Genomic DNA, 114,124 nt, shown 5'->3' with positions numbered 1-114,124 from the left:
AGAGTCGAAAACATGACTCCAAAAATGCGAATAAGTCTAAAGAAAGAACCGAGAATCCAAGGTAAATAGTAATCTTCCGGCGATGTAAAAAAATGAAACAATGTCGATGGACCGGTAATGACATACGGAGAACCATCAGCAAATATGGCGACTTGTCCTTCAACCAATGCATAAACAACCCGGTCAATCCGCTCCGTTGAGACAAACAGCGGAAATGGAGAAGATGAGTTATCTGAAATCATTTGATCCAGTAATGAGTTGTCAAAAACAATATCGAATTCTATATCATTTAATCGTTGAACAACCGTTTGAACCGTTTGCTCGTTTGTAATCCCGTCAATATAAGCGACCACCACTTTTGTTTTTGACATGGAACCGATAGTCATTTCACGAAAAATTAAGTTGGGAGTAACGAGCTGCCTTCTTATTAAATGAAGATTGGTCCCGATATTCTCCACAAAGCCGACTTTCGGACCAACAACGCTAAATTCGTTTTCGGAATCATTGTTTGGCCGTAATCCTAAATTTTCACTCGCTAAATTAATGAGGGCACAACGGCGCTTGTTTTCGTTCAACTGAAGCATCGCAAAGCCTTTTAACAATTTCGTCTCGATCGTTTCGACATTATCTGTTACTTCAATGCGTTGAACAGGAAGAATTTGTTGCAAATCATCAAGGGAAAGGGAAGAACGTCCCGGCACATCGTTTTGTAGATGGCAAAGAACATTTTGCTGCAGCAACTTCGGGTCGATTAATGAGTCAAAATAATAAATCGAAATATGGTTCCCCCTTGTTTCAAACTGAATGTTCGCAAAGTCGCTCGATTGTTTCAATTCGTTCAATAGCTGTGGCAATGTTTTTGTCTTTTCTTTTGATTTGTTTTTTTTGAAAAAGGAAAAAATGGACATGCCTATCCCCTCGTTCGCTCATTTAACGGATAGTTTTCCAATCATTGTCTCATTTTATGCACCATGCCCATTTTTTACGTTGATATATCAAAATATTCAGTATATATTGAAAGAAGCAGAAATAGAAAAAATAGGAGGGAAGGCGATGGAACAATTATTACTAAAAAAAAGACAAGCTCAACAAGCGCTGCAAAAAGTCGTCGAAGTGGCGGAACATCTTAAACGACGCATGGATGGAACCAAGCCGATCGATGCCCAAATAGAACAACTTCGGGCGCTTCTTGATGAACAGCTACAACAAGATGAATATTTCCTCATTGTAGACGAAACAGGTTATGCCATCATTCATACGAACCGATTGCGAGAAGGAAGAGTGTTTTCCGATGAGGTCGGGCAAAATGCGGCAAAAACAACGAAACCACTTTTGCAGGCATATATGCGGGATACGGGAGAAATGCTCGTTGACGCCAGTTGTCCGCTATTCACTGACAAAGATGGAAAGCGCTTTAACTTACGAATGGGAAGATTGATTCACCAACCGTATTTACAGCTTCGTTTTCTTGTTCTTTCCACTGTACCAGCCGTCGTTAGTTTTCTTATTACATGTTTTTTTTCTTTGTCTCCTTTATTGGTATGTATCCTTACTATTTTATTCAGTCTCGTCATCAGTGCGCTTTTTTACCGAACGATCGCCAACGAACTGCGGCATTGGTATAGAGTCACCCGCTCGGTTTCTTCTGGAAACCTGCATGCGGAGGTGCAGACCGCTCGTAAACGTAACGAATTTCATCAAATTGCTTATGAATTAAACAAAATGATCTTAGGAATCCGTACAATTGTAGCAGAGTTAGCAAAAGCGACAAAAACAGTTCAACAAGTGAGCCGACAACAGCAGTTGGAAACAAAACGAATTTCTGAATCTTTCGATGAAATCGCCGCTGCTATGGAAACATTTCGCGAAGGTGCCAAACAGCAAACGTCATCCGTGGAACAGGCAAACTTGTTAGTGACAGACATGGTGCAAGGTGTACTCGAAATGCAAACTGGCTTTGAAAGTGTCGTTGTACAGGCACAAGAAGCGATGACATCTGTGAACGAGGGAAATCGTCTCATCGAAGCGACGAAACAGCAAATGGACATTATGCAACAAGATATGAGCAAGACGACTGCTTTGATTCATTCTGTCGCTGAAGAAGCCCATCGCGTTGGCGAAATGATTTCCGCCATTACCGCGATCGCTAAACAAACAAACTTGCTGGCGTTAAACGCTTCGATTGAAGCTTCTAGGGCAGGCGAATCAGGAAAAGGATTTGCGATTGTTGCTGCTGAAGTGAGAAAATTAGCTGAAGACACGAATGCTTTTGCTGCACAAATTTTATCGTCGCTGCAAACGATGACAAATGTGCTGAATAATGCGGTACAAGCAGTGCAGCAAAATGGGCACAACGTCAATGAAACGATGCAATCTTTATGGAAAACGAGCAAAACAATGAAATCATTTCACCATATGTTTTCAGAAATGAGAGAACTTTTACTGCGCAATCGCAATGACGTCGACACGATTAAAAACAATGGACATTCCTTACAGCAGTTCATCGAAGAGGTGAATACGATCGCTAATGACTTTACGAACATGGTCCATGAGACCACGGCAGGATTAGAGCAACAAATTCACGGGATTCATGAGCTTGCCAAAGAAGCCGAGTTGCTTTCCGCTTCTGTTCAGCAACTCGAACAAATTGTCAACCGCTTTTATAAAACGTAAATGGATACCGGCATTTGTCATATGAAATGGTGACAAATGCCCCTCTCATTATTTAGGAAGTTTGCGGAAGACCAATAAAATCATCATCAGAAAACTCATATATCCAAAGAGCGGATATAACAACGATAATAAGAAACTGTATTGAAATGAACTAATCACATAGAAAATGAGAAACAGTACAAAAAGAAAAAGAACATTAGAAACGCGGAACATCGAGCGAAATTGCCGCTGCAAACCAAAAATTCCGCCGATAATCGATGTGAAAATCTCACCATAAATAACGACAATATACAGCCAATACAGCAACGAGAAAAACGTATGAATCACTTCCGCCATCGGAATATCGTAGCGCAGCAAATGAGGGAATGATAATAAAACGAAATGGCTGCTTAATAAAATCATCGTTAACAAGATGCCGCCGAGCGTCGCTCCTCGTTTCACCGTTTGTTCATCGGCTGCCTCTTGTGACAACGGAACAAGAACGGTTTGCGCCATTGCTAAATTAAAAGCTGCATAAGAAAACGGAGAAAGAAACGCTTTTAATGAATAATCCGGCATGACCGTACCGGTCCCGCACCACTTTTCACTGAGCAACATTTTTCCTAGAACTGCAAAACTAAATAATACCATCATCGGAACAATGAAAACATTGACACTAAATAGCCCCTTTATATCGTAAAGCATTACAATAAACGATAATAATAACGTAACAAACATCCCCACTTGTTTGGGCAGACCAAGCTGTTCTTCAAACACTGCTCCTGCCCCTGCCACCATGACCGATGTCACTCCAATCACCATCAATGTCATTAATATGGTCATAAGCGGACTCATTGCTCTTCCGAATACATAATCGTTCAATTCTTTATAAGAAACTGCTCCGATCCGCCGGGCCATCATCATCATTCGTGTTCCCATCCACGTAAACAGTCCGCCACTAACTACAATGCCGACCGTTCCAAATTCACCGTATTGTGTAAAGAATTCTACAATCTCTTTTCCCGTCGCGAACCCGGCGCCAACGACCGTTCCGACATATACAGCCGCAATTTGCCAAGCCCCTGACCATTTTCCTACCAACCTCGTCACCTCGTCCTTCTTGTCCTATGTATGTTCCATATATATGTAAAAACAGACAAAGAAAGACGAAAGGAATAAGAAAAAGGATGCCCTAATTGCGGGCATCCCTTTTCTTATTGAACAGTGATTTGTTCCACTTGATGATCATGCAATTCATTGGTTTCTACATGCACTTTAACAAAATAAACTCCTTTGTCTTTGAACGTCGTCGTTGCTTTATACTCGCCTTTGGCTTGTTCATGAGCATCAATAAATTCGTGTTTTTCGCTATTTTCCTTCCATACTTCAAAGCGAACAGTAGCGTTAGTCAGCGGCTGGCCGTCATGCGTAATGTGCGCCGTTAATTCCTTCGCTTCATTCACATGATATTGTTGTTCATGAAGCATGATGGTGACGTCTGAATGATGATCATGGTGTTCTTCTCCATCATGATCGTGGTTTTGTTCAGCTGGCATGTTCGATGCTTGTCCAACAGCGATATCTGTTTTCGGCATGTTATGCATATTGCGTGCCGTTACATGAGCAATAACCGAATATGTCCCCGGTTCTGTAAATGTTTTTTTGACGACATATTTTCCATTTCCTTCATGTTTTGCCTTTAACATCTCATGTTGGTTGTTACCTTGTTTCCAAATTTCAAACTTTACTTCATCAGCGTCGGTAACCTTTTCATTTCCATATGTAACAAGGCAAGCAATTTCCGTTTCCTTATTTAATTCAATATGATCATCGGTTTTAATTTTTACATTTAGAACCGCCGGCTGATTCTCTTCTTGTTTTTCTTGGTTACAAGCAGCAAGCAAAACAAAAGCGACCATCGTCATAAAAGCTAAAAACAGAAATTTTCTCTTCATTTTCTCTTCTCCCCTTGCTTCCTTTTTCCTTGTTCACTATATCATATTTGCGTACTCTCATATGCCATTGTTCACATTTTTTTCAAAAACATTTCACGAATCAAACAAAAAATTTTAAAAAAAGACTTGAACGTCAAAAAAGGTCAAAGTATAATAAAATCAGAAAGGTCAAAGATAATCAAAGTCAAACTGTTAAAAAAGGAGGTTATGCCTCATGCTTTGTCAAGTATGCCAACAAAACGAAGCAACAGTCTTTTTGAATATCCAATTCAATCATGAGAAAAAACAATTGCATCTTTGCCATACTTGTTATGAACAACAAAAAATGACGATTCCTTCGAACTTTGGATTCGGAAGTTTTCCATCTTTTCCATTTGAAGACTTATTCATGAATGGATTCACACTCTCTCATGAGATGGACGTTCAACAACCGAACGTATCCCAACATCAAAATCGAAATGGCAAAGGTGGCTTTTTAGATAAATTTGGTCGCAACTTAACACAGCTCGCCAAAGCTGGACTTATTGATCCTGTCATTGGTCGCGACAAAGAAATTGAACGCGTCATTGAAATTTTAAACCGCCGCAACAAAAACAACCCTGTATTAATCGGGGAACCAGGCGTCGGTAAAACAGCGATCGTTGAAGGTCTTGCCTTAAAAATTGCCGAGGGACAAGTTCCGGCGAAGCTTCTTGATAAAGAAGTGTATTTGTTAGATGTGGCTTCACTTGTCGCTAACACTGGCATTCGTGGACAATTTGAAGAACGAATGAAGCAATTGATCGCCGAATTGCAACGTCGCAAAAATATTATTCTCTTCATCGACGAAATTCACTTGCTTGTGGGTGCAGGGTCTGCAGAAGGTTCTATGGACGCAGGCAACATTTTAAAACCTGCTCTAGCACGCGGTGAATTGCAGGTCGTTGGTGCGACAACGTTGAAAGAATACCGCCAAATTGAAAAAGATGCTGCACTTGAACGCCGCTTCCAGCCAGTCATCGTCCATGAACCGACAGTCGAGCAAGCGATTGCTATTTTAAAAGGCATTCAAGCGAAATACGAACAATTCCATCATGTCAAATATACAGATGAAGCGATTGAAGCATGCGTCACATTATCGCATCGCTATATCCAAGACCGCTTCTTGCCAGACAAAGCAATCGACTTGTTAGACGAGGCCGGTTCAAAAGCGAACTTACGCGTTGCCCCAACGGATGAAAAGCAAATTCAAGAGCGGCTCGCCCAACTAGCGAAAGAAAAAGAAAAAGCAGTAAAAGAAGAAAACTACGAATTGGCAGCAAAATTACACGATGAAGAACTCAAATTGGAAAAGCAATTGCAAAACGGTCATGTGCAAGAAACACCAATCGTTGACGTTAGCGATATTCAACAAATCATCGAAGAAAAAACCGGCATTCCTGTCGGCAAGCTGCAAGCCGATGAAAAAACGAAAATGAAGCAATTAGAAGAAAATTTAGCGAAAAAAGTGATCGGCCAAGCAGAAGCAGTGAAAAAAGTTGCCAAAGCAATCCGCCGTAGCCGCGCAGGATTAAAAGCGAAAAATCGTCCAATTGGTTCGTTCTTATTCATCGGACCAACTGGAGTTGGTAAAACAGAATTATCAAAAACATTGGCGGAAGAATTGTTCGGCTCAAAAGATGCGATGATTCGTTTAGATATGAGCGAATATATGGAGAAACATTCCGTTTCTAAATTAATCGGTTCACCGCCTGGCTATGTCGGTCATGAGGAAGCCGGTCAGCTTACTGAAAAAGTACGCCGAAATCCTTACAGCATCATTTTGCTCGATGAAATCGAAAAAGCGCACCCAGATGTGCAGCATATTTTCCTACAAATTTTAGAAGATGGACGTCTCACTGACAGCCAAGGCCGTACCGTAAGCTTTAAAGATACCGTTATTATCGCAACAAGTAACGCCGGTGCTACCGATAAAAAAATTACGGTCGGATTCGAAAAGCAAGGGTCAACGCACACAAGCGTTCTTGAGTCGTTAAATGCTTATTTCAAACCAGAATTCTTAAACCGCTTTGACGCAATTATCGAGTTTAAACCGCTCGAAAAAGAGCATATGTTACAAATTGTCGATCTCATGCTCGATGAATTGAAAAAAACATTAAAAGAACAACACATCGGCATTCATGTTTCGCAAGAAGCGAAAGAAAAATTAGCGGAGTTAGGCTACCATCCAGCGTTCGGTGCTCGCCCGCTCCGCCGCGTTATCCAAGAACACGTCGAAGACCAAATCGCTGATGTCCTTCTTGACGAAACGGCCAATGTTCACGCTATCCAAATCAGTGTCGAAAATGGCAACATTGTTGCTAAGGCATTGAATAAACAAAACGCCTAATCCGATTTATACGGATTAGGCGTTTCTGTTTATTTTTTTGCAAGACCGTGCATCAAAACTTGAACCGTCCGTTCCATTTCTGCTTCGTCATCCCATTCGGAATCCGGCAACACGATAAACCGCGTCATCAAAAATCCCGCAATCGCCGTAATCGTCATGCGGATGACCGAATCAATAGGAATCGCGGCAATTTCTCCTTTCGCTTGAAAATGTTCCACGATCCGCTTAAATTTTTCATATACGTGCACCGTAAAAATACGCTGAAATTGCTCCTTAATTTCCGCATGAAACGCGATTTCCTGCCAAAACACCCGGATCGCTGGGATGTATTTTTTTACAAATTCATAACGGTTTTTCAAAAGAGTACGAATGAAATCTTCATAGCTTTGATACTGGTTTTCGAACACTTCTTTGACAAACTCTTTCGCTAAAAATGGGGCGACGGATTTAAACAGCGTTGGAGTGACAATCGCCAAGAGTAAATCCTTTTTTGTTTTATAGTGACGAAAAATCGTCCCTTCCGCCACACCTGCCTTCTTGGCGATTTCGCTTGTTGAAGTGGCGGCATAGCCTTTTTCAGCGAACATTTCAATCGCCGCTTCTAAAATTTTCACTTGTTTCTCGCTTAGTTTTACGTCTTCTCCATTTACTTTCAATAGCTCTTCAAGCCATTGTTGCTCATTCATCCATATTTGCTCCTTACAGTTTTCGATATTTTTTCAATGCTACCACATTTAATACCATAAACAAAACGGAAAAGCCAAGTAAAACATATACGTCTTGGGCAATTTCCTGCCAACCGCTGCCGCGGATCATAATTTCCCGAAGCGCATCCGCTCCGTATGTTAACGGCATGACAACGCTTAATGAACGAAGCCACTCTGCCATTGTATCTAAATTAAACAAGCCGGAAAAGAAAACTTGCGGTATAACAACTAACGGAATAAATTGAATCATTTGTAGCTCATTATTCGCAAAGGCAGACAGTAACGTTCCTAATGTTAAAGCGGTCATTGCCAATAAGAATGTAATCAATAACACGTAGAAGAAAGAACCTTCCATCATCATATCAAGAATATCAATGGCAAACCAAGAAATTAAGCTCGCCTGAAACGTTGTAAAAATCCCAAATCCGATGACATAGCCAACAACAATCTCCCAACGTTTTAACGGCGTCGCCAACAAGCGTTCCAGCGTTCCCCCTGTACGTTCACGAAGGAAAGAAACACCGGCGATTAAGAAAACGAAAAAGAAAACGAAAAAGCCAATTAACACAGGTCCGAAATTATCAAATAATGCCATATCCTCCGAACCGTGTAAGTACGTTGTTTTCAATTGCAACGATTGTGTTTGTGGAGCTAATTCTTGAAACGCTTTTTGTACAGCCATAAGTACCGCTTTATTAACAGTTGGATCGCTTCCTTCTAACGTAATTTTCGGAGTTCCTTCATCCATTTCCATAAATGCATCAATTTGTTGCTTTTCTAGCTGTTTGCGAGCTGTCGTTTTCGTAAGCTCTTTGAGGTCAGCATCGGATTTCGCTAATTTTTCAACAACAACTTCTGGAACATTTTTATCAACAGCAATTGTTGGTTTATATTCCTCTCCATTAAACACAAGATTCATTAAAAACAACACAAACATCGGCGCCACAATCATTAATCCAAGCGTTCGTTTGTCACGGAAAAACTGGCGAATGATTCGAATGACGATCGCGCGAACTCTCATTGTCGTGCACCTCCAAAATGCAAAAATGCCTGTTCGATTGTTTGCGAATTTGTTCTTTTCTTTAGCTCTTCTGGGCTGCCTACAGCGATGAGACGACCGTCACGAATCATCGCCAAACGCTGGCATTTCTCGGCTTCATCCATGACGTGAGTCGTCACGACAATCGTTGTCCCGTTTTGTCGAATTCGCTCAAGCTCATCCCAAATGGCTTGGCGAAGCAATGGGTCAATTCCGACCGTCGGCTCGTCTAAGATTAATACTTCCGGTTCATGTAACAAGGAAACAGCAAGTGACAAGCGCCGCTTCATCCCGCCTGAATACTGATTGACAGTCTTCTTAATATGGTCTGTTAAATTGACAAGCTCCATGACTTCATCAATACGCTGCTTTTGCTTTTTCCCTTTTAATCCATAAATCGAAGCGAAAAACTGTAAATTTTCTAACGCTGTTAACTCACCGTATAAGGCATCAGACTGTGCCATAAAACCAATTCGTTTCATGACATGAAGGCTAGGCATTTTTGTATCTAATACATCAATCGTTCCATTGGTAACTTCATCAATTCCAGCGATCATTTTGACAATCGTCGTTTTTCCTGCTCCCGAAGGTCCGAGCATCCCAAAAATTTCCCCGCTGTATACCTCAAGAGATACATCTTCAATTACTTTCTTTTTACCAAAACTTTTAGATACATGTTTCATACAAATACACGGCTTTTCTGACATAGCATACCCTTCCTTTCGTGAGTGATTACTCACTTCTATTTTATACAAAAAAAATATTTTGTAAAGTGAGTAATCACTCATTATTAAATTTTTTTGGCTGCCATCATAATTCAGGCAGCCATCCGTTACTACGCTAAACATTCAATACTTCTCCATCCATAGCACCATTCGTTTAACTCTTTGCCACCGATATTTATGACTTCTTCAGCGATTTTCTTTCCCCCTAAACGCTCATAAAACTGCCGCGATGGATTATCGGCAAGCACCCACACGACCATGGAACAAATCCCGTCACTACGAAAATCACGCACTAAAGCTTCGAGCAGTTTCGTTCCATACCTTTTCCTTGCGCCTCTTTCAGCAAATAAATTGCATAAATTTCGCCTTCGTAATCAGCTTCCTTTCCTTTTGTAGCCCGATTGCTGCCCCCGGAAATAAACCCGCATACCTTTCCGTCTTCTTCAGCAACAAAAATATGGTGCTTCTGTTGCTGTAATCCTCTTCGCCAATTCTGTTCTCTTTCACTAACGCGCAATTGTGCTAAATAAGATGATGGAACAATTCCCTGATACGTTGTTTTCCAGCTTTCCACATGCACGGTCGCAATTCCGTTCGCATCATTGATCGTTGCTTTTCGAATGTTCATCATTTCCCACCTCATTCGTACGATAATGTATGTTCCTCGATTAAGTTGAATGAGCGGCGATGGTTCGCGTACTCAATAATATGTTGCGAAATATTCGGATACAAAGTAATCCGGGAGAGATGAGAAAGGGGAATCCATTTTACCCCTGTTTGATTTTCGTCCGGTGAAGTCGGACAAGGTTGGATGGAATCGTTAATCCGTTTACATTCAAATACGATGCTTACTTGATGTGGCGATGTCACAGAAATATTCTTTTGCAGGTGAGGAGCTATCTCATGTACAAATGCAATCGAACCGACCTCTACTTCTACGCCTGCCTCCTCTAATGCCTCCCGTTTTACCGCCTCAATCAATGACTCCCCCCGTTCTACGCCACCTGCTGGAAGATTGTAATGTAATCCGTTTTCGTCTTGAAACTCAACAAGAAGTACAGCGTCATTTTCAATAATTAAAGCACAAGCGCGGACACGAATATGATACATATCGCTGTTCTCCCTTCTTTAAAAACTAAAATTATTTCATTCAACAAAAAAAGGAAGAAATCCTTCGTTGATTTCTTCCTTTTCTGTTGTTAAAGCTGTTTGTCATCAACGCTATTAAGCCACCGTTCGATCTCACCGACTACCGATTGAACGCAGCCATCCTCAAACGGGGAAATGAGGTTAGCGATGCTGACAAGTTCAGTAAACGGCTTGCTTCCACCTTCTCGGCATAATTTTACGTAATCGTTCCACGCTTCTTCATAATTTTCACGCGAACGTTTCCAAAATTGGAAGGCACAAATTTGTGCTAACGTATAATCAATATAATAAAACGCCGTTGTGTAAATGTGTCCTTGCCGCTGCCAAAAGCCGCCGCGTTCTAAATACTCGTTTCCATCATAGTCCCTTATCGGCATATATTTCTTCTCGATTTCGCGCCACGCTTGCTTACGTTCCGCCGGCGTCGCATTCGGATTCTCATAGACAAAATGTTGAAATTCATCAACAGCAACGCCATACGGTAAAAACAGCAATGCGGAGCTTAGATGGTCAAACTTATATTTTTCTGTATCTTCTTTAAAAAATAATTCCATCCATGGCCATGTAAAAAATTCCATACTCATCGAATGAATTTCACAAGCCTCTAACGTCGGCCAGTTATATTCCGGAATTTCATAATGACGGCTTTCGTATACTTGGAACGCATGGCCTGCTTCATGGGTTAGCACATCGATGTCCCCGGATGTGCCCGTAAAGTTCGAGAAAATAAACGGCGCTTTGTAATTTTCGATATATGTACAATATCCGCCGCTTGCTTTTCCTTTTTTCGCGACAAGATCCATCAGCTCATTGTCCACCATAAATCGGAAAAATTCATCCGTTTCCGGCGACAGCTCTTGATACATTTTTTTCCCGTTTTCAATAATCCAGTTGGCATCCCCTTTTGGAGTCGGATTTCCTGTTGGAAACGCAAACGCTTCATCATAATGCTTCAACCGATCGACTCCGATACGTTCACGTTGACGTTCGTAGAGCTTCACCGTAATTGGAACGATAAACTCTTTTACCTGCTCTCGGAATTTTGCGACCATCTCCGCGTTGTAATCCGTCCGCCCTAAGCGGGCATAACCGAGTTCGACAAAGTTTTTGAATCCGAGCTTTTTCGCGATTTTTGTACGCACTTTGACAAGCTGGTCATAAATCTCGTCAAATTTTTCCTCATGTTCTTTGAAAAAAGCAAATCTCGCTTCGCTTGCCCGTCTGCGCATATCACGGTTTGGCGATTCAACAAACGGCTGAAGCTGCGCTAACGTCCGTTCTTCCCCTTCAAAGAAAATTTTCGCCGAAGCAACAAGCTTTGTATATTCGCTCGTTAATTTATTTTCGAGCTGCAAATCTTCTAAAATGTCTGGAGAAAACGTTTTTAGTTCCGTCTCCGCCAAAGCAAACAGCTGCTTCCCCCATTTTTCCTCCAACTGCGCCCGAAACGGAGAAGCGACAAGCGCTTTATAATAATCGTTCACAAGTCCTTTCATCAACGGTTCAACTTCATCGAAAAAGTCTTGTTCTTGTTTATAAAACTCGTCATTTGTATCAATTGTATGACGAATATAACAAATGTTCGCCATCGTGCTGAACTCGTTGCGAATCGCATTGATCTGCTTCATCGCTTCATGCTGTCCTTCTATCGTTGTTGCTTCTTGAAACGTTTGTAACGCCTCTTGAAACGCTGCTTTTATTTCTCCCATGTCCGGTCGTTTATACTGAAACTCCGAAAACTTCAAATGAATCCCTTCCTTTTCTTAAAAATTTCCTAATCCTAATTTTTATTCAATCTTGGAGAGCAAAATTCCTGTTTTTCCAATGAAGAAGATGATTGACGAAATTTGTCGCAGAATGTATAATAATGTCGTCAAATGAATATTTTTTCTTTTTGTCAACTTAGATGAGATAGAAGTTGCAATGAATAAAAATAGCTTGAACAAGACGCAGAGAGTCAATGAATTTAAACGAAAGGATTCATTGTGAGCTCTGGCGCTGCAAGCTGGACCTGCATTCGAACAGAAGCAGGACTGTCATCGTTTCTAGCAAACGATGGAGAGCTATCCACATTAAGTTGGATGCGGATGTTTCGTGCACCCGTTGAAAACTTAAGGGTGTATTTTTTTTGGTTTAAAAGATCTGTGCAGCAACAGAAGGGAGTTTACAACATTGCAGCAACATAAATTAGGGCTTTGGGTATTAACAGCGCTCGTCGTTGGAAATATGGTCGGCTCGGGAATTTTTATGCTCCCGCGCTCATTAGCGGAAGCAGCGAGCCCTCTCGGAGTCATTTGCGCGTGGCTATTAACTGGCGGCGGTGTATTAATGACTGCTCTCGTCTTTGGCAACTTAGCAATTCGCAAACCCGAATTAAACGGCGGGCCGCAAATTTATGCAAAAGAGTTGTTTCCAAAGGGCTCAAATGCTTCCATTTTATCAGGATTCATGTCTTCATGGGGATATTGGATTGGTAACTTCGCCGGCAACGTCGCAATTATTACGACATTCGCTAGTTATTTATCGACCTTTTTCCCGATTTTAACAAGCAAGCAATCATTGTTTACCATCGGTTCTCTTGATGTAAAACTCGGAAACTTGTTAACATTTATCGTTTGCACGACTTTATTGTGGGGCATGCACGTTATTATTTTACGCGGAATTGAAGGCGCAGGAAAATTAAACTTTATCGCTACCGCGGCAAAAGTGCTTGGGTTCTTCTTATTTATTGTCATTAGCTTATTCGCGTTTGAAAAAAGCAACATCGGTTCATTTGTCGCTCCCCGTTATGATGAAGCCGGACATTCTATTGGCCTTTTAAGTCAAGTCAATAATGCCGCTGTTGCTACATTATGGGCGTTTATTGGCGTCGAATCAGCGATTGTTTTTGCGTCACGAGCACAAAAACAATCCGACGTTAAGCGGGCAACGATTCTTGGTCTTTTCATCGCCCTTGCAATTTATATCGGAATTAGCGTGCTGGTCATGGGCTTATTGCCGCAAAAAGAGTTGATTCAATCGGAAAAACCGCTTGTCGATGCCATTGGAACGATTTTAGGACCGAGCGGCGGATACATTCTTGCCGGACTTGGATTGATTAGTTTGTTAGGTTCTACGCTTGGTTGGGTGCTATTAAGTGCAGAAGTACCGTACCAAGCCGCAAAACAAGGCTTGTTTATTCCAGCATTTTTAAAAGAAAATAAAAAAGGAATGCCAAGTTTTTCATTAATTCTTTCAAATGGATTGGCGCAAATTTTTATTTTCTCGACGATTTCCCATTCGATGTCAGCGGCGTTTGATTTTGTCATTTACATTGCGACATTAGCGTATCTCGTTCCTTATTTTATCGCCTCTGTCTTTCAATTAAAACTCACATTAACAGGAGAAACGTATGAACGAGCTCGCCGCACTCGCATTGTTGATGGCATCATCGCTGCGCTGGCTACCGTTTATTCCGTATGGGTGATCATTGCAGGAACAGCGGATTTAAAAACATTCATGCTTGGCGTTGCCTTGCTGGCAAGCGGCATTATCTTCTATCCGCAAGTGAAAAAAGCGGCACAGTCAACGAAAACACAACAAAAAATGTCTGCGTAAAGAAAGAGGGGCTTCAGTTCACAGGCCCCTCTTTTCTATACGATCAGTTCCACATAATCCCCGGTTTTTAATCCGGCCGCATTCGCTTCATCGGTGTCAATATGCATATCTAATGCAAACTGTTCGCTCACTCGGACAATAACTTCATCAAAAATTAGGGCGCGTTCTCCTTGTGTTTTGACCTTCACAACCTGCTTATCTTTCACCCCGAACGTTTCTGCATCGCTTGGCGTCATATGAATATGACGTTTCGCAATAATCACCCCTTTGTCGACGGTAATCGTTCCGTTCGGACCATGAATTGTAATGCCCGGTGTTCCTTCGATATCTCCGGATAAACGAATCGGCGCTTGTACCCCTAGCTTGAAACTGTCGGTTTTGGAAATCTCAAGCTGAGTCATCGAACGTGCCGGCCCTAATACGCGGACATTTTCAATTTTTCCTTTTGGTCCTTCCACTGTAACCGTTTCTTTGGCGGCGAATTGCCCTGGCTGTGACAATGGCTTTAACACCGTCAACTCTGCTCCTTCACCGAACAACTGCGCCAAATGTTCTTTGGACAAATGGATGTGGCGATTCGACACTCCTACAGGAATCATCATGACTATCCCCTCCTTTTCCCTTATAGCTTATCCGTTTTTGAAAAAAATAAGTGGCTGTATCACAACAGCCACTTATTTTTTATAAGTTAAGAAAGTATCAACGTTGAAGCGTTGCCCAGCACCAGCGCTTAGCTCTCTTGTCATAAACCAACGGTCTTGGGAGATGACAAGCTCTTCTGTAAGCCAAGAACATTTGGCTTCGAGAGCAGATTACGGCGCTTCCACTTTTCTTAACGTTTTACGCCATATCCCAATTTTTTTAATAGCGAAATTGCCTGTTCTTTTTCTTCCGATGTCAATCCGGCAAGTGTTTCATGAATCGTTTGTTCATGTTGCGGAAATACATTCTCAATAAATGTCTTTCCTTTTTCGGTAATAGAAGCGTAGGTGACACGGCGGTCTTTTTCACACGCTTTTCGGACAATAAATCCTTTTTGCTCTAATTTATCGACGACATACGTAATACTGCCGCTGGCGAGCAAAATTTTCTCACCAATTTGCTGTAACGGCTGATCGCCTTTATGGTAAAGCAACTCCAGAACCGCAAATTCGGTTGGATTGACACCGAACTCTTGAATGGACTTATGAACTTGATCACTAACGGCTCGATACGCCCTTGATAAGACAATAAACAGCTTTAACGATTGCGCAATCTCTTCTTTTCTCTCCATCTATAATCAAACCCTTTAATCTTCGAATTCGAAGCCATTGTAGCGAAAAATACGATTTTTGTCAATGAATTCCTTCAACGTTCAAATCATTCGCAATTTTTTTATTTTATCTATTATTATATACTATAAATAGGCAGGTTCGATGATTTGGGAGTTTATCATACTTTTTGAGACATATAATGTCAAAAGCGCATAAAGGGGGATTAGATGGAATAAGTACTAACCAGCAACATTCTTTCTGCTTTATCGACAGGATTGGGAGCCGTCCCGATGTTATTTTTAGCCTAATCCATTCCCCAGCGTTGGCGCGATAGTTTATTAGTCTTTCAGCGGGAATTATGATGGTCTCTCTCATTCCTGAGGCGCTAGGAACAGAAGGATACCCTGCTTTAGCAATGGGGTTATATTTAGGGGGGCTAACATGAACTTCGCCCGAAACAACGATTGTCCATATGAATTTAGAACATACGAAAAATCATTCAGTTTAATGAAAAAGCGTCACTCATTATTGCGTCCATTATATTGCACAATATTCATGAAAGGGTGTCTGTTGGCATCAGCTATGCTTCGAAGTTTCAGACACAGGAAATAGCAATTGAATTTCAAAATGCACTTGAAGCGTTTTTAGCAGTTCTTTTTAATCCATCAAAATATTTTCGCCTATCATCGCCACACTCACCGGTGCGATCGAAATTGTAACATTGCTTCTCGTTTTTTGTTTAATATCGGCGCTTCAACAGCTTGTTCCATACGGCCTTGCCTTTGCATCTGGAACGTGCTGTTTATTTGTTTATAAAGAAGCTATGGAGATGGAAACAAGCGGATTGCTTTTCATTAAGACATTTGAAGGAGGGAAGAACGTTGCTGGGAAAAATAGAAAAAATCGATGTAAGCGCCATGCCCTCATTACAGAAACTAGCTGAAAGCGTTGGTTGGAACTTTACTGCTGAACGCCTTCATATATATTTGTCACTTGGAACAATGTTTGGCCATCGCCTCCATAACGAATGGATTTCCAGTGCGGCCCTCTTTCAATATGGAACGACTATCGCATCAATTGGCTCCGTTATTGTTCATGCAAATTACCAAGGACAAGGTCTTGGAAGAAGCATTATGAAACGATGTTTATATGAAGTAGAACGCGTCGGCGTTCCTGTCTCGCTTGTCGCTACATCAGCCGGGGTTCCTTTATATCAATCACTTGGATTCCAAACGGTGGAATTCATTCATCGATTCACTCATACTCACTTTGTTTACGAGCCGATTGAATGTAAACAAGTGGAAATCGAACAATTGCGAGAAAAAAAGCATATTACGGAAATCATTCACTTCGATAAAATGGTGTTCGGTGCAAACAGAAGCGAGCTACTTCATCATTTAATGAAAAAGAGAAGCATCGGTTTTATAGCAAGAAATGCCGAAAAATCGATTTGTGGTTTTGGGATCGCCTTTCCCGTTGGTAACTTTCTTCACATCGGACCGTTAATGGCGGATCATACCGATATTGCTCTTCAGCTCATTCAAGCATTTCTCTGTCAATCGGCTATACCTGTGAGAATCGATGTCCCTAGTAGACAAAGCGATTTTATGAGGGCACTATGCCAGCTAGGATTTCAAGAAACATTGGTTTCTCCACTCATGCTTCTTTATGCTCAGCAGTTACCGGGACAGCGAAATCGATTATTCGGTATCGCTGACCCTGCACTCGGCTGATCACTTTTCCCATGAGACGAAAAAGAGTAGGATTCATGTAGAGAGATAATAGAGTAGGATAAAAAGGATGACAAAGCAGCAGGAAGGAAAGTATTACATTCTATTACTAATCACCAGTTTGTTATGGGGCGGGAATTTTGTCGCCGGTAAATTTCTTGTCGGTCATGCGACATCGTTCGTTTTGCCGGAAATGCGTTGGTTTGTAGCTGTCTCCTTCCTCGTTCCGCTCGTTTGGTGGAAAGAAAAACAGTTGTCGTTTCCAAAACAAGTGCTTTTTCCGCTTGATGGAACTTACCGGTGTTGTGTTATTTAATCTCTTGATGTTTAAAGCGCTTGCCGATAATGTCGGGCTGTTGTCCACATTAAATCCCGTTTCAATTGCGGTGGTTTCTTATTTTATCGGCAAGGAAACATTGACGCTAAAGCAAAAAATCGCGATGTTCATTTCGTTTGTCGACGTTATGATCGTCATGGTTCATGGTAATTGACAAACACTCTCTCATTTTCAATTGAATATCGGAGATGTATTTATGCTAGGACCGTTGCGGTATAGGGGCTCTATTCGTTGTTTGCGAAACAAGCAATGCAGTTTGTTTCTGCATTCAAGGCAATGTTATGGCCGGGCATCTTCGGCGCAGCGATACTCGCGCCGTTTCCCGTTTCCACTTTCACCGTTCACGAATCTTCGTTCTCTTTTTGGCTTGCCCTTCTATATTCCAGCGTAGGTGCTACCGTGTTGGCAATGATGTTTTGGAATATCAGATTCAACATATTGGCATTACAAAATCGGGAATGTTCTTATTTTTACATCGATTCTTGCCTATATTACTGCAAGAATCGATGTATCCTTTGCAATTTATCGGAAGTATGATTGTCATTGCTGGGGTCATTCTTTTTACTGCGAAACCATTACATCACCCCTCTTCCGATTAAGAGGAAGAGGGATGGTTGTTACGCGTTGATTCCTTCTTTTTCGTAAATCGGCACCCATCCTTCTGTTGTGACAAAAATGCGAATCGCGACTACGCGGCGATCTTCTTGCAATGTAAAATAGTGGCGTGTATTTTCTGGAACGGAAATTAAATCGCCAGGATTTAATTCGACATCAAAAAATTTTCCGTCTTTTCCTTGAATCGCAAATACGCCGTGGCCGCTGACGATAAAGCGCACCTCATCATCTGTATGATGATGTTCGCGCTTAAAGTTTTCGAGCAATTGATCTAGGTTCGGTGTATTTTCGGATAAGGAAATAACGTCTTGCGCTTTATAGCCGCGGCGTGCAGAAATATCTGCAATTTCGTCTTTAAATGTCTCTAAAATTTCATTTTTTTCTTCATCCGTAAGCAAATATTTTTCGCGTAAATGTTCTGGGAGTTTGTTGATATCCCATTTTTCGTAAATAACCCCTTGCTCCTCTAAAAATTTGACTACTTCTGCTTCAGTGGTAATTCTTTCATTTGTTTCATGAAAACGAATCGTTGCCATCTTCTCTTCCTCCTAAAAATTTTTTTATAAAAAAGGGATTTTAGGCGAACGCCTTTGCTCCCTTTAGCAACAGTAGCTTGATGTGATAGCTAAATAAAAACTCGCACGCTTCTAAAAATTTTTTTGCTTCAAACGCATTTCGCCCCCATACAGTAATGCCGTGATTACGAATGAGAACCGCACCTGCGTCATCGTTAACATGTTGGGCAAACTCTTTCGCCAGTGTCGGAATATGGGCGTAATTGTTAATAATCGGAATGCGAATAACAGCATCTTCTTCCCAAAGACCGAACGCCTTAATAATTTCTTGTCCGGTAAACACGACTTCCCCGTTGTCACCGTATAATTCGGAAATGACGTTATTATCGATCGTGTGGACATGGAGGCTGCAGCCTGCGTTTGTTTTGTTGTAAATTTCCACATGCAAAAGCGTTTCCGCTGATGGTTTCAAATGCGTTTCTTCCGATGGATTACCGAGTGCATCCACAAGAAGAAAATCTTCATCAGTTTGCTTTCGTTTATCTTTTCCGCTCGCGGTAACAAGAAAGGTGAGCGGATCATCGGTTACTTTGATCGATAAGTTACCGCTTGTCGCAAAGAACCAATCGCGGGCTGCTAACTCCGCCTTCACATCAGCAAGCTCCCTCCATTTTTTCACAAGAGAACTCATACTCTCACCTCCATCTTCTCAAGAACATCAATCACATCAAAAAACGTTGTAAATGGTGTATGGGAAATACTAAGTTCATTGCATTTTTCCAGTAAGAAATCGCGAGCAATGACATGATCGGCTAATTTTGCCGCTGCCAAATCGGTAATGGAATCGCCGATGACGATATTGAATGCATCAGGTTTTGATAGCTTCCGTAACAGCGATGGTTTGCAACAGCCACAACCGTTATGACAATGCTCATCGCACGAATATGGCCAAACAATTTGAATCGTTTCCCCGCTAAAATCGGAACCGTTGCAGAAAATGAATTCTTTTTCGATAAGCCCGTCAAGAAGCGGATAGACGAAAAAGTCGATGCCACCGCTCACGACATACAGAGGAATGCCGTGTTGTTTTGTAAAAGCGACAAATTCACGAAAGCCGTCACGGATACGTGCCGTTTGTAAAATAAAGTCCGTAATCTCTTCCTTCAATCTCGAAGGAAGAAGGGAAAACATTTTTCCGACACCTTCTTGAACGGTCAGGCGCTGTGCTAGTACATCGTCTTTTAGCGTTTCCCATTCTGGCGGGGCAAACTGTTTCATAATCGCGACGATATTGTCGCTATTTGTAATCGTTCCGTCGAAATCGCAAAAAAGGATTGGCTTTTTCATGCTGTCACCTCGTGAGCACCCCATAAAGCAATTGCCTTTTGCAGTGCCTCACTATCTTTAGCGGCATCTTGAAGCGGTCTTCCTGCTAACACCGCATCAATGGCTGCGCAGAACGCTTTTCCTCCGCCTTCTGCTCCATCCGGGTGACCATGTACCCCGCCGCCTGCATTAATAACACTGTCGATGCCGAAATCGCGAATTAAAAGCGGTACTAGTCCCGGATGAATCCCCGCTGACGGAACCGGGAACGCTCGTTTCAATTGCTCATCTTCCTTCGTTAACTCAGCAGCAATGCCAAGCGCTTCTCCTCTATCAAGGGCAACGCTTCCATACGGTGATGGGAAAAGCGCAAAATCTGCTCCAGCAAGACGAAGCAATTTCCCAAGCAATAGCGGGCTCTTGATTCCATAAAATTCCGATGGTGTTAGCGCGCCGCTGATTGCCGGATGCGCCATAATTGGAATTGAAATGTCCTCATCTTCACGCAAACCTTGCAATACATCTAATCCATAAGCGAACACGTTAAAAAGAAGCACATCGGCATCTAGCTCCACTGCCCGCTTCGCTTTTTCTTTCAACTCGAACGTTTTCCCTGTTAAATTGACAGCGTACAATGTTTTCTTTCCCGTTTTTTCGTATATATCGTTTAACACCGCTTTTCCGGCAGCGATTCGCTTTTCAAACGGAGTTAAGTCATTTTCAAACAAAATTTCGTCATCTTTGACAAGATCAACTCCACCGAGTGCCTGTTGTTTTAACTGTTCCGACAAATAATGCAAATCGCGCCCGATAACGCCTTTAAAAATGCTCATGAGAAGCGGGCGATCATACACGCCAACTTTTTCGCGAATCCCGTCAATTCCAAAGCATGGACCAGGAAACTGCTTTTTCAATTCATCGGAAAATGTCATATCGATTAGCTTCACTTCTCCATCGAGCGATAGCTTGCCAAACACCGTTGTCAATATCGCCGGCAAATCAGCACTGAAATTGACGCTTGGATAAGCAATACGGACAAGCCCTCGCTTCACGCGTTTGCCAAGATACTCATTCACCCGCTCACTTTCTTCTATCTGTGTGACGCTGACGACAACCCCTTTATGTTTTCGTAATTGTTCTTGCTCTAACAGCGGCAAATCGGTCCAAGAACCAACGGTAAGGCCAAGAGCAATCCCTTCTGCTTTTTTCTCTAAATCTTTCTCATCATAAATGAGATATGTGGCAATTACTTGACTCATCATCTGTCCCTCTTTCTAAGCATCAATAAAAAAACCTCTTCATAAGAAGAGGCTAGATGTTCAGACTCTTCTTATCTCTCAGCATATCGCTGCAAGAATTAGCACCGTGCTTAACAACTGTTAAGTCGGTTGCCGGGCTTCATTGGGCTCGTCCCTCCACCTACTCTTGATAAGAATGCTTGAATCATGTATTCACTTTTCGAAATTTTCGCGGTAGTAAATTTAATTTGAATTATGACAGGGATTTTCAACTATGTCAATCATTTTTTTACGGCATGGAAAAGACCAAGCTTGGCAACGCGTTGTGCAGCTTCTTCTAAGCGCTCTTCACTCGTCAATAGACCGACGCGTACATACCCTTCTCCATGTTCCCCAAATCCGATTCCTGGGGCAACAACGACATGAGCTTTTTCAAGCAGGAAATCAGCAAATCGCTCCGATGTCCAGCCGTTCGGTACAGGTAACCACGCAAAAAACGAACCAGCTGGTGCTGTGACATCCCATCCGATTTGTTGAAGCGCCTTTACAAGTGTGTTCCGTCGCGATTCGTATAACGAAACAAGCTCTTTTACGCAATCTTGTGAAGAAAGAAGCGCGGTTGCTGCCGCCTCTTGAATCGCACCAAACAAGCTGACGTATAAATGATCTTGCAACAAGTTAATCGCTTCAATCACACTTTCATTCCCAACGGCAAATCCAACGCGCCAACCAGCCATATTATACGTTTTCGAGAACGTATAAATTTCAATACCGACGTCTTTGGCCCCTTTCGCCTGAAGAAAACTGATCGGTTTTTTCCCGTCAAATCCGATCGCTCCATAAGCAAAATCGTGTACGACGCAAATATCGTGTTTCGCCGCAAACAAAGCCGTTTCCTCAAAAAACTCTTTTGTCGCCACCGCACCGGTCGGATTGTTTGGATAGTTTAAAAACATTAACTTTGCCTTTTCCACTACGTCTTTCGACAGCTCACCGTAATCCGGCAAAAACTTGTTTTGCGCGCGAAGCGGCATCATTGCCATTTCTGCTCGCGCTAAAGCGACACCCGACCAATAATCCGGATACCCCGGATCTGGAACGAGAACGACATCCCCCGGATTTAATAAACATTGTGGAATCTCCACAAGCCCTGCTTTTCCCCCAAATAAAATAGCGACTTCTTTTTCCGGGTCAAGCTTCACCCCATATTCGCGTTCATAAAAGGCAGCGACCGCCTCTTTGAAAAACGAGTAACCGCGAAACGGCGAATATTTATGATAACGCGGATTAGCCACTGCCTTTTGCAGCGCCTCAACAATATGGGACGGCGTCGGTTGGTCAGGATTTCCTTGGCCGAGATTAATGACATCATGCCCTTGTGCAATGACTTTTCCCACTTTGTCAACGAGCGAAGCAAAAAACTGCTTCGGAAGGCTCTGTAATAGTTCTGATTGTACAAAATGTTTCATCGCTTACACCTACTCAAAAATTTCTTGAAATTCTAGTCAAACATCATATATCGTAAAAATCAAAATGTAAAGTTAAAATTTTTGAGGTGAACGATCATGACATTAAAAATCTCTTGTCTCCAGCTTAACATTGCCTTTGGCGATCCAGCTGAAAATCAACAGCGTGTTCAAACTGAAGTAGAAAAGCTCTCTGCCCAACGCCCTGACATCATCGTTCTTCCAGAATTATGGACGACCGGATATGATTTAACGCGCCTTGATGAAATTGCTGATGAAGACGGGGCGCACACAAAAGCGTTCATTAGCGAGCTTGCACGTTTGCATCACATCAACATTGTAGCTGGTTCCATCGCCAAAAAAACAAAAGACGGAATTACGAATACGATGTACATCGCCAATCGAAACGGCGACATCGTAGGCGAATATAGTAAACTTCATCTTTTCCAACTTATGGACGAACACCTTTACTTGCAATCTGGAGAAGCACCGGGATTGTTTACTCTTGAAAATACGTTATGTGCTGGCGTTATTTGTTATGACATTCGCTTTCCGGAATGGATTCGCGTTCATACTGTACAAGGAGCAGAAATATTATTTGTCGTTGCAGAATGGCCTTTACCCCGCCTTCATCATTGGCGCACGCTACTTCAAGCTCGTGCCATCGAAAACCAATGTTACGTTATCGCCTGCAATCGTGCCGGTCACGACCCGAATAATACGTTCGCCGGACATTCTCTCATCGTCGATCCGTGGGGAGAAATACTGGCAGAAGCAAAAGAAGAACCTTGTTCACTCACCGCCGAAATCGACTTGCAAAAAGTCAAACAAGTACGCAAACAAATTCCGATTTTTAGCGATCGTCGTCCAGAGCACTACATTACGAGTGAAAAAAATTTTCCAAAAAAGTATTGACAACATCGCCAATTACGATGTATGATTCGAATCAAACGCAAAACAATCAACAAATTGCAACAATAATGAAAATTTGAACAAAATCGAATATACTTACTGATAAACACTCTTATCAAGAGTTGGCTGAGGGAATTGGCCCAATGAAGCCCAGCAACCGACCGTAATACTATCGTGAGATAGGGCGCATTTAAGCGCCGGAAGTAACTTCCGTAAGGCACGGTGCTAAGTCCAACAGAAAGAGTCATTCTTTCTGAAAGATAAGAGGTGCGAAGAAGTATCTTCAAGCCTCTTTCGATATGCGAAAGAGGCTTTTTATTTTACAAAGGAGGCGTTCACGTATGGCAGTTTCAAAACAATCCGTTTACGAACCTTTAACAGAAAGTGCCGCGATTGCTCTTGCAGTTCGCTTGCGCCTATTCCCAGAAGGGGCACCGTTAGTATGCCGAGAAATCGGCGATGGAAACTTAAATCTTGTTTTCCATATCGTTAACCAACAAACAGGAAAAGGAATTATTATTAAACAAGCATTGCCGTATGCAAAAGTAGTCGGCGAAAGCTGGCCTCTTACGTTAAAGCGTGCCGTCATTGAAAGCAACGCATTGCGCACATTTGCCAGCTATGTTCCAGAATACGTTCCGAAAGTGTACTATTCCGACGAATCTCTGGCTATCACCGTCATGGAAGATTTATCCCATTTGCAAATCGCTCGCAAAGGTCTCATTGAAGGAAAAACGTATCCACTTCTTTCGCAACATATCGGTGAATATGTGGCAAAAACATTGTTTTATACGTCCGACTTTGGTATGAATCAACAAGAGAAAAAACAACTTGCCCAAAGCTTTGTCAACCCTGAACTATGCAAAATTACCGAAGACCTTGTCTTTACCGATCCGTTCTTTGACCATGAAACGAACAATTTTGAAGACGAGCTTCGCGAAGATGTAAAAGAGCTTTGGAACGATGATGAACTCCATCTTGAAGTGGCGAAATTAAAGCGAAAGTTTTTAACAGAAGGAGATGCCCTCATTCACGGCGATTTACATACCGGAAGCATTTTCGCCAGCGACGAGGAGACAAAAGTGATTGATCCGGAATTCGCCTTTTACGGTCCTTTCGGTTTCGATCTTGGTCAATTTTTCGCCAATTTACTATTAAATGCGTTGTCCCGCCCAGAACAAGAACAAGAGCCTTTATTCGCCCATGTTGAAAAAACGTGGGAAGTATTTGCAAACGTCTTTTCCGACCTTTGGGAGCAATACAATGTTGAGCCGTACGCAAAAACGCCTAGGTTGTTGCAAGACGTTTTGCACAACACGTTTGTCGATGCGATTGGATTTGCCGGATGCGAAGTGATTCGTCGTACAATTGGTTTAGCACACGTCGCAGATCTTGACGGCATTGAGGACAAAGAGGAACGCATCCGTGCAAAACGCCACGCCCTTCGTCTTGGACGAAGCCTTATTTTACAGCGCAATTCGCTGAATGATATTCAAGAAATTCGTTCTCTTTTCTTGCAGGCACCATTGGCACCGACTAACTAAACGAAAGGAAGAAACATATGACTGAACGATTCATCATTCCGCGTTCGGTTGAATGGAACGATACGCATATCACTATTTTAAATCAACAAAAATTACCTTCAGAGACAGAATATTTGGAATTAAAAGAAATTAGCGATGTATGGGATGCAATTGCAACGCTGAAAGTTCGTGGAGCGCCCGCGATCGGTATTACGGCTGCCTACGGGCTCGCCCTCGCCGCTCAACGTTACAAGGCAAGCTCGATAGACGAATTTAAGCAGCAGCTTCAAAAAGACCGCGACTATTTAGCAAGCTCGCGCCCAACGGCCGTTAACTTGTTTTGGGCACTAAATCGCCTTGTATCAAGCATTGAAAACGCTACTTCTGTTAACGAAGCGAAAACAACGCTCATTCACGAGGCAATTCGCATCCAAGTCGAGGATGAAGACGTATGCCGCCGCATCGGGGAGCATGCACTATCTCTCTTTCAAGATGGCGACCGCATCCTAACAATTTGCAATGCCGGTTCCATCGCTACCGCCCGCTACGGTACGGCACTCGCTCCATTTTATCTGGCAAAAGAAAAAGGCATTCACCTTCACGTGTTTGCCTCAGAAACACGCCCTGTTCTGCAAGGAGCGAGACTCACAACATGGGAGCTCATGCAAGCCGGCATTGACGTTACACTCATTACAGATAATATGGCAGCGCAAACGATTCACGCCAAAAACATTACGGCAATCATCGTCGGTGCGGACCGAATTGCCGCAAACGGAGATACCGCCAATAAAATCGGTACATTTGGCCTTGCGTTATTAGCGAAATCATTCGGTATTCCGTTTTACGTTGCTGCACCGTTATCAACGATCGATTTAGCAACTAAAACGGGAAAGGACATTCCGATTGAAGAACGAAATCCAGAGGAAGTCACACATATCGCCGGTACACGCATTGCTCCTGAAGGGGTGAACGTCTACAATCCAGCTTTTGACGTAACCCCTCACGAACTTATTACTGCGATTATTACCGAAAAAGGGATTATTAGCGGCAACTATGAAGCAGGATTGCCAGCATTGTTCGAGGGGGTCGAAACAAGTGAAACGATTTAAAATATTTTTTATTGCTGCCTTGTTATTTGGCATCATGCTCAGCGGCTGCACAAACGAACAGGATGCCGTAAGCAGCGAGCCAGCCAAACAACAAGAAACATCCAAAAAAACAGAGACAACAACGACAGCAACAGAACAGGCAGACATTCCTGCCAAACTCAAAAAGCCGATAAAAATCGCGGCCATTATGCAAATGTCTATCGGTACATTTTCTTCCCAGTACATTGCCGGAGTGAAAGAACAAGTGCAAAAATTCGGCGGTGAAGTGCAAATCTACAACGCTGACAATGATTTAACGAAAATGGCTTCATATGTGGAAACGGCAATTACACAAAATGTCGATGCAATTTTGTTAGACCATGGGCGTGCCGATGCGTTGCAAGGCCCGGTGGAAAAAGCAGTCGCTAAAGGAATTCCTGTCGTGGCGTTCGATAACGATTTAAACGTACCAGGCGTCACCGTCATCGACCAAGATGATTACAGCTTAGCATGGAAAACGTTAAAAACATTAGCCGAAGACTTAAATGGAGAAGGACAAATCGTCACTATTTGGGTCGGCGGATTTACCCCAATGGAGCGACGCCACGTCATTTACGATGCGTTCAAAAAACGGTATCCGAACATTAAAGAAGTCGCCAAATTCGGCACAGCAAGCTCTAATACGGCATTAGATACACAAACGCAAATGGAAGCAATTTTAAAAAAATATCCAAATAAAGGCGATATTGATGCCGTCTTTGCGACATGGGATGAATTTGCAAAAGGGGCAACGCGCGCAATTCAACAAGCAGGCCGCAACGAAATTAAAGTGTACGGCATCGACTTAAGCGATGAAGATTTACAAATGATCCAGCAATCAAATAGCCCATGGGTCGCAACAACTGCGACTGATCCAGCGGAAGTTGGGCGCGTGCAAGTTCGATTTGCTTACCAAAAAATCGCCGGTGAAAAAACGCCAAATATTTATTCCCTTGAGCCACACTTAGTCAAAAAATCTGACTTACCAAACAAACAAATCTCGATGAACGATCTTCATAATTACATTACTGGCTGGGGACAGTCTAATGTCGCCGTCTCTCCTTGGATGAAAACGTTAGAAGAACAGGTGAAAAACAAATGAATGGTCTCTTCATGGAAAATATTTATAAATCATTCGGAGATGTGAACGTATTGAATGGCGTGAATTTCCATGTACAGAAAGGGGAAGTTCACGCCCTTTTAGGAATGAACGGAGCTGGCAAAAGCACATTAATGAAAATTCTCGCTGGCGATCTGTCTCCTAACGAGGGGACTATTACCATTGACGGAATAGAGTATCAATTTTCTTCCCCTTCCGACGCAAAAAAAGCGGGAATCGGGTTAGTCGTTCAGGAAGTCGACACCGCCCTTTTTCCTTCGCTTACCGTGTATGAAAATATTGCCGCTGACGACATCGTTGAGACGAAGCGGCGACCGTTTCTTTCTTGGAAACAACAAAAACAGCGTGCTGAAGAATTATTGCGCCAAGTCGGTTTATCTATTCCGCTAAATAAGCTTATTCATGAATGTACGTTACACGAAAAACAACTCATTTTATTAGCAAAAGTGCTTTCTTCTTCGGCTCGCTACATTATTTTGGACGAGCCGACCGCCCCATTAAGCGAAACAGAAACGAAACGCCTCTTTGACATTATGAAACAATTAAAGTCTCAAGGAGTGTCGTTTATTTATATTTCTCACAAACTAAAAGAAGTAAAAGAGATTTGTGACCGCGTTACAATTTTGCGCGACGGCACGGTCGTCCATCGCGGTGACGTTTCACAGCTTTCCATCGAAGACATGATTCGCCATATGGTCGGGCGCTCTTATGAAACAAGAAAAAAAGAAACGCGTACCTACAGCGATCAAGTCATCTTTGAAGTGAAACACTTACTCATTCCAAAAACAAATACGACTGTTAACTTACAAATTCACCAAGGAGAAATCGTCGGCATCGCAGGGTTAGTCGGTGCCGGAAAAACCGAATTGGCAGAAAGTTTATTTGCCCATACAAAAACGACGGGCGAATGGTTCATTCGCGGAAAACGGTATACGTTCTCCTCTCCCAAAGAAGCAATTGAAGCCGGCATCTGTTTTATTCCAGAAGAACGGCGAAAACAAGGGCTTTTTATGAGTGAAACCGTCCGTACCAATCTAACTGTACGCTTATTATCATCGCTGACAAAAGGGCAATGGGTGATCAAACGAAAAGAAGCCGAGGTAGCTCAGCAACTAATCGAAACGTTACACATCCGCCCATCTTCCCCTCATGCGCTTGTTAAACAGTTAAGCGGCGGCAATCAACAAAAAGTCGTCATCGGCAAATGGCTGCAAACGAATAGCGATGTATTTATTTTTGATGAGCCCACAAAAGGAATTGACGTCAACGCCAAAGCGGAAGTATTTTCGATCATCCGCTCCCTTGCCGACAAAGGAAAAGCGATTTTATATTTAACAAGCGAATTTCAAGAACTGCTTGACATTGCCGATACGATTTACGTGATGGTCGACGGTCAACTTGTCAAACGCTTTTTAGCCAAAGAGGTAACATACGAACAGCTCATTTACTACAGCAGCGGAGGTGATTTCCATGGAACAACCAGTCCTTTCATCAATAAAGAAGAAACAAACGTTATCTCCTCTTGATTTTTTATACAAACACGGGACATTGCTCGCGATTCTCGTCGTTATCGCCTACTTCGGCATTACGCTTGATCGTTTTTTTACGTACGACAATTTTAGCGATATTTTGCGTTCCATTTCCATCGTGACTCTTGTGGCAATCGGCATTACTTTTTCTCTCATTGTCGATGGATTTGATTTATCAGTCGGCTCTACCGTTAGCCTAGCAACCATCTCCAGCGCAGCAGCACTGGTTTTATACCGCCAAGAAATTTTCGTCACTCTTCTTGTACCGATTTTATTAGGAATTGTCGTTGGTCTCCTTAATTCGTTGCTCATTGTCAAACTCAGGCTGCCCGATTTATTGGCGACATTAGCGACCATGTATGCGATTAACGGCGTGCAGCTAACATATACAAAAGGATTTTCGATTTACAACGATATGCCGCTTCCTGACGGCGGAACCGCACCGGGAAAATTTATTCCTTCCTTTTTATTTATCGGTCAAGGGGAAGTGTTCGGCATCCCTTTTTCCGTTTTGCTCATGCTGTTGATCGTCGTCGTATCTCATTTGTTTTTAACATACACAAAACCAGGTCGATTGTTTTATATGACGGGAGAAAATCGTGAGGCGGCTCGGCTTGCCGGGATTCCGGTGAATCGTTATCGAACATATGCCTATGTAATTAGCGGTTTTTTCGCTGCGCTTGGCGGCATTGTCCTTGCTTCCCGTATCGGGACAGGACAAGTGTCTGCAGGGGCTTCGTTTTTAATGGATGGAGTTGCTGCTGCCTATATCGGCTTTTCCGTATTTGGTGCAGGAAAACCGAACGTAATCGGCACGCTGTTCGGCTCCATTTTAATCGGTGTGCTCCTCAATGGACTCACAATGATGAATGTTCCATACTATGCCCAAGACATTGTCAAAGGAGTGATTTTAGTCGGCGCCTTAGCGTTGTCCCATATGCAAAAGAAATAGGAATATTTCCCCATCCGTTCGACCCACAATTTATGGTATGATAGAACTACTAGTGGCCATAGTTGACGAACGGGGGAAAAATATGACAGCAACAACAACAACGATAACTCACATCTTAAACAGTGCAATCGAATCAATTAAAACAGTCATTCCAACGGGGGTCGAAATTCAAAAACCGACATTATACAACACTCATTCGATTCAATCTTCCTTATCCGTTCTCATTGGAATGACGGGACAAATTCAGGGACAGCTAGTTATCGGCGGAACGAGCAACCTTTTCGCACAAATTAGCGAGCTTATGTACGGCATGACGTTAGAGGGCGATATGCTTGAATCGTTTACATGTGAGCTTGGCAATATGATTGCTGGACATTTAGTGACATATGCGTCAAAGCGAGAAATGACGATGGATATCACCCCGCCGACATTACTGATTGGAGAAGTGAGCATGAAAGGGTTTCAAAAAGCAATTCTCGTTCCTGTTACGATCGCGGAAAAAGGAACGCTGCATGTGATTGTTACATTGCACGACTAAGAAAAGCGGAAGCGCCTTGATTTTCTCTCGAAGCCAATGCAGCTATTTGACGCAAGAGAACAAGGCGCTGAAGCTATGCAGCGGTTCAAATTTATTATACTTCTTATCATTGAGCAGAAAAACTAGAAGCGATGATCGCTTCTAGTTTTTTTATTCCCTTCTATCGCCCGATATCGCTCTTCGAGCAACAGCAGCCTTTCCTTCACGTCCGTTCGGTTTCCTGCATATCCAGTTAACGAACGGTCTTTTCCGATGACACGATGGCACGGAACTATAATCGCAAGCTCATTAGCACGATTCGCTTGGCCTACCGCCCTTACTGCTTTCGGACGACCAATTTTTTCAGCAATATCGCTATAGCTTACGGTTGTGCCATATGGAATATCACAAAGCGCTTGCCATACTTGCTCTTGAAAAGGTGTCCCTTTCCATTTAACAGGCAACCGGAACGTTTTTCTTTTTCCATGAAAATATTCATCCAGCTGCCCCAGCGCCTCTTGAAGCAATAAGGAATCGCTTTTGACCATTTCGTATTGGCGACATAGCTTTTTCCATTCATCTTCAAATAGCTCGACATTGACGATCGCTTCTCCGTCTGATATAACGTAAATAAGACCTAGTTCTCTCGATCTATAAACATTGTACTCCCGCTTCATCTTCATCCTCTTTCTCGATTCGTTCGATCGGCAATGTAATATGAAACGTAGTTCCGACGCCGACTTGACTTTCCACATCAATTTTCCCTTGATGCTCCTCAATAATTTTATAGCTTACCATCAAACCGAGTCCAGTACCACGTTCTTTTGTCGTATAGAAAGGTTCACCGAGTTTTTTAATCTTGTCTTGTGGAATTCCACAGCCCTGATCCCTAATTGAAATGCAAATTTGATTTCCAGCCGTTTTTTGAATGTTAACGTTAATATCCCCGCCTTTTGGCATTACTTCAATAGCATTTTTCAATATATTAATGAACACTTGTTTGAGCTGGTTTGGTTCACAATAAATGAATGGGATATTTTCTTCGAATTCCGCGATAATTTGTACATTATGCATCATGGCTTGAGCGCTAATTAAATCAATGGTGTCTCTCATAATTTTGCAAACATCATTTTGTTGATATTGAATCGCTTGCGGCTTAGCGAGGACAAGGAATTCAGTAATAATGGATTCAATTCGTTTCAGTTCAGACATGATGACATTGAAGTACATGGAGTAGTCTTCCTTAATGCTTCCTTGCAACAACTGAATAAAGCCTTTTAACGCAGTCATCGGATTGCGAATCTCATGAGCAATTCCTGCCGCAAGCTCGCCGACGACGTTGAGAGTATCGGATTTCCGCAGCTGCAATTCCATCTCTTTTCGCTCCGTAATATCTCGAAGTGTCATCATTCCAACACCGGGGATAATTTCTTTTTTCAGTGAAAATTCAATAATTTTTTGCTCCTCTTCCCCGCTTGGAAAGTTCATTTCCGCATATGCCTCTCCTGAACGCTCACATTGGCTGACGAGCTTATAAAAGTTTTTCCGTTCTTTTTCCGGTATAAACTGAATCACCGATTGATAAAGCAGTTGATCTTTCGGTGCCTGAAAAATTTCGCAAGCTATCGGATTGACATCCAAAATTCGATATCCTTCCCCCCATAACAATATACCGTTCATGGCATGGTCAAAAATACTGCGAAACTTTTGCTCGCTCTCCCGTAATTCTTTTTCGATTTTTCTCCGTTCAGTTACGTTCCGGAAAATGGTTAAATGATAACCATCAATAACACCTTGTTTCATCGTAAACTCAAGTTGCTTATCTTCCCCGTTCGGCATATGGAACGTCAATTCATCACGAATTTCTCCCGTTTTTTGGAACTGTTCAAACACATGGCGTACTTTTTTGTCACTATAGTCGACAAAATCAAGCAAGTTTTTCCGAACAAGCAGATTAAGTGGAAGTTCAAACGTTCGGCTTGCTGCTGGATTCGCATTTAAAATATGACCGTGATTGTTCCAGATGAGAATCGCTTCATGAGCTTGTTCAAAAATCGCACGAAACCGTTCCTCGCTTTTTTGAAGCTTAATTTCCATATTTTTCTTTTCTGTGACATCGCGCATAATCGCCATGTAAAAACCACTGTAGACGTTCGACGTTGTCGTTAGTTCAAACATTTTCACTGTGCCGTCGAAGCGGACTAACGACAGTTCCCCTTTCGCTGTTCCCTTTTCTTTCAATTCAACCAGAAGTTTGACAAAATCATCCGTACACTCTTTCGCGATAAATTGCTGAAACGACAAACTCAATAATTTCGCTTTTTCTAAATTTAAGCTTATGCAAAAAGCAGGGTTTACATCAATAAACCGCCCGAATTCATCAAAAATCACAATCCCATCCACAGCGCGGTTAAATACATCTTTAAAGAGAAACTCATTAATAATCCGCTCTCGCTCTAATGCTTTGCGAGCGGAAATGTCACGCATAATCACTAAATCAAACTCGTTAAAGGCATCCTTTTTCATTGAAAACTCAATGTGCTTGATTTTTCCATTCTTCAACTTCAAAAGCAGCTCATCACTAAATGAGCCGAATTTATGTAACATCGATTGCTGAAATAACAAAATATCAGGAGGGACTAAGTCAAGGAACATATGAAACTGTTTCCCAAGAAGCTCCTCCTTCTCCATTTCAAAGAGCTGACAAGCTGCCTCATTTACTTCAACAAACTCACCATTTTTATTAAAAATCACAATCGCATCCAGTGACCGTTCAAAAATAATGGAGTATCCATTTAATTGTTCTTTTAAACGTCTGTTTTCTTCCTCTAATGATTTTACATTAATCATCAAGTCTTGTTCTTCACGGGGAGAAAGGCTGTTATTCGCCATCTATCTTCCCTCCTTCTCCAACAACTATCAATCATTATATATTCTTCATCAAAACATTTACTCCTTCTACACCTTTTGGAATAAAAATCCCCACAATTCGACAATGTTTTTTTTATTTCTCTTTTGTCTAAAATGTGTTATATTAAAATGTTGTTTTTAAATGCTCTGATGAAGGAGTTTGTACGTATGAACATTATTTGTACGACATTAAATGCAAAGTATATTCATACCAACTTAGCGATTCGTTATTTAAAAGCATACGCTCAACCGGAATTTGATGTCCAAATTGTCGAATATACCATTAAAGACCCTGCCATGAACATTGTCACCGATCTTTACCAACGAAAACCTGATATCATTGGTTTTAGTTGCTATATTTGGAATATTGAAGAAACAATTAAAGTGATTAAAATGCTCAAAAAAATTGCCCCCGACATTACCATTGTGGTCGGCGGCCCTGAAGTGTCGTATGATGTGCGCGAGTGGCTTGAAAAGGTACCCGAGTTTGATTTTATTGTCATTGGCGAAGGGGAAGAGACGTTCAAACAATTTTTATTTCAAATGCATGGAGAGCAAGATTTCACCGCTGTCCACGGGTTGGCGTTTCGTCAAGATGGAAATATCATTATTAATCCACAGCGAAACAAAATCAATTTGGCAAACATGCCATCACCGTTTCGTTTTCCAGAAGACATTCCTCATTTATCCAAACGCATTACGTATGTAGAGACAAGCCGCGGCTGTCCATTTAGCTGTCAATTTTGTTTGTCGTCCATTGAAGTCGGCGTCCGCTATTTCGACCGTGAAAAAGTGAAAGACGACATTCGTTATTTAATGAAACATGGAGCGCGAACGATCAAGTTCGTCGACCGAACGTTTAACATTAGCCGCAGCTATGCGATGGACATGTTTCAATTTCTCATTGAAGAACACGTTCCGGGAACAGTATTTCAGTTTGAGATCACAGCGGATATTATGCGCCCTGAAGTCATTGAATTTTTAAATAAAGAAGCTCCTCCGGGACTGTTTCGTTTTGAAATCGGCGTTCAATCGACAAACGATGAAGTAAACAAGCTCGTCATGCGCAAGCAAAATTTCGAAAAATTAACTCGTACAGTAACAATGGTAAAAGACGGAGGAAAAATCGCCCAGCACCTTGATTTAATCGCAGGGCTTCCAGAAGAAGACTACACATCATTTCGCAAAACATTTAACGACGTATTTGCCCTTCGCCCGGAAGAATTGCAGCTTGGCTTTTTAAAAATGCTGCGCGGCACCGGTCTTCGTCTTCGCGCCGCAGATCACGGATATGTTTTTATGGATCATGCTCCATACGAAGTGTTGCAAAATAATGTTCTTTCCTTCGATGACATCATCCGCATCAAACAAGTGGAAGATGTATTAGAAAAATATTGGAACGCCCACCGTATGGATGAAACAATTGAATATTTAGTGAGCCATGTATTTCCGACACCATTTGATTTCTTCCAGCAATTCGGCACATACTGGGACGAACGCGGCTGGGCGCGCATCGGTCATCAACTCGAAGACTTATTCCGCCGCTTGCATGAATTTTTACAGGCAAAAAATATAAAGGAACTGCCGACAGTAGAAGCGTTAATGAAATATGACTATTTGCGCAACCAAAAGCATAAACCGCGCAAACCATGGTGGGAAGAAAAAACAGATAAAGAGCTGCGCACCAACCTTTATCGCCAACTGTTAGAAGAACCGGCATTGTTAGGAGAAAAATTCGTCTCACTCCAACTAAACGAGAAAGATTTGTTTAAACATACCGTCATGGAAATTGTTCCGCTTGATGTACAGCATTATGCCGAAACAAAAGAAATTCGCCATATTCCAACCGTCATGATTGCTTATTTTGATCCTATTCAGTTACAAACAATCATCTTTTCCGCTTCGTTATCGGTGTTTCAAGCAACAACAAAAAAGTAGGGGCATCCCTACTTTTTCTTTTTCTTCCGTTTTGTCTCTTCTATTAACTGGATCATTTGATGGGCATTGAAATCTCCAAACTCAAACGCAAATTCCTCACGAGTTTCGTTACGGTTGCGTCCTGTCTCACGATGATTCGTTTTATCGGTTGTCATTCTCCTTGCCGCCCTTTTTTCGAGTTGCGGTTCGCCCCGCGACTCATATCTTCTTCACCTGCATATTGTGCCGCGAATTCCGTATCAGGCAAACTTTCTTTCGGCGTTTTGTTATTGTTTTTCGCCGCATCAAATCCGACTTTTCGTTTCATACTTTATCTCCTTCCTATTTGTTTCACTTTTTTAGACCTGCTTTGTGCTTATACGCAATGAGGACAATTTCTTCCCCTGTTTCTTCTCGCAACGTCTTTTCTAGCTCTCGTACTTTTCTTAGAGCTTGTTCTTGGAGATTCGCTACAGGAAATGAGTCACTTTTCACGGATATCCCCCTTTTCGTTTTTATTACTTTCCGTAAAAGACGTCATTTTTATTCATAACCGGTGACGTATCCGGTCACACTACGAATGAGGTGATCACATTGCGCAACGAAAAAGAAATTGAATCACCGATTCTCGATGAGACCCAGCCGCATCAAATTCATGCTCCCTCTTTCAAAGGAACGGGCATTAAAATGCAGCCGCCGTTTATTAACAAATACGGGGTTGTGATTGGCGACAGCAAATACAATTCACCAAACTCACCGCTCAATCAATGGAGCGATGAAACCGATCCTAGCATTATGTCTGGCAACGAGTGGGTGCATCCAACGAATGACATCGGTTGGAACACCGAGGAAAATCGCGAGCTACTTGAAGCCAAAAGGCGACCACAAGCCGCTCCATTTATGCATCCGAGCATCGATACAAGCTACGGACAAGATTAAAGGGATATCCTCATAAAGAGGTATCCCTTTTTCTTATGGCTTTAAGACCACTTTAATGCATCCATCTTTCTTTTCATCAAAAATTTCATAAGCATGTTTTGCTTCGTCTAATGGAAGGCGATGGCTAATGATATCGGTCGGGTCGAACTTTTCTTCGACAATCCATTCGTACAATGTTGGTATATAATGAATGACTGGAGCCTGCCCCATTTTTACCGTAATGTTGCGAGCAAATAAATCCCCCAGTGGAAATTGATTGTATCGCGAACCGTATACGCCGACCAGCTGAATCGTTCCGCCTTTTCTTACGGCTTGTGACGCAATGACAATGGCTCCCATCGCTCCACCTTGTAATTTTAACGCTGAACCAAGCATCTCAAGAGGGGTCATTTTTCCGTCTAACCCGACGCAGTCAATTACCACATCCGCACCGCCTCCAGTAATTTCCTTTATATATTCTCCGACATTTTCATATTGTGTAAAATCAAGCGTTTCAACTCGATTCGTTTTTCGTGCATGCTCCAATCGATAGTCTATATAATCAACAGCAATGACCCGCTTTGCCCCTTTCATCCAAGCAAATTTTTGCGTTAACAATCCAACCGGACCGCAACCTAACACCACGACTGTATCGCCATCTTTTACCCCTGCCTCATCAACTCCCCAAAATGCCGTCGGAATAATATCAGATAAAAATAGCAATTTCTCATCTTCCAATTCGCAATCTTCCGGAATAACAAACGGAGCAAAATTAGCGAACGGCACACGCAAATACTCCGCCTGTCCTCCGGGATAGCCGCCGAATGTTTCCGAATAACCGAAATATGCCCCCGTTTCCCCGTTCGGATTCGAAGCATCACATTGACTTTCTAAATGGTTCTGACAATACCAACATCGGCCGCATGCGATCGTAAAAGGAATAATGACGCGGTCGCCTTTTTTCACTTTCGTCACATTCGGTCCAACTTCCTCGACGATTCCCATCGGTTCATGTCCGATAATAAAATCGTGCGGCATATTTGGAATCATTCCATGAATAAGATGAAGGTCAGAACCGCAAATAGCAGTGCTCGTAATTTTCACAATGATATCATCTGGCTTTAAAATCGATGGAGCTGGCATCTGTTTCACTTGCACATCTTTTATGCCTTGAAACGTAACAGCTTTCATCCTATTTCCCTTCCTTCTTTTTCAGGTTTGATCGCCATCAATGTGATGATGCTAGACAGCACGCATAATCCAGCAAAACCATAAAACATCGTATTCGTCGCTTGTTTCATTAACAGTGCTGCAACAGGCGGTCCTGCTGCAACACCAATAAACCGCATCGAACTATAAAACGACGTTACCGTCCCCCGCTCCTTTTTCTCAATTCCCTCCGTAATCAAAGCATCTAAACAAGGAAGCACGATTCCAATGCCGACACCTGATACAAAAAAAAGAGCTATCATCCACCAAAGCTGCCGAAACATAAATGCGAATGCAATCGTCGCTGCAGCAATGACTCCGCCAATAACGATGAGCCATTTCATAAGTCGTTTATTTTTTCCTATTTTCTTTCCTGTTATAAAGGAAGCCACACAAAGAGCGCCAAGCGGAATAGCTAATATCCATCCTTTTTTTAGTCCATCAATCCCGTAATCATCTTCTAGCATGCTCGATAAAAAAAAGAGCTCCCCGAATAAAACGAACATAAAAGCTCCCCCGATGAAAAAAACGGCATAAAGCCAGCGTCCTTCCCGATAAAAAATCGCTTTTACATTGCGCAAAAACTCGCGAAATGGCGGCGGTTGTTCCATTTTAGTTGGAGATTTCACAAAAAAAATCATCATCACAATTGAAATCGCGCAAAACAACGGAAATGCAAAAAACAGCAAAAACCAAATGATCCCAGCTAGCACAGATCCTACTATTGGACTTGCCACTTTTCCAAACGTATTCGCGGTTTCAATCGTCCCTAAACAACTGCTGGCTTCACTGTCTTTTTTGAACAAATCACCGACAAGCGGTAATACGATCGGGAACGCTCCTGCTGCTCCTATCCCTTGCAGCATGCGCCCAACGAGAATCATTCCATATGGTTCACTCATCTTCCATGATGCCCATCCGGAAATAATCCCCCCGGCTGCCGCAATGAATAAGCTAGGGATGATCACCTTTTTTCGTCCGATTCGATCACTGAAATATCCAGCAATCGGAATTAACAGAATCGCAACAATAGAATAAACAGTAATGAGCAAACTCGACTGAAATGAAGTAATCTGCAATTGTTTTTCAATTGTTGGCAATACAGGAATCAGCATTGAGTTTCCAAGCGTCATGACTAACGGAATTGAGGCCAGGGAAGCAATGGTCCATCCTTTGCCTGAAATGTTATTCCCCTTTCGTTCCCTGCTCATCTGTTGTGACATCTTCTCTGTCCATTCCATTTACCATTCCTGCCTTATCGTTTATTATTCATCTTTTCACATTTTTATCATCTCCGTTTTCCTCTTTTACATTCGAAACACAAAAAAACCTCGCCTAGGAAAAGGCAAGGTTTCCCATTATTTACCACCTGTAAACGAAATTCCTTTAATAAAATAACGATTGAAAAACGCATAAATGACTAATACTGGCAATGTAAACACCATTGAAGCCGCCATAATGTAATTCCAGTAGCTAATGTATTGCCCTTTAAAGCTATTTAAGCCAAGCGGCAATGTAAAGAGCTGCGGGTCAGAAAGAATAATGAGCGGACGCATAAAATCATTCCATGAACCCATAAATACAAAAATTGCTTGTGCAGCTAATGCTGGACGAGCGAGCGGCAAAACAATCCGGAAAAAAATACCGAGCCGGCTAAGCCCATCTAATGCTGCCGCTTCTTCTAGCTCTTTTGGAAAATTAATAAAAAACTGCCGCATCATAAAAATAAACGTCGCATTGATCATCGTCGGCACAATCATCCCTTGATAAGAATTCAACCAGCCAAGCTGTTTTAAAATTAAATAGTTCGGAATCATTGTGACTTGTACCGGAATCATTAATACCGCCAAGATGATGATAAACAACGGTTTCTTTCCGGGAAATTGCAACCGTGCTAGCGCATAGCCAGCCATCGAATTAAACAATAAGTTTAACAAAGTAACAGTTACCGCAATGATAACACTATTGAACAACCAACGCGGGAACATTTTTTGCTCAATAAAAATTTGTTTATAATTGTCCAGTGTAAAGTGTTTTGAAATCTTCTTTAATCACACGATAGCCCATTAAAACCCTCCTGTTACCGAAACGTTTTGGATTTTGAGAAATTTTACTCCAAAACGTTTTCGATTTTTGATAAAACTCTTCCAAAACGTTTTGAATCGCTGGCCAGTTAAAAACCACACTATTTGTGGTTTTTAACTGTCGATTCGCGCATTTTTAATTCTGTTTCCAAAATTCTAACATGAGATTGTGCCTTTCCTTCTAACATTTGAATGAGCAATTTCGCCGCTTCATAGCCCATCGCAAATTTATTTTGGGCGATTGTCGATAACGTTGGAGTCGCATAAGAAGCAAGAATAATATCATCATATCCGATAACGGCCACATCGTCTGGCACTCGCTTGCCGAGCTGTTTTACCGCTTTCATAACTCCTAATGCCATCAAATCGCTCGCACAGAAAAATGCCGTAATGTCCGGATATTCTGTCAACAATCGTATTGCTTCTTGTTCCGCTTGTTCTTCTTTAAACGCACCGTTTGCCACCCAATGCTCATAAAACGGTAAATCGGCTTCGAATAACGCCTCTTTGAATCCTTTCAGCCTTTGTTCACTAACAAAGGCATATTCATAGCCATTGATCATAGCAATACACTTGTGGCCTAACTCCACTAAATGTCGGACAGCTTTTTTTGCCCCAAGAACATTATCGGTTGTGACATATCCTACTGTCTCTGATTCAATTGGGATGTCGATGAGGACACACGGAATATCGCTCTCAACTACTTCTTGCAAATACGGATCATCGACTCGAATTCCTTGTAAAATTGCACCATCCACTCGTCGTTCACGGCATAATTGTGTATACGTTTTTTCCCGCTGCTTCGTGGAAGTTGTGCTGAATAAAACCATGTCATAATCCACTTCACCGACATATTGGTTAACTCCTGCCAGTACTTCAAACGTAAAATTGTCTTTCGCGCTTTCCCGAGTCAACCCGGAAACAAGCAAGCCAATCGTTTTGGATTTATTCATGACAAGCCCGCGAGCAAGAGTGTTCGGACTATAATTCAATTGTTTAGCAATATCGATAATTTTTTGTCTCGTTTTTTCATTTACATCAGAATACCCATTCAATGCTCTTGAAACTGTTGTAATCGAAACTCCAGCAGCTTTAGCAATATCTTTAATCGTTGTCACAGCTCTTCCTCCAAAACGTTTCGGATTGCTCTCTTGATTGGATTATAACCGAAAATGTAAACGATTTCAATCATTTTTCGCCAATCTTCTTTCTATAAATTTACAACTCCTTCTTCAATTCCCATCATACAAATGCTTTTTTTCTCTCATACTAATGATGCAAGACATATTCATGAAACAAGGAGGAATAAAACATGGCAAGAACAAGTAACAAATTGCTTGTACCAGGGATTGAACAAGCCCTTGATCAAATAAAATATGAAATCGCTCAAGAGTTTGGTGTACAATTAGGGGCAAATACCGCTTCTCGCTCCAATGGTTCCGTCGGCGGCGAGATTACAAAGCGCTTGGTTGCGCAAGCCCAAAGCCAATTTGCTGGTTCTGCTCATTCAAAAACTGAATAATATGGCTGCATTTAAAACACTTTTTTGCATAAAGAATGATTACGCGCAAATGTATGTATAAAGCAACGCCTTTTTGACGTTAAATTTTTTCATAAAAACTTTATCTACAGAGGCTGCTTCACCTTTTTCGGACAGCCTCTTTCTTCATTCATTGTGATGGTATATTTTCTATCCGGAGTAAACGTTCTTTTCACAATTTACTATCAAGCATAAAATAGAGTATGACTGCCATTTTCAATTCATTTCAACTTTTGAATGAGGATGCCAAATATTGCCTCTTCCTCGTCTTATCCAACAATAAGCAATTTCAAAAAGTTGATCCCAGCATATTCACGTTCGTCCCACATAATATCCGACAACGATACATGCGTTTTGTCACTTCTTTTTCTTCAATAAGTGCTTTTTCAACACAATCTAACAAAGAAACAAAGTTGTTGCTTCGAGAGTCAAGTCCTGCAATAATGCTCGCTCCCTTAACGCATAACAAAATGATAAAATTTCATCGCATGAAAGTGTTCTTCTTCCGCTTGGAAACGGAAAAAATCAGCTAATCCATTCAAGACGTCCGCAGAGCAATAAGCCGTCATTTCCATATACGCATGCGCAAAAAAATTTAAAATTCATTGCTCGTTTAAGCTACTTAATAATTTCACTTAGCAATTCCACCATCCTGCCCCTTAACTATAGCAAAAAGCTCCTTCTATAATAGTGGACAAAAAGGTGTTCATCGCCGTTGTTCCGTTCGATGCTCTTCTTTTTGACGTACTTTCTTTTGGCGCTCCTCCTTTTGATATTCTTCCTTTCGGCGCACTTCCTTTTGGTGTTCTTCTTTTCGATATTCTTCCCTTTGAAGTACTCCCTTTTGACGTCCTTCCTTTCGATATTCTTCCCTTTGAAGTACTCCCTTTTGACGTCCTTCCTTTCGATATTCTTCTCTTTGAAATACTCCCTTTTGGCGTCCTTTCTTTCGATATTCTTCTCTTTGAAATACTCCCTTTTGACGTCCTTCCTTTCGATATTCTTCTCTTTGAAATACTTCCTTTTGGCGTCCTTCCTTTCGATATTCTTCTTTTTGACGCACTTCCTTTTGCTGTTTTTCTGCCCTTAGTTTTATTACTTTTTCTTTTTTCTCTGGTTGAAATGAGCGTTCTTCTTGTTTTAATAAATATCTCTTTTCCTCTATCTTTTTGTGTAACGATTGTTTTGGTGTCAGCTGTTTTTCAGAATGGCTTTCCAATTCTTTTTTTAATTGCTTTTCTTCTTTTTTATGATTTGATTCTGTAGGAGTATTGGGCTTAGATTTTTGTATTAAAGGAGTATCGCTTTTTTGTTTTGTCTCTCCTTCATTTTTTTCTTTTTCCTTTTCAATTTGCAAAAATTTTCCTGTTGTTATCCCTTTTTTTATAGCTTCCTTTCGTACCCCCATCGTGCTTGTTGTAGTTTTTACCACAATATTTTTTTGTTGATACGAACGCTGAATTTTCGTTAATTCTGTTGATAGTTCATGTGAAGAATTACGATGATGTTCTTTTTCAACGGTGGCAATTAACACTTGTCCCCCTTTTTGTAAATAGCCTCTCTTCATGCTTAATTCAATAATTTCCCTGGTAACGTCAACAAATTTCTTTTTATTCCAATCGGAAAGACGAGACACGATATCTTTTCCTTCCCGATTATACGCTTGTATTTTGAGCACTTGTAACTGCTCATTGACCCCAATTTCAACGCTCGGATTAATATCAATGGACATATAAGCATACACTTCATTTGAAGGAAGATGAAACAATGTAGCAAAAATAAGCACACATGCAGCCACAAGACTTAGAATTACATATCGAAGCGAATGATGACGAACAATGGGTTTCCCCATCACCGTTCCTTCAATTTCTTCTCCAATTTCGCAGTCGTGTTCATTTTTTACTTGAACAAACTCTCCTTCAGGGGTCAATAGCGTAACAAAATCATCATCCACTTCTAATACAATCCCTTTTTTCACGATAGAAGCACCCCTTTTATATAATCTTTTAAATAGACGTAGTCCCCCGCTAAAATAATGGCAACTGCAATAATATATTTTCTATTTCTCTCAATGGTTTTTCGGCTTACTTCTGCCTTTGTCTGCAATTGTTTAATGGGCAATTGTTTTTTCTTAAATAACATTTCACATAATTCTTCATTGTCCACTAACAACTTTGCGACTTTCATAGCATTCAAACGGGCATCTTTATGCTTCGGTGACTGTTCGACTAACTCTTGAAAGCTGAGCCCAAATTCCTTCAGCACTTTCTGATAATGGATGATTTCTTCACGGCGTTGCTCTTGCTCAATTTGCCTGTAAAACTCATCCATCGATAATTTCGTGTCTAAATACGTTTGTGCTAATTCCTCTTCCTCCTCTTTATGTATAATAATGTTTCTTGCTTTTGCTTCTTTCCGAATATAATCAATGGTACGTCGTTTAATTAACAGTTCTGCAAAAGCAATGAAAGATCCCCCTTTGTGAGACGCGTATTTCTCAATTGCTTCATTAAAAGCGATTAACCCAATGCTTAATTCATCATCCCCCTCCCCAATAAATCGTTTGCATACACTTGAAACTGTTTTTGCAATAAATGGTTTATATTGATCAATTAATTGATTATGCAGTGTTTTATTTCCACGCTGAATTTCAGCGACTGTTTGTTCAATCGTTTTCTCTTTTTTTATTTTTAATGGAAATAATATACTGAGCATGTACTTCACCTCATTTGTGAAAGAGACGAAAGATACCTCTCCCTTTGAATATCATTCGTACATCTTATCGAACTTTTGTCTGTCATTCAATCGGAAATTTGTTACATCTTTTGATTTCCAATATAAGAAAAAAGACCTTTGCAATGGTGCAAAGGTCTTCGTTGTAGAAGTTTGTTACAGCATATTTTGTCACGTTTAGCTTACCTTTTCGTTTAAACTTTGTTCATTGTTTAATGTGCTATGCTTGCGACCATAGATAAAGTAAATAACAAGTCCAACGAGCAGCCATGAGACAAAGCCAATCCATGTCATCACTGGCAGCTGTAAAACTAAATAGCCACAAAAAGCAACTGCTAATAACGGAATGAGTGGAACCATTGGTACTTTAAATGCACGTTTTAAGTCTGGCTGTGTTTTCCGTAAAATGAGCACACCGATCGAAACAGTAATAAACGCGAATAGTGTTCCGATATTCGTTAATTCAGCCAATTTACTTAAAGGAACAACTCCAGCAAAGAAAGCGACTAATACGCCTGTTACCCATGTATTCACATACGGAACTTGTCGCACAGGATTTACCTTTGAAAATAACTTTGGTAATAAGCCATCGCGGCTAATCGCATAGAACAAGCGAGTTTGTCCATACATCATCACAAGCAATACTGTGGTAATACCAGCAATCGCTCCTAATGAGATAAAACCAGCGACCCAATCTTGATGAATATAGTTTAACGCAAAAGCAACTGGGTTTTTCACACCGAGTTGATTATAAGGAACAATTCCTGTTAATACGAGCGAAACAGCAATATATAGCAACGTACAAACAACTAAGGAAGCGATAATGCCGATTGGCATGTTCCGTTGCGGGTTACGCACTTCCTCCGCCGCTGTGGAAACAGCATCAAAGCCAATGTAAGCAAAAAATACTGTTGCTGCACCAGCTGCTACCCCTGAGAAACCATATGGCATAAATGGAGTCCAGTTATCTGGTTTTACATACCATACCCCTACAGCTAAAAAGAGAAATACAACCGCTACTTTAATAATTACCATAATCGCATTAAAGCGTGCAGACTTTTTAACGCCACGCGTTAATAAGAACGTAATAAGCAAAACAATGAAAATTGCCGGAACATCGATAAATGTTCCTTTTGCTGGATCGTAAGCGCTTGTCAATGCCTTTGGAAGTTCGATACCGAAGCCAGCAAGCAGACCTTGGAAATAACCGGACCACCCTGCTGCGACGGCAGACGAAGCAATCCCATATTCAAGGATTAAATCCCATCCGAGAATCCAAGCAATTAACTCTCCAAATGCTGCATAGCTGTATGTGTAAGCGCTTCCTGATACAGGTACTGTTGACGCAAACTCAGCATAACATAGAGCCGCGAACACGCAAGCGAGACCGGAAAGAATGAAAGAAAGAACGAGAGCTGGACCAGCATGTTCCGAAGCTGCAACTCCTGTTAGTACGAAAATACCTGTACCGATAATGGCCCCAATTCCAAGCATCGTTAAATCAAATGCACCTAATTCTTTTTTTAACGATGCTCCTTTCCCCCCCGCTTCTTTGAGCAGCACATCAATGGATTTTTTTCTGAATAAATTCATACGTTGTCTCCCCTTGTCGTTTCTCGTTAGAATTTGTTGAAAATTGTTGAAATTTGTTGGATTGTACATAGAAATTCTACATCATTCAATAATTTTTGTAAAGTTAGAAAATAAGAAAAAAAGCAAAAAATACTTTCGCGATTTTATACTTTAACGCAAAAAATAACAAAATTCAACCACTTTCTGCTGCTGGACTTTACTACTTCTTAATATTCTCTTTTTGTTTTACAAATAAGCTACCACTATTTTGAAAGCGGTTATATTTTTATTTAAGTTTTAATTTACAAATTTTTCTGATAAATATATAATGAAATTGTGACAAATTTATGAACATGATGAAAGGAGGATCGTTTGTTTTCTTCCGATTCAAAACAAACAAGGAGGATTTTTTATGGCCATACAGGAACGTTCTTCACTACAACAGCACTCTTCTATCGATTACAGCCAGATCGTCCAATCGCCATCGTTTCAACGTTTAATGCGCACAAAGAAACAGTTTATTTTGCCATTATCCTTATTCTTTTTAGCCTTTTACTTTGCCTTGCCGATCTTAACATCCTATTCGAAAGCATTAAACAACCCAGCAATTGGTTCAATTAGCTGGGCTTGGATTTTCGCCTTTGCACAATTTATTATGACATGGACACTGTGTGTTCTGTATTCAAGACGTGCCGCCCATTTCGATGAAATGGTTGAACAAATTAAACGGGAAATAAAGGAAGGAGGCAAGGGATAATGCACGGTTTAGCCTTTTTCTTATTTTTAATCATCGTAGCGTTAACTCTTGTCATTACTTACTTCGCTTCCAAACGGACAAAAACGACAAGCGAATTTTACACAGCTGACAGCAGCTTAACCGGATGGCAAAACGGCCTCGCCATCGCCGGTGATTATATGTCAGCAGCTTCATTTTTAGGTATTGCCGGAATGATTGCTCTCGCTGGATTTGACGGCTTTTTCTACAGTATTGGATTTCTCGTTGCTTATTTAGTCGTTCTATATATTGTTGCGGAACCTTTGCGCAATCTTGGAAAATATACTATGGCTGATATGATTGCTGCTCGCTTCGATGATAAAAAAGTTCGCGGAGTAGCAGCGCTGAACACGATTGCAATTTCTATTTTTTACATGATCGCCCAACTCGTCGGGGCGGGCGGACTGATTAAGCTATTATTGGGGCTTGATTATATTTACTCCGTTTTGATTGTCGGTACGCTCATGACCATTTATGTCGTATTCGGCGGTATGACCGCGACAAGCTGGGTGCAAATCATTAAAGCTGTGTTGCTCATGATAGGCACGTTCATCATTTCCATTATGGTCTTGGCTAAATTCGATTTCAGCTTCATCAAAATGTTCAACGAAGTCAAAACAGCTACCCCACTTGGAGAATCATTTCTTAACCCAGGCAACAAGTTTAAGGACCCGCTTGATACCATTTCATTGAACTTAGCTCTCATCTTAGGAACAGCAGGGCTTCCCCATATTTTAATTCGCTTTTTCACCGTAAAAGACGCGCCAACAGCTCGAAAGTCCGTTGTCCATGCGACATGGATTATTGGATTATTTTATGTCATGACGATTTTCTTGGGATTTGGTGCTGCTGCATTTGTCGGTTATGATAAAATTGTCGCAGCAAACCCAGCAGGAAATATGGCGGCTCCGTTATTAGCGGAAGCGCTCGGTGGCGATTTCTTGTTTGCCTTTGTATCTGCTGTGGCATTTGCAACGATTTTAGCAGTTGTGGCCGGCCTTGTATTATCCGCTGCATCAGCGTTTGCTCACGATTTCTACAGCCATATTATTCGCCGCGGCGAAGCGACAGAAAAAGAACAAATGGTAGCGGCACGCTGGGCTTCTGTCGGCGTCGCTGTACTCTCGATCCTTTTAGCGCTATTTGCCCAAAAAATGAACGTTGCTTTCCTTGTTTCGTTAGCGTTTGCTGTCGCTGCTAGCGCCAACTTGCCAATCATCCTGTTGACCATTTTCTGGCGCCGCTTTAATACAACGGGAGCCGTAACCGGAATGCTTGTTGGATTATTCAGTTCATTATTGCTCGTCGCCCTTAGTCCAAACGTTTGGTCCCCACAACCAGGAGCGGCGATTCTCGTCGGTGATCCTATCTTTAAATTGGCCAATCCAGGAATCGTATCGATTCCACTAGGATTTATCGCGGCGATTGTCGGCACATTGCTATCTTCGAAAAACGCCGACAGCAAGAAATTTGATGAAATTCTCGTGAAAGCGAATACAGGAATTAAGGAACTAACAAATTAAATGGGGAAAGCCTCATTCTCCGAGAAGAGTGAGGCTTTTCTTATCAAAAAAAGTCCATAAAAAACGACGTCCGGTATGGAAGGATCGCTTCGAGTCTCTCTACGTCTTCTTTTCTTCCTCCTAATTTCCCCATTTCGTAAAACGCGAGCGGACGCTCATATCCTAACAACAGCGCGGCTGCCGTGTTAATATCGAGTTGAAGCCCACGTTTCGGCGGATGCACACATGCCCCTTTCCCTTGCTCTTTGCGAAATACTTTTACTCCTTCATTGCTAAGCTGGTAAAATCCCGTATTCCATGGTGCATATTCATCGTAAATATGGAAAAATAGCGGCTCTTGTATCCTTTTGAATGGATATTGTTGTAAAAGCTTCTCCATATCAACAATCCTTGCCATAAAATAAGGAACAATTTCTTGCGTAATGCGCGGATTATGCAGTAAATACGGAAGCGGATCGTCCGCCGCTGTTATGATAGTCACTTTATCTGCCATCGAATCATGCTGGCAAATAAAATTCCATAGCGCTCTTTTTGCTTCCGAATCAAGCGCTACCATCTCTTGCACGTCCATATGACGGTTTTTCATTTGATACAACATATAGCCTCTACGTTCATTGTTTTGATTGACATAAACGACCTCATGCGTATCTTTTGTCAATATTTTCTGCTCCCACCATCTCATCGTCCGCTGCAACATTCCGTTATAACGATGCGAAAACTCCTCATAGATTGGATGAATCGTCTGAAACAGCGCTTCTTTTTCTACTCGCTCCATGCGCCCATGAGCCATCGGCAAAAATCGCAAATCTTTTTGTTCTATTGTTAATTTTTTGTATAACGCAAAAAGCTCCCAACCGAAGCGGCGATAAAATGAAATTTGAAACGGATGAAGAAATGAAATCGTTTGCTGTTTCTTCCGCATTTCTTCTAATGCGACCTTCAACAGCTCAGCTACTTTTCCTTCTCTTCGATACTCCGGCCATGTTGCCACTCCCGCAATCCCCCCCATTGAAAACGATTGTTTATGAATGACAACATGCAAAGGCAGCACATGAAGCTTGGCAGTCAGCTGTCCATTTTCGAAATCTCCCCATATGTCTTCTTCATCCATTCGCTGCTTTCTTATCTCTTTTTGTTCTTCCGTTAGTTCGTATTGAAATGCATACTGTGATAGACGAAGACTTTGTTCATAATCCTGTTCTGTCAATAATCGAATCTGTGACATACAATATCCCTCCCGCTTTTTATAGTCCTTCAAATTCATTTCTCTCCTTCTTTCTCTATTCCTCTCTCATTTTTCAGAAAAAGTTTTTTGTTTTCAGACAAAAATGAGTAACTGTTCCTCGATTACATACTAGCGAAGCTCAATGCAACCAATTGGAGAGAATATGCATAAAAAAGAACAAAATCATTTATCACGCCATATAGTGGCGTTTTCCCTAGGAACCATTAACACTATGCCAGCGGAGACAGCTCAATTCAACCGAGTACTACTTCCAACGTTTAAGGAACAAACACAACCAATGAGATACAAATCCTTCGGACACTCAACCATTAACAACAGTCAATGAAACGGACAATACAGCAGCCACCGCTGACATCAGTATAGAAATTCCTTTTCTCTTACCGGGAGATTTTTTATGATAAAAAAATTCAACTATCATTAACCTTTAACAATGCGAAAAAAGCAAAATTATTCACTGTGCGTTCACCCAAAATCGTATCTCTGAACCCCAAAGCGCCGCTAGCTCAAAGAGGAGAACAATTATCAAAAAAATGCTTGAAAAGTTGACAATCCCCTCTCATTGAACCAAAAACATATAATAGCTGCTGCTTCCATACTGAACCAAAATAAAAAACCCGAACTCTTCATTTCAAGTTCGGGTTTCGTATGATAATTCCGACTGGACTCGAACCAGCGACCTCTACCCTGTCAAAATAGAAAGGGGAAAAACAAGTGAGTTAAATACATAAAATGAGTTAAATCGAATTAAAATGTGTCTTGAAAATACGCGATATTTCAAGGTTTTTCTGTTTAAGAGAGTTAATAAAAATTAAATAAATTAATTGTGTTAAAGTGCCTCTTGTGCAGATTTTTCTTCGGTGTGTAGTATGTGGTTCCTGAGTTAAGTCCATATAATTGTGTAAAAAGAGCCACGTCGCTTCCCCTTTGGCCAAATAAACAGTGAACCCCAAACATAAGGAGGAATGCAACGATGACTCAATATCATATTCCCATAATAATAAACTTTTGCACGAGTTATTGCTGAAAGATCAAGGATTGACTAAGCTACTCGAATAAATTCTGAATCAAATCCTTGAAGAAGGGTTTGAAGACGCCACGGCAGTTTTAGACTATCCAGGCCGTTACTGTCGTCGTTTGCACACAACCAATGGGATGGAACGGCTGAACGAAAATATTGAATTTTTTAGTTAAAATTATAAAAATTTGCACAATGAAGTCGATATAATAAAATAGAAAGGAAGTGAGAATAATGTTGAGTGGATTAAACCAAGAACAGATTGCAAATTTTAATTCTAATCGTCAACTTTGGATGCTTCGATCTCTTTATGGATATAAAGGACATGTATTAGAGGAAAAAAATAATGTTGTTATTTTAGATGGTAAAGGTTTTAGAAATATGATGGAAAATGCAACGGAACCCATTAATCCAGATAATGTGATACACATGTCAGCGGAAGAAGAACGTCAACTTCGCAGCAACGGAAACAGTGAACTCCTTATTCAAGCATTGAAAAGAGCTGGTGAATTAGGAATACTAGATCCAAATGGGCATCAAAAATCACCTGTTGTACAACGAATTAATCGAAACATCAATCAAATTTTAGGATATAAAGCTTACGGATTATAATCAAGAAAAACTGGAAAAGGGCGTTCATTTAGTAATTTTTATTATTTTTTTCAATAATCAGGTGTTATACAACTAAGCCACCTAGACGAGCAATTTCTATAACATTTTTGCGGAATTTTGCATTATTTGGAATTTATTCTCACGTGTACTCATGCCACTTTGATACATCTTGATGATCGCTTCCTCCAGCCAGCCGGTGTGCCGTTGGCAAGGAGCAAACAACTGCGTTTGAAATTCCCCATTTCGGTCTCTTGGGGCCAAAAGACCTTCAATCCGGTCATATTGCGTATCTAGATTTCGTTGATAGTAGTCATTTCTCATATTCGATGTTTCCGCCTGTTCAATTTAGAGAAAATTTTTGATTTCTTCCTCCTAAAATGGAAACAAATATTTTTTGAAGAAATTAATAAGGAAGGAATAATGATAAACGAAAACTAAATTTCTTAATTACTTTAGTCCTATTCTATTAATGGGATATGGTGTTTATCAGGTCATTAATAATGGTGTTGATATAACTTCTATTATTATTATCTTAGCTGCCACCTTTTCATTAATCTTGACCATTTATTCCGAAAATATCAAAAATGATGAAAAAAATAAAAATAAATATAGTACATTCACGGACCTAAAAGACCATCGTTTATTCAAGCAAAAGTAAATAAAAAGAATCATACATTATTATTCTAACTGGTGGTTTAGTTGAAGAACAGTTTCCAAAATATTAGAGAGAATAGGGCTTGGTTCTATTATTCTTACTTAGAACCAAGCCTTATTATTTTTATCCAGTTAAATGGAAATCGATTTTGTACTTCCAAGAAGAAATTAAATCAACCTTGTAATATTCCAACCCTCTTTCCAGCAAAACATTTACTAGTGCATTTATTTTAATGATTTTTCTACACTTTGATTTTTTGGGTATCCGTGTTTTATGGTGAAAAGTCATTCTATAATTCTATTTTAAGAATGTCTCTGTTAAATTTTATTGTTTGTTGATTTAAGAACATGAAGAATAGGCTACTGTATTCAGAACAGAGCCTCTTCTTTGTTTGTTACCTCGACAAGAAATGGTACGATCAATACGACTAAGAGAGAATAAACAATTAATGTGATAACGGAGATTGTCGTTGGAATTTGGAATGAAGTCAAAATCACAAACAAGATAGGCACGGTTGCCGCTACGAGAAACAATTTCTTTTTCGACTTAGCGGTAAAAAATAGTTGTTGCTTGCAATTTGGACAACGCAACAAGTATCTGTTGACAAGCAGCGTCTGCTTAAATATCTCTGTCCACGAAAGTTTTCGGTTACAATTTACACATGAAGGCATATTTCATCCCCCTCTTGCTCTCAGCCATGACACATTAGGAAATGGCAAAAGTTGACCTTCTTAAAGATTCATATTAAAATTTCTGTTTCTTTACTCCATATACCTCCCACAAAAGATTTTTACATCCATATTTACAATACCATTTTTCGTCAATAATTCTATGTTCCATTACTTTTTCCTTCTTTAATTAAATTGTCCATTAGTGAAATAAGTTTTGCTTAAAAACAATTATATTTGCTTAAAAACAATTATAAATATATTTCTACCACATAATCCGAAGAGCCGATTTTTTATTGTGTTATACATTTCTTCTGTTAAGAAAAAGATTTTCTTCTCCTTTACTTTGAGTGATCGACTTTTAAGTAATCTTTGAACATTTTATACCCCATATCGATAGTCTCTTCACTATTTACTGCTTTTTGATTATCTGATTTCTTTTTTACAAACGGTTTATCAACTGCAAATGAAAATTATAACTTATTACATTTTTTCTCTACTAATTCTATGTAAAACTATTTGTAAATTTTACTTCAGCCTAAAAACTAAAAAACAAAAGCCAAGAATGCTGTAAAATAAACACTCTTAGGTTTTTAATTTAGGTGCATTTTACTTTAAATTGGACTTTTTAGACAGCCTCAATAGTAAGTAAGGAATTTCTTTACTCAAAAGGAATACCACCTGAACAACTTACCCTCTTAATAAAAAATATATTCAAATTTTTCCTTATATTGTTAAATTATTTATTTAAAAAAACCGATAATAATAATGAATACTATTTTAGGAGGGAAGTATGAAATGAATTCATTTTTTTGAAAAATCAGGTAAGGTATTGTTGCTGGTTTTCACTCTAATTTTCACGTTGGTGACGATTGGAGTGCAGAAAAGCTATGCGAATGAATTACTTGGAACCAAGCCAAACATGAATTCTATCATTGAACTCCAAAAAGGTCTGGAGTTTACCGAAGAATCATTAGCGGTAGACATTGATAAAGCGAAAATAGAAACAGAAATAAAAATCAACAAAGATGAAGCTATAAAAATCCAAAGCGATAATAAATTCAAACCTCAATCCCAATATGGTGTAGGCGGATTAATCTTAAATACGCAGGATTCCTTAACAGAAGAGGACCCGATGGATTTATTTTTCTTTAGTCCGACTTCCGATAAAATTTTAGTTTCTAGAATATTATCTGGGAACGAAGATTATATATTGCAACTTTATGTTGTAGATTATGAAAATGGACTAGCGTATCCAACGGAATTTACCACTTCACCGGGAAAACTAATGCTAATCAATATACCGGCAGGTGATTATGCTTTAGGTGTGTTATCAAAAGGAACTTTGGGAGATTCATACACCATTCAAATGAATGCTTCTAATCCTGCTAATTTTAATGAAGCCTTATAATTTCACAAGATCTCACAAAATTCGTTGCAAAATATAGTGATGGTTCTTTGTATTCAAACGGCCAATATGTGTTGAATGTAAACGGATTAACAACGAACATCTTAATTAGGAAAGAAAATATTATTTTTCATACAATGGGGGATATTCACAAAGAACACATTCCCTATCGGATATAAAAATATCTTCCATTTCAAGCCCGATTTCCTACTCTTCCAATTATGCAAGTTCTGATTTTGCAATTATGGTATATCTAGATGTGGGGACGCTTTTCACATACCATGAATCGCAATATCAATCTGGTCCAAACCCATACTACTACAGTTCATTTGTCGATACTTTAGGTAAAGAGACATCGCGTAGACTGGAAGCTGACGATTTTAACTATGGTGATCACATCTTAATCGTCGATTTAACAACGGGGAAATCAATCGACTTCTTCAGTGTGTTGAATTTTTACTATGCAAGTGGTGTAGAACCATTACCTTCTATTGATTATTTAGAATAGGAGGGGATGACCCCATGAAAATTGATCTTGGATATATCGGAGCGATGGTCGCCCGAAATGATGCCAGAATGCCATCCATACATGAAATCAAAAATCCATTAGCTGGAAAGCAAGTAGAAGTCATCAGAAATGGAGAGGCTTATAAAATCACCCTTTCGGATGAAATCAAACAGGTTCAAGGTCTGATGAGCATGACGGTAGAAGAGTTTTTTTCAAAAGATATTAACGTACAAAACGCAGACCCTACCGATATTTTTTCTTATCGGCCACAGGATCAATGGCTCGTTTTCAGTCAATATTTACATGAGTCCAAATACTTTGATTCGCTAAGCGATGAAGAATTGAAGAAAGTGGAATCCATCTTACAACACATTACGGATGGAATGGATAGTTTAGCGAAATATGCAGGGATTAACCTTTTTGGAATAAAGAAGCAACAGCTTAACTCTTATGAAGCACATCTTGAACTTGCTTCTTCGACAGCTGCGCTTCAACATTTCAGCGATACGTTTTTAAGTGGTGATGTAAAAACCGGATTTAATCAACTGATTCAAGATTATGTTCGTCACAATACGAAAAAAGTGATGGATTATCAATCTGTAGAGGAAATATTCTATGCAGCACGGGCCAAAATCAATCCGCTGAATGCTCCACTAACATACCAACAAGCACGTCATTTATCAATGACGAATAAACTCGGAAAAACCATTTATACACACGAAGAAATTGAATCGGTGATAAAAAATTATCAAGAAATGTTTAAAGAAATTAAAAATGAAGATGATTTATCCTCTGTTCTATTAAAAGCTAAAGAACAGCTGCTCGAATTTGTAACGAAAGGTATTTCACCAAAGGATGCGGATTACCAATTAGCAAAAGATTTTGTTACACAACGTTCCAATGATACATTCAATCGAATCGAGAATTACTGGCATATGTTATTGCAAGAAAAATAATGCTAAAAGATAGGGCAAAATTTTGTACTTTTAGTTACGGTATGTATTACCCTTTTGGAGATAGCCAATTTTGGCTATCTCTTTTTTGGTGCTATGTCAAGAAAACGGACACGTTAAACAGAGAGAAATAGCTGAACTTAGGCAGCTACTTTTCTCTGGTTGGCGTAGTAAGTAGTTTCAAATTCACATAGCGATACATAGCCAAGGGCGGAATGACTTCTTTTTCGGTTGTAGAAGCATTCAATGTATTCGAAAATTGCTTGTTTTGCTTCTTTCCGCGTACGGAATCGATTCAGATAGATGCATTCTTTCTTGATTAGGATATGAAATGACTCCATATACAAGCGTTGTCGTAACAGTTCCCACGTCTCGACATACTGACTTGAAAATGATGCTCTTGTAACAACTGCTGATAATCATTGGATGCATACTGGCTTCCACGACCCGAGTGGTGAATGACTCTTCCTGTTGGTTTCTCGTTGTTTAACGCTCGTTGTAAGGCTTTGATGACTAATTCTTTCGTCATTCGTGTATCGATATACCATCCTATAATCTTACGAGTATATAAATCCATGATACTGGCTAGATACAACCAGCCTTCATCGGTAGGAATGTGCGTAATATCCGCCATCCATACTTCATTCGGAGCCGTTGCTTGAAAGTTTTGTTTCAATAGATTGTCATATACGTTGTAAGGATGGTTACTGTTCGTAGTGGCTTTGAATTTACGGACGGTAATGGATCTCAAGCCTTCTTCGCTCATGATGCGAGCGACCGTCTTTTGAGACACACGAATCCCTTGTTTGCGTAGTTCTTGCGTAATTTTTGGGCTTCCGTAAATCTTACGGGACTTTAGATACTCATTTCGAATCTGTTGAGTGAGTTGTTCTTTTCGTTCTTTCTGTTTACTTTTCGGACGCTTGAGCCAGTCGTAATACCCACTTTTGGAAACACCGAGCACTTGACACATCTTCACCACGCGAAATTCGTTTCGGTGTTGAAAAATAAATGCGTAAATTACTTCTGGTTTCTGGTGAAGATGCCTAACGCCTTTTTTAGGATCGCTAATTCCTCCTCTAACTCTTGATTGCGGCGGCGTAATTCGATGATTTCTTGATTTTGCGGCTTGATATGACCTGAACCCACAAAACTCTTTCCGTTGCTTTCTTTGTATTCTTTAACCCAACGGTGAAGAGTGTTGTAAGCCAAACCTAGTTCTTTTGCCACTTGGGCGATGGATTTGTCCCCCTCCAAGCATAATTCAACAGCCTGAATCTTGTATTCTTGATCAAATGTTCTCTTTCTCATGATTGGACACCTCGAACTTATTGTAATTAAGTTTATTATAGTCTCCCTGTTCTCCGTGTCCAATTTTTAGACTAACATCAAGCGGTAAAATGGTCATTGGTTAAAGTAAATCCTGTAAAAAATGCTAAACCACCCAAAGTGAAAAGTGAAGAAAAAATTACATGGACAGTGGATGAGGTAAATCGATTTCTGAATCTGATTAAAAATAGCTCTATGGAGATCCCTTACCTTCTTGCGATTTTCACAGGGATGCGGCGCGGAGAAGTTTTAGGACTGAAATGGGATGACGTGGATTTTGAGAATAAGAAAATCCGCATCAAGCGCAGCTTATGCTTTGTCTCAGGCAAAGGATTAATTTTTAAAGAGCCTAAAACAAAAAATCGAAAAGGCAAATTTCGATTTCTCAACATGTTGTAGATGTATTAAAGAAACATAAACAAAAACAAGAATTTCAGAAGGAGAAATTGGGTACTCAATACCAAGATAACAATTTAATTGTCTGCACTGATGACGGAAAACCTCTTGATCCACGAAACTTGTTACGACAATTTTATTGCTTGATCGAAGAAGCAAATGTACCACGTATAAGTTCCCATAATTTGCGGCATACACATGCAACCATCTTAATGCAACAAGGCGAAAATCCAAAAGTGGTTAGCGAACGGCTAGGACATTCTCGCGTCGGTATAACTTTAGATTTATACTCACATGTCAGCGATGATTTACAAGAGCAAGCAGCAGAGAAATTTGAAAATGCCCTATTAAAACAGAGTTAGAATCCTTTAGTTAACTAAAGGTGCAAGTTTTGTGCAAGTTTTTAAATTACGGAGATTGTAACACAATTGCTAATAAAACGAAAAAGCTTGAAACCCTTGATACGCCAGGATTTCAAGCCTTCCACTTTAGTGATTCCGACTGGGCTCGAACCAGCGACCTCCACCCTGTCAAGGTGGCGCTCTCCCAGCTGAGCTACGGAATCAAGCAGGTTTTATCAATCACATTTTCAATTATATTCATGTCCGCATACATTGTCAAATATTTTTTTAAAAAAATCGTGATGATCGCTTAGGTTATTTTGATCTGTTACAACGAACATGCAATCTACTAGAAAGAGAGTACTATGATGAGCTTAAAAATCCGCATATATTCTGACTTCGTTTGTCCGTTTTTGTTTTATTGGAAAAATCCGCTGATGGAAGCAGTGAACGGAAAAGATATTGAAATCGAATGGATGCCGTTTGAACTTCGCTCATATTCGACGGAGCCGATGTCACTAAACAACGAATGCATCTAGCAAACACAACATCAATCGGTCAAACCGCTTTCGACGCAATTTGGCGTAAACATGTAGATTCCAGAGACTGATCCAGTTCCGCCGCATGCAGGATATCAATACACCTACGAACAAGGAAAAACGCTTGAATACGCTCGCTCTGTTTTTTCAGCATATTGACAAGAAAAAAATATAAGCAATATTACCGTGTTAAGCGAAATCTCCGAAAAATTTCGAGCTGTAGTCAAAATGCGAGCTTTAAAGAAATCCATCAACAAGCATTAAAAGCACGCTTACGAAGAAGTTCAAGTTACCGCCGTTCCGAAATCCATCATCAAAAATCGTATGCTTTACGGCTTACATACGAAAGAAGAAGTTAAAACAAATCATCAACGAGTAAACATAAAGCGATGAATGAAGGTTTCGATACATACACAGCCGTACCACTTCTAACGTGTTGCGGATTTTTTTGTTCAGTAAACGTTACCGATGATGTTTTTCTATTGTCCTTATTCCGTTTGATATGTTATGATGAAAGGAAACACATAAAACGGAGGGGTCAGCATGCGATACGTCACGCTAACAGACGTGTTTATCCATCCGATTGCGCAAAAATATTTAAAACGCTCTGGTGTTGCTCATGCGATTGCTACGGCTTATCATGCGTATCGATTAGCCATCAAGCATAACGTTAATGTCGATTTAGCAACAAAGGCAGCGCTTCTGCATGACATTGGCCATTACGAATGGTATTCCGATGGGAAATGGGATTATGAACAATACAAACAAAATGACATTCACGCAATTAAAGGCGCAGAACGAGCGCACAAGCTGCTGATCCGCCTAGGCGAACACCCACAAAACGCAAAAGAAATTGCACTCGCCATTCTTTTGCATACCGACTCCTATCTGCCAGAAGGCGAATTAAAACGAAAACCATTGCAAACAATTATCAAACTTGCCGACGAAGCAGATGAGGAGCCAGACGGCAAGCATCACTACCGAAAAATTGATGATGCGCTCGCTTTGAAAAAAGTGAAACAATTGGATGAACTCGTCAACAAACAACTTCAACAAGAACGGCTTGATGAAATTATATAAGGCTAGGCAAAAATAAAGACCTAGCCTTCTGTATTTATCGAATAATTGCTGTTGACTTTGCCTTGACATAGGAGAGCGCCTCGTCAAAGTCGGCAATTAAATCATCCGCCGCTTCTAGACCAACACTTAAGCGCAATAGCCCATCCGTAATTCCTCTTCGTTCCCTCTCCTCTTTCGGCATCGCTGCGTGCGACATTTTCGCTGGATACGACAAAATCGATTCTACTGCCCCTAAACTAACGGCAAACACTGGAATTTTCACATGCTTCACAAATGTACGTACCGCCTCTTCATCTGCTAGCCGGAATGATAACACTGCACCAAATCCGGATGATTGATAGCGTTGAATCGAGTGACCAGGATGGTGAGAAAGCCCTGGATAATACACTTCTTCTACTTTCGGATGCGCTGCTAAATAACGAGCGATTTGCAACGCTGATTGTGTAGATTGCTGCAAGCGGACATGAAGCGTCTTCAATCCACGCAACACAAGCCACGCGTCTTGCACTCCTAGCACTGCACCAAAGGCATTTTGCAATCTATACAGTTGATTAGCAAGTCCCTCATCTTTGACAACGGCAAGCCCGGCCACCACATCGCTGTGCCCAGATAAAAACTTCGTCGCGCTGTGAAGAACGACATCAACCCCTAGATCCAGCGGACGCTGCAACGCCGGAGTCATAAACGTATTATCTAAAAATGTTAAACAGCCGTTCGCTTTGGCAAGCTTAACAATGCCGCGAATGTCGGTAATTTTTAAAAGCGGATTCGACGGCGTTTCCACATAAATTACTTTCGTGTTTGGACGAATATGGGAAGCGACTTCATGCAAATCGGTCATATCAACAAACGTATATTCGATTCCAAACCGGCTTAGTACATCGGTAATAATGCGGTACGTGCCTCCGTAAACATCTTCTGTCACAAGGACGTGATCCCCTTTTGACAATAATAAAAACGCTGTAGAAATCGCCGCCATTCCAGAAGAAAAGGCAAAACCTCGCACTCCTCCTTCGAGCTCTGCGATCGTCTCTTCCAACGCTTCCCTTGTCGGATTGCCAGAACGGCTGTAATCGTATTTGCCGAATGTATCAAAATCGGCCTGATGAAATGTCGACGCGTGTTGAATCGGGACGCTCACCGCCCCGGTTTGCTCATCTACTTTCCATTTGTTATGAAGCAAATTTGTTTGAAAAGAGAACTCTTTTTTCACTTCGCTACACCTCTTTCATTTTTTCCAAGGCTTGCGACAAGTCGGCAATTAAATCTTCAACATGTTCGATGCCAACGGAAAATCGCAATAAGCGGTTACAGACGCCGTTGGCAATGCGAATTTCTTCTGGAATATCGGCATGTGTCTGCGTCGCTGGGTATGTAATAAAACTCTCGACACCCCCTAAACTTTCGGCAAACGTAATCACTTGTAAGTTCTGTAAAAAGCGATTAACCCACGCTTCATCGCGCAGGCGAAACGACAGCATCCCTCCCCGTCCCGGATACAAGACATCCGTAATATCTTCACAGGCGGCTAAAAATTCGCTAATTTTTCGTGCGTTTTCCTCGTGTTGTCTCATTCGCAGCGCCAGCGTTTTCATGCCGCGAATCAAGAGCCAAGAATCAAACGGCGAGAGAACGGCACCGATGGCATTATGATATTCCGCTAACTGTTGACAAAGATCCTCGCCCTTTGCAACAACTAATCCAGCTAATACATCGTTATGGCCGCCTAAATATTTCGTGGCACTATGGATGACAATATCAGCTCCTTGCTTAATCGGTTGTTGAATAACCGGGGTGTAAAACGTGTTGTCAACGATGAGAAGCAGTCCGTGTCGCTTCGCTAATTGCGCTACTTCTGTAATGTCTGTTTCTTGCATTAATGGATTGGTCGGGGTTTCCAGAAAAATCGCTTTTGTTTTTTCCGTAATCAAATTCTCCACTAATTGTATGTCGCGAAAATCTACATAATGAAAACCTAATCCGTATTTTCGCCATCCTCTTTCGAAAAGTCGATATGTACCGCCATAAAGATCAGCAGAAACTAAAAACTCATCCCCGCTTTCAAATAGTGCTAAAATCGTTTGAATCGCTGCCATCCCGGAACTGAACGCATAGCCGCGATCTCCGCCTTCCAGCTTTGCGATCGCTTCTTCGACAATTTTCCGGGTTGGATTGCCGGTCCGAATATAATCGAAGCCTGTTGACTGTCCGATACCTTCATGACGGTACGCGGTGGAAAAATAAACAGGAGGATTCACCGTTCCTGTCACGTTCTCACTTCTGTTTCCGATCTGCGCCAGTAATGTTTCCAGTTTCTCCATGCTTCTCTCCCCTTTTCCGGTAAAATAAAAAAAGCCTTCTAAGAAGAAGACTTTTTGCATACTCCACGAAGTGCTTCTTCTTATCTGCCGAATTGAAACCAATTCGCTGGATTTAGCACCTGGCCAATAAAACATTGGCTGGTTGCTGAAGCTTCACTGGGCCAGTTCCCTCCGCTTCTCTTGATAAGAATCCGTTTTCTGTTATTCATTTTTCAGATTTTCTTACAATGTAACTCATTCTCACAAATTTTTCAAGTAATTTTTAAAATTTTTATTCATCGTTATATACTGAATGATTCTGCGTAGAAAGCTCCAAACAGTGAGTTTTCTTTTCCGATATACGATTCGTTTACTTGCTGATTTATATAAATTATCAAAAAAATTGCGCTTCATTCTCTTTTACGAGATCAACAAGGTTTGAAGTACTTGTCAAAATCGGATTATCCATATTGTTAAAATTCGAGTGTATCCCTGCCATAAAAAAGAGTTTTTCCCCTAATACAGCCGCACCATATGGAGAAAGATCTTCCATGGCGTCTCCCAGAAAAGAAGGAACAACTTTGTCCCCTTTCTTAATCGTTGAAACACGTTCCATAACAGTTTCCCCAAGTTTTGAAAGCTAATCTATCTTACTTATAAAATCATTTTCATAACAAACACCCCAGTGTGAAGTAGGACCCAGGCAACAACTGCTCCTAGTATAAATTTCTTTTATTTTGAACTTCTCTATGACGAAAAGAGGCGATAGATTACTGTGCTGTATATCCCCCATCAATCACCGCAGCTTGCCCAGTAATGCCTTTTGCCCTTTCACTCGCTAAAAAAAGAGCGTAATCCGCCACCTCTTCCACACTTAATAGCCGTTTTTGTGGAACAAGCGGATAAATTACTTCCTCTAATACCTTTTCTAAAGGCACATTGCGCGTTGCTGCTAAATCTGTTAGTTGATTACGAACAAGGGGGGTGTCCACATATCCTGGGCATAATGCGTTAACAGTAATCCCATAAGGAGCTGCCTCCAATGCAGCCACCTTTGTTAAACCGATTACCCCATGCTTGGCACTATTATACGCTGCCTTACCTGCGAAACCGACAAGTCCATTAATGGAAGCCATATTAATAATCCGCCCGTACTTTTGCTTTTTCATAATAGGAAATACATGCTTGATAGCCATGAATGGAGCGATGAGCATCACGCGAATTAGCTGTTCAAATTTTTCTGTTGGAAACTCTTCAATCATGGAAACATATTGTAATCCAGCGTTATTGATGAAAATATCGATGCGTTCAAATTGTTGCACAGTTTGATCAATCGCCGCTTTTAATTGAGCCTCTGATGTTACATCACACGCCACCCCCAACGCTTCCGTTCCTTCACATCGTAACAGTTCTACCGCTTCATTTACCGCAGTTTGATGTAAATCTATTAAAGCAACTTTCGCACCATGTTCAGCAAATTTTTTCGCCAATTCCCATCCGATTCCCCTCGCGGCTCCTGTGATGACCGCCACTCGACTGTTGACCACATCCATATCTCCCTTCTTATCATGAATGTTCTACTATAAACGGGTTTTAACATACCTGTTGAAAAAACCTTCATTTCGCAACAAATTCTCCAAAAATAAAGTCAATGTAATCACGCACATCGGTGACATGTTTCAACATAAATATGCTACAATAAAACATGTGAACGCTTACTTTCTGATGGAGGATTTCGTCATGACAACACAAAGAGGAACCTTGTTCGAACAAACCCTTTATAGCCGTGAACTACAAGAAGATGTGACATTGCTGATTTATTTGCCTAGCACGTTTTCTCCGCTTTACAAATATTCCATTCTCATTGCTCAAGATGGGAAGGACTATTTTATGCTCGGCAAAATCGGGCGGGTCATTGAAGAACTATTAGAAGACGAGAAAATTGACCGCACGATTGTCGTAGGCATTCCATATAAAAATGTCAATGATCGCTATGAAAAATATCATCCAAACGGAAAAAAACATGTCGCTTATTTAAAATTTTTAGCCAACGAGCTTGTCCCATATCTAGACCAACAATTTCCAACTTATCAAATGGGAATGGGACGCGCGCTCATAGGTGATTCCCTTGGCGGTACCGTTTCCTTACTGGCCGGGCTCACGTATCCACACACATTCGGAAAAGTTACCATGCAGTCACCATACATCAATGAAGCGATGATCGAAAAAATAAAGCATTTCCCTGATCCACATCTATTGAAAATTTATCATTCGATCGGCACAGAAGAGACAGCAGTGAAAACAACGGATGGAAATATTCGTGACTTTATCTCGCCAAATCGGCAAGCCCATGATATATTTGTAGAAAAAGGATTTTATTACCAATACACAGAATTCCATGGCGACCATTCTTGGACATATTGGCAGCCTGATGTTCCGCGTGCGCTTGAATACACACTTTCTATGTAATGTAAACGTTACACTACAATATTTTTCGAAATTTTGTTATAATTAAATAATACCGCTAATACAAAAGGAGGGATTAATGTGAAATATGGAATTGCTCTTTTTCCGCCAAAGAACATACAAGATTTTGCCAACTCATACAGGAAACGCTATGATAGTCATTATGCCTTGATTCCGCCGCATGTAACGCTCAAAAGCCCTTTTGATGCTGACGATCAAGAAGTGAAAACAATCGTGAAAGAACTGCGTAAGATTGCAGCCGAAACGGATTTAATTCCATTAAAAATTACGAAGTTCAGCTCATTTTATCCAGTGAACAATGTCATTTATTTAAAAATCGAGCCAAATGAAACACTAGAACGCCTTCATAAGCAGCTTTATAGCGGCATTTTTACTGACAAACCAGAGTATGTATTTGTGCCGCACATTACAATTGGTCGGTACCTTTCTAACGCGGAATATGCAGATGTGTACGGGCAATTAAAAATGCAAACCGTTCATTTCGAAGAAACTGTCGACCGATTCCATTTGCTGTATCAGCTAGAAAATGGCTCTTGGACCGTGTACGAAACATTCCGCGTGGGAAAGGAACAGGAATAACATGAACGTCGCAATGGGTGAAAAACAGGATTCTTCTCTTTATAACGATGCTCTTACTGTGAGAAAAACAGTATTCGTCGAGGAACAACATGTTCCGGAAGAAGAAGAAATCGACGAATTTGAACAAGAAGCGACCCACTTTGTTCTTTACGACGGGGACAACCCAGTCGGTGCTGGAAGGTTTCGCATGCTTGATAATCACATGGGAAAAATTGAACGCATTTGCATATTACCAGATTATCGCAATCGTGGAGCTGGGCGACTCATTATGGAAAGCATTGAACAGTTTGCCAAAGAAAATGGCATTTCGAAAATAAAATTGAATGCCCAGACCCATGCCGAACCATTCTACCAAAAACTAGGTTACAAAACCGTTTCCGAGGTGTTCATGGATGCAGGAATCCCGCACGTAGCCATGGTAAAACAGCTTTAGGACCGTGTCATGCCGATACGGTCCTTATTGCCGCTCAACATAAAGAATGGAGCTGAATCGACAGTACGGCTTTCCCGTCTTTTATAAGTGAAAAATACGCTGTATGACGGTACGTATATAGCAATCAAGAAGAATGTTATTGAGCTCTCTCTCCCAATGCATACACCTTTCACGAATAAACCATTCATGGCTGATTCTTGCATCGCAACACGTTTTCCTGCCAGCGATATTTTATTGGACAGGTCCCGTATTGTTTACAACATAAGCGGCCAATACAGCGTATGTAGCATTGATCCGCATCGACTACGGAATTTTATGTTTTTGTAACGCCTCCACTCTAAAAAAGCATATAAAACACCTTGATGGGTAACAGCTACGACCAATCCGTCAAGCTCCCGTGTTCCTTCCTTAGCCATGTCATCGGCTCGAATCCCTTCACTCTCTAGAAACTTTATTGTAACGGCCCATTTCCTTAAAATAATACAGCGGTTCAAGAATCAGGTTTTGTAATATCGCTTCTTCTAAAGCTGACTCTACTGCGTGCCTCTTGTTGCTGCTGCAAATAAGATACTCCCATAGTAATATGAGTAGTGAAAAAATGGATGAGCGGCGCTCTCTTCCTTTAAGCGTTTTATTGCCTTATTTTCATTGTCCCTTGATCAAGACCGGCGTCAATCAAAATCCCTTTCTCTTGACGATATTGACAGCTCCTTCAAAATAAGAACAGTGTATTGATTCCATGTCTATCCGTTCATTTCTATATGCATTCATTGATCCATTGACCTTTTCCTGTTATGTCAACGAGTATTTTTTGTGCTGCTGTTTTCTTTCGTTGAGGCACATATTCATTTAGTCGAGCTGTATCATAACGATTGGAAGCAACATTGACTGCTGTTATAGGGAAAACCGAAAGTAAAGGCGAACGTTCAAGTATTGGACGATGCACATAATAAAAAAACGAATCATAAGCGCCAGAAACGGTTAACATCTATTCTCCTCCCCCCTTTGTTCATTGATTCGCTATTCTCACTTATGAATCCTTTTTTCCTACCTTATGTTTTCGTTGCAAAAAGCATAATCGCATTTTGTCAGTGAAAGGCAACAAAGGGAGCTTCGGTCTCGAGGCTCCCCTTTCTTTACTTCTTGTTTAGCATGTTGGCAATTGTACTAAAATCAAGCTGTTTTCCATTTTGAATAATCGTTTTCACAATTTGGTCTTCCAACTCTTTTGGCACTTTTCGATTGGCAATTTGCGCGACACGCTTAATGACTTGACGAACGGTTTTCTCGTCTTTAAAGTTGGCATGTTGTAATGAGTTGGCTAACTCGAATACCTCTTTCATATTGACGCCCGTTTTCTTTTCAATATTTTTCAAAAATTGATTATCCATTGTTCCATCCTCCCTTTCATGCTACATCGTATGAAAACAAAAACCAGAAGTGAATAAATGAAAAGAAAAAGTACGAGCTGCTCGTTTTTGAAAACAGCCCGTACCCGTTAAACACATTAGCCTACGAACGCAGCACCCACAATAATTAACAAAATAAACAAAACAACAATTAATACAAAGCTAGAGCCGTAACCTCCATAGCCATAACCTCCATAGCCATAACCACCGTAGCCGTAACCGCAAGATCCGAACATCGCTATGCACCTCCTTACACGTTGTTAGTTTCATCGTATGCATCTACTTAGCAAACGGTATGGGCTCACGTTGAACTTCCTACCCAAATAACCGAAACAGTTGCGCAAATTGTTTCTCCTTTTTCGCAAACCAATGATTCATATAATCCAAATTCCCTTCAATTTCTTTTAAAAACTGCCCATTTATTTTCTCGATTTCCTTTATCTTCCCATCAAATTTCTTGTTCCATTGTTCAAATAGTTGAATGAATTGATGGTGCCCTTCTTGCTTTGACTTTGCCAATGTTTCTAACGCTTTTTCCAGCTCGCGGCTCATCGTCTCACCGTCCTTTCTATCATTTATGTATGCAAGCGGACGGACGATGTGCAAAGGCATATCAATTCTTTTTTAACGAGGAAATATGATAAAGTATAAACGTATACAACATCAATAAGGAGGAACATCCATTGAAAGAATTACAAACAGCAGAGCAATTTCAAAAAGTGATTTCGGGCGAACAGCCAGTCATCGTCAAATTTTATACAACATGGTGCCCTGACTGTACACGAATGAATATGTTCATTGATGATATTGTCAATGAATACTCGCAATATGATTGGTTCCAAATGAACCGCGACCATGTTCCTGAACTCTCGGAAAAATACCAAGTCATGGGAATTCCGAGCTTGCTTGTGTTTAAAAATGGAGAAAAAGTTGCCCATCTTCATAGCGCTAACGCGAAAACTCCAGAAGAAGTCCGAGAGTTTTTGCAATCGTTAAACAGCTAAAAATGTCGCCCAAAAATTGCCTCGTCCTGTGAGTAATTGGCAAAATGCCACCATCTTGGCTCCCGCGATGGGCAAATGTTCTTCCGCCCAACATGCTTGTCACTTCAAAAGAGAAGGTTATTTGATACAAGGGAGCTAGAGCAAGGCTATTTTCCAATATTGCTCCTGCGATGACTCGGCGCATATCAGCTGAGAAATTGATTTAATCAGTAGACACGTTGTGGGCCGAACTAACAGCTCTTTAAAAAAGAAACAAGGATATAAGTAAAAAACAAAGAACCGCTTCTCGATGATCTATCGAGAAACGGTCTTTTCTTTTTAATACTCGATGTCTTCATAGTCTTTTGGTTGATGTGTGACATTATCGCCACTATACATAAATTCAAGTGTCACTTCTTCATCAGTGGTATTCGTTTGATTTGGAGCATTATTCTTTCTCAGCCCGAGTGTAATTTCTTCATCAGTTGTTCGTGTTGTTTTCCGTTCCATTTTTTATACCTCCTTAATTTCTTAACAATGGTTCGACTTGTCGCAGCAATGTTGTTAACTTTTCAGCGTTGTTCGTATATAACTGTTTTGCTTCTTCTGATTCGGTCTGAAGCGCAAATAACTCGAAATCGGCTTGTACTTTTTTGATCGCTGCTAGCAGCAATTTCTTTTCTTGCGGCTCTGATACTTGGATTTTATCGTCATACAAATCGACCGTTAGCTGCCCATATGAATCGACTTGGGCTAAAAACACGTTTTCGATCGCTACACCTTGCTTATCCAGCTCTTGCTTTAGCCAACCCCGGTTTAGCCCCATCGTCGCGAGCGGTTCGTCTAAAATTAATCCATCCATAATGACCGTCTGCGGTTCTTTTTCCGAAGGGGGATTTGGAAATACGTCCCCAACAGTTAACGGCTGCTTTTCGCGCTTGAGTAATACGTTTAGCTCTCCGTTTGGCTCAAGTGTCGCAAATTCAACATCAGCAACGCGAAATATATCCTTCTTCCGAAGTTGTTCCAACAATTCATCAATTGTGTATTTTTCCCGTTTTAAATTTTCTTCTAAAATCTTGCCGTTTTTAATAAAAACGGTCGAGTTTCCTTCGATAAAATCGCGGAATTTTTTATTTCGCAAAGAAAGACGTGAAATAAAAACAGGGAATAGCGACCAGATTAAAATACTTGTAATGCCTTCTTGCAGATTAATACCAAGGTCTACTGACATCGTTCCAGCAATATCACCGACTGTAATACCGACAATATACTCAAAAAAGGAAAGCTTCGATAATTGCTTTTTTCCTAATATTTTTGTAATAATAAATAATCCAATTAATATCGAAAAGGATCGTATCGCTGTTTCTAACCATATAGGCATCGATCATACTCCTTACTTTCCGTGATATTGGGGCTCCTCCCATTCTAACTTGCTAAGCCGTTTTTTTATATCGGCGATGATTTCTTCTGTCAACATCATCGCCTCATGAAATGTTCGCTGCGCTTGTTCGTCTTGCGAAATGAGAGCAAGCCCTTGTAAACCAGCGTGAATACTCTTTAAGCTTGCTAAGCTTTGTTTCACTTGGGAACCAACTGTCATGTTATCATCATCTCCTTACCCTTTTGGTCGGAACAATAAAGCGCCAATAAAGCCGAACACAATGGCCGCAGAAATGCCGGCGCTTGTGACTTCGAACATTCCTGTCAATACCCCGATAATGCCGTGTTTATCGGCTTCATGAAGAGCACCATGGACAAGCGAGTTGCCAAAACTCGTAATCGGAATCGTCGCCCCTGCCCCGGCAAAATCGATTAACGGCTCATACAAACCAAATCCGTCTAAAATTGCACCGATAACAACAAGTGTACTTAGTGTATGAGCTGGTGTTAATTTGAAAACGTCAATCATAATTTGTCCGATGACACAAATGATTCCACCTATAACAAATGCCCAAAAAAACATCGCCATCATCTTTTTCACCCCCCATATTCAATCGCTACTGCATGAGCGATACAAGGAATCGTTTCATTTTGTTGAAAAGTAAGCGGCGAAAGCAGAGCCCCCGTTGCCACGACAAGCATTCGTTTGAATTCTCCTTGTTTCATGCGATTAAGCAAATGACCGTACACAACGGTAGCTGAACAGCCAGCGCCGCTTGCCCCTGATAAAACCGGCTGTCCTTCCCGATAAATAAGCAATCCGCAATCCTGATACCGTTCCTCTTTTAGGTCTATACCGTGCTGTCTCATTAAATCAAGGGAGACTTCTCTTCCAATTTTCCCTAAATCCCCAGTAACGATTACGTCATAGTAAGAGGCATCGATTTGCATGTCGCGCAAATGGGCTTCAATCGTATCGACAGCAGCTGGTGCCATCGCTCCTCCCATGTTAAACGGATCGCTGATTCCCATATCGACAACGCGGCCCATCGTTGCAGAGACAATGCGTGGGCCTTCTCCTTGAGGGCTGACGAGCGCCACTCCTGCCCCTGTCACCGTCCATTGTGCCGTCGGCGGCTTTTGCCCACCATATTCGGTTGGATAGCGAAATTGTTTTTCAACCGCGGTGTTATGGCTTGATGCACCGGTTAGTATATATTCTGCCCCACCGTAATTCACAATAAATGCGCTTAACGCTAGTCCTTCCATTGAGGTCGAACATGCTCCAAATACCCCTAAATATGGAGCACCAATCGTTCTTGCGGCAAAGCTAGACGGGGTCATTTGATTAATTAAGTCACCGGTAATAATAAACTGTACTTTTTCTTTTTCAATCCCGCCTTTTTCCATCGCTTTAAACATCGCTTCTTCCAATAGCACTTTGTGCGCTTTTTCGTAGGAGTCTTCACCAAGCCAAAGATCTTCGTGCAATAAATCAAAATCATCGGCAATTCGTCCGTTCGCTTCAAATGGTCCGCCGACAGTTGCCGTCGCAATAATAACAGGTTTATTTTCAAAAACCCACGTACGATGTCCTTTCATCATCCAAGTCCACCCCATTTCACCGCAATCGTTTTGATTAAAGCAACGACAAAGGCGGCAAATGTCCCAAATAAAATAACTGAACCAGCAAGTTTAAACATGTTGCCTCCAACACCTAATACAAACCCTTCTGTTCGATGTTCAATCGCTGCGGAGATCACTGCATTCCCGAATCCAGTGACCGGAACAGAGCTACCCGCTCCGGCAAACTGGGCGATGCGATCATATACGCCTAATCCCGTGAAAATCATCGCAAGAAACACCATTGTAGCCACCGTCGGATTACCTACTGTCTGTTCTGTAAAATCAAAAAAGTACATATAAAAGTACGAAATTGCTTGACCAATCACGCAAATAAGCCCACCGACAAAAAAAGCACGGATACAGTTTTTCACAACCGGTCGCTTTGTTTCTCGTTCCTTTTCAAATAAATGATATTCTTGCTGTACAGGAGTAAGTTTTTTGCGCTTCTCGTTCGCCATATTTGTCCCCCCTCATGTGAGCTCTTCACTTAGTTTTTTCAGTTTTTTTATTTGTTTGTTGATTTGCTTTTCGTTCATTCCATCCTTATTGATTTTGTCGCGTAACTCATTTGTTTTCCAAAATATTTTTAAATCACTCGACACAATAATCTTGTGATTTGGAAATAACTGTTTTAATTGCTGTTCGATATCTTTTTTGATTTGTTTCATACGGAAGCGATGCATATGTTTCACTTGATAAGCGACTAATAGTTTTTTTGAAGTGTTGACCGCTACGGCATCTCTTACTTCTTTTCTTGCTTTTATATGCTGAACAGCTTGTTTCGCTATCGATTGATTCACCTTGTATGAATAGGCTGTTCCATCCCTATTGGTTTTAATCATATTTGTTCCTTGTAATGACTGCTGCTTTATTTCTTTTTCTCTCGCACATCCAACAATCAGTAATGTGACAACCATCAACATCGTTACGTATTTTCTCATGTTTCATCAACCCATCCGTGTATGTATTTTGTTTAAAAAAAGGTTGGTACGTAACCAACCTTTTTCCTGTCTAAAACTACATGACGTTTGTGTACTCGGCTTAAAAACGATCAGAGGACACCGCAGCTCCTTGAAAATATCAAGCCTCTCCGCAGATAACACGGGCATTTGCTCAATCTTGTCTAGGCAAACCGCCTTCGCTTTTCTTTATTGTTGGTTATATTGTGGCTCTTCGTTTTGAATTTCTTGCACGCGAGAATTCACTAAATCCACAATCGCTTGGGCTTGTTGCGCTGCTTGTTGGTAAAGTTGTTTCGCAGCTTGATTGTCCGTTTGTAGCGCAAATGTTTCAAAACTTGCCTGAGCTGATTTTAATCCTGCTAATGTTTGTTTGACTTGAGAAATGACTGTCATGTTTTTTTTGCCCTCCTGAAGATGTTGAGTATCATTTACAGTTGTTAGAATGGATTTTTTTACGAAAAATATAATTGTCATTTTTTGAAAAAAAGAAAATGACTGCCCTGTAGAATGGACAGCCTGAGACATTCGTTTATTCTTCTTGATTGCTTATTTTATCTGAATAACCGCGGCCAAGGGATGGATTGTTAATAATTCCAGCTATGACGAGAATACTTAAAAATGCTTCATACAATCGTTCATATTTTCCTAAATCAATGTCTACACCAAAGGTTTGTAACGCTATGACGGCAAAAGAGGCGATTGCTAGCCAGAGGCCATAATTTTTAAACCTTTCCATTGCATTCTCTCTTTGACCAGTGATTCAGTATGGGTTTTAATCAAATCCATGAAAAGCGTCTTCTACCTTCGTCTCCTTCATTCTCTTCAGAATGGACAGTTTCATTTTCTACTGCTTCATTTTGTAAATCATCAAGCCCTTCTACATCCGTGCGGCGTGAAGATAGCCACGGATCATGGATTCGTCTTCTGGGAACAATCACCACATCATCAGCGTGAACAATCAGCTTATCGACATGAATGACACGAGCTTTTTTCTTTCCTGACATTTCCGTTTCCTCCTTGCTGCCTATTGGGATTTCGCATTGTTAGACTATGCAAACGCCTTGATAATGGTATAGGCATTTTCCATAAAAAAAGGATTATCTTTTTTCGATAATCCTAATAATGACTCTTACTTTCTCTTTCTAGACTTTCCGCATCTACATCCACCGGTTTTTTTAACAGGAGCTGAAGAAGAATATACTCTTACTGCTTTAATCGCTTTTTTTTCCTTCATAAAATATGACCTCCAATCATCGAGTTGTTAACATATTATGATGCAATGTAGTCATTGGCATAAGTCAAATTCAATTTTTATTATTTTTCTTCTTCATTTCCTCCAAAAGTAAAAGGACTTGAGTCCAACTGGTGATTTACATTCACTTGGCTTTTGTTGGAGGAAGGGGCTATAATCGCATTCTGTTGTCGCAACGTATGAATAAACCAAGAATCCGGTTTTCCCTCCTCGTTTTGTTCTGTTTCTACATACTTTTTTAGCTCTGTCAATTGTCGTTGTAATTCTTCCTTTTCCTGCTTTGCTTGCGTTAATTCTTCATACCTTTGTTCGCTTTGTAATGCAAGTTCTTTAAGAACCACATTCTCTGCAGTGATTTCCTCCAACTTTTTCGCTAATTCTTTTATTTTTGTTTCTACTTGCTCCAACTCGTCTTTAAGGCTCTCATTTTCTGATTTTAAAGCCGCATACTTTCGGTAGATATCGTTCTGTTCATATTCGTGTAATTTAGATTTATATCTCGTTAACTCAGACTGTAGATGAATAACCTTCTGCTTTAACAGTATCACATCTTCCGCTTGCTTTGATTTCAACTGCTATCTCCCCCTCCTTAAAAAATCATTGGTTCCTAATACATACAAATTCAATAACTTTCCCTTTTATACCATCAACAAACAAAAAAATTAAATTTCCGCTTTTATCACAGCACACTTACCTAACAATTTCATACTATACAGTAGTCCTAACTCCCGCAGGAATAATTATTGATATTGATTTCAGCGGGAAAAAATTTTTAACAGGAGGAAAGAGTTATGGGTCACTCTCATCATAAAGAAAAAGTATGTATCAAGACTCGTAAAGTGTACGACTGGGTTACTCGTCAAGTCGATGTGCCTTTAAAGAGCTTCTCTAACCAAGATTTAGAAGAAATATTCCCTGAACATAAGTACCACCGAGACGGAAAAAACCTTTGTGAGTTCTTCACTTCGCACGGGATAAATCCAGAAGACTTCACTATAAGATGCTTCTTATCAGATGAAGACGGAAATCGAATCGATCCAGTAGTTGACAACGATGCTCTCATTTGTCAAGAAATCATCCAACCAAATGGCCGTCAACCTGTAACAGTTACTCTCCCATCCGGCGAGAGAGTTACATTACAAAAAGTAAAAGCACTAGTGAAAGGTCATGTCGTTGTACAAATTCTTAATGCAAACGGCCAAGTCGTATGCGAATCTGATCCAATCCCATTTGCAACAGCCCAAACATTTATCCTATGTGCTCCTGAAGGCACAATACTTGATTGCCACATTTCGTTCTTCGAATGTGATGCAAGCTTAGTATGTACACATAACTTCTCACAATTAGATGTTTCCGTTACTTTATGCTTAGAAGTGCAAATGGAAGCCGATGTAAAAATCGAAGTAGAAGCTCGTTTCTGTGATCCACGTGAGGAAATCTTAGAAGCTACACTTTGCCCAACCAATAAATTCCCACCTCAATGCCCTGAAGTATTTCCAGCCCATTAAGTTTAACTTTACGAGTTAGGCTGTTGCTCCACTCAACAGCCTTTTTTGTTTGATGAATTCATATTAATGATTTTTTTCTTAGTACATATATATAGCTGTAAAGGAGGGCAAAAAAATGAAACAGCACCCTACGACAGCTAACATCGATCAACAAATACAATTGCAACAAAAAATCATTCACTATCGCTCAGAGATTTCCAGTTATGAAAATAAATTAAAATCATTAGAAACAAAACTTCAAAAAGAGAAGCTGCGAAACAAATACTTACAAGAAAAGCTTCACCTCGCTGAATCAATAAATATTGAACAATATGAAAAAAAAATCGCTCAGTTAGAAAATCAGCTCTTATCCTATGAAGTTGCTCTTGAAGAAGCGAATAATCAAATAAACAACCTGAAAAAAATTCTGTATAGTAACAAACAAGAAGAAAAAAAATCCGTGCCATCTATCGTAAAAATGCAAGCCATTTTCAATTATTCTCTTATTCTTCCCCAGGCCAATGATGCAGAAGATATTGTCATTATCGGCGACTTCATTATTAGCAACCTAGGAACCGAACCTCTACAAAACATAATCACATGCATACGTATTACTCCTAAAAAGGCAGGAGAGTTGAGCGGAAAGATTACAATAAAACCGCTTAAGTCAAAGGAAAATGACTTCGTTTCTAACCAAACTTCTCCTGAATGGACATTCGCATACGAAAACTGGAGAGACAAAATAAGAAATGAGGGAGAATACTGGATAAAACCGACACACCCGGAGAAATTAATGCCAAATGAAGAATTACGATTTTCCAATTTTGATATAAGAGTAAAAAAAATAAAAGGAGCACACTCCGTAGTTATCGATGGGTTTGTATACTGCCAAGAAATCCCGAACGGAGTTCCTTCGTCAAACAGCATAACGATTAACTAATGAACCTCTCCCACCTGCATACTGTTTAGAGCTGGGAGATGTTCTTATTCTCTTTTCTTCTTATGACAATATTTTTTCGACGATTGCTTCTACTAATGCAGAGCATCCAGCTATCGCAAAAATACATACTAACGGCTTAAATCCATACGGCCATATCGTATAACCTATATACACAAATGCAGAACACCATATTCCGGTACACCAGTAACAACCTAACAGCTCACCAATCCAATATTTGATGCCACTTCCTTTCACAATAAGAAACGTCTGGGTAGTTCCATCCGGCAACTCCTCCTCTATGATGTCATGAAATGGCTTCCTAATAAATGCAGTGATTGTATCGTACATAATGAGTCGCGTTAAACGAAAGCTTGCCAAAAAAAGAAGAAAAAATTCAAATGGATTTAACATCCAAACATCTCTCCTTACATTTTCAGATCACTATTAATTTATGAAGTAAATAGTCGTTAATGATTAAAGATGTTGTATTTTATAACAAGCGAAAAATGTACAGTTGGGTAACTCAAAGCAGGAGGTATGATCAATTAACTTGCCTGCCAAACGATAAATCTTGCTCTTTTGTGTACAGTCATGACTGCAAAGTCTCCATGTCAAGTAACACCCGATTACCTTCATATCTATCTGCTGGGATACATTTATTTATATTTTTAAATTCTCAGGAACAGAAAAATAACTCCTCCTCTAGGCCTTTGTCCAAACAGTTCTCCCAGCCAATCATATGATACAGTAGATATTTTATCCATTTGAACATAAGGGAGTGAAAACATGTACAAGGTGTTCTTTAGTAATAGACTGTTAAAGAAAAGTCGTAATCGTAATCATAATGATGATTCCCCTCCAAAAAATAACGAGATAAATGAAGGACTTAACAGTTTAGAACCTGAGATAGAAATAAACGTTCATACCGCAGATCAAAATAACGGGATAAGCGAAATACTTAATAGTTTAGAACCCGGAACAGAAATAAACGTTCATGCTACAGATCAGACTTACTATAACGCTTTGTTTTTAGCATTCGATCGCAGAACAAATAAAGTCTCATTATTGACTGACCGTTTTTACAAACGCGGCAATCGCTTAACCATTTTAGAACTCAAGGATATTATTTCTATCGATCTACCAGTCTCGGGTGATTCCGCTGAAAAATTAGACGATGAAGATGAATAACGTTCGAAACCATGGCAACCGCTAATTTAGAAATAGCGGTTGGCTTTCTTTATGATTACAGTAATGGTCCAAAACAACAAAAAACCAGGTCGTACTTAACCTGGCTTTTCTATAAAAACGAACACGCTTCCTCCATTGAGTTGTAAGCAAAATCTCATTTAATCCTTTGTTGGTCTATTCATTATGTTGATTAAAGAAATATAGTCATCATATGAACCTATATCAAACCTATTCCCTTCAATTGATTTTCCATAACAAGCTTCTGCTGTCGACATCTTCTTAATAGCATCCGTCAATTGTATTTCTTCTCCTTCTTTCATCGTCAAGGTCTCTAAATAAGAAAAAATGGAAGGAGTAAACACATATCGACCGATGACCGCTAAATTTGATGGAGGGTTCGTTTTTGGCTTTTCGACAATGTCAACGATTTTACACATTCTATTTCCCAACGGCTCCCCTTTAACGACTCCATATTTGTGTAAATGTTTGTCTTCCACTTTATTCAGTCCAATGACGCTCTGAAGGTATGTCTTATACTCTTCTATCAATTGTTGAATGGCTGGTGTTGTTCCATTCAAAATAATATCATCTGGCAAAAGAACAGCAAACGGCTCGTTTCCGACAAAAGACTTTCCTAAATATACAGCATCTCCTAATCCTCTCGCATATGACTGGCGCGTATAGTAAATGCGTACTTTCGGAATAAACTCCTTTTCCAACAAATGTGTTTTATTTTGTTTTTCCAAAAAAGCTTCAAGTTCAAGAGAATGGTCAAAATAATCCACAATTAGATTTTTAGTCCGCGACACAATAATTAATATTTCTTCGATTCCAGATTCAATTGCCTCTTCAACCACATAATGAATTGCGGGTTTCATATCGATGGGGAACATTTCTTTTGGAATCACTTTTGTAATCGGCAAACTTCTTGTACCATATCCAGCCGCTGGTATGATTGCTTTTTTTACCATAGTTCTTCCCCCTCTATTTTCTTTACATTTATCGTATTCGTTCAATGTCGGGAAGGAAGGTTGTCTATATAAAATGGGCGACAGCATTCATGGTGTTTTAGGCATTTGCCATGTAGCAAATCAAGCATGTCCATTAATATGCTATAAAAGCCGCATACTTTTTTTACCAAAGGGAGTGTCTGTCATGAATATATGCGTCATAGGTGCAGGATACGTCGGATTAACTACCGCTGCCGTTCTCGCTGAACTTGGTCATGAAGTCAACTGTATCGATCAAGATAAACATAAAATTGAAATGTTAAACAACGGTGAAGTACCTATTTATGAGCCAGGACTAAAAGAATTAATTTATAAAAACTATAATTATCTTACCTTTGCCGAATCTCTCGATGGTTATATAAAAAGGGCTTCTGTTGTTATTATTTGCGTCGGCACCCCTTCTTGGGAAGACGGAAGTACCAATTTGTGTTATATAAATTCCGTCATTGACGATCTATCAAGTCGTATAAACTCATATAAAACCATCATCACCAAAAGTACCGTGCCACCTGGAACGAACGAATGGATTTATACAAAATTGCTCGAAAAAGGAGTTCCTCCCCAACTGTTTAACGTTGTCTCAAACCCCGAATTTTTAAGAGAAGGCTCTGCCATTCATGATATGTTTCATGCTGACAAAATTGTCATCGGTCTCCGCCCAGATGATCAGCAATCGTTATCTGTCGTACAAGAAATGTATTCAGGTATCAGCTCTCCATATATCGTAACTAGCTTAAACGGAGCCGAAATGATCAAATATGCTTCTAATGCTTTTTTAGCAACCAAAATTTCATTCATTAATGAAATCGCCCGTATTTGCGAAGCTTTTCATGTCGATGTGAGCGATGTTGCTAAAGGTTTAGGACTAGATCCGCGAATCGGGCCTCAGTTCTTACAAGCGGGACTAGGATATGGGGGATCGTGCTTTCCGAAAGACATAAAATCTCTTGAACAAACTGCTCTTTCCAAAAACATTCAACCGCATATCTTACGGGCTGTTCAAACTGTAAATGACACACAAATTGACATTTATATTCGGAAGCTCAGACTGACACTAGACGATTTACCAAACCGAAAAATTGCCGTGCTAGGCATCGCCTTCAAACCTAATACAGACGATACCCGTTATTCACCTGCTGAACGATTTATTCGCGAACTTAGTGAATCCGGCTGCATAATTCACGCATATGATCCAAAAGCAAAATTGGATGATCATCACCGACCAAATGTAATCCAAAAAACAACTGTAAACGAAGCCATTCATGAAGCAGATTGTGTGTTTATTGCAACTGACTGGGAGGAATTCAAACAACTAAACTGGTCGGAAGTAAAGCAGCTTATGAAGGGAACGATTATATTCGACGCAAGAAATTGTCTTAATCGTGAGAAAGTCGAACAGTGTGGATTACATTATATAGGAGTTGGTCGCGGATGAAAATCCTTGTTACAGGTGCCGCAGGATTTATCGGTTCACATTTATGTGAAAAATTATTAGAAAATGAACAAAATATTGTTATCGGCATTGATTGTTTAATAGGTCCGACCCCTTCCAGCTTAAAACAATTCAACTTAGATAAACTTGTATCACACCCAAGGTTTACGTTGATTTTGCAAGATCTTCTTTCGACAAATCTACCCGAACTTCTTAAAGACGTTGATGTTATTTATCATTTAGCGGGAATGCCGGGCGTTCGTACGAGCTGGGGAAAAGATTTCGAGTCGTACACCATTCATAATATCTCCTCGACACAACGATTACTAGAAGCATGTAAAGGGTTGCCAATCCAGCAATTTATTTACGCTTCGACTTCCTCTGTATACGGTGAAAAGGATGGGAAAGTATCTGAATCCATGGAACCATCTCCCTTATCTCCATACGGCATTACAAAGTTAACAGGGGAACATTTATGCAGAGTATACCAAACAAATTTTCACATTCCGACTGTCATATTGCGATATTTCACCGTTTACGGTCCACGCCAACGTCCAGATATGGCCTTTCACCGCTTTATCAAGCAAATATTAGCTGAACAACCTATCACGATTTTTGGAGATGGTACGCAATCACGAGATTTCACCTATATTTCTGATTGTGTAAAAGGAACCGCTGCCGTCCTAGGCAATACAAATATAATCGGAAAAACGATAAACATTGGCGGTAAAGAGAGGGCATCAGTAAATGAAGTGATTGAGTTATTAGAATGTCTAACAGGAAAAAAAGCGATACAACATTATACAAAAACAACGATCGGCGAGCCGAAGCATACTTGGGCTGATATCTCAACGGCACAGCGTTATCTACATTACTCTCCAGAAGTGGCATTAAAAGAAGGACTGCAAAAAGAAATTGAGTATATTCGCTCAATTTACAAGGATGAAATCAAATGAAAATTGCCTATATCTGTACTGGAAAACTCCCTTCTCCTGCTGTTAAGGGGGGAGCCATTCAACTTATGATTGACGGTGTCGCACCTTTTATAGCCCGCAAACACCAACTTACTATTTTTTCTATAAACAATCCAATATTGCCACCTAGAGAAACCGTTAATCATATTAATTATATTCGCTTCCCAAAAGAAACCTATGAAAAAGACGTCGCTGTTGAATTAACGAAACAATCTTTTGATGTGATTCATGTTTTTAACCGCCCAATAAACTTGATTAAATATAAAGAGATTTCTCCGGCAAGCGCTTTTGTGTTAAGCCTTCATAACGACATGTTCTCACCGTTAAAAATATCTAAAGAACTAGCGGAAAAAGCGTTAAACGAAAGCGCCTTAATTACATCTGTAAGCGAATACATCAAACAAACAGTAACGAGAAGATATGAAGTGCCAGAAGAAAAAATAAAAGTGATCTACTCAGGGGTAGATTTGGAGAAGTACGTTCCTTCTTGGACAATAGAAGGCCAGCAAATTCGCGAATTAGTAAGGCAAAAATTCGGGGTTTCAAATAAAAAAGTGATTTTATTTATTGGTAGATTAAGTAAAACAAAGGGGCCCCATATACTCATTGAGTGCATGAACACCGTTCTTTCAAATCATCCAGATGCAACCTTAGTGATTGTCGGAGGTAAATGGTTTAGCGAAAATGGCTGGAATGACTATGTTGAATATCTTCACCATTTAGCATCCCCATTTGGAAATAACGTGATTTTCACTAACTACATTCCTTCGGAAAAAATTCCGCAAATTCTTTTAATGGGAGATGTATTTGTTTGCAGTTCTCAATGGCATGAACCATTAGCTCGGGTTCACTACGAAGCAATGGCGGCGGGGATTCCTATTATCACTACAAATCGCGGTGGTAACACCGAGGTAATCAGTCATTTACAAAACGGTTTAGTCATTGACGATTACAAAAATCCCTATGCCTTTTCCGAAGCCATTAACTATATTTTTACAAATAAAGAGAAATCCAAAGAAATGGCGGTAAACGGCAGAAAGCTTATTGAAGAACAATTTCAATTTAGACATGTAGCTAACCGATTAGAAGCTGTCTATGTAGAAGCATTCTACAAAAATACACAATTAAATCTAAAAAATTAAGGATGTCTCCTAACCAATGAGACATCCTCATACTCTCTAAGTGCCGCTTAGTCAGTTTCATCACATGCAATAAAAACAAAGAAAAAGGGCAAACAACTAATTATATGTTTGTCTCTAATGCTCCCTCCGTTAATTCATGCCCCTTTCCATGAAAGATTTTTCAACCCGTTGCTCATTTCTTTCTATTTGTCATATTTTCTTTTGTCCAGATTCCCCTTTTGGCAGTAGCGTTCCAAACTTCTGCCTCTCTTTAGGCCGTTGTTCATAACCAATTTGGCTGTGATTTGACTTCCATGGCAAGTTTCCTCATCATTTCCGCCAATATGTTTTCATCATTCATTAAAGGGAAAGTTGTAGTTTGCCCCTAGAGCAGAACAAAATTTCTTTGTCTTCCACGATAATTGCTTTCTCCTTTTCGCTCCAAAAGAGTAAGTGAATCTGAAGGAAATACCTCTCCTCAATCGAGGAATATTTTATTTTCTATTGAACTCCTCCACTTTCGCTCCATTTCAGAGCAGGAGATTCTTGGATAGTTCCAAGCGATCCCCGCCCGGCAGTTCAGCTAGGTTGATCTAACAAGCGAAATCCTTCTTTCAAAGTGTTGATGCTTGCGTTCACACCTCGATTGCAGTGCGTGCCACATGAGGGACACGTCCACTCCCGCAAATTTAGGCCTTTCGCTTCTTTGGCAGCTGCATTTTAGATCCCATCACGACCCGTTTTTACCGTACCATTCCGTTTTATATTCCAGCGTTTTATGAAATATCAACCAACTTACTTCATAAGATAGGATTTATGATTTTTTGTTATATATATTTTCCACCATAATGGCCCTTCATTTATGTCATCAAAACGATGGAACTGAATAACACGCTGTTAGAAAGCAACAGGAATACTTCATACAGTTGCTTTTGACTTGTGATTGGAGATTTATGAAAAATAATTATGCTGCTTCTAGAAGCTCAGGAATTTGAAATAAAAATACAGTAACGTATGAATCTGTTTTTCCATCAACCAACAATCTGTTTATTGATCTGCCTTTTCCATATGAACGACATGAATTTGTGTTAGAAAAGTATGTATGAAAGACACCTCTGCCAGCGCAAGAGTTAGCAGAGGTAATGTCTGATGAATCATAAAATGGGAAGAAGTTAGCAAAACCTTTGAAAATAAGCGGTTTGAAATTTAAACAGTTAGCTTCGGATTTCATTTCTCCTTTCCAAGACCAATTAAAGATATAGAGACAATTTGTTCAACTGGAATATTAACTTTGTCATGTTTCTCTGTCTGAAATATCACATGTTCATTTTTGTATTCACAAATAAATCCCTTATAATTTCTTTTCTTGGTAGCCAATTGGCATTTGATTGACGAAAGCTGATTAGGAAGCGTGGTGAGAAATTGTAATTTTTCTTCAAGATCCATGTCTTGGAAAAGCTTTGTTTTTACGTTTTCTTGAAAGAATTGTTCCACATCTTTCAAATCAGTCTCATGGATACGATCGTCCTTCTCTACTTTTTCGGAACTCTTTTTCTCCTCTTTAAACGATTTCTGCATATAAGAAACCGTTGGCTCCAGTTTCGGCTGTACGATATAAAGAAGCGGCTCATTACGGACAACTTGATTTGTTTTCATCACTGTTCCTCCTCACGTTTTTATATAAAATATGTATGCTTGCTGCGGATAAAATTGCACTAAACAAAAAAGCTGCCACGGACGAAATCGAAATCCGTTGACAGCTTTTTATATTTTAACAGCCTCTGTTTTTCTTTTTATCGCGCCAAAATATGATAACCAGAGTCGACGTGGATGATTTCTCCTGTAATGCCGCGAGACAAGTCACTAAATAGGAATAAAGCGGTATCTCCAACTTCTTCTTGTGTCGTCGTCCGACGGAGTGGAGCACGCTCTTCGATTTCTTTCAAAATGGAATTAAAGTCGCTAACTCCTTTTGCTGACAATGTCCGAATTGGTCCCGCGGAAATGGCATTGACGCGAATTCCATATTTTCCCAAGTCGTTCGCTAAATATTTGACGCTTGCATCGAGTGATGCTTTGGCTACTCCCATAATGTTATAGTTTTGAACCACACGTTCACCGCCAAGGTACGTTAGCGTAACGATGCTGCCTCCTTCTGCCATGACTTCTTTGGCCGCTCTTGCCACAGCTGTTAATGAATAAGAGCTAATATTATGTGCCAACAAAAATCCTTCACGGCTCACGTTCATATATTCTCCGCTTAAATCTTCCTTGTTTGCAAACGCAATGCAATGAGCTACACCGTGAATAACGCCGACCTTTTCTTTAATTTCTGCAAAACATTGCGTAATCTCTTCGTCTTTCGTTACATCGCATGGAAGAATAAGCGCACTGTCATCTTCAAGTGTATCGACAAGTTCACGTACCCCTGCTTCAAAGCGCTCTCCAGCATATGTAAAAATGAGTCTCGCCCCAGCAGCATGCAGCGAACGCGCAATTCCCCAAGCAATGCTTCGTTTATTGGCCACTCCCATAATGACATACGTACGTCCTTTTAACGATAAAGTCATGTTCCATCCTCCTATATCAATTAGATATAATATTTGTTATTAGTACCAAGTATTAATTTTATTATAACAAAAAAATCCCTATGACAAAATAGGGATTTTTTAGAGCAAATAATTCATAAACCATGTTGCTAAACCAAAATAAATGAGAATGCTAATAATGTCGTTGAGCGTTGTAATAAATGGACCGGAAGCGACAGCCGGATCGATTTTCAGACGATGCATTAAAAGCGGTATGAGCGCACCAGCAATCGTTGCTACCGTTAATGTGGCTAAAAGGGAAAAACCAACGAGCAATCCAAGAAAAATATTATGTTTCCACAAATATACAATCAATGTGATGAGCACTCCACAAGTCGCTCCTGTAATGAAACCCGTTCCTGCTTCTCGGACAATCCATTTCCATTTTCCTTCCTGATTCATTTGTCCGGTTGCTAAGCTTCTCACAGCAACAGCTAACGCCTGCGTTCCCGTATTCCCCGACATTCCCGCAATCAGCGGAATGAAGACAGCAAGGATGGACACTTTTTGTAATGTCTCTTCAAACCGACCAATCAGGCTCGCCGTAATCATGCCAAGAAAAAGTAAAATGATTAACCAAGGAAGCCGTTTTTTCGCCGCTCCAATTGGACGATGATCAGGAGAATCCATATCAGTAATACCCGCTAGCTTGGAATAATCATCAGACGCTTCTTCTGCAATGACATCGACAATATCATCGACGGTAATAATGCCGAGCAAATGACCAGAAGAATCCACGACCGGAAGCGCGACAAAGTCGTAATCACTCATCTTTCTGGCTACTTCCTCTTGATCCTCATCGACAGATACAGAAACGACTCGCTCATTCATAATGCCGCAAATAAACTCATCGTCATTCGATGTAAGCAATTCCCGCAATGACAGTACGCCAACGAGCCGTTTCACCTCATCTATGACATAAAGATAATAAATCGTTTCTGCACGAGCAGCTTCTTTTTTTAAAATTTGTAACGCTTTTTGTACCGTATCAGTTGCTTGAACTGCAATATATTCCGTTGTCATAATGCTGCCGGCAGTGTATTCTTTATAGTGAAGCAAATCTTTAATTTCTTTTGCCGCTTCATCGCCCATAATCGTTAAATAATTAGCAACATCGCTTTTATCAAGCTCGTTTAACACATCGACAGCGTCGTCGGTATACATGTAAGAAAGCATTTGTGCCGCAAATGTGGGATCCATTTCTTGTAAATACACTTTATATTGATCATCATCAAGGTCTATCTGTTCAAAAATCGCTGCCATTTCTTTCGGCGATAAGTAGTGATACATTCTGATTCGCGCATCAGGCGTTTGTTTTGTATAAAATTTGGCTTGATCATATGGATGCATGTCCAAAAAAAGCCGGCGAAACTCATCGATATTTTCTCGTAAAAGTGCAGCTGTCATGTTTTCATATTCTTGTTTTTCGATCTTTTTTGTCATTTTTCATTTCCTCCTTTCGATGTAAACTATGTATGAATGAAGCGTAAAATTTTCCGCTTGATTTGTGCACTCCCCTTTGCAAAAATAATGTAATTAGCTAATATGAATATGGCAGGCTTTTTACAATACGGAGAGGGTCAAACTATGGAAAAAGATAAATTATCACAACAAAAACTAGACTACAATTTACTATTCATTTTATTTTTAATGGCGATTGTTAGCGCCATTGCGATTCATAGTGCACAACCATCATTACCCGAAAAACTGCAAAATGTCAACTTTGCCTCCAAGCAATTACAGTGGTATGGTATTGGTATTTTCGTCATCGTCTTGACGATGCTGATCGACTATGACCGTTTCTTTCAAATTGCTTGGTATTTGTATGGATTTGGGATGGTATTGTTACTTGGACTTGAGTTACATGTGCCAGGAACTGTTACTCTGAAAGGAGCGACCAGCTGGTATTCGCTTCCGGGTATGGGTAACTTCCAACCATCTGAATTAATGAAAATTTTTATGATCATTGTCCTAAGTCGCATTATCGTTAACCATCGTGAAAAATACCCGGAACCAACGATTCAAGACGATTTCAAGCTGTTAGGAAAAATGGCATTAACAACAGCGCCGCCGTTATTGTTATTAATGAAGCAGCCGGATTTAGGAATGTCGATGGTATTTACTGCCATTGTCGGCTCGCTTGTGCTTGTTTCCGGTATTCGTTGGCGCATTATTTTTGCAATTGTATTGAGTGCGATTGTCGTTGCAGCCATACTCGTCTTTATTTTCTTTAAATTCCCAGATTTCTTCCATAAATATATCTTAGAAGATTATCAATTGAATCGCTTTTACGGCTGGCTTGCTCCGTACGAATATTCGAATGAGCAAGGATTCCAGCTCATTCGTTCATTGCTTGCAATCGGCTCTGGAGAATTGTATGGAAAAGGGTATAAAAATTTAGATGTTTACCTTCCTGAACCCCATACTGACTTTATCTTCGGGATTATCGCCGAGCAGTTTGGATTTATTGGGGCCAGTGTCGTTATTTCCTTATTTTTCTTGCTCGTCTATCGGATGATTCACATTGCCCTTGAAAGCCATGATTTATACGGTAGCTATTTATGTGCAGGCGTCATTGGGATGATTACGTTCCAAGTATTCCAAAACGTTGGAATGACCATTGGTCTTTTACCAATTACAGGTTTACCGCTTCCATTTATTAGTTATGGCGGAAGTTCACTTGCCACTTATATGTTAGCCATTGGGATTGTTTTAAATGTTCGCTCACGCACGAAAAAATTCATGTTTTCTTCCGAAGATTAAGCCGCATTTTTGCGGCTTTTTGTTTACTGATTAACAATTCCCCATACACTAATAACAAATAGAACGAGTAGGTGAAACTATGAAAATTGATATTATCGGTGATATTCATGGCTGTTATGCTGAATTTGTCACCCTGACAAAGCAGCTTGGATACGAATGGGAGCGCGGTATCCCCATTCATCTCGGAGGACGAAAACTTGGATTTGTCGGTGATTTAACGGATCGAGGGCCGCAATCTTTAAAAACGATTGAGACGGTCTATGCACTTGTGGAACAAAATCTTGCTTACTATGTCCCAGGAAACCATTGCAATAAATTATATCGATTTTTCTTAGGGAGAAACGTACAAATTACACATGGCCTTGAAACGACAGTAGCCGAGTATCATGCGTTACCTCCCAGCGAACAAGCCATGATGAAGAAAAAATTTATAAAATTATACGAAAATGCCCCGTTATATGCCCAATTGGATCATGGCAACTTAATTATCGCTCATGCTGGCATTCGCCAAGACTATATTGGAAAGTACGATAAAAAAGTACAAACCTTCGTCCTTTATGGAGATATTACCGGGGAAACAAATCCTGACGGCACACCAGTCCGACGCGACTGGGCTAAGTATTACAAAGGAACAGCTTGGATTGTATACGGACATACCCCTGTCAAAGAACCGCGTATCATCAACCGAACGATTAACATCGACACTGGCTGTGTATTTGGCGGGAAATTAACTGCTTTTCGCTATCCTGAGATGGAGATAGTTTCTGTACCATCATCGTTACCATACGTACCCGAAAAGTTTAAATCATTTGATTAAGAAAAGCGCAAGTGCCCAAATTCTCCATCCTGACTCCTGCGATGAGCAATGTTCTTCACCCGCAAGACAGCTTGCCGCTGGTGTGACCGCCGGGCTCTCAAATCATCCCATTTCGATTAGGTGCTTGCGCTACACAAATTTCGTTTCACATTTATACTTTCATTCCTATCTTTTAAAAACAAAACGGGCGATCCAAAAGTAGAGAAGACATCTACTTTAAGGAGTGGCCCGTTTGATGATACTGCTCATATCCTCTGGAAGAGGACATTGAAACCGATACGTTTTTTGATGAAAAGGATGAAAAAATGAAAGTTCCTTGCTGTGCAATGCTTGACGCGCCATCATTTCACGCCTGCCACCATACAACTCATCTCCCACAAGCGGATGACCAAGATACGCTAAGTGAACACGAATTTGGTGTGTTCTTCCCGTTTCAAGCTGCAATGATACGTGCGTATATTCATCGAATCGTTGCAATACACGAAAATGAGTCACCGCTCGCTGACCATCTTCGCGAACTTCACGCTCAATGATGCTATCATGCTTTCGAGCGATTGGCGCATCAATCGTTCCTTCGTCCTCTTTCAGCCATCCATGACAAATCGCTTCATAACGCCGTTTTACTTGACCGCGTTTTTGCAAATCGGATAGCAAATGATGGACGTGACGGTGCTTTGCGACAAGCACAATGCCTGATGTATCGCGGTCAAGTCGGGTAACGATATGGGCGGTTGTCGAGAGATGCTGCTCGTCATAGTAATGCAATAACGCATTGGCAAGAGTTCTCCTTGGATGTTCCCGTGACGGAATCGTTGACATAAACGGTGGCTTATTCACTACTAATACATACTCATCTTCGTACACAATGTCAAGCGAAAGGCGTTCTGGTTTCATCTCGCTGCTTCGTTCTTCCGGTGGAAAATGAACCTCAAGCTTCTCTCCTATGCGGAGGCGATGACGAACAGTGACAAACTGCCCATCCACAAAAATCGCGCCACCGCGGAATTTAATATCAGTAAGGGCTGTTTTGGAAATCTGCTGTTCTTTTAAAAAATCGCGAACAAGTTTGCCCTCATCTTTTTCAGTAATGGTCCAAGCTAACGTAAAACGTGACAACGTTTCCTACCTTCCTTTTTGTTTAATCCGCAATAAATGAATCGCGAACCCGTTTCCAAAACGGGAACGGGCGGAAGCGAGCGAAACGAATTTTCTCGCTCGCCACACGGCATTGAATCGATTTTACATCTTTATGAAGGAGCGATAAATGGTCAATCGTAATTTGAAAATCAACGTCGTTCACCGGTTTGAGCATACATGTATGATGAGCAGGGAGAACAAGCGGTGAACCGATCGTTCGGAACACACGATTATTGATCGAAGCCATTTCTGCAAGCTGAATCGCCTCAAGCGACGGATGTAAAATCGCCCCGCCTAACGCTTTATTGTAAGCAGTGCTTCCCGATGGCGTCGAAATGCAAAGACCGTCGCCACGAAACGTTTCAAATAAATCCCCGCGAATTTCTACATCCATGACAAGTGTACCGCTTACGCTTTTAACCGTACATTCGTTAAGCGCAAGGTATCTTGCTTCTCTTCCTCCATTAATATAGCGAATAATTACTTCCAATAGTGGATATTCGACAACTTGATACGGTGTTTTTGCAATCGCAATGACGAGTTTTTCGATTTCATCTGGCACCCAATCAGCGTAAAAGCCTAAATGGCCGGTATGCACACCGACAAACGCCGTTTTATCCAAGCGTCGGCAATAGCGATGAAACGCATAAAGCAGCGTCCCGTCACCACCGACAGAAATGACGATATCCGGCTTGTCTTCATCATACTCTAAACCAAAGTCAACTAAGTATGTTTTGATTTTTTGCATTAACGTATTCGAAGTGGCGTCTCCTTTGGATGTCACAGCAAACTTCATTGGCTGATCTTTTTCTCTCATACTTGTTCTCCTTTTGCTTCCTGTTTCCGAGAAAACGCAGCTTGTGCCTCTTGAATTTCAAAGCGGATTTGCGACATTTCCTCATCAAGAAGATAAGCAGCTTCAGCGGCGCGCTGCAGCCGCACTTTAATATCTTCCGGAAAACGACCGCTATATTTATAGTTTAAAGAGTGCTCAATTGTCGCCCAAAAATTCATCGCAAGCGTGCGAATTTGAATTTCCACTAAAATTTTCTTCTCCCCATGAATCGTTTGCACCGGATAACGGATGACAACATGATAGGAACGATAACCGCTCTCCTTTTTTTGCGTAATATAATCTCGCTCCTCGACAATTTCAAAATCATTCCGCTGCCGTAACAGCTCGACAACCGTCTTAATATCATCGACAAACTGACACATCATTCTCAATCCAGCAATGTCTTGCATTTGCTCTTCCAGCTTATCAAGAGGAATGTTTTTCTTTTGTGCCTTATCTAGTATGCTTGCAATCGGTTTGACTCTCCCTGTAACAAACTCAATCGGAGAATGAACACCTTGCATTTCAAACTGTGTCCGCATTCCTTTTAATTTGACCTTTAACTCTTCTACCGCTTGCTTGTAAGGAGCTAAAAACAAATCCCAATGTTTTACCATATGACCACCACCAGCATTATGTAAGAAAAATTTCTTTGACCGCTTTTTCCATTTCTTCACCGTAATTTGCGTTTCCTTCAATATTTTCAAGCAAATATGCTAATTCTTCCTTAAATTGAGGAAGCTCTAATCGCATCGTTCCACTTTGCAGAAAAACTCGAAATTCGCCACTCAAGACTGCCTTCAAATCTTTCCAGAGCGATTGAGGAATAGTGACATAAACAAATTCATCATTGACTTCGAGAATATAAATAAATGCTAGATGATCGGAGTCTGTTAACATATAATGTTTTGCTTTTGCCCCTTCAAGAGAAAACGGTGGCTCAGTTGAAATTAGCCATAATTGTTGATCATGCATTTCAATATGTTCAATTACTAGCTTTTTTCGCATGCTAAATCTCCTTCCACATTCGACAATCCAATCCCTTTTTATTTTACCATAATCACCTTATGCACAATAAATGATTGATATTCAATTGTAAACGTTCCATAATAGAGATAGAACAGATAAGGGGACAAATGAAAATGAAACAACAAGTGGAAATTGAATTTAAAAACTTGCTGACCGCAGAAGAGTTTAAACACATCAAACAAGTTTTTCATGTTCAAGACAGCCAATTTATATATCAAGAAAACCATTATTTTGATACGCCGGGGTTTTCATTAAAAGAAAAAGAAGCTGCGTTGCGTATTCGCGTAAAAAACGACACGTATACGTTAACATTAAAACAGTCGATGACGCAGGGAGTGCTGGAAACTCATGAGAGGCTAACGAAAGAAGAAGCATTGTCACTATTGAACGGGACCTCTGTCATAACCGGAGAAATGGCAAGCGTATTACAAACAATGGGCATCCCTCTTGAGCAATTGCAACATTTTGGCACATTAACGACGAGGCGTGCCGAACTTCCTTACGAAGGAGGCATTCTCGTTCTTGATCATAGCCAGTATTTACAAACTGACGATTACGAAATCGAATATGAAACGAACGATGCCGTGCGCGGAAAACAAGTATTTGAGCAATTACTTTCATCGTTAAATATTCCTATTCGTCCAACGATGAATAAAATCAAGCGATTATATATTAAGAAGTATGGAGTGGAGAAAAGGACATGAATATTCAACAGTTAAAACTCTTACTAGAACTTCAGGCATTACAAAATCTATCTACAAATCGTTCACAAAATGAAGGAATAACAGACAGCCAATGGTCTTTTCAAGATTTACTGGCACAATTCATCACGGAGCAACAAACGAATGAACAGCCAAAGCTGTCGCTGTCACTTTCTCCTTCTTCGATGATAGCAACCCAAAATCAAGCTGCATCTGAAGATATTGACGCACTAATTATGCAGGCATCTGAAAAATATGACGTTGATCCACAACTAATCAAAGCGGTGATTCGACACGAATCAAATTTTAATCCGAACGCGCGCAGTGGTGCTGGTGCGGCTGGGCTAATGCAATTAATGCCCAGCACCGCCAAAATGCTCGGAGTTAAAAATGTATGGGACCCTGCGCAAAATATTGAGGGGGGCACCAAATACTTGCGCCAGCTATTAGACCGATACAATGGAAATATCGAGCTTGCGCTTGCTGCCTATAATGCTGGACCAGGAAACGTTGACCGGTACGGAGGAATTCCACCGTTTACAGAAACAAAAGCGTATGTACAAAAAGTGCTCGACACATACTATTCCTAATACTCATCCCCTGTATGATTTGAAACGATAATGAATGGCATAAAAGCGTGGCACCCCCCACCTTTTCGACGAAAAGGAGGGGGGGTTCTTTCTGTCCAAGTCACTTTGTTTGAGATATCGGCACTTCGTTGTTAAAATAACAGTACATGATACTCGTCCTTCACTTCATTGGCTGTCCCCATCTGAAGTAGGGATTTGCATATTTAGCTGTGCAAGACTGATGCTATGCTACGATAAATTGAACTTTGTCTCCCGCCTTCATTAGGCTGCGTTCTGCACCTTTCGAAGTGAGGGGACTTCTTTCAGAAAAATGTTAAAGGAGTTATTACAATGGCAGAACAATGGCAAACACCTTATGAAGCGATTGGTGGCGAAGAAATAATAGGGAAGCTCGTAGAAGCTTTTTATCGACGTGTCGCAGTGCACCCTGATTTAAAACCAATTTTTCCTGACGATCTAACGGAGACGGCGAGAAAGCAAAAACAATTTTTAACGCAGTATTTAGGAGGTCCGCCTCTTTATACACAGGAACACGGTCATCCGATGTTACGAGCTCGCCATTTGCCATTTGAAATTACTCCGACTCGAGCAAAAGCATGGCTCACCTGTATGCGTGAGGCGATGGATGAAATTGGGTTATCTGGACAAGTTCGGGAAGAATTTTATCAACGGCTTGTCTTAACGGCTCATCATATGGTCAATACCCCAGACGAGTCCGATAGAAAGGAGTATTCCCTTGAATGAAAAAACAGCTGGGAAAGCAAACCATGATTGGTTTGTTTCCCAGCTATGCAACGGTAATAAGAAGCCATTAGAAATTTACTTGTTTATCGATCCACTCTGTCCAGAATGCTGGGGGCTTGAGCCGGTTTTAAAAAAATTAATCATTGAATATGGGCGCTTTTTCACCTTGAAATATGTATTGAGCGGAAAATTGGCGACGTTAAACATTCGCAAAAAGCAAAAGTTTGAAAACATTGCTCACATTTGGGAACGGACAGCAAGTCGCTCTGGGATGTCTTGCGATGGAAGTCTGTGGTTTGAAAATCCTATTTCGACTCCATACGCGGCCTCGATTGCAATTAAAGCAGCAGAGTTGCAGGGAAAACGAGCAGGCATTCGCTTTTTACGAAAACTGCAAGAGTTGCTGTTTTTGGAAAAACAAAATGTGTCAGATGTAACAGTGCTAATCGAATGTGCGAAAAGTGTCGGGTTAGATGTAGATGAGTTCGTCAAAGATTTGCAATCGAATAGCGCTGCAAAAGCTTTTCAGTGTGACTTAAAAATTTCATCGGAAATGGATGTACATGAAATTCCAACGCTTGTCTTTTTTAACGAAAACATCGAAGAGGAAGGAATTAAAATTTCCGGCTGTTATCCTTATGAGATTTACGTGGAATTAATTCATGAAATGCTTGGCTTCTGTCCCGAACCAACCCCACCTCCCCCGCTTGAGTCATTCTTAAGCCATTTTAAATTCGTTGCCACAAAGGAAATCGCGGTTGTGTATAATATGTCTATCCATAAAGTTGAAAAAGAAATGAAGAAACTCCAACTAAAACAAAAAGTCGAAAAAGTCCCGGTCAAGCATGGAACATTTTGGCGCTATGTTTCCGTAAAAACAGAATAACAAGAAAAAGACTCGGCATAAAGCCGAGTCTTTTTCTTGTCATCAAGACAACAAAGGGGATGGGAGAAATTTTTCACGGTCAAACAAAGGGGTATAAGGTTGTTTGTGATTTAATTCACGTTATTATCATAGCAAATGGTGTCGAGTTTTGGCAACACCTTTGTGCTGTTGTTCACATTTTTGTCATAAATTCAAGACAAAAGCATGTTTCTCCGAGCACGCCTCATATAATGAAATAAACATTTTCCATCGTTAGGAGGATAACGATGAAACAAGCTGCGATCATATTTTGGATCATAATGATTATTGCAACATTTTATTTAAATTTATTAGGGTTAATGAACTTAATTTCACTGGTCATTACAATGCCTTTATTATTTTCTTCTATTTTCGGATTGCTTTTCACTTGGAACAACCGTAATCGGTTTAAAGGATTTCATCAAAAGCGAATGTGATCACAGACCACATTCGCTTTATTTTTTATAATGACAATAGTTGTTCCATTTCTTCTAACTTTTGTGCAAACACTTGACACGCTTCTTCGATCGGTTGTGCCGTCGTCATGTCTACTCCAGCTTTTTTCAATACCTCAATCGGATAGTCGGAGCTTCCAGCTTTTAAAAACTCGATATAACGTTCTACTGCTGTTTCTCCTTCTTCTAAAATTTGTTTGCTTAATGCGGTCGCTGCACTAAAGCCTGTCGCATATTGGTATACGTAATAGTTGTAGTAGAAGTGCGGGATGCGCGCCCACTCTAAACCGATTTCTTCATCAATGACAACGTCAGTACCGAAATACTTTTTATTTAAATCATAGTAAATCGATGTTAAAGAATCGGCCGTTAGCGCTTCTCCCTCCTGCGCTTTTATATGAATTATATGCTCAAATTCGGCAAACATCGTTTGGCGGAACACCGTGCCACGGAATCCTTCCAAGTAATGATTAAGTAAATATAGACGTTTTTTCTCATCGTCAATCGTTTTGAGTAGATAATCATTCAGTAACGCTTCATTGCATGTCGATGCCACTTCAGCCACAAAAATAGAATAGTTTCCGTACGGATACGGCTGTGTTTTTCGCGTATAGTAACTATGAACAGAGTGCCCAAATTCGTGCGCTAACGTAAATAAATTATTTACATTATCTTGCCAATTCAACAAAATGTACGGATTCGTTCCGTAAGAGCCTGACGAGTAAGCACCGCTTCGTTTTCCCCTATTCTCACGAACGTCGACCCAGCGGTTTTCCAAGCCTTCTTTCACTACATTTAAGTAATCTTCACCGAGGGGAGCAAGCCCTTTTAATAAATACTCTTTCGCTTCCTCGTAAGTCACTTCCATCTTCACATCTTTGACAAGCGGTGTATACAAGTCATACATATGGAGCTCATCGATGCCTAATACCTTTTTGCGTAGCCGCACATAACGATGCAGTAAAGGCAAGTTTTGATGAATGGTTTCGATAAGATTGTCATAGACGCTTTCTGGAATGTTGTTGCTGCTTAATGCTGCTTCGCGCGCTGATTTATAACGGCGAACACGTGCAAAAAAGTTGTCTTTTTTGATCGCACCGCTCAATGTGCTCGCAAATGTATTTCTATATTTTCCGTATGTGTCATATACAGCCTTAAACGCATCGCGGCGCACGCGGCGGTCTTCGCTTTCAAGGAACCGAATGTAACGCCCATGCGTCACCTCGACCTCATCACCATTTTCATCAATAATTGTTGGGAATTTTAAATCAGCATTATTTAACATGCCGAATGTATTGCTAGGAGATGCCATCACTTCTGCCGCTTGAGCAAGCAATGCTTCCTCGTTTGCTGATAAAACGTGCGGGCGTTGTCGATTGATCTCGTCTAATGCATGTTCATATAGCTTTAGCTCTTCTTTTTCTTTCAAGAATGACTGTAATTTTGTTTCGTCAATCGCTAAAATTTCCGGGACAATAAAGGCCATCGCGCTTGATGCTTCACTATAAAGGCTAGAAGCTCGATCGTTAAGCCCTTGGTAAAACGTATTCGTCGTATCTTGGTCATAACGCATATGAGCATATGTATACAGTTTTCCTAGGCGCATTGATACTTCATCTTGATATTGCAACGCTTCGTAAAGAACATCGGCGGATTCTCCTAGTCGTCCTTGATAATCCGATAATTTTGGAATCATCTTTTTCACTTCTTGAAATTCTTGCTCCCACGCTTCATCTGTCGGAAAAATATCTTCAAGTCGCCATGTCTCTTCAACAGGAATTTCATTACGCGTCGGCAATGATTTCGCCGTTTTCTTTTCATCCATAACTTGCTAAACCTCCTTTAAAAAAATATATGCACGTAAGTAGTATTCTCGTTTTTTTACTTTTTCCCTCTAAAATTGGCCAGATTTTATTTTGATTGCTTCAAGCAACCGTTTGTCTTCATTTACTGCCTCATCCATCGTTTTCGGAAGCGTAAGCGGCTTTATTAATTGTAATGTATGACGGCTTTTCCATTCAATATATCCGAGTTGCGTCAGGAGTTGCAAATATTCATAAACCGCCCGCGAATAATGGTACAGATTCGCAAGTGGCAATGTTCTCACCGTTACAATCCGGGCAGCTATTTTCTCATTCATCAATGCATAGATGGAAGAAAGGGGAATGACTTCATGATGCTTTGAGAGCTCTATTAGCACGTATGTCTGCCAAATAAAGGGAGGAGTTTCAAATAAATAACTATGTGATAGAGGCCAACCTGCTTCAGGAGGGAACAAAGGCGGGAGAATACGATGATGATAAAAATCTGAACAAATTCGGCGATTCGTTTTGTTTGGATACATTGTAAACGTCAATCGCCACTTCTTCTTTTCCGACAACCACTCGCTCCAAAAATCATCCGGTAATGGTACAGACGGATATGAAAGCAAATCATCAAAAGAAAGAGACGACAACGCATTCATAAGAGGAATCGCAAACGTGCAATACGGGGAAAATGGAATAAATCGAACGAGACGAAACATCTGCTTTGTTTCCGGGCAGTAATAGAATAGAAGAGGTTGAGAAGAAAGCGAGACATGTTGAGCGAACAACCAGTGAAAACGCGATAGTTTAAAACGATACAAAGACAAATGCCGAAGATGATGAGCCCCTATAATCCAAATAGGTCGAATTCCTGCTTTTTTATAATAGTTGTTCCGCTTCCGAAATAATGCTTCACTGATCGGCGAACATTGATATTCAAGAGCATAAGCGCGCTGATCGACAACAACAAAAAGATCCGGTCGTTGCTGAATAGAATGGAAATACGGCTCTAGCTTGACATTGATGGACTGCTTTTGCAACCAGCGAAATAAATCCATTTTACCAGCTAAATGAGTCGAGGATTCCGCTTCATGTTCGAATGCACACATTCCTTCTTTTTTATGAGCAAAATGAGGAATTCGGCGATTTCCAAGCTTTAAGATCACTTCCCTTTCACAAGCAGGGCAAAAAAATGTTTCTTGTTGTTTTAAACGAATAAGTTCCACTCTTGTCCAACGATCCACAAGCGAAATCGGTCGCCCATCTTTTAGCAACGCGACAAGCAATTTTTTCACATCCTTTCACAATAAAGATAGTCATCACATTCAACAATAAGTAGAAAAAATCCTTCTTTCTAAGTAAAAAAGCGCAAGCGCCCCAATTTCTCCCAAAACCTGTCCACGTCCTGTGGGCAAACGGTATTGCCAGCCTAGCTTCCTTAAAGGAGAAAGTTATTAGGCACCAGAGAGTCATGAGCTAGACAAAACTCCGGAGAAAGGTTATATTCCAGAAAGCGTTGCAGGCCGAGCTAGACGGCGATTCAAATTTTATACTTTCTTAATCATAAAAAACGCCCGAGTGAACACTCGAGCGTGATTTATAATAGCGGCGATAATAACCTTGATACCGACTCGACAACACGAATAGAGAACGGTCGTTTTTTGAATGTTTCATAATCAATACAATTTGAGTCCTCAAGGTCGCGAAGAAAATCATTGACCAGCGTTTTCGTGCTGTCAGTATGGTATAAAAATGCGTTTACCTCAAAATTCAGATGAAAGCTGCGCATATCCATGTTCGCCGTTCCGATAGAAGCAAGTTCTCCATCAACAATAATAATTTTGCTATGCAAAAAGCCTTTTGTATACTCATAAATTTTAACTCCCGCCTCCAACAGCTCTGGAAAATAAGAACGAGAAGCGTAAAAAACAATTTTTTTATCCGGACGCCTCGGAGCGAGAATGCGGACATCGATACCGCTCAGCGCCGCGACTTTCAAAGCAGTTAGAATATCTTCATCAGGGACAAAATACGGGGACGCGATCCAAATGGATTTTTTCGCTGATGTAATCATCGCAAAAAATAAATGCTTAATGACCTCCCACTCTTGATCAGGTCCTCCCGCAATAAGCTGTACTCCCCCTTTTTCTTCTTTATACACAGGTGTCGGCGATAAATAATTTAACGTTAGCAGCGTTTCCCCCGTCATGTAATACCAATCCTGCAAGAAAATGAGCTGCAACGTGCGGACTGCTTCGCCGCGAATCCATAGGTGTGTATCACGCCAAAAACCAAAATACTCATTTTTTCCTAAGTATTCATCACCGATGTTTAATCCGCCAACAAAGCCGACTGTCCCATCAATCACAATAATTTTCCTGTGATTACGAAAATTAATTTTATTATTTAAAAACGGAAGGCGAACAGGAGAAAACGGAATCATTTCAACACCGGCGTCACGCAGCTCTTGAATATACGTTTTCGATAATTTCCAGCTTCCCACTGCGTCATAAAGGAAGCGAACGTGAACACCTTTTTTTGCCTTTTCAATCAAAATGTCTTTTAATTGCTGTCCAACCTCATCATGGCGGACAATGTAGTATTCTAAATGAATATGATGAGTCGCTTTTTGTAACTCATCGAAAATCGTTGAAAACGTCTCTTCCCCATTTGTCAAGACTTTCGTTTCTGTCGCGATAGACACAGGGCTTTTTCCAAGGCGATGAGCAAGATGAAGCAACGGCTGCTGATGCTCACCAATATAGCTCATCTCTTGGATGTTCCATTCTCTCTGCCCTTCAAATTTTAAAAACGCCTGTTCATCAAGTATCGCCTTCTTTTTAAAGAGACGCTGCTTTCGGTAATTTCGCCCAAACATTAAATAAAAGAAAAAGCCAAGAAGCGGGAAACTTCCCAACACGACAAGCCATGTTAATGTTTGTGCCGGATGGCGATTCTCTAATGAAATGACAAACGCAATAAAAATCACCGAACAAGTAATTAACACACTTAGAAACCCAAGAAGCCATCCTTCCCAATAATCCTTCGTAAAAAATAAAATAATGCTTAAAACACAAATAAAAATAAGAACTTGTAACGTGTTTCGCAATGATTTTCACCCTAGTCATTTATAAATATCACCGAAGAAAAAGCCGATTTCAACAAGCTGAAATCGGCTTTTATGTTAACGGAAAATGATGAGCCAATGTCGCTAACGCATTCTCGTGAATAATTTCCTTTCCGTATTCCTCCAAACGGTAAATCGTTACTTGCGAATCAGTACCGTACTCTAGCAATAGGCTTAACCAGTTATCAATCTCATGTTCCGTGTAGTCCTCATCATTAAATTCAACAAATAAGTAGTAGCGACCTTCAAAGAAAAAGAGGCGGTTTTTTAGATGAGTAAAATCAGCACGATGCGCTAAAGCGATCATATCTTCAATATCTTTAAAACAAATGGTAAAGTGAAGCACCTCGTCATCTTCTTCTAAGAATGTATCATGTCTTCGTTCAATATGGAAATGATGGTCAAGCAGCTCCTCGATTTTTTCATCAACCGGAAAATCACGTACCTTTTCTTCTGGAAGCGGAAGTTCAAGCTTGCTTCCATCCTTTGATAACTGCGCCTTTGTCACTAATACTTCAAGCCCCTTGTCAAGCGCTTGTACTTGAATCCAAAGCGGCCCTTCAAGCGAAAAATCCCCTTCACTATGAACTTCATCCATCATTTCCCAAAACAGTTCTTCACTGCGCTCGCGGTTATACCAAATTTCTTCTCGGTCAAAACCGCGTTCTTCTATATCAACATACGAAATATAAAATTTGACCGTATGCTCATTAATGCGTTCCATCTCCATTTTGTAAACTCTCCCTTCCTAATAAAGGCTAAAGTTGAAGGGATTTTTTTACCCCCGAGAAAATTCTCTTTAAATACAAGATTATGTCTTGTACTTCTATTTTATGATAAAAAACGTCAGAAGGGAAATAAAAAAACCCCCATTTTTAAAAAATTGGTTATGAAATAAGACATGCCCTACTATAATGATGTTGAAGGGAAAAAAGCGAGGGACATGTATGAATGAATATATCACATCCATTCTTCTCATTATTAGCATTGATATCATTCTTGGCGGAGACAATGCGGTTGTAATCGCTCTAGCAAGTCGCAATTTACCGGAGCATAAACGAAATACAGCGATTGTTCTCGGAACGACGCTAGCGATCGTGGTCCGCATTTTTCTCACAGCTATAGTTGTGGTTTTATTAAAAATCCCTTTTTTACAATTTATCGGTGGATTCATCTTACTCTGGATTTCTTTAAAGCTTTTAATTCAAAAAGAAGATACTGCTGCTCACGTAAAGCCTGAGACTTCGCTTTGGAAAGCGGTACAGACGATTGTTACAGCAGATATTGTGATGGGATTAGATAACGTAATTGCAATCGCTGGGGCAGCAGGCGGTCGTACATCTCTTGTGATTTTTGGTTTTTTAATTTCTGTTCCGATTATCATTTTAGGCAGTAAAATCATTCTCTATTCAATGGAACGCTTTCCTTTTCTTATTTATATCGGTGCAGCGATTTTAGCCTATACCGCTGGAAAAATGATCACAGAAGAGCAACAAATCCAGCATGTATATGGTGAAATGGATTCACTTCGCTCGGCCTTTCCCTTTATCACCACGATACTGATTGTATGCCTTGGATTCATTATCAATTGGAAAAAAGCTCATCGCTGGACATCATGAAGATGCGAAAAAACTTCTACATGGGTACCCATGTAGAAGTTTTTTTATCCGTTGACAAGGCGTTGCGCTTCGCGAAGTTGATAAGCACGAACTTTCCGCGGCAAGAATCGGCGAATCTCATCTTCGTTATAACCAACTTGAAGCCGCTTCTCATCAATAATAATCGGTCTTCTTAAAATACCAGGATTTTGTTGAATGAGCTCGTATAACTCCTGAAGCGGCAACGATTCAAGATTAATGTTAAGCTTTTGAAAGATTTTCGATCTTGTTGAAATAATCTCGTCCGTCCCCGTTTCTGTCATGCGGAGAATTTCTTTAATCTCCTCAATCGTTAACGGTTCAGAAAAAATATTCCGTTCTACATACGGAATATTATGTTCTTCTAACCATGCTTTCGCTTTGCGGCATGATGTGCAACTAGGTGAAGTGTACAAAGTCACCATAATTCTCACTCCCCTTCGACAAGATCACTTGCCATACATATATATAAACCTTCTTCTATGCTAGCGATCACTAAGTAGCAATCATAAATTGAAATTACTTTTACATTGTATATTATACAATAAAAGTGAGAAGAAAGGTATATTTTTTCGAAAAGCCATCGATTTTGCCAATTTGTTTTCCTAAAGACTTCCACTAAGAAAGGAAATCATCTACAATAAAAAATGGGAGCAGTTGGCTTATTAATGGGAGGAATTTGACATGGCACAATATTTCATTGACCTTGTGACTATAGGGGTATTAGTCATTGGAATCACCGCCTTAATGGGCGTCATTGCCAATGGGATTGGTGAAAAAGTGTTTGGTGGTTCAAAACGAATGGAAAACGTTGAACAATCGATGAAAACACAAGCAGGTTGGAAGCTAGTAGGAGGAAAAAAACAATAAGAAAAGCAAAGGCAGCCGAGTAGCTCTCCAAGTCAAATGCTCTGCACACATAAACGTTTTTTCGCTTTAGAGCGAGTTGGTTTGACATAAGAGAGCTAGCCAATTTTCTTTCAGCATTTATACTTTATAATAAAAACGATCTCGTTAACGAGATCGTTTTTTACGTATACATTGTTTTATACTTTTCATATTCCGCTTCAGAGCATAAAACAAAATGACCTGGTGTAATTTCGCGGAATTGCAGTTCTTCCCCTTCCTTATAGTTATGTTGGGATCGGTCATAAACAATTCGCTGACGCGTCCGTTCCGTTTCTGGGTCTGGAAGCGGGATCGCAGACAATAACGCTTTCGTATATGGATGAATTGGATTGCGATATAGCTCATCAGCATCCGCCAATTCTACCATTTTCCCGAAATACATCACACCAATGCGGTCGCTAATATATTTTACCATTGAAAGGTCATGGGCAATAAATAAATAGGTTAATCCTTTTTCACGCTGTAACTTTTTCATTAAGTTTACGACTTGCGCCTGAATCGAAACGTCCAGTGCCGAAATCGGCTCGTCGGCAATAATAAATTCCGGCTCGACTGCTAAGGCTCGCGCGATCCCAATGCGTTGGCGCTGTCCCCCCGAGAATTCATGCGGATAGCGGTTCGCATGCTCGCGATTTAATCCAACCGTCTCAAGAAGTTCATATACGCGTTGCATCCGCTCCTCTCTCGTTTTCGCAAGACCGTGAATATCGATTCCCTCCGCAATAATATCAGCCACCGTCATGCGCGGATTGAGCGATGCATATGGATCTTGGAAAATCATTTGCATTTTTCGCTTCAATGTTTTTAGCTCTTTCGCTGACTTTTTAGCGTGCACATTTACACCATTAAAAAGTACTTCTCCTTCTGTCGCTTTATATAATCCGATAATCGTTCGTCCCGTTGTTGATTTACCGCAGCCGGATTCCCCTACTAATCCCAGCGTCTCGCCTTTATAAATATCAAATGTTAAGCCATCAACTGCTTTAATAACGTTTCCTTTTCCTACATTGAAATATTGCTTCAAGTTTTTTATTTCAATCAGTTTTTGTTTTTCTGCCATTTTTACTCACTCTCCTTTACAACGACAGGTTTCTCATAATTAGAGGAGAGTTTACGCAAGCGTTTTTTTACAGCTTCAGGCGGCTCCACTTTTGGTGCATCTGGATGAAGCAGCCACGTTGCCGCATAGTGCGTATCAGAAACTTTAAACATCGGCGGTTCCATCTCAAAGTCTATCTTCATCGCGTATGGATTGCGCGGAGCAAACGCATCTCCCTTTGGCGGATTCGTTAAATCTGGCGGGGAGCCTGGAATCGCTGCTAATTCCGTCTGGTCATCGCTGTCAAGGCTCGGCATGGAAGCAAGCAATCCCCAAGTGTAAGGATGTCTTGGGTCGTAAAAAATTTCATCAACCGTGCCCATTTCAACGATTTTCCCTGCATACATAACAGCAACACGATCGGCTACGTTGGCTACTACCCCTAAGTCATGGGTAATAAAGATAATGGACGTCCCTGTTTTCTTCTGTAAATCTTTCATCAATTCTAAAATTTGCGCCTGAATTGTTACGTCCAAAGCAGTTGTCGGTTCATCCGCAATTAATAGCTTCGGGTTCGAAGCTAAAGCAACTGCGATCATTGCCCGTTGTCTCATCCCCCCGGAAAACTCGTGAGGATATTGGTTCACACGCTTTTCCGGCATTGGAATTCCAACGAGTCGTAACAATTCAATAGCCCGTTCTTTTGCAGCTGACTTGGACATTTTTTGATGTTTAATCAAAACCTCCATAATCTGATGACCGACTTTCATCGTTGGATTTAATGATGTCATCGGGTCTTGAAAAATCATCCCGATCTCTTTCCCGCGAATTTGTTCCATTTCTTTATCTGTTTTTTTGACAAGATCTTCCCCATTAAATATAATTTGACCACTTTTAATTTTTCCAGGTGGAGTTGGAATAAGGCGCATAATGGTTTGGGAAGTGACGCTTTTTCCAGAGCCTGATTCACCCACAATTGCTAATGTTTCGCCTTTATTTAGATGAAAACTTACACCGCGAACGGCTTGTACCTCTCCACCATACGTTTGAAACGAGACTTCTAAATTTTTCACTTCCAACAGTTTTTCCATCTTCTCACACCTTACTTACGTAATCTTGGATCTAATGCATCGCGTAATCCGTCCCCAACTACATTAAACGCAAAAATCGTCAAGCAAATAAATGTAGCTGGGAAAAACAGACGCCACGGATAATACTGTAATGCTTGTACCCCATCTGAAGCCATTGTTCCCCAACTTGCCAAAGGTTGCGGAACACCTAATCCTAAATAACTTAAAAACGCCTCTGTAAAAATTGCGGTAGGAACTGATAATGTCATCGTAACAAGAATCGAGCCCATTGCATTCGGAATTAAATGTTTAAACATTATTCTTGATGTACTTGCGCCAAGCGTTTGCGCTGCCAGAACATATTCCTGATTTTTCAGTTGCAGCACTTGTCCGCGAACAATACGGGCCATGTTAATCCACCCGGTAATTGTCATTGCTAGAATCATTGTCCCTAATCCTTGTCCGAGAATAACCATTAACAAAATGACTAAAAGTAAGTAAGGGACCCCATATAAAACATCAGCAATGCGCATCATAACTTCATCCGTTTTACCGCCGCGATAACCAGCAATGCCGCCCCAAAGCACCCCAATGAATAAATCAATCAACGCTGCTGACAATCCGATAAATAAAGAAACACGGGCACCATACCATGTACGTGCAAATATATCGCGCCCAAGCTCGTCCGTACCAAACCAATGTTTGGAAGACGGCGGCTGGTTCGTATTCATTAAGTCATTCGTTGCATAGTCATATTTTGTCATATGCGGACCAAAAATGGCCATGAACACTAAAAGGATTAATAAAACTAATCCAAACATCGCTAGTTTATTTTTACGAAAACGTATGAAAACATCTTTCCAAAATGACAAGCTTGGTTTTGATATTTTTTCAGCTTCCCTACTATCTGCTATCGCCGGCTGAAACATCTCTTTAGGAATTTGCTGCATGATTACTCTCCTTTCTTACCACCAGCTAACTTAATACGTGGGTCAATAAAGCCATAGGCAATATCAACTAGAAGAACAGCCACTAATAACAGAATGCTGTAAAACACAGTGACTCCCATAATCGTTGTATAATCGCGGTTAGAAATACTTGTTACAAAATGGCTTCCAAGACCAGGGATACCGAAGATCTTTTCGATAACGAAACTACCCGTTAAAATTTGTGCAGACAAAGGTCCAAGATATGTTACAACCGGTAATAACGCATTACGAACAGCATGCTTCACCGTAATTTGACCTCTTGAGAGCCCTTTTGCTTTCGCCGTTCTAATATAATCATTGCTCAATACTTCTAACATACTTGAGCGAGTTAAACGGGCAATAAACGCCATCGGCGTCGCTGCAAGAGCAAGTGCTGGTAAAACAGTATGCTGTAAAGACTCCCAACGCGCAACTGGAAACAAGCCCAATTTAATCGCTAAAAAGTATTGTAAAATAGACGCCATAATGAAACTTGGAACGGAAATTCCCAACACCGCGAGCACCATCGCAGTGTAATCTTGCCATTTATTATGGTTCAGTGCTGCAATAATTCCTAATAAAACCCCAATACTTATCGCTAACAACAATGATTCCATTCCAAGGAAAAATGATACTGGAAAGCCCTCGTTAATTAAATCGTTCACCGTTTGTCCTTTATATTTAAATGAAGGACCGAAATCCCATTTTGCAATGGAAACTAAATAATCAAAGTATTGGTTATACCAAGGGCGATCTAACCCATAAAATTCATTTAAGTTTTTTTCAATTTCCGGTGGAACCTGTTTTTCACTCGAGAACGGTCCTCCCGGAGCAGCCCGCATTAAAAAGAATGTCACTGTAACAATTAAAAATAAGGTCATAAGAATGTAAAGCAAACGTTTGCTTATATATCTCAACAAATTTCCTACACCTCCATTTTCTTGAAAATACCTTAACAGGAAATGAAGGTATATGAGGCCTCCCTCATATACCTTCTTTTCTTTCACTGCGTACGATTTTATTTAAAATACGCCCATTTAAACTGGACATCACCAAGACCTGACATTTCTACACCTTTTAAGTTATCTTTTTGAACCCAAGTATTTGTATAGAAATAAATTGGTGCAACCGGCATTTCATCCATTAAAATGGCCTCTGCTTCTTTTAGCAGTTCTTTACGTTTTTCAGGGTCCGTTTGTTTTTGAGAATCGATTAACAATTGTTTATATTTCGGATTTTCCCAGTTTGTATCGTTGTTTCCGCCCTTTTTGTCACGGAACAACTCTAGGAAGTTGATTGGATCGTTAAAGTCGCCTAACCATCCCATACGGCCGATTTGATAGTCGCCAGAATGCAATTTATCAATGTAAACAGCCCACTCGGCATTCTCAAGTTTTACTTCAATACCTAAGTTTTTCTTCCACATATCTTGAACTGCTTGGGCAATTTTTGCATGTGCATCATCGGTATTATATGATAGTGTAATTGGCGGTAAATCTTTTACATCTTTTAATCCAAGCTCTTGGAGACCTTTTTTCAAGTACTCTTTTGCTTTTTTTACATCGTTATCTTTAAAATACCCTTTTTTGTTTTCAGGGAACATCGTCGGTGGTACAGCAGCCATAGCCGGAATTTGTTCGCCTTTTGATACGTTTTTAACAATCGCTTCACGATCGATCGCATACGCAAGAGCTTTACGAATGTTGACATTGTTCAACGGTGGCTTTTCTGTATTAAATTTATACCAGTAAGTACCAGCAATTGGTTGAACGTGTAATTTACCTTCCTCTTTTAATTTTGGTAAAGAGTCTGGTGGCAATTGGCCAGTAGGCATACCTGCCCAATCTAGTTCACCATTATTAAACATCGAAAGCTCCGTGTTGGTATCATTGACCATAACCATTTCAATTTTTGTTAATTTTACGGTTTTTGCATCCCAGTAATTTTCATTCTTTTCAAGAACGATTTTGTTATTGTGTTCCCAACTAACCATCTTGAATGGTCCGTTAGAAGTATACTGGTCGCCAGCGTTTGTATACCATTTTGGATTTTGCTGAGCAATTTTGCTATTTACTGGGAAATACGTATAGAACGCAGTTAATTCTAAGAAATAAGGTGTTGGGTTCTCAAGCGTAACTTGTAACGTTTTGTCGTCAATTGCTTTCACACCAACATCTTCCGCTTTTGCTTTTCCTTCATTATAGGCTTGAGCATTTTTAATGTAATAAAGCTGATAAGCATATTGCGATTGATTTTTTGGATCTAATGCCCATTTCCACGCATATTCGAAGTCTTTTGCGGTAACTGGGTCACCGTTTGTCCATTTTGCGTCGCGCAATTTAAATGTGTATGTTTTTTGATCATCAGAAACTTTGTAGCTTTCTGCCATCGCTAACTCAGGTTTGCCATCTTTAATACGAGTTAATCCTTCAAATGTTTGATACAATACGTTAGCAGAAACGGAATCATTTGCTAAACCTGGGTTTAGTGAGAATGGTTCTGTTTTAATGTTCACATGCAATTCTTGTGGGACATTAGCCGCTTTGTCCTCGTCTTTCCCTTTATCGTCAGTGGATCCGTTCTTTTGAAAACCACCACACGCGGAAAGGAAAAGACTTAACACTAGCATTAAGCTAAAAAGAATGGAAAGCCTTTTCTTCATAAATTTCCCCCCTAAAAAAATTATTTTATGTTCAAAAGCTCTACGTAAAAACGTGGAACTTTTGTTAATGAAGTTGCTTGTTTACATCGTATAACCATGTTAGCCATCACAATGTTATGTATAATTTTATGAAAACAAAATCTATACCTTCTGATTTATCAGAATATTTTATCCAAACCCTATTATAAATGTTATTAATATATTTGAAAAGAATTTTTTACACCTATTTTCTGAATTTTGTTTTGCTTTAAATTATTTATGTTTTTAGTTAATTAGCATTTTATAGTGTTTTTTGATAAATGTAAATGAAAAAAATTTACAAAATTAATATTAAAGCGTTTACATTCTGTTTTTTTTACTTTACATTTACAGACTATCAACAACTTTTTTGAGCATATATTTTTATAAAATAATTTTATCAATAAATCATATATTATTAAAAAACAGTTTGAAATAAAGACAATTATTCGTGTTTAAATGAGGAAATAAGATAGATCATTTTTAATATAATATTATCCTAGCGCTAAATGATTTGTTTTATGCAATAATTCTTAATTGTGTATCATTCTTGCATAAAAGATAGGTATAAGTTAAAATGAAGAGTACAATAGAGAGAATGCGATGAGAAAGAATAGTACATATTGCGATGCATGCAGAGAGCTTGTGGGTGGTGCGAACAAGCGGCTAGCAATATGGAATGGGCTTTCGAGCATCCAAGCTGAACTGGGAGTAGGCTTGGACGTCTGCCTTGCGTTACAAAGGTGCCATGCAAAAATAGCATGGAACAGAGCGATTGTACGTGAAGTACAATAACTAGGGTGGCAACGCGGTCCTATCGTCCCTAATTGAGCGGGAGGTAGGACCTTTCTATTTATATGTATAGTGTAAAGGAGTGATTTTATGAAGACAATTTTTTCAGGTATTCAACCAAGCGGTGTCATTACGCTTGGCAATTACATTGGTGCGATGCGACAATTTATTGAATTACAGCACGAATACAACTGCTATTTTTGTATTGTTGATCAGCACGCGATTACTGTTCCACAGGATCGCCTTGAGCTTCGCAAAAACATTCGCAGTCTAGCTGCGCTGTATTTAGCGGTCGGCATCGATCCGAACAAAGCGACATTATTTATTCAGTCAGAAGTCCCTGCGCATGCACAAGCCGGATGGATGCTGCAATGCATCGCTTACATCGGCGAGCTCGAAAGAATGACACAGTTTAAAGACAAGTCAGCCGGGAAAGAAGCGGTAAGCGCTGGGTTATTAACGTACCCTCCGCTTATGGCAGCTGATATTCTCCTTTACAAAACGGATATTGTTCCTGTCGGCGAAGACCAAAAGCAGCATATTGAATTAACACGTGACTTGGCGGAACGGTTTAACAAACGCTACGGAGAAATTTTTACTCTTCCAGAACCGCGCATTCCAAAAGTAGGAGCTCGCATTATGTCCCTTGCCGATCCGACGAAAAAAATGAGCAAATCTGATCCAAACAAAAAGGCATTTATTACACTGTTAGATGATGCAAAAACGATTGAAAAGAAAATTAAAAGCGCCGTTACCGATTCGGATGGAGTCATTAAATACGATAAAGAAAATAAGCCGGGCATTACGAACTTGTTAAACATTTACTCTATTTTGGCAAACAAATCGATTGAACAACTAGAACAAGAATATGCAGGAAAAGGGTATGGAGAATTTAAAGCCGATCTTGCTCAGGTGATCATTGATACCCTCACACCGATTCAAGAAAAATACTACCATTTAATGGAGAGTGATCTTCTCGATCAAGTGCTTGATGAAGGCGCAGAAAAAGCGAATCAAGTCGCAAATAAAATGTTAAAGAAAATGGAAAACGCAATGGGATTAGGAAGAAAACGTAAATAACAAAAAGCAAGCCTATTTGCGGCTTGCTTTTTAATTCACTTTTGGCTCTTGTTCCATTTCCCATAACTTTTCAAAAAATGGCTGACCTTTTATGAGTTTTTCGCATAATTGCACATGTTTTTCCGACCAGCCGTACTTCGTTTCCTCATATAAATGTTGCCATGCTTCTTCAAACGACATTTGTTGAATCGAAGGATATTTGTGAGGTGCCCACTCCGTATACCAATAACGTACTTCAGCGACGTTTTTCATGGAATGAAGCTGATCAAGTGCCATAAATAACAGTTGCTTCAATTGGCGTTCTTTTCGTGTTAATCCGCTCATAAGCTGCGGAGATGGTGACAAAATATGATGCTCTTTTTTATACGTAGGTAACGGGTATTGTTCTTCTTGTTGCTCAGCTACCATTTCATATACGAGTTGCTCTTGTCTTGGAATGAGCCGGCTTTTGCGAATCGGAATATTGTAGCCAATCGTATCAATGGCAAGAATCCCTGTTCCATCTGTAATAACGAAACAATAGTCAAGCTGAATTCGCTCATGATTTTTACGTACATACGCTTTCTGGTATACATCATCAAGAAGTGGCTGTGGAATTTCCGATAAACTGTTTTCAATATAATCAAATAACGCAGAGGAAACTTTCAGTAGCGGCACTTGGTCTAATAGTTCGACTTGATCATCTTTCCGCCATTCATGAAAATGGCAAACATTGTATCCGTTCTCTTCTCCTTCAAACCAATTGACCCAAATATCATGAAGATATAACATAAGAATACCCCTCACTTCAAAAAACTATTTGTCCATCAGTATAGGCAGAGGGGACTTATTTTATTCCACTTCACCCTTTTTTATCCACTATTCTTCACGATAGGAAAAATATAGACTTACCCACATCAAAACAATTCCAATTGGTAGAAAATAACATTCGATACGCGTGCTAACAAATCGAAAATAATCAACCCATCCTCGTTCGGGTGTAATAATGTTCAAATAAGCAATGGAAGTAACCCCTCCAATCACTGAAAGGCCAAAACCGACTAAATAAATAAATACGCGCATCATTACGCCCTCTTCTTTCTATCATCAACTTGTCCATCTTATTTCTACATATATGAACTGTAACTTGGGGTCATGACTATATTTTTATTCACCTAGTCGAGCAAGCTGCACGATGCGCTCAGAAGACAATTCCATAAGCTCGGAAAAACGAACTCCTCTTTTTTGCAAACAATGGTGGACGATAGAGTATCCGACTGCATATCCAAGCATGTTCGGATAAAAACCAAGTCCGTAGAGAAGGCGGTTATATAACGGATGGTGGACAGGAATGGACTGATGTGGAGACAGATAGCGTCGCCAAAATTGTATAATCTCTTGTTCCGAATAATATGTCGTCCAGTTCGCTTTATATGTGTCTCCAACGTATTCACGAACCGCATTTTCTGCTAGCCCTTCCAAAATGATGGCATCAAGTAACGTATAGTCATCACTTTGTTTCTCGTGCTTGGCAAAGCGCCAGACATGATTATACTCATGCGTGAACACCGCTTTGATTTCTTTTTCTGTATGATGCGGTAATAAAAATAGGAACAATTTATCAGGGTAAGCCAGTCCGCCTTTGCTATTAAATTCACGGGCTAGTTTTCGATTATGCGGATCCGCCGGAAAAAGAAAAATTGGTACATCGGGACTGTTCCATTGTTTTTTTAATGCTTCGTATATCGTTGTAATATGTTTCCACATTCGTTTCTTTTTCATTTGATCTACGATGTTGGCTATATCGTTTGACGGCTGGTACATCCCATGCTGGATGAGATGCAGATAAATATCACGAGCTGTTGCCTCTTCAAAATAAGGAGTGAGTCGTTCACATAGTTGAAGCGGACGGGAATGTAATTTTACTAACCACTCGTCGGTACGCACGATCGGCACTGTCTTATTCACACCTTTCTCTTGCTTTTTCCCATCGTATGAAATAAACGAAAAGAAGGTGAAAAAAAGGCTATCTCATCCTTGTCTGAGATAGCCCTGTTCGTTATTTTGTATATCTTTTAAAAATCAATGTCGCATTATGGCCGCCAAACCCAAGCGAATTGCTGAGTACCGCATTGACTTCTTGACGTCTTGCTACGTTTGGTACATAGTCAAGATCACACTCTGGATCAGGTGTTTCGTAATTGATCGTTGGCGGAATGATTCCTTCTTTAATCGTTAATACAGAGAATACTGCCTCCACAGCTCCTGCGGCTCCCAACAAATGTCCAGTCATTGATTTCGTCGAGCTAATTGCCAATTTATACGCATAGTCGCCGAATACTTCTTTAATCGCCATCGTCTCATATTTATCGTTATACTCCGTGCTTGTACCGTGTGCATTAATATAATCGATTTCTTCTGGCTGCATTCCGGCGTCTGCCAATGCTTTCCGCATTGCACGCGCGCCGCCTTCCCCACCTGGAGCCGGCGCGGTAATATGATACGCATCCCCTGTCGCTCCATAACCGACAATCTCGGCATAAATGTGAGCACCGCGTTTTAACGCATGTTCTAATTCCTCTATTACGAGAATGCCAGCGCCTTCTCCCATGACAAAACCATCGCGGTTTTTGTCAAATGGGCGGCTCGCTTTGTTTGGATCCGGATTTGTTGATAAAGCAGTATTGGCGCAAAAGCCAGCTAGCGACATTTTCGTAATAGGCGCTTCTGTTCCACCAGTAATCATGACATCTGCATCACCGCGCTGAATCGCTTTAAACGCGTCACCAATAGAGTTCGTTCCCGTTGCGCACGCAGTGACGGTACAAGAGTTAATTCCTTTCGCTCCTAGAATGATCGACACTTGACCAGCCGCCATATCCGGAATCATCATTGGTACAAAAAATGGACTGACACGACGATAACCGCGTTGCTGGAAGATTTCGAACTGTTGCTCGAATGTTTCCATCCCGCCGATTCCAGAGCCGATCCAGACGCCGACTCGTGTCGCATTTTCTTCCGTAATTTCTAGCTTCGCATCCTTAACAGCCATAAGCGCGGCGGCAACCGCATATTGCGTAAAGCGGTCCATTTTTCGCGCTTCCCGTTTATCTATATAATTTTCTGGATTAAAATCTTTTACTTCTGCTGCTACTTTTGCCGGAAAGTCGTCAGGATTGACACGAGTCAACGGCCCAATTCCTGTCCGACCGGCAATTAAATTGTTCCACGTCGTTTCAACATCGTTTCCAAGCGGAGTAACTGCACCTAGACCTGTGACAACGACTCTTCTCTTTTCCATTCTTTTGTCTCTCCTTTTTCTTGTAATGAAAGAGTGTCGATGGTCGATGATTTAGCGACCCCATCGTAACGCGATCGCTCCCCATGTTAGGCCGCCACCAAAACCAACCATAATAATCAAATCATCGTCTTTAATTTTCCCTGCTTCCAATTCTTCGACAATCGAAATCGGAATGGAGGCTGCCGACGTATTTCCATACTTTCTTACCGTTGTCGACATTTTCTCTTCCGGCAACTCTAGTCGCTGCCTTGCAGCTTCGACGATGCGGATGTTGGCTTGATGCGGGATGAGAAAATCAACGTCTTGCTTTGATAAACCTGCTTTTTCTAGCACATTAATGCATGATTCTCCCATTTGCCGAACGGCAAATTTGAACACTTCTCTCCCATTCATAATGACATATTCGTCTTGGTATAAATGTTTTCCTCCTGTTCCATCAGCTCCTAATTCAAATGATAAAATGCCCCGGCCTTCAGAAACGGGTCCCATTACCACTGCGCCTGCGCCATCTCCAAATAACACAGCAGTATTTCGATCGTTCCAATTGACGATTTTCGATAACTTCTCAACACCAACTACTAATATATAGCGATACGCTCCATTGTCAATAAATTGTTTTGCCGTGACCATACCGTAAATAAAACCCGCACATGCCGCACTAATATCAAGCGCCGCTGCTTTGGTCGCTCCTAGACGTTCCTGCAGCATACACGCAACCGATGGAAACGGACGGTCCGGCGTCACCGTGGCCACTAAAATTAAATCAATGTCGGTTGCTGAAATTCCTGCATCCTCTAATGCTTTTTTAGCTGAAAAATATGCCATATCGGATGTATCGATATTGTCAGGAGCAATTCTTCGTTCCTCAATTCCCGTTCTCGTCCGAATCCATTCATCAGACGTATCCATCATTTTTTCTAAATCAAAATTGGTTAACACCTTCTCCGGTAAGTATCGCCCAATCCCTATAATACCTGCACCCACGCTGAACAACTCCTTCAGTATTATATAACCAATTACTATTACTTGGTACTAATTTTATCGGAATTTTGTTAAACGTGCAATACAAATATTTGGTACGTGGTATACGTCTAATCAATTCTTTTTTTTTCACATAAAGTGCTAATAAAGAGGAAAGGGAAAGGAGAGGAAAGCATCATGGAAGACACGGAACAAAATAAGCAAACTGACCAAGAAGCCAAGGAGCAAAATGAGCAGACTAACCAACGAGAGGATCGTTTTTCCCGTTTAATGTTCGGGCCGTTTCCGTCACGTCAAAGAGAGAACGTTCTAGGAAAAAGCGAATTTAGCGAATTCCCTCCGCAACAAGGGCTCGATTTTATGCAATTAATGCAAGATATTGATACGCTTGTCTCCTCATTTAATCAATTAAAGCCCCTTATGAAAAAATTCACTTCCTTTGTTGACCTTTTCAAAAAATCATAACGACAACGGTTCCCCGATGAGGCATGTTCTTGTTTGAATGCCTCTTATTTTCTTTGCCAAAAATAATTCCCCTACCGTTTCTATACTCGATAGAGGAATTTATTGTAAATCATTATATTGCTGATAAAATTGATGAATCGCTTTGGAAAAGCTGTATCTTTTTTCTGGTAAATGGTATGCAACATCCACCTGACCTTTTACCTTCCTCGCTAATTCCTCATATTTTCGACAATGAAAAGAGGAAGGATAAGAAGTAACACCCGATAGTTGCCATATCTTAATGGGAACGCATGATTGAACAAATGATAATGAAGGGACTGCGTCTTTTATATTCATTTCGTCGATTTCATACGCTACCGAAATTTCTTTGACCATTCGTTTGTAAAAAAACTTATTTTCTTTTTCATACGCCAGCTGCGCTTGTAAATCTAAGCATGGGCTTAACATCACTACCGCGCGAATTTGCTGTGGCAGTGTTTCAAGCAACCGCAGTGCGACAAGAGCTCCCATTCCTTCAGCAAGAATATAGATGCGATTGTTTAATATTTCACTTTTTAACACGTAGTAAATCAGTTGCTTTACCAAACGGACTGCCTTAGGACTCCCCCAATGTCGACCATATAAATTCGAATAAAAAATGGTATATCCATATTCACGTAGATCGTTAAGAAGCTGGCGTCTTCCTTTATGCTGTAGCCAAAAACTTGTGCTGTCACTGACGAAATGGTTCGTGTCACCAAGGATGAGAATTGCAAATCCGTTCGGGCGCTCCGGCAAGTGAACTACACACCATTGATCATCAAGCTGGAAAAAACGTTGTTGAACCTCCATTCGTATTCACCCTTACTTTTTACAGAGCATAGTTGCACAGTATACTGTATGCAAAAGATGCTAAGAAGTAAGGGGATATTGCCCAAAAACAAAAGGACATTTTCGATTTCTATAAGTTATGGTAAGATAAAAACGGAATGTTACAAAGATTGAGGTGAATGCGGTGAAATTTTTTTGGACATTTTTTTGGACGTTTCTGCTAGTACAAATGGCCACATACGTCATTGGCTCAATGCAAGGTATTGCTTATCACTTTTCAACAGGAGCTTTATTAGGGGTTGTTGTTACGATTCTCATCATCATCATCGCTAACTTACTTCCTGACGAACCAGTTGAACATCACTAAGAAAAGCGGAGGTGACTTGCCTAACCGCAATGGGCAAATGTTCTTCCCCCGCGGAAATGTCTGCATTCGAGGGTGAAGGTGATTTGGCCCGAGCGGTTGGTCACCGGAGCTAGACAAAAAGAAAAGCGAAAGCGGCGCGTGTAACTTCGTAAGAAATAAGGCTGTCCCGAAAGTAAAGGGACAGCCTTGTTCATTTTATTTCGCTGTCACAACGATTTGTCCGCCTTCATAATCAACATCGACTGTGCTGTAATCTTTGATACGGCCAGCGATGATTTCTTTCGCTAATGGGGTTTCAATATGTTTTTGAATAAATCGTTTTAATGGTCGTGCTCCGTAAACCGGATCGAATCCGGATGTAGCAATGTATTCTTTTGCTTTTTCCGTCAATGTGAGGGAAATATGGCGATCGGCCAGCCGCTTGGCAAGTTCCTTCACTAATTTTTCGACAATTCCTTTTACTTCTTTCGTTGTTAACGGTTTAAATAAAATAACATCATCCACGCGGTTTAAAAATTCCGGACGGAAATGAGCGCGCAATTGTTGTAATACTTGTTCTCGCGTTTCTTCTTTGATCTCTCCATCCTCTTTGACTCCTTCTAACAACGCATGCGAGCCCATATTTGATGTCATAATGACGACCGTATTTTTAAAATCGACCGTGCGCCCTTGGGAATCAGTAATACGTCCATCATCCAACAT

At 40.4% G+C, this 114,124-nt stretch carries 124 protein-coding genes, 1 tRNA gene, 5 pseudogenes, 4 riboswitches and 1 other annotated feature (2 of these 135 only partly in view); of the genes and pseudogenes, 49 read left to right on the top strand and 81 right to left on the bottom strand.

All coding sequences use genetic code 11. From position 1 onward, the window contains the following. Positions 1-908: the 5' portion of a spore germination protein gene (locus ISX45_RS02130; protein ID WP_194519882.1), read on the bottom strand. 607 nt of this gene lie to the left of the window's left edge; only the first 908 of its 1,515 coding nucleotides appear in the window; the start codon lies at positions 906-908; its stop codon lies off the left edge, out of view. A 145-nt stretch (positions 909-1,053) separates the two neighbouring features. Between ISX45_RS02130 and ISX45_RS02125 the strand changes: the two genes are divergently transcribed. After that, positions 1,054-2,673: a methyl-accepting chemotaxis protein gene (locus ISX45_RS02125; protein WP_194519881.1), complete on the top strand. Its 1,620-nt coding sequence runs from the start codon at positions 1,054-1,056 to the stop codon at positions 2,671-2,673. 48 nt (positions 2,674-2,721) lie between these two features. Here the strand turns inward: ISX45_RS02125 and ISX45_RS02120 are convergent, their stop codons facing one another. Then, the gene (locus ISX45_RS02120) at positions 2,722-3,762 is read right to left on the bottom strand and encodes a YkvI family membrane protein (protein ID WP_194519880.1); all 1,041 of its coding nucleotides are present in this window, start codon (positions 3,760-3,762) and stop codon (positions 2,722-2,724) included. Positions 3,763-3,866: 104 nt separating this feature from the next. Further along, entirely contained in the window at positions 3,867-4,607 is a 741-nt protein-coding gene (locus tag ISX45_RS02115) for a FixH family protein (RefSeq protein WP_194519879.1), read from the bottom strand. 214 nt (positions 4,608-4,821) lie between these two features. On the opposite strand from ISX45_RS02115, the gene ISX45_RS02110 reads away from it, so the two are divergent. After that, entirely contained in the window at positions 4,822-6,975 is a 2,154-nt protein-coding gene (locus tag ISX45_RS02110; RefSeq protein ID WP_194519878.1) for an ATP-dependent Clp protease ATP-binding subunit, read from the top strand. 29 nt (positions 6,976-7,004) lie between these two features. Here ISX45_RS02110 and ISX45_RS02105 read toward each other — a convergent pair whose 3' ends face one another. From ISX45_RS02105 to ISX45_RS02080, 6 genes and pseudogenes are all read right to left on the bottom strand, one after another. Next, complete coding sequence (locus ISX45_RS02105) at positions 7,005-7,661, bottom strand: TetR/AcrR family transcriptional regulator (RefSeq protein ID WP_194519877.1); 657 nt, start codon at positions 7,659-7,661, stop codon at positions 7,005-7,007. A 13-nt stretch (positions 7,662-7,674) separates the two neighbouring features. Beyond that, positions 7,675-8,703 carry an ABC transporter permease gene (locus tag ISX45_RS02100; RefSeq protein ID WP_194519876.1) on the bottom strand — a complete coding sequence of 343 codons (1,029 nt, stop codon included), beginning with the start codon at positions 8,701-8,703 and terminating at the stop codon, positions 7,675-7,677. Continuing rightward, the gene (locus ISX45_RS02095) at positions 8,700-9,428 is read right to left on the bottom strand and encodes an ABC transporter ATP-binding protein (RefSeq protein WP_194519875.1); all 729 of its coding nucleotides are present in this window, start codon (positions 9,426-9,428) and stop codon (positions 8,700-8,702) included. Before ISX45_RS02095 ends, ISX45_RS02100 begins: the two co-directional genes overlap by 4 nt. Positions 9,429-9,556: 128 nt before the next feature. After that, positions 9,557-10,074, bottom strand: a pseudogene (locus ISX45_RS02090) (N-acetyltransferase family protein). Positions 10,075-10,085: 11 nt separating this feature from the next. Next, positions 10,086-10,556, bottom strand: a complete 471-nt coding sequence (locus tag ISX45_RS02085) for an NUDIX domain-containing protein (protein ID WP_181555165.1) — start codon at positions 10,554-10,556, stop codon at positions 10,086-10,088. A gap of 89 nt (positions 10,557-10,645) precedes the next feature. Continuing rightward, positions 10,646-12,340: a M3 family oligoendopeptidase gene (locus tag ISX45_RS02080; protein ID WP_194519874.1), complete on the bottom strand. Its 1,695-nt coding sequence runs from the start codon at positions 12,338-12,340 to the stop codon at positions 10,646-10,648. Positions 12,341-12,499: 159 nt separating this feature from the next. Further along, a riboswitch (Lysine riboswitch) is annotated at positions 12,500-12,669 on the top strand. Positions 12,670-12,767: 98 nt separating this feature from the next. On the opposite strand from ISX45_RS02080, the gene ISX45_RS02075 reads away from it, so the two are divergent. Continuing rightward, a complete protein-coding gene (locus ISX45_RS02075) occupies positions 12,768-14,192 on the top strand; it encodes an amino acid permease (RefSeq protein WP_194519873.1) in 1,425 nt (474 codons plus the stop codon). Between the two features lie 35 nt (positions 14,193-14,227). Here ISX45_RS02075 and ISX45_RS02070 read toward each other — a convergent pair whose 3' ends face one another. Together ISX45_RS02070 and ISX45_RS02065 are read right to left on the bottom strand one after the other, a co-directional pair. Next, entirely contained in the window at positions 14,228-14,794 is a 567-nt protein-coding gene (locus ISX45_RS02070) for a phosphate propanoyltransferase (protein WP_194519872.1), read from the bottom strand. A gap of 230 nt (positions 14,795-15,024) precedes the next feature. Then, a complete protein-coding gene (locus ISX45_RS02065) occupies positions 15,025-15,465 on the bottom strand; it encodes a MarR family winged helix-turn-helix transcriptional regulator (protein ID WP_181555169.1) in 441 nt (146 codons plus the stop codon). Positions 15,466-16,326: 861 nt separating this feature from the next. Here ISX45_RS02065 and ISX45_RS02060 point away from each other — a divergent pair. The 4 genes from ISX45_RS02060 (at position 16,327) to ISX45_RS19370 (ending at position 18,111) form a co-directional block, all read left to right on the top strand. After that, on the top strand, positions 16,327-17,178 hold the full coding sequence (locus ISX45_RS02060; protein WP_194519871.1) for a GNAT family N-acetyltransferase: 852 nt from the start codon (positions 16,327-16,329) through the stop codon (positions 17,176-17,178). Between the two features lie 67 nt (positions 17,179-17,245). Then, complete coding sequence (locus ISX45_RS19840) at positions 17,246-17,491, top strand: EamA family transporter (protein WP_267240194.1); 246 nt, start codon at positions 17,246-17,248, stop codon at positions 17,489-17,491. Next, positions 17,481-17,666: a hypothetical protein gene (locus ISX45_RS19835; RefSeq protein WP_267240193.1), complete on the top strand. Its 186-nt coding sequence runs from the start codon at positions 17,481-17,483 to the stop codon at positions 17,664-17,666. The genes ISX45_RS19840 and ISX45_RS19835 overlap by 11 nt, the downstream gene beginning before the upstream one ends. Positions 17,667-17,928: 262 nt before the next feature. Next, positions 17,929-18,111 carry a hypothetical protein gene (locus tag ISX45_RS19370; protein ID WP_228485609.1) on the top strand — a complete coding sequence of 61 codons (183 nt, stop codon included), beginning with the start codon at positions 17,929-17,931 and terminating at the stop codon, positions 18,109-18,111. A gap of 18 nt (positions 18,112-18,129) precedes the next feature. On the opposite strand, the gene ISX45_RS02050 is transcribed toward ISX45_RS19370, so the two are convergent. From ISX45_RS02050 to ISX45_RS02030, 5 genes are all read right to left on the bottom strand, one after another. Next, positions 18,130-18,663 carry a 1,2-dihydroxy-3-keto-5-methylthiopentene dioxygenase gene (locus ISX45_RS02050; protein WP_194519870.1) on the bottom strand — a complete coding sequence of 178 codons (534 nt, stop codon included), beginning with the start codon at positions 18,661-18,663 and terminating at the stop codon, positions 18,130-18,132. A 40-nt stretch (positions 18,664-18,703) separates the two neighbouring features. Beyond that, a complete protein-coding gene (locus tag ISX45_RS02045) occupies positions 18,704-19,333 on the bottom strand; it encodes a methylthioribulose 1-phosphate dehydratase (protein WP_194519869.1) in 630 nt (209 codons plus the stop codon). After that, entirely contained in the window at positions 19,330-19,989 is a 660-nt protein-coding gene (locus tag ISX45_RS02040) for a 2-hydroxy-3-keto-5-methylthiopentenyl-1-phosphate phosphatase (protein ID WP_181555173.1), read from the bottom strand. The genes ISX45_RS02045 and ISX45_RS02040 overlap by 4 nt, the downstream gene beginning before the upstream one ends. Further along, entirely contained in the window at positions 19,986-21,227 is a 1,242-nt protein-coding gene (gene mtnW, locus ISX45_RS02035) for a 2,3-diketo-5-methylthiopentyl-1-phosphate enolase (protein WP_194520594.1), read from the bottom strand. Before mtnW ends, ISX45_RS02040 begins: the two co-directional genes overlap by 4 nt. Positions 21,228-21,295: 68 nt before the next feature. Continuing rightward, a riboswitch (SAM riboswitch) is annotated at positions 21,296-21,403 on the bottom strand. Positions 21,404-21,487: 84 nt separating this feature from the next. Beyond that, the gene (locus ISX45_RS02030; protein ID WP_194519868.1) at positions 21,488-22,675 is read right to left on the bottom strand and encodes a pyridoxal phosphate-dependent aminotransferase; all 1,188 of its coding nucleotides are present in this window, start codon (positions 22,673-22,675) and stop codon (positions 21,488-21,490) included. A gap of 96 nt (positions 22,676-22,771) precedes the next feature. Here ISX45_RS02030 and ISX45_RS02025 point away from each other — a divergent pair, with 96 nt between their 5' ends. The 7 genes from ISX45_RS02025 (at position 22,772) to ISX45_RS01995 (ending at position 30,373) form a co-directional block, all read left to right on the top strand. Continuing rightward, the gene (locus ISX45_RS02025; RefSeq protein WP_194519867.1) at positions 22,772-23,587 is read left to right on the top strand and encodes a carbon-nitrogen family hydrolase; all 816 of its coding nucleotides are present in this window, start codon (positions 22,772-22,774) and stop codon (positions 23,585-23,587) included. A 106-nt stretch (positions 23,588-23,693) separates the two neighbouring features. After that, a riboswitch (SAM riboswitch) is annotated at positions 23,694-23,851 on the top strand. Positions 23,852-23,925: 74 nt separating this feature from the next. Next, on the top strand, positions 23,926-25,128 hold the full coding sequence (gene mtnK / locus ISX45_RS02020) for an S-methyl-5-thioribose kinase (RefSeq protein WP_194519866.1): 1,203 nt from the start codon (positions 23,926-23,928) through the stop codon (positions 25,126-25,128). A gap of 17 nt (positions 25,129-25,145) precedes the next feature. Further along, a complete protein-coding gene (mtnA, locus tag ISX45_RS02015) occupies positions 25,146-26,216 on the top strand; it encodes an S-methyl-5-thioribose-1-phosphate isomerase (RefSeq protein ID WP_194519865.1) in 1,071 nt (356 codons plus the stop codon). A gap of 34 nt (positions 26,217-26,250) precedes the next feature. Further along, positions 26,251-27,336, top strand: a complete 1,086-nt coding sequence (locus ISX45_RS02010) for a sugar ABC transporter substrate-binding protein (RefSeq protein ID WP_407649741.1) — start codon at positions 26,251-26,253, stop codon at positions 27,334-27,336. Then, positions 27,333-28,880: a sugar ABC transporter ATP-binding protein gene (locus ISX45_RS02005; protein WP_194519863.1), complete on the top strand. Its 1,548-nt coding sequence runs from the start codon at positions 27,333-27,335 to the stop codon at positions 28,878-28,880. Before ISX45_RS02010 ends, ISX45_RS02005 begins: the two co-directional genes overlap by 4 nt. Continuing rightward, the gene (locus tag ISX45_RS02000) at positions 28,825-29,835 is read left to right on the top strand and encodes an ABC transporter permease (RefSeq protein WP_194519862.1); all 1,011 of its coding nucleotides are present in this window, start codon (positions 28,825-28,827) and stop codon (positions 29,833-29,835) included. Before ISX45_RS02005 ends, ISX45_RS02000 begins: the two co-directional genes overlap by 56 nt. An 82-nt stretch (positions 29,836-29,917) precedes the next feature. After that, positions 29,918-30,373, top strand: coding sequence for a chemotaxis protein CheX (locus ISX45_RS01995; RefSeq protein WP_194519861.1), 456 nt, complete (start codon positions 29,918-29,920; stop codon positions 30,371-30,373). A gap of 122 nt (positions 30,374-30,495) precedes the next feature. Here ISX45_RS01995 and ISX45_RS01990 read toward each other — a convergent pair whose 3' ends face one another. Then, positions 30,496-31,029 (bottom strand): methylated-DNA--[protein]-cysteine S-methyltransferase, encoded by a 534-nt coding sequence (locus tag ISX45_RS01990; protein WP_194519860.1) that lies wholly within the window; start codon positions 31,027-31,029, stop codon positions 30,496-30,498. Beyond that, a complete protein-coding gene (locus ISX45_RS01985) occupies positions 31,004-33,244 on the bottom strand; it encodes a PAS domain-containing sensor histidine kinase (protein WP_194519859.1) in 2,241 nt (746 codons plus the stop codon). Before ISX45_RS01985 ends, ISX45_RS01990 begins: the two co-directional genes overlap by 26 nt. A 186-nt stretch (positions 33,245-33,430) precedes the next feature. Between ISX45_RS01985 and ISX45_RS01980 the strand changes: the two genes are divergently transcribed. Beyond that, a complete protein-coding gene (locus tag ISX45_RS01980) occupies positions 33,431-35,200 on the top strand; it encodes a B12-binding domain-containing radical SAM protein (protein WP_194519858.1) in 1,770 nt (589 codons plus the stop codon). Positions 35,201-35,208: 8 nt separating this feature from the next. On the opposite strand, the gene ISX45_RS01975 is transcribed toward ISX45_RS01980, so the two are convergent. Genes ISX45_RS01975 through ISX45_RS01965 form a run of 3 tightly spaced genes read right to left on the bottom strand, consistent with a single transcriptional unit; the run spans position 35,209 to position 35,674 of the window. Further along, on the bottom strand, positions 35,209-35,355 hold the full coding sequence (locus ISX45_RS01975; RefSeq protein ID WP_181555186.1) for a hypothetical protein: 147 nt from the start codon (positions 35,353-35,355) through the stop codon (positions 35,209-35,211). Next, positions 35,352-35,507, bottom strand: coding sequence for a hypothetical protein (locus ISX45_RS01970; RefSeq protein ID WP_194519857.1), 156 nt, complete (start codon positions 35,505-35,507; stop codon positions 35,352-35,354). The genes ISX45_RS01975 and ISX45_RS01970 overlap by 4 nt, the downstream gene beginning before the upstream one ends. A 23-nt stretch (positions 35,508-35,530) precedes the next feature. Beyond that, positions 35,531-35,674, bottom strand: a complete 144-nt coding sequence (locus ISX45_RS01965) for a hypothetical protein (RefSeq protein ID WP_181555188.1) — start codon at positions 35,672-35,674, stop codon at positions 35,531-35,533. Between the two features lie 99 nt (positions 35,675-35,773). Here ISX45_RS01965 and ISX45_RS01960 point away from each other — a divergent pair, with 99 nt between their 5' ends. Further along, complete coding sequence (locus ISX45_RS01960) at positions 35,774-36,118, top strand: DUF3905 domain-containing protein (protein ID WP_181555189.1); 345 nt, start codon at positions 35,774-35,776, stop codon at positions 36,116-36,118. Positions 36,119-36,151: 33 nt separating this feature from the next. On the opposite strand, the gene ISX45_RS01955 is transcribed toward ISX45_RS01960, so the two are convergent. The 4 genes and pseudogenes from ISX45_RS01955 to ISX45_RS01940 all read right to left on the bottom strand — a co-directional run bounded on the left by ISX45_RS01955 (position 36,152) and on the right by ISX45_RS01940 (position 40,508). Next, a complete protein-coding gene (locus ISX45_RS01955) occupies positions 36,152-37,288 on the bottom strand; it encodes a zinc-dependent alcohol dehydrogenase (protein ID WP_194519856.1) in 1,137 nt (378 codons plus the stop codon). Then, positions 37,285-38,547 (bottom strand): bacillibactin exporter BcbE, encoded by a 1,263-nt coding sequence (locus ISX45_RS01950; RefSeq protein ID WP_181555191.1) that lies wholly within the window; start codon positions 38,545-38,547, stop codon positions 37,285-37,287. Before ISX45_RS01950 ends, ISX45_RS01955 begins: the two co-directional genes overlap by 4 nt. Before the next feature lie 117 nt (positions 38,548-38,664). Next, a pseudogene (locus ISX45_RS01945) lies at positions 38,665-39,348 on the bottom strand (carbohydrate ABC transporter permease); the annotation flags it as partial. A 143-nt stretch (positions 39,349-39,491) separates the two neighbouring features. Next, positions 39,492-40,508 carry a LacI family DNA-binding transcriptional regulator gene (locus tag ISX45_RS01940; protein ID WP_181555196.1) on the bottom strand — a complete coding sequence of 339 codons (1,017 nt, stop codon included), beginning with the start codon at positions 40,506-40,508 and terminating at the stop codon, positions 39,492-39,494. 194 nt (positions 40,509-40,702) lie between these two features. On the opposite strand from ISX45_RS01940, the gene ISX45_RS01935 reads away from it, so the two are divergent. Beyond that, on the top strand, positions 40,703-40,912 hold the full coding sequence (locus tag ISX45_RS01935; protein ID WP_181555197.1) for an alpha/beta-type small acid-soluble spore protein: 210 nt from the start codon (positions 40,703-40,705) through the stop codon (positions 40,910-40,912). A gap of 473 nt (positions 40,913-41,385) precedes the next feature. Here the strand turns inward: ISX45_RS01935 and ISX45_RS20185 are convergent, their stop codons facing one another. From ISX45_RS20185 to ISX45_RS01915, 4 genes are all read right to left on the bottom strand, one after another. After that, a complete protein-coding gene (locus ISX45_RS20185; RefSeq protein ID WP_407649740.1) occupies positions 41,386-41,499 on the bottom strand; it encodes a ferritin-like domain-containing protein in 114 nt (37 codons plus the stop codon). Positions 41,500-41,636: 137 nt separating this feature from the next. Next, complete coding sequence (locus tag ISX45_RS01925) at positions 41,637-42,908, bottom strand: anti-sigma factor domain-containing protein (protein WP_194519855.1); 1,272 nt, start codon at positions 42,906-42,908, stop codon at positions 41,637-41,639. Then, positions 42,905-43,654, bottom strand: a complete 750-nt coding sequence (gene sigI / locus ISX45_RS01920; RefSeq protein ID WP_228485608.1) for an RNA polymerase sigma factor SigI — start codon at positions 43,652-43,654, stop codon at positions 42,905-42,907. The genes ISX45_RS01925 and sigI overlap by 4 nt, the downstream gene beginning before the upstream one ends. Positions 43,655-43,840: 186 nt before the next feature. Then, positions 43,841-45,256, bottom strand: a complete 1,416-nt coding sequence (locus ISX45_RS01915) for a branched-chain amino acid transporter BcaP (RefSeq protein ID WP_194519854.1) — start codon at positions 45,254-45,256, stop codon at positions 43,841-43,843. Positions 45,257-45,647: 391 nt separating this feature from the next. On the opposite strand from ISX45_RS01915, the gene ISX45_RS01910 reads away from it, so the two are divergent. Together ISX45_RS01910 and ISX45_RS01905 are read left to right on the top strand one after the other, a co-directional pair. Continuing rightward, entirely contained in the window at positions 45,648-45,992 is a 345-nt protein-coding gene (locus tag ISX45_RS01910; protein WP_194519853.1) for a DUF485 domain-containing protein, read from the top strand. Beyond that, positions 45,992-47,533 (top strand): solute symporter family protein, encoded by a 1,542-nt coding sequence (locus ISX45_RS01905; protein ID WP_194519852.1) that lies wholly within the window; start codon positions 45,992-45,994, stop codon positions 47,531-47,533. Before ISX45_RS01910 ends, ISX45_RS01905 begins: the two co-directional genes overlap by 1 nt. A gap of 43 nt (positions 47,534-47,576) precedes the next feature. Here the strand turns inward: ISX45_RS01905 and ISX45_RS01900 are convergent, their stop codons facing one another. Continuing rightward, on the bottom strand, positions 47,577-48,758 hold the full coding sequence (locus ISX45_RS01900; RefSeq protein ID WP_194519851.1) for a GNAT family N-acetyltransferase: 1,182 nt from the start codon (positions 48,756-48,758) through the stop codon (positions 47,577-47,579). Positions 48,759-50,028: 1,270 nt separating this feature from the next. On the opposite strand from ISX45_RS01900, the gene ISX45_RS01890 reads away from it, so the two are divergent. Next, positions 50,029-50,406 carry a hypothetical protein gene (locus tag ISX45_RS01890; RefSeq protein WP_194519850.1) on the top strand — a complete coding sequence of 126 codons (378 nt, stop codon included), beginning with the start codon at positions 50,029-50,031 and terminating at the stop codon, positions 50,404-50,406. Positions 50,407-50,544: 138 nt separating this feature from the next. Here the strand turns inward: ISX45_RS01890 and ISX45_RS01885 are convergent. Both ISX45_RS01885 and ISX45_RS01880 read right to left on the bottom strand, forming a co-directional pair. Beyond that, positions 50,545-50,775: pseudogene (locus ISX45_RS01885) on the bottom strand (transposase); the annotation flags it as partial. Between the two features lie 654 nt (positions 50,776-51,429). Then, entirely contained in the window at positions 51,430-51,732 is a 303-nt protein-coding gene (locus ISX45_RS01880) for a TIGR04104 family putative zinc finger protein (protein WP_194519849.1), read from the bottom strand. Between the two features lie 874 nt (positions 51,733-52,606). Between ISX45_RS01880 and ISX45_RS01875 the strand changes: the two genes are divergently transcribed. The 3 genes from ISX45_RS01875 (at position 52,607) to ISX45_RS01865 (ending at position 54,601) form a co-directional block, all read left to right on the top strand. Next, positions 52,607-53,140: a hypothetical protein gene (locus tag ISX45_RS01875; RefSeq protein ID WP_194519848.1), complete on the top strand. Its 534-nt coding sequence runs from the start codon at positions 52,607-52,609 to the stop codon at positions 53,138-53,140. A gap of 256 nt (positions 53,141-53,396) precedes the next feature. Next, positions 53,397-53,645 (top strand): hypothetical protein, encoded by a 249-nt coding sequence (locus ISX45_RS01870; protein WP_194519847.1) that lies wholly within the window; start codon positions 53,397-53,399, stop codon positions 53,643-53,645. Positions 53,646-53,659: 14 nt separating this feature from the next. Then, positions 53,660-54,601: a hypothetical protein gene (locus tag ISX45_RS01865; RefSeq protein ID WP_194519846.1), complete on the top strand. Its 942-nt coding sequence runs from the start codon at positions 53,660-53,662 to the stop codon at positions 54,599-54,601. A 137-nt stretch (positions 54,602-54,738) separates the two neighbouring features. Here ISX45_RS01865 and ISX45_RS01860 read toward each other — a convergent pair. After that, a pseudogene (locus ISX45_RS01860) lies at positions 54,739-55,909 on the bottom strand (IS3 family transposase). A gap of 96 nt (positions 55,910-56,005) precedes the next feature. Between ISX45_RS01860 and ISX45_RS20010 the strand changes: the two are divergent. Next, positions 56,006-56,326: a site-specific integrase gene (locus ISX45_RS20010; protein ID WP_323744655.1), complete on the top strand. Its 321-nt coding sequence runs from the start codon at positions 56,006-56,008 to the stop codon at positions 56,324-56,326. Continuing rightward, complete coding sequence (locus ISX45_RS01855) at positions 56,302-56,685, top strand: tyrosine-type recombinase/integrase (protein WP_323744668.1); 384 nt, start codon at positions 56,302-56,304, stop codon at positions 56,683-56,685. Before ISX45_RS20010 ends, ISX45_RS01855 begins: the two co-directional genes overlap by 25 nt. 130 nt (positions 56,686-56,815) lie before the next feature. On the opposite strand, the gene ISX45_RS01850 is transcribed toward ISX45_RS01855, so the two are convergent. Continuing rightward, positions 56,816-56,888, bottom strand: a tRNA-Val gene (locus tag ISX45_RS01850). A 141-nt stretch (positions 56,889-57,029) separates the two neighbouring features. On the opposite strand from ISX45_RS01850, the gene ISX45_RS01845 reads away from it, so the two are divergent. Then, positions 57,030-57,203 (top strand): hypothetical protein, encoded by a 174-nt coding sequence (locus tag ISX45_RS01845; RefSeq protein WP_194519845.1) that lies wholly within the window; start codon positions 57,030-57,032, stop codon positions 57,201-57,203. Positions 57,204-57,746: 543 nt separating this feature from the next. Next, complete coding sequence (locus ISX45_RS01840) at positions 57,747-58,283, top strand: HD domain-containing protein (RefSeq protein ID WP_194519844.1); 537 nt, start codon at positions 57,747-57,749, stop codon at positions 58,281-58,283. Between the two features lie 34 nt (positions 58,284-58,317). Here ISX45_RS01840 and metC read toward each other — a convergent pair whose 3' ends face one another. The 4 genes from metC to ISX45_RS01820 form a co-directional block, all read right to left on the bottom strand. Beyond that, positions 58,318-59,496 carry a cystathionine beta-lyase gene (metC, locus tag ISX45_RS01835; protein WP_194519843.1) on the bottom strand — a complete coding sequence of 393 codons (1,179 nt, stop codon included), beginning with the start codon at positions 59,494-59,496 and terminating at the stop codon, positions 58,318-58,320. A gap of 4 nt (positions 59,497-59,500) precedes the next feature. Further along, a complete protein-coding gene (locus tag ISX45_RS01830; protein WP_181555833.1) occupies positions 59,501-60,604 on the bottom strand; it encodes a methionine biosynthesis PLP-dependent protein in 1,104 nt (367 codons plus the stop codon). A gap of 77 nt (positions 60,605-60,681) precedes the next feature. Beyond that, positions 60,682-60,794, bottom strand: a riboswitch (SAM riboswitch). Positions 60,795-60,977: 183 nt separating this feature from the next. Then, positions 60,978-61,199 carry a hypothetical protein gene (locus ISX45_RS01825; RefSeq protein ID WP_181555832.1) on the bottom strand — a complete coding sequence of 74 codons (222 nt, stop codon included), beginning with the start codon at positions 61,197-61,199 and terminating at the stop codon, positions 60,978-60,980. A 154-nt stretch (positions 61,200-61,353) separates the two neighbouring features. Next, entirely contained in the window at positions 61,354-62,130 is a 777-nt protein-coding gene (locus ISX45_RS01820; RefSeq protein ID WP_194520593.1) for a 3-hydroxybutyrate dehydrogenase, read from the bottom strand. A gap of 193 nt (positions 62,131-62,323) precedes the next feature. Here ISX45_RS01820 and ISX45_RS01815 point away from each other — a divergent pair, with 193 nt between their 5' ends. The 3 genes from ISX45_RS01815 to ISX45_RS01805 all read left to right on the top strand — a co-directional run bounded on the left by ISX45_RS01815 (position 62,324) and on the right by ISX45_RS01805 (position 64,082). Next, positions 62,324-63,052, top strand: coding sequence for an alpha/beta hydrolase (locus ISX45_RS01815; protein ID WP_194519842.1), 729 nt, complete (start codon positions 62,324-62,326; stop codon positions 63,050-63,052). Between the two features lie 78 nt (positions 63,053-63,130). Next, positions 63,131-63,649, top strand: coding sequence for a YjcG family protein (locus tag ISX45_RS01810; protein WP_194519841.1), 519 nt, complete (start codon positions 63,131-63,133; stop codon positions 63,647-63,649). 1 nt (position 63,650) lies between these two features. Continuing rightward, a complete protein-coding gene (locus ISX45_RS01805) occupies positions 63,651-64,082 on the top strand; it encodes a GNAT family N-acetyltransferase (protein ID WP_194519840.1) in 432 nt (143 codons plus the stop codon). Positions 64,083-64,839: 757 nt separating this feature from the next. Here the strand turns inward: ISX45_RS01805 and ISX45_RS01800 are convergent. From ISX45_RS01800 to ISX45_RS01785, 4 genes and pseudogenes are all read right to left on the bottom strand, one after another. Then, entirely contained in the window at positions 64,840-65,070 is a 231-nt protein-coding gene (locus ISX45_RS01800; RefSeq protein ID WP_181555828.1) for a hypothetical protein, read from the bottom strand. Positions 65,071-65,218: 148 nt separating this feature from the next. Beyond that, positions 65,219-65,473: a sporulation-specific transcription regulator SpoVIF gene (locus ISX45_RS01795; RefSeq protein WP_181555827.1), complete on the bottom strand. Its 255-nt coding sequence runs from the start codon at positions 65,471-65,473 to the stop codon at positions 65,219-65,221. 116 nt (positions 65,474-65,589) lie between these two features. Continuing rightward, a pseudogene (locus ISX45_RS20005) lies at positions 65,590-65,676 on the bottom strand (YjcZ family sporulation protein); the annotation flags it as partial. 130 nt (positions 65,677-65,806) lie between these two features. Further along, on the bottom strand, positions 65,807-66,043 hold the full coding sequence (locus tag ISX45_RS01785; protein ID WP_194519839.1) for a hypothetical protein: 237 nt from the start codon (positions 66,041-66,043) through the stop codon (positions 65,807-65,809). Positions 66,044-66,174: 131 nt separating this feature from the next. On the opposite strand from ISX45_RS01785, the gene ISX45_RS01780 reads away from it, so the two are divergent. Next, the gene (locus tag ISX45_RS01780) at positions 66,175-66,495 is read left to right on the top strand and encodes a thioredoxin family protein (protein ID WP_194519838.1); all 321 of its coding nucleotides are present in this window, start codon (positions 66,175-66,177) and stop codon (positions 66,493-66,495) included. A gap of 318 nt (positions 66,496-66,813) precedes the next feature. Here ISX45_RS01780 and ISX45_RS01775 read toward each other — a convergent pair whose 3' ends face one another. The 11 genes from ISX45_RS01775 to ISX45_RS19365 form a co-directional block, all read right to left on the bottom strand. Beyond that, a complete protein-coding gene (locus ISX45_RS01775; RefSeq protein WP_181555823.1) occupies positions 66,814-66,984 on the bottom strand; it encodes a hypothetical protein in 171 nt (56 codons plus the stop codon). A 13-nt stretch (positions 66,985-66,997) separates the two neighbouring features. Then, on the bottom strand, positions 66,998-67,858 hold the full coding sequence (locus ISX45_RS01770; protein WP_181555822.1) for a DUF421 domain-containing protein: 861 nt from the start codon (positions 67,856-67,858) through the stop codon (positions 66,998-67,000). A gap of 12 nt (positions 67,859-67,870) precedes the next feature. Beyond that, positions 67,871-68,077 carry a DUF1657 domain-containing protein gene (locus ISX45_RS01765; protein ID WP_181555821.1) on the bottom strand — a complete coding sequence of 69 codons (207 nt, stop codon included), beginning with the start codon at positions 68,075-68,077 and terminating at the stop codon, positions 67,871-67,873. 15 nt (positions 68,078-68,092) lie between these two features. Further along, complete coding sequence (spoVAE, locus tag ISX45_RS01760; RefSeq protein ID WP_181555820.1) at positions 68,093-68,449, bottom strand: stage V sporulation protein AE; 357 nt, start codon at positions 68,447-68,449, stop codon at positions 68,093-68,095. A 5-nt stretch (positions 68,450-68,454) separates the two neighbouring features. Continuing rightward, a complete protein-coding gene (spoVAD, locus tag ISX45_RS01755) occupies positions 68,455-69,462 on the bottom strand; it encodes a stage V sporulation protein AD (RefSeq protein WP_181555819.1) in 1,008 nt (335 codons plus the stop codon). Then, entirely contained in the window at positions 69,459-69,941 is a 483-nt protein-coding gene (spoVAC, locus tag ISX45_RS01750; RefSeq protein ID WP_181555818.1) for a stage V sporulation protein AC, read from the bottom strand. Before spoVAC ends, spoVAD begins: the two co-directional genes overlap by 4 nt. A 12-nt stretch (positions 69,942-69,953) precedes the next feature. Then, positions 69,954-70,424: a YhcN/YlaJ family sporulation lipoprotein gene (locus tag ISX45_RS01745; protein ID WP_181555817.1), complete on the bottom strand. Its 471-nt coding sequence runs from the start codon at positions 70,422-70,424 to the stop codon at positions 69,954-69,956. 207 nt (positions 70,425-70,631) lie between these two features. Beyond that, positions 70,632-70,838, bottom strand: coding sequence for a DUF1657 domain-containing protein (locus ISX45_RS01740; protein ID WP_181555816.1), 207 nt, complete (start codon positions 70,836-70,838; stop codon positions 70,632-70,634). A gap of 136 nt (positions 70,839-70,974) precedes the next feature. After that, the gene (locus ISX45_RS01735; protein WP_181555815.1) at positions 70,975-71,181 is read right to left on the bottom strand and encodes a phage holin family protein; all 207 of its coding nucleotides are present in this window, start codon (positions 71,179-71,181) and stop codon (positions 70,975-70,977) included. Between the two features lie 40 nt (positions 71,182-71,221). Further along, positions 71,222-71,449 carry a hypothetical protein gene (locus ISX45_RS01730; protein WP_181555814.1) on the bottom strand — a complete coding sequence of 76 codons (228 nt, stop codon included), beginning with the start codon at positions 71,447-71,449 and terminating at the stop codon, positions 71,222-71,224. A gap of 310 nt (positions 71,450-71,759) precedes the next feature. Continuing rightward, a complete protein-coding gene (locus tag ISX45_RS19365; protein WP_228485607.1) occupies positions 71,760-72,269 on the bottom strand; it encodes a hypothetical protein in 510 nt (169 codons plus the stop codon). Positions 72,270-72,488: 219 nt separating this feature from the next. On the opposite strand from ISX45_RS19365, the gene ISX45_RS01720 reads away from it, so the two are divergent. Together ISX45_RS01720 and ISX45_RS01715 are read left to right on the top strand one after the other, a co-directional pair. After that, positions 72,489-73,205: a BMQ_0737 family morphogenetic spore coat protein gene (locus ISX45_RS01720; protein ID WP_194519837.1), complete on the top strand. Its 717-nt coding sequence runs from the start codon at positions 72,489-72,491 to the stop codon at positions 73,203-73,205. Between the two features lie 115 nt (positions 73,206-73,320). After that, positions 73,321-74,124, top strand: coding sequence for a hypothetical protein (locus ISX45_RS01715; protein ID WP_181555812.1), 804 nt, complete (start codon positions 73,321-73,323; stop codon positions 74,122-74,124). Positions 74,125-74,184: 60 nt separating this feature from the next. Here ISX45_RS01715 and ISX45_RS01710 read toward each other — a convergent pair whose 3' ends face one another. Then, positions 74,185-74,535 (bottom strand): DUF1360 domain-containing protein, encoded by a 351-nt coding sequence (locus ISX45_RS01710; protein ID WP_194519836.1) that lies wholly within the window; start codon positions 74,533-74,535, stop codon positions 74,185-74,187. Positions 74,536-74,910: 375 nt separating this feature from the next. Here ISX45_RS01710 and ISX45_RS01705 point away from each other — a divergent pair, with 375 nt between their 5' ends. After that, on the top strand, positions 74,911-75,312 hold the full coding sequence (locus ISX45_RS01705) for a hypothetical protein (protein ID WP_181555810.1): 402 nt from the start codon (positions 74,911-74,913) through the stop codon (positions 75,310-75,312). 158 nt (positions 75,313-75,470) lie between these two features. Here ISX45_RS01705 and ISX45_RS01700 read toward each other — a convergent pair whose 3' ends face one another. Continuing rightward, positions 75,471-76,283 carry a UTP--glucose-1-phosphate uridylyltransferase gene (locus ISX45_RS01700; RefSeq protein ID WP_194519835.1) on the bottom strand — a complete coding sequence of 271 codons (813 nt, stop codon included), beginning with the start codon at positions 76,281-76,283 and terminating at the stop codon, positions 75,471-75,473. Here ISX45_RS01700 and ISX45_RS01695 point away from each other — a divergent pair. The 3 genes from ISX45_RS01695 to ISX45_RS01685 are packed head-to-tail and all read left to right on the top strand — an operon-like array spanning position 76,195 to position 79,870. Further along, positions 76,195-77,757, top strand: a complete 1,563-nt coding sequence (locus ISX45_RS01695) for a UDP-glucose dehydrogenase family protein (RefSeq protein ID WP_323744654.1) — start codon at positions 76,195-76,197, stop codon at positions 77,755-77,757. The two genes, ISX45_RS01700 and ISX45_RS01695, sit on opposite strands and share 89 nt — an antisense overlap. Continuing rightward, positions 77,754-78,710: an NAD-dependent epimerase/dehydratase family protein gene (locus tag ISX45_RS01690; RefSeq protein ID WP_194519833.1), complete on the top strand. Its 957-nt coding sequence runs from the start codon at positions 77,754-77,756 to the stop codon at positions 78,708-78,710. The genes ISX45_RS01695 and ISX45_RS01690 overlap by 4 nt, the downstream gene beginning before the upstream one ends. Continuing rightward, the gene (locus tag ISX45_RS01685; RefSeq protein ID WP_194519832.1) at positions 78,707-79,870 is read left to right on the top strand and encodes a glycosyltransferase family 4 protein; all 1,164 of its coding nucleotides are present in this window, start codon (positions 78,707-78,709) and stop codon (positions 79,868-79,870) included. Before ISX45_RS01690 ends, ISX45_RS01685 begins: the two co-directional genes overlap by 4 nt. 558 nt (positions 79,871-80,428) lie before the next feature. Here ISX45_RS01685 and ISX45_RS20180 read toward each other — a convergent pair. From ISX45_RS20180 to mgtE, 5 genes are all read right to left on the bottom strand, one after another. Further along, complete coding sequence (locus ISX45_RS20180) at positions 80,429-80,536, bottom strand: zinc ribbon domain-containing protein (RefSeq protein ID WP_373367386.1); 108 nt, start codon at positions 80,534-80,536, stop codon at positions 80,429-80,431. A 277-nt stretch (positions 80,537-80,813) separates the two neighbouring features. Beyond that, the gene (locus ISX45_RS01675) at positions 80,814-81,080 is read right to left on the bottom strand and encodes a hypothetical protein (RefSeq protein WP_181555805.1); all 267 of its coding nucleotides are present in this window, start codon (positions 81,078-81,080) and stop codon (positions 80,814-80,816) included. After that, positions 81,077-81,505 (bottom strand): CotO family spore coat protein, encoded by a 429-nt coding sequence (locus tag ISX45_RS01670; RefSeq protein WP_181555804.1) that lies wholly within the window; start codon positions 81,503-81,505, stop codon positions 81,077-81,079. The genes ISX45_RS01675 and ISX45_RS01670 overlap by 4 nt, the downstream gene beginning before the upstream one ends. A 137-nt stretch (positions 81,506-81,642) precedes the next feature. Next, positions 81,643-82,419 carry an enoyl-ACP reductase FabI gene (fabI, locus tag ISX45_RS01665; RefSeq protein WP_181555803.1) on the bottom strand — a complete coding sequence of 259 codons (777 nt, stop codon included), beginning with the start codon at positions 82,417-82,419 and terminating at the stop codon, positions 81,643-81,645. A gap of 99 nt (positions 82,420-82,518) precedes the next feature. Next, the gene (gene mgtE / locus ISX45_RS01660; protein WP_181555802.1) at positions 82,519-83,880 is read right to left on the bottom strand and encodes a magnesium transporter; all 1,362 of its coding nucleotides are present in this window, start codon (positions 83,878-83,880) and stop codon (positions 82,519-82,521) included. A 144-nt stretch (positions 83,881-84,024) separates the two neighbouring features. Between mgtE and ISX45_RS01655 the strand changes: the two genes are divergently transcribed. Together ISX45_RS01655 and prpE are read left to right on the top strand one after the other, a co-directional pair. Continuing rightward, complete coding sequence (locus ISX45_RS01655; protein ID WP_181555801.1) at positions 84,025-85,200, top strand: FtsW/RodA/SpoVE family cell cycle protein; 1,176 nt, start codon at positions 84,025-84,027, stop codon at positions 85,198-85,200. Between the two features lie 79 nt (positions 85,201-85,279). Beyond that, positions 85,280-86,017 (top strand): bis(5'-nucleosyl)-tetraphosphatase PrpE, encoded by a 738-nt coding sequence (gene prpE / locus ISX45_RS01650; RefSeq protein WP_194519831.1) that lies wholly within the window; start codon positions 85,280-85,282, stop codon positions 86,015-86,017. 216 nt (positions 86,018-86,233) lie between these two features. Here the strand turns inward: prpE and ISX45_RS01645 are convergent, their stop codons facing one another. Genes ISX45_RS01645 through ISX45_RS01630 form a run of 4 tightly spaced genes read right to left on the bottom strand, consistent with a single transcriptional unit; the run spans position 86,234 to position 88,997 of the window. Continuing rightward, on the bottom strand, positions 86,234-87,133 hold the full coding sequence (locus ISX45_RS01645) for an RluA family pseudouridine synthase (RefSeq protein WP_194519830.1): 900 nt from the start codon (positions 87,131-87,133) through the stop codon (positions 86,234-86,236). 22 nt (positions 87,134-87,155) lie between these two features. Next, positions 87,156-87,950 carry an NAD kinase gene (locus tag ISX45_RS01640; RefSeq protein WP_373367388.1) on the bottom strand — a complete coding sequence of 265 codons (795 nt, stop codon included), beginning with the start codon at positions 87,948-87,950 and terminating at the stop codon, positions 87,156-87,158. Positions 87,951-87,967: 17 nt separating this feature from the next. Further along, a complete protein-coding gene (locus ISX45_RS01635) occupies positions 87,968-88,606 on the bottom strand; it encodes a GTP diphosphokinase (RefSeq protein ID WP_181555797.1) in 639 nt (212 codons plus the stop codon). Between the two features lie 16 nt (positions 88,607-88,622). Beyond that, positions 88,623-88,997 (bottom strand): UPF0738 family protein, encoded by a 375-nt coding sequence (locus ISX45_RS01630; protein ID WP_181555796.1) that lies wholly within the window; start codon positions 88,995-88,997, stop codon positions 88,623-88,625. Between the two features lie 134 nt (positions 88,998-89,131). Between ISX45_RS01630 and ISX45_RS01625 the strand changes: the two genes are divergently transcribed. The 5 genes from ISX45_RS01625 (at position 89,132) to ISX45_RS01605 (ending at position 92,394) form a co-directional block, all read left to right on the top strand. After that, a complete protein-coding gene (locus ISX45_RS01625; RefSeq protein WP_194519829.1) occupies positions 89,132-89,722 on the top strand; it encodes a CYTH domain-containing protein in 591 nt (196 codons plus the stop codon). After that, positions 89,719-90,309 (top strand): lytic transglycosylase domain-containing protein, encoded by a 591-nt coding sequence (locus ISX45_RS01620; protein WP_181555794.1) that lies wholly within the window; start codon positions 89,719-89,721, stop codon positions 90,307-90,309. Before ISX45_RS01625 ends, ISX45_RS01620 begins: the two co-directional genes overlap by 4 nt. 330 nt (positions 90,310-90,639) lie before the next feature. Next, positions 90,640-91,053 carry a globin domain-containing protein gene (locus tag ISX45_RS01615; protein ID WP_181555793.1) on the top strand — a complete coding sequence of 138 codons (414 nt, stop codon included), beginning with the start codon at positions 90,640-90,642 and terminating at the stop codon, positions 91,051-91,053. Continuing rightward, positions 91,046-91,939 carry a ClpXP adapter SpxH family protein gene (locus tag ISX45_RS01610; protein WP_181555792.1) on the top strand — a complete coding sequence of 298 codons (894 nt, stop codon included), beginning with the start codon at positions 91,046-91,048 and terminating at the stop codon, positions 91,937-91,939. Before ISX45_RS01615 ends, ISX45_RS01610 begins: the two co-directional genes overlap by 8 nt. 266 nt (positions 91,940-92,205) lie before the next feature. Next, the gene (locus tag ISX45_RS01605) at positions 92,206-92,394 is read left to right on the top strand and encodes a hypothetical protein (RefSeq protein ID WP_194519828.1); all 189 of its coding nucleotides are present in this window, start codon (positions 92,206-92,208) and stop codon (positions 92,392-92,394) included. Positions 92,395-92,419: 25 nt separating this feature from the next. Here the strand turns inward: ISX45_RS01605 and pepF are convergent, their stop codons facing one another. From pepF to mecA, 4 genes are all read right to left on the bottom strand, one after another. Beyond that, positions 92,420-94,237, bottom strand: a complete 1,818-nt coding sequence (gene pepF / locus ISX45_RS01600; protein WP_181555790.1) for an oligoendopeptidase F — start codon at positions 94,235-94,237, stop codon at positions 92,420-92,422. Positions 94,238-94,306: 69 nt separating this feature from the next. Next, complete coding sequence (locus tag ISX45_RS01595) at positions 94,307-95,503, bottom strand: competence protein CoiA (protein ID WP_194519827.1); 1,197 nt, start codon at positions 95,501-95,503, stop codon at positions 94,307-94,309. A 311-nt stretch (positions 95,504-95,814) separates the two neighbouring features. Next, positions 95,815-97,326 carry a cardiolipin synthase gene (cls, locus tag ISX45_RS01590; protein WP_181555788.1) on the bottom strand — a complete coding sequence of 504 codons (1,512 nt, stop codon included), beginning with the start codon at positions 97,324-97,326 and terminating at the stop codon, positions 95,815-95,817. Between the two features lie 70 nt (positions 97,327-97,396). Next, positions 97,397-98,074 carry an adaptor protein MecA gene (mecA, locus tag ISX45_RS01585; protein ID WP_181555787.1) on the bottom strand — a complete coding sequence of 226 codons (678 nt, stop codon included), beginning with the start codon at positions 98,072-98,074 and terminating at the stop codon, positions 97,397-97,399. Positions 98,075-98,291: 217 nt separating this feature from the next. Here mecA and ISX45_RS01580 point away from each other — a divergent pair, with 217 nt between their 5' ends. Further along, positions 98,292-98,963 (top strand): TerC family protein, encoded by a 672-nt coding sequence (locus ISX45_RS01580; protein WP_181555786.1) that lies wholly within the window; start codon positions 98,292-98,294, stop codon positions 98,961-98,963. Between the two features lie 44 nt (positions 98,964-99,007). Here ISX45_RS01580 and spxA read toward each other — a convergent pair whose 3' ends face one another. Continuing rightward, positions 99,008-99,406, bottom strand: a complete 399-nt coding sequence (gene spxA / locus ISX45_RS01575) for a transcriptional regulator SpxA (protein WP_181555785.1) — start codon at positions 99,404-99,406, stop codon at positions 99,008-99,010. 259 nt (positions 99,407-99,665) lie between these two features. Here spxA and ISX45_RS01570 point away from each other — a divergent pair, with 259 nt between their 5' ends. Beyond that, a complete protein-coding gene (locus tag ISX45_RS01570) occupies positions 99,666-99,851 on the top strand; it encodes a hypothetical protein (RefSeq protein ID WP_181555784.1) in 186 nt (61 codons plus the stop codon). Between the two features lie 160 nt (positions 99,852-100,011). Here the strand turns inward: ISX45_RS01570 and ISX45_RS01565 are convergent, their stop codons facing one another. The 5 genes from ISX45_RS01565 to ISX45_RS01545 all read right to left on the bottom strand — a co-directional run bounded on the left by ISX45_RS01565 (position 100,012) and on the right by ISX45_RS01545 (position 105,629). Then, positions 100,012-100,950 carry an ABC transporter ATP-binding protein gene (locus ISX45_RS01565; RefSeq protein ID WP_181555783.1) on the bottom strand — a complete coding sequence of 313 codons (939 nt, stop codon included), beginning with the start codon at positions 100,948-100,950 and terminating at the stop codon, positions 100,012-100,014. A 2-nt stretch (positions 100,951-100,952) separates the two neighbouring features. Continuing rightward, entirely contained in the window at positions 100,953-102,020 is a 1,068-nt protein-coding gene (locus ISX45_RS01560; protein WP_181555782.1) for an ABC transporter ATP-binding protein, read from the bottom strand. 11 nt (positions 102,021-102,031) lie between these two features. After that, positions 102,032-102,949 (bottom strand): ABC transporter permease, encoded by a 918-nt coding sequence (locus ISX45_RS01555; RefSeq protein ID WP_181555781.1) that lies wholly within the window; start codon positions 102,947-102,949, stop codon positions 102,032-102,034. Positions 102,950-102,951: 2 nt separating this feature from the next. Continuing rightward, complete coding sequence (locus ISX45_RS01550; RefSeq protein WP_181555780.1) at positions 102,952-103,887, bottom strand: ABC transporter permease; 936 nt, start codon at positions 103,885-103,887, stop codon at positions 102,952-102,954. 98 nt (positions 103,888-103,985) lie between these two features. Beyond that, complete coding sequence (locus tag ISX45_RS01545) at positions 103,986-105,629, bottom strand: peptide ABC transporter substrate-binding protein (protein WP_194519826.1); 1,644 nt, start codon at positions 105,627-105,629, stop codon at positions 103,986-103,988. 612 nt (positions 105,630-106,241) lie between these two features. After that, positions 106,242-106,475, top strand: a binding site (T-box leader). A gap of 54 nt (positions 106,476-106,529) precedes the next feature. Between ISX45_RS01545 and trpS the strand changes: the two genes are divergently transcribed. Continuing rightward, on the top strand, positions 106,530-107,519 hold the full coding sequence (gene trpS, locus ISX45_RS01540; RefSeq protein WP_181555778.1) for a tryptophan--tRNA ligase: 990 nt from the start codon (positions 106,530-106,532) through the stop codon (positions 107,517-107,519). Between the two features lie 30 nt (positions 107,520-107,549). Here the strand turns inward: trpS and ISX45_RS01535 are convergent, their stop codons facing one another. From ISX45_RS01535 to ISX45_RS01515, 5 genes are all read right to left on the bottom strand, one after another. Continuing rightward, complete coding sequence (locus tag ISX45_RS01535) at positions 107,550-108,290, bottom strand: YjbA family protein (protein ID WP_181555777.1); 741 nt, start codon at positions 108,288-108,290, stop codon at positions 107,550-107,552. 87 nt (positions 108,291-108,377) lie between these two features. Further along, on the bottom strand, positions 108,378-108,584 hold the full coding sequence (locus ISX45_RS01530; RefSeq protein ID WP_181555776.1) for a YuzI family membrane protein: 207 nt from the start codon (positions 108,582-108,584) through the stop codon (positions 108,378-108,380). An 81-nt stretch (positions 108,585-108,665) separates the two neighbouring features. Further along, complete coding sequence (locus tag ISX45_RS01525; RefSeq protein ID WP_228485606.1) at positions 108,666-109,466, bottom strand: DUF2268 domain-containing putative Zn-dependent protease; 801 nt, start codon at positions 109,464-109,466, stop codon at positions 108,666-108,668. 91 nt (positions 109,467-109,557) lie between these two features. Further along, positions 109,558-110,799: a beta-ketoacyl-ACP synthase II gene (fabF, locus tag ISX45_RS01520; protein ID WP_181555775.1), complete on the bottom strand. Its 1,242-nt coding sequence runs from the start codon at positions 110,797-110,799 to the stop codon at positions 109,558-109,560. Between the two features lie 51 nt (positions 110,800-110,850). After that, positions 110,851-111,783: a beta-ketoacyl-ACP synthase III gene (locus tag ISX45_RS01515; RefSeq protein WP_181555774.1), complete on the bottom strand. Its 933-nt coding sequence runs from the start codon at positions 111,781-111,783 to the stop codon at positions 110,851-110,853. 174 nt (positions 111,784-111,957) lie between these two features. Between ISX45_RS01515 and ISX45_RS01510 the strand changes: the two genes are divergently transcribed. After that, positions 111,958-112,245, top strand: coding sequence for a hypothetical protein (locus tag ISX45_RS01510; RefSeq protein ID WP_181555773.1), 288 nt, complete (start codon positions 111,958-111,960; stop codon positions 112,243-112,245). 99 nt (positions 112,246-112,344) lie between these two features. Here ISX45_RS01510 and ISX45_RS01505 read toward each other — a convergent pair whose 3' ends face one another. Next, the gene (locus tag ISX45_RS01505) at positions 112,345-113,076 is read right to left on the bottom strand and encodes an alpha/beta hydrolase family protein (RefSeq protein ID WP_194519825.1); all 732 of its coding nucleotides are present in this window, start codon (positions 113,074-113,076) and stop codon (positions 112,345-112,347) included. Positions 113,077-113,239: 163 nt separating this feature from the next. On the opposite strand from ISX45_RS01505, the gene ISX45_RS01500 reads away from it, so the two are divergent. After that, positions 113,240-113,422 (top strand): DUF2929 family protein, encoded by a 183-nt coding sequence (locus ISX45_RS01500; protein WP_181555771.1) that lies wholly within the window; start codon positions 113,240-113,242, stop codon positions 113,420-113,422. A gap of 195 nt (positions 113,423-113,617) precedes the next feature. Here ISX45_RS01500 and clpB read toward each other — a convergent pair whose 3' ends face one another. Continuing rightward, a protein-coding gene (gene clpB, locus ISX45_RS01495) for an ATP-dependent chaperone ClpB (protein ID WP_194519824.1) crosses the window boundary here: on the bottom strand, positions 113,618-114,124 show its 3' portion. It continues 2,094 nt past the right edge of the window; only the last 507 of its 2,601 coding nucleotides appear in the window; its start codon lies beyond the right edge, outside the window; the stop codon is at positions 113,618-113,620.

The sequence above is a fragment of the Thermaerobacillus caldiproteolyticus genome (assembly GCF_015326725.1).
Classification (GTDB): domain Bacteria; phylum Bacillota; class Bacilli; order Bacillales; family Anoxybacillaceae; genus Thermaerobacillus; species Thermaerobacillus caldiproteolyticus.
Note: the sequence above shows the minus strand (reverse complement) of the source record. Positions and strands in the feature narration are given on the sequence as shown.

What these genes read in the sequence shown, in the direction of transcription:
- ISX45_RS01705 (WP_181555810.1), top strand. Translation starts at nt 74,911, where the DNA reads ATGTACAAGGTGTTCTTTAGTAATAGACTGTTAAAGAAAAGTCGTAAT.
- spoVAD (WP_181555819.1), bottom strand. Translation starts at nt 69,462, where the DNA reads ATGATGAAAGGACATCGTACGTGGGTTTTTGAAAATAAACCTGTTATT.
- ISX45_RS02045 (WP_194519869.1), bottom strand. Translation starts at nt 19,333, where the DNA reads ATGAGTTCTCTTGTGAAAAAATGGAGGGAGCTTGCTGATGTGAAGGCG.
- ISX45_RS01990 (WP_194519860.1), bottom strand. Translation starts at nt 31,029, where the DNA reads ATGAAGCGGGAGTACAATGTTTATAGATCGAGAGAACTAGGTCTTATT.
- ISX45_RS01765 (WP_181555821.1), bottom strand. Translation starts at nt 68,077, where the DNA reads ATGACAGTTGGTTCCCAAGTGAAACAAAGCTTAGCAAGCTTAAAGAGT.
- ISX45_RS01975 (WP_181555186.1), bottom strand. Translation starts at nt 35,355, where the DNA reads ATGACAACCGATAAAACGAATCATCGTGAGACAGGACGCAACCGTAAC.
- ISX45_RS01695 (WP_323744654.1), top strand. Translation starts at nt 76,195, where the DNA reads ATGGGGAACATTTCTTTTGGAATCACTTTTGTAATCGGCAAACTTCTT.
- ISX45_RS01880 (WP_194519849.1), bottom strand. Translation starts at nt 51,732, where the DNA reads ATGCCTTCATGTGTAAATTGTAACCGAAAACTTTCGTGGACAGAGATA.
- mtnK (WP_194519866.1), top strand. Translation starts at nt 23,926, where the DNA reads ATGGCAGTTTCAAAACAATCCGTTTACGAACCTTTAACAGAAAGTGCC.
- mgtE (WP_181555802.1), bottom strand. Translation starts at nt 83,880, where the DNA reads ATGACAAAAAAGATCGAAAAACAAGAATATGAAAACATGACAGCTGCA.
- ISX45_RS01825 (WP_181555832.1), bottom strand. Translation starts at nt 61,199, where the DNA reads ATGGAACGTGTTTCAACGATTAAGAAAGGGGACAAAGTTGTTCCTTCT.
- ISX45_RS01785 (WP_194519839.1), bottom strand. Translation starts at nt 66,043, where the DNA reads ATGAGCCGCGAGCTGGAAAAAGCGTTAGAAACATTGGCAAAGTCAAAG.
- ISX45_RS01935 (WP_181555197.1), top strand. Translation starts at nt 40,703, where the DNA reads ATGGCAAGAACAAGTAACAAATTGCTTGTACCAGGGATTGAACAAGCC.
- ISX45_RS01775 (WP_181555823.1), bottom strand. Translation starts at nt 66,984, where the DNA reads ATGGAACGGAAAACAACACGAACAACTGATGAAGAAATTACACTCGGG.
- ISX45_RS01720 (WP_194519837.1), top strand. Translation starts at nt 72,489, where the DNA reads ATGGGTCACTCTCATCATAAAGAAAAAGTATGTATCAAGACTCGTAAA.
- ISX45_RS02030 (WP_194519868.1), bottom strand. Translation starts at nt 22,675, where the DNA reads ATGAAACATTTTGTACAATCAGAACTATTACAGAGCCTTCCGAAGCAG.
- ISX45_RS01700 (WP_194519835.1), bottom strand. Translation starts at nt 76,283, where the DNA reads ATGGTAAAAAAAGCAATCATACCAGCGGCTGGATATGGTACAAGAAGT.
- ISX45_RS01670 (WP_181555804.1), bottom strand. Translation starts at nt 81,505, where the DNA reads ATGAAAACAAATCAAGTTGTCCGTAATGAGCCGCTTCTTTATATCGTA.
- ISX45_RS01955 (WP_194519856.1), bottom strand. Translation starts at nt 37,288, where the DNA reads ATGAAAGCTGTTACGTTTCAAGGCATAAAAGATGTGCAAGTGAAACAG.
- ISX45_RS01865 (WP_194519846.1), top strand. Translation starts at nt 53,660, where the DNA reads ATGAAAATTGATCTTGGATATATCGGAGCGATGGTCGCCCGAAATGAT.
- ISX45_RS01985 (WP_194519859.1), bottom strand. Translation starts at nt 33,244, where the DNA reads ATGGCGAATAACAGCCTTTCTCCCCGTGAAGAACAAGACTTGATGATT.
- ISX45_RS01620 (WP_181555794.1), top strand. Translation starts at nt 89,719, where the DNA reads ATGAATATTCAACAGTTAAAACTCTTACTAGAACTTCAGGCATTACAA.
- ISX45_RS02100 (WP_194519876.1), bottom strand. Translation starts at nt 8,703, where the DNA reads ATGAGAGTTCGCGCGATCGTCATTCGAATCATTCGCCAGTTTTTCCGT.
- ISX45_RS01845 (WP_194519845.1), top strand. Translation starts at nt 57,030, where the DNA reads ATGATGAGCTTAAAAATCCGCATATATTCTGACTTCGTTTGTCCGTTT.
- ISX45_RS01630 (WP_181555796.1), bottom strand. Translation starts at nt 88,997, where the DNA reads ATGCGAAAAAAGCTAGTAATTGAACATATTGAAATGCATGATCAACAA.
- mtnW (WP_194520594.1), bottom strand. Translation starts at nt 21,227, where the DNA reads ATGAGTCAAGTAATTGCCACATATCTCATTTATGATGAGAAAGATTTA.
- ISX45_RS02005 (WP_194519863.1), top strand. Translation starts at nt 27,333, where the DNA reads ATGAATGGTCTCTTCATGGAAAATATTTATAAATCATTCGGAGATGTG.
- ISX45_RS20185 (WP_407649740.1), bottom strand. Translation starts at nt 41,499, where the DNA reads ATGACGGCTTATTGCTCTGCGGACGTCTTGAATGGATTAGCTGATTTT.
- ISX45_RS01830 (WP_181555833.1), bottom strand. Translation starts at nt 60,604, where the DNA reads ATGGAGAAACTGGAAACATTACTGGCGCAGATCGGAAACAGAAGTGAG.
- ISX45_RS01840 (WP_194519844.1), top strand. Translation starts at nt 57,747, where the DNA reads ATGCGATACGTCACGCTAACAGACGTGTTTATCCATCCGATTGCGCAA.
- ISX45_RS02115 (WP_194519879.1), bottom strand. Translation starts at nt 4,607, where the DNA reads ATGAAGAGAAAATTTCTGTTTTTAGCTTTTATGACGATGGTCGCTTTT.
- mtnA (WP_194519865.1), top strand. Translation starts at nt 25,146, where the DNA reads ATGACTGAACGATTCATCATTCCGCGTTCGGTTGAATGGAACGATACG.
- ISX45_RS01970 (WP_194519857.1), bottom strand. Translation starts at nt 35,507, where the DNA reads ATGAAACGAAAAGTCGGATTTGATGCGGCGAAAAACAATAACAAAACG.
- ISX45_RS01555 (WP_181555781.1), bottom strand. Translation starts at nt 102,949, where the DNA reads ATGCAGCAAATTCCTAAAGAGATGTTTCAGCCGGCGATAGCAGATAGT.
- ISX45_RS01635 (WP_181555797.1), bottom strand. Translation starts at nt 88,606, where the DNA reads ATGGTAAAACATTGGGATTTGTTTTTAGCTCCTTACAAGCAAGCGGTA.
- ISX45_RS01535 (WP_181555777.1), bottom strand. Translation starts at nt 108,290, where the DNA reads ATGTTATATCTTCATGATATTTGGGTCAATTGGTTTGAAGGAGAAGAG.
- ISX45_RS01950 (WP_181555191.1), bottom strand. Translation starts at nt 38,547, where the DNA reads ATGGAATGGACAGAGAAGATGTCACAACAGATGAGCAGGGAACGAAAG.
- prpE (WP_194519831.1), top strand. Translation starts at nt 85,280, where the DNA reads ATGAAAATTGATATTATCGGTGATATTCATGGCTGTTATGCTGAATTT.
- ISX45_RS01745 (WP_181555817.1), bottom strand. Translation starts at nt 70,424, where the DNA reads ATGAGAAAATACGTAACGATGTTGATGGTTGTCACATTACTGATTGTT.
- ISX45_RS01545 (WP_194519826.1), bottom strand. Translation starts at nt 105,629, where the DNA reads ATGAAGAAAAGGCTTTCCATTCTTTTTAGCTTAATGCTAGTGTTAAGT.
- ISX45_RS01605 (WP_194519828.1), top strand. Translation starts at nt 92,206, where the DNA reads ATGAAACAAGCTGCGATCATATTTTGGATCATAATGATTATTGCAACA.
- fabI (WP_181555803.1), bottom strand. Translation starts at nt 82,419, where the DNA reads ATGACTTTATCGTTAAAAGGACGTACGTATGTCATTATGGGAGTGGCC.
- ISX45_RS02070 (WP_194519872.1), bottom strand. Translation starts at nt 14,794, where the DNA reads ATGATGATTCCTGTAGGAGTGTCGAATCGCCACATCCATTTGTCCAAA.
- ISX45_RS02000 (WP_194519862.1), top strand. Translation starts at nt 28,825, where the DNA reads ATGGAACAACCAGTCCTTTCATCAATAAAGAAGAAACAAACGTTATCT.
- ISX45_RS02125 (WP_194519881.1), top strand. Translation starts at nt 1,054, where the DNA reads ATGGAACAATTATTACTAAAAAAAAGACAAGCTCAACAAGCGCTGCAA.
- ISX45_RS01815 (WP_194519842.1), top strand. Translation starts at nt 62,324, where the DNA reads ATGACAACACAAAGAGGAACCTTGTTCGAACAAACCCTTTATAGCCGT.
- ISX45_RS01655 (WP_181555801.1), top strand. Translation starts at nt 84,025, where the DNA reads ATGGAAAAAGATAAATTATCACAACAAAAACTAGACTACAATTTACTA.
- ISX45_RS01615 (WP_181555793.1), top strand. Translation starts at nt 90,640, where the DNA reads ATGGCAGAACAATGGCAAACACCTTATGAAGCGATTGGTGGCGAAGAA.
- ISX45_RS01505 (WP_194519825.1), bottom strand. Translation starts at nt 113,076, where the DNA reads ATGGAGGTTCAACAACGTTTTTTCCAGCTTGATGATCAATGGTGTGTA.
- ISX45_RS01905 (WP_194519852.1), top strand. Translation starts at nt 45,992, where the DNA reads ATGCACGGTTTAGCCTTTTTCTTATTTTTAATCATCGTAGCGTTAACT.
- ISX45_RS01770 (WP_181555822.1), bottom strand. Translation starts at nt 67,858, where the DNA reads ATGCCTATATGGTTAGAAACAGCGATACGATCCTTTTCGATATTAATT.
- ISX45_RS02095 (WP_194519875.1), bottom strand. Translation starts at nt 9,428, where the DNA reads ATGTCAGAAAAGCCGTGTATTTGTATGAAACATGTATCTAAAAGTTTT.
- ISX45_RS02010 (WP_407649741.1), top strand. Translation starts at nt 26,251, where the DNA reads ATGCTCAGCGGCTGCACAAACGAACAGGATGCCGTAAGCAGCGAGCCA.
- ISX45_RS01900 (WP_194519851.1), bottom strand. Translation starts at nt 48,758, where the DNA reads ATGTCACAGATTCGATTATTGACAGAACAGGATTATGAACAAAGTCTT.
- ISX45_RS02050 (WP_194519870.1), bottom strand. Translation starts at nt 18,663, where the DNA reads ATGGCAACGATTCGTTTTCATGAAACAAATGAAAGAATTACCACTGAA.
- ISX45_RS01530 (WP_181555776.1), bottom strand. Translation starts at nt 108,584, where the DNA reads ATGATGCGCGTATTTATTTATTTAGTCGGTTTTGGCCTTTCAGTGATT.
- ISX45_RS01710 (WP_194519836.1), bottom strand. Translation starts at nt 74,535, where the DNA reads ATGTTAAATCCATTTGAATTTTTTCTTCTTTTTTTGGCAAGCTTTCGT.
- ISX45_RS01735 (WP_181555815.1), bottom strand. Translation starts at nt 71,181, where the DNA reads ATGGAAAGGTTTAAAAATTATGGCCTCTGGCTAGCAATCGCCTCTTTT.
- ISX45_RS01740 (WP_181555816.1), bottom strand. Translation starts at nt 70,838, where the DNA reads ATGACAGTCATTTCTCAAGTCAAACAAACATTAGCAGGATTAAAATCA.
- spoVAC (WP_181555818.1), bottom strand. Translation starts at nt 69,941, where the DNA reads ATGGCGAACGAGAAGCGCAAAAAACTTACTCCTGTACAGCAAGAATAT.
- ISX45_RS01995 (WP_194519861.1), top strand. Translation starts at nt 29,918, where the DNA reads ATGACAGCAACAACAACAACGATAACTCACATCTTAAACAGTGCAATC.
- ISX45_RS01715 (WP_181555812.1), top strand. Translation starts at nt 73,321, where the DNA reads ATGAAACAGCACCCTACGACAGCTAACATCGATCAACAAATACAATTG.
- ISX45_RS02105 (WP_194519877.1), bottom strand. Translation starts at nt 7,661, where the DNA reads ATGAATGAGCAACAATGGCTTGAAGAGCTATTGAAAGTAAATGGAGAA.
- pepF (WP_181555790.1), bottom strand. Translation starts at nt 94,237, where the DNA reads ATGGATGAAAAGAAAACGGCGAAATCATTGCCGACGCGTAATGAAATT.
- ISX45_RS01640 (WP_373367388.1), bottom strand. Translation starts at nt 87,950, where the DNA reads ATGAAGTTTGCTGTGACATCCAAAGGAGACGCCACTTCGAATACGTTA.
- spxA (WP_181555785.1), bottom strand. Translation starts at nt 99,406, where the DNA reads ATGGTGACTTTGTACACTTCACCTAGTTGCACATCATGCCGCAAAGCG.
- spoVAE (WP_181555820.1), bottom strand. Translation starts at nt 68,449, where the DNA reads ATGATGGCGATGTTTTTTTGGGCATTTGTTATAGGTGGAATCATTTGT.
- ISX45_RS01560 (WP_181555782.1), bottom strand. Translation starts at nt 102,020, where the DNA reads ATGGAAAAACTGTTGGAAGTGAAAAATTTAGAAGTCTCGTTTCAAACG.
- ISX45_RS01800 (WP_181555828.1), bottom strand. Translation starts at nt 65,070, where the DNA reads ATGTTAACCGTTTCTGGCGCTTATGATTCGTTTTTTTATTATGTGCAT.
- ISX45_RS01690 (WP_194519833.1), top strand. Translation starts at nt 77,754, where the DNA reads ATGAAAATCCTTGTTACAGGTGCCGCAGGATTTATCGGTTCACATTTA.
- trpS (WP_181555778.1), top strand. Translation starts at nt 106,530, where the DNA reads ATGAAGACAATTTTTTCAGGTATTCAACCAAGCGGTGTCATTACGCTT.
- ISX45_RS01795 (WP_181555827.1), bottom strand. Translation starts at nt 65,473, where the DNA reads ATGGATAATCAATTTTTGAAAAATATTGAAAAGAAAACGGGCGTCAAT.
- ISX45_RS02040 (WP_181555173.1), bottom strand. Translation starts at nt 19,989, where the DNA reads ATGAAAAAGCCAATCCTTTTTTGCGATTTCGACGGAACGATTACAAAT.
- ISX45_RS01890 (WP_194519850.1), top strand. Translation starts at nt 50,029, where the DNA reads ATGTTGAGTGGATTAAACCAAGAACAGATTGCAAATTTTAATTCTAAT.
- ISX45_RS01510 (WP_181555773.1), top strand. Translation starts at nt 111,958, where the DNA reads ATGGAAGACACGGAACAAAATAAGCAAACTGACCAAGAAGCCAAGGAG.
- ISX45_RS02065 (WP_181555169.1), bottom strand. Translation starts at nt 15,465, where the DNA reads ATGGAGAGAAAAGAAGAGATTGCGCAATCGTTAAAGCTGTTTATTGTC.
- ISX45_RS01730 (WP_181555814.1), bottom strand. Translation starts at nt 71,449, where the DNA reads ATGTCAGGAAAGAAAAAAGCTCGTGTCATTCATGTCGATAAGCTGATT.
- ISX45_RS02110 (WP_194519878.1), top strand. Translation starts at nt 4,822, where the DNA reads ATGCTTTGTCAAGTATGCCAACAAAACGAAGCAACAGTCTTTTTGAAT.
- ISX45_RS01980 (WP_194519858.1), top strand. Translation starts at nt 33,431, where the DNA reads ATGAACATTATTTGTACGACATTAAATGCAAAGTATATTCATACCAAC.
- ISX45_RS01685 (WP_194519832.1), top strand. Translation starts at nt 78,707, where the DNA reads ATGAAAATTGCCTATATCTGTACTGGAAAACTCCCTTCTCCTGCTGTT.
- ISX45_RS01675 (WP_181555805.1), bottom strand. Translation starts at nt 81,080, where the DNA reads ATGAAATCCGAAGCTAACTGTTTAAATTTCAAACCGCTTATTTTCAAA.
- ISX45_RS01580 (WP_181555786.1), top strand. Translation starts at nt 98,292, where the DNA reads ATGAATGAATATATCACATCCATTCTTCTCATTATTAGCATTGATATC.
- ISX45_RS01915 (WP_194519854.1), bottom strand. Translation starts at nt 45,256, where the DNA reads ATGAATTTATTCAGAAAAAAATCCATTGATGTGCTGCTCAAAGAAGCG.
- ISX45_RS19840 (WP_267240194.1), top strand. Translation starts at nt 17,246, where the DNA reads ATGACAAAGCAGCAGGAAGGAAAGTATTACATTCTATTACTAATCACC.
- mecA (WP_181555787.1), bottom strand. Translation starts at nt 98,074, where the DNA reads ATGGAGATGGAACGCATTAATGAGCATACGGTCAAATTTTATATTTCG.
- ISX45_RS01565 (WP_181555783.1), bottom strand. Translation starts at nt 100,950, where the DNA reads ATGGCAGAAAAACAAAAACTGATTGAAATAAAAAACTTGAAGCAATAT.
- fabF (WP_181555775.1), bottom strand. Translation starts at nt 110,799, where the DNA reads ATGGAAAAGAGAAGAGTCGTTGTCACAGGTCTAGGTGCAGTTACTCCG.
- ISX45_RS01570 (WP_181555784.1), top strand. Translation starts at nt 99,666, where the DNA reads ATGGCACAATATTTCATTGACCTTGTGACTATAGGGGTATTAGTCATT.
- ISX45_RS02025 (WP_194519867.1), top strand. Translation starts at nt 22,772, where the DNA reads ATGACATTAAAAATCTCTTGTCTCCAGCTTAACATTGCCTTTGGCGAT.
- ISX45_RS01910 (WP_194519853.1), top strand. Translation starts at nt 45,648, where the DNA reads ATGGCCATACAGGAACGTTCTTCACTACAACAGCACTCTTCTATCGAT.
- ISX45_RS02085 (WP_181555165.1), bottom strand. Translation starts at nt 10,556, where the DNA reads ATGTATCATATTCGTGTCCGCGCTTGTGCTTTAATTATTGAAAATGAC.
- ISX45_RS01805 (WP_194519840.1), top strand. Translation starts at nt 63,651, where the DNA reads ATGAACGTCGCAATGGGTGAAAAACAGGATTCTTCTCTTTATAACGAT.
- ISX45_RS01625 (WP_194519829.1), top strand. Translation starts at nt 89,132, where the DNA reads ATGAAACAACAAGTGGAAATTGAATTTAAAAACTTGCTGACCGCAGAA.